The sequence below is a fragment of the Janthinobacterium sp. JF4 genome, from assembly GCF_059617925.1.
Genome location: NZ_JCAQAV010000019.1, coordinates 1 through 97,399 on the forward strand (window position 1 = coordinate 1; position 97,399 = coordinate 97,399).

Consider the following 97,399-nt stretch of genomic DNA (forward strand, 5'->3'; position numbering starts at 1 on the left):
GCAGGATACAACTGTGTCAAAAGGAGTAAAGGGCGCGACCGTCTGCTCTTGGCCGGCTACGGCCAGTTCAATCACACGGAACTTCATAAATCGCAGACTCTTCCTCAGGCCCCCTGATGCGGATAACCTTGAACTGAGACACGGAAAATTTGAAAGCAACCGACAACTCTTCTACTGACTCCGTTAGAGACTTCGCCCACTCAACCACAGTTGCCTCAGTTTCTTCACCAGGTTCAATATCGGCGAGGGCTCGAAGTTCTCGACGCTCAGGAAAACATGCGATGGGAATAAAATCATCGAAACCTTGTTCACTGATTATTTTTTGTGTAATACCAGCAAATTCGTCTAATTTCATATCTTTGTTTCCATTGTTTGCACTTCGCTTGGAAGGTCTGCTATTGGCCGGTTGCCGCCGCTGCCGGATTCGCCCCATACCGGTCATCCGTTTTTGTCTACTTCTTGTAAATAGCTGGTCTATTAATCTGCAAGAATAATTTAGGATTTTCCGGCGTTGAGAAGCCAAGCTTCTCATACAACCAATCGGCAGTCGTCGTCGCCAGAAGCAGTCGCCGGTAACGATCGACGCCAGGATATGTCAGCAGGCACTCCACAAGCCAACGTCCGAGTCCCTTGCCACGGTATGTTTCAATCACGAAGACGTCCGCCATGTAAGCAAAAGTAGCGTAATCAGTAATTAGCCGAGCATATCCAATCTGCTGGCCTCTATGGTACAGACCAAAATTAAGACTATTCTTGACCGCGTCACCCACAGTCGCCTCATCAATTCCGCGAGCCCAAGTACTGCGGGTGAGGTTGTCATATATCACGTCGAGTTGTAACAATGCATCGTCAGTAGAAACTTGGTAGTCCTCTTTCGTCCAATTCATAAGTATCTTGATCCTGCATTAAGTAAGTTGTGATGTGGGCCCGTAGGAGCAAATATGGAAAAGGCTTCTCTATAGGAGGGAACGAACGAACACGACTGTCCTCTTTTGGCCGAACCCGGCCGTTCGGACAAGCATAGCAGGTTGTCAGATGGAAAATCCAGCGCGACCCACGACAGGCTGGATTCGCCCCAAATCAGAAACTAGCATGTTGAAAGTAGCTACGCCTAGGTCGCTCAATTTTCTTTGGAAGACCAGAGGCCAGAAATTATTTCCACATTACCCTCGACATCCAAATCGAAACTACCAAGTTTATTCCTAAACATCATAATTGCAACAGGATTGGAATGAATATATTGAGCAGAGCCGTAATTGGTCGGTGCACGGATATTTTGCAAGCCAAACTTATTCATTACGGTCAAGGTAGTCGTCCAAGCGTCAGCAACTGGAAAGGGTTCTTGACCTAAACGCATAAAATATTCATCAATTCCAAGTTCTTTGAAAAACTTGGCTTCCTCGTTGCGCTGCTTTTGAATAAGCATATACCTTGGCCTTCTTTGCTCCAGTCTTACGCGCTCAACGGAATCGAGGGGGGAATCAATCAAGGATTTCTCCAGTCGTTCGAACTCGAATTGCTCTTCACGAATGTTTTTTTGTTCCGTGCTGCCATGCCAAACGACAATTGCACCTGGCTCGATAGTTTTTTTACTACCAGCAGTGAAAACGTAATTTGCACATGAGGACATGCAAATCGTCTGAACAGATACAGGTAACCCAAGCGAATGCACCCAACGACCGAGCTCGATGCCTGCCAATACGTCGCCGCCGTTCGAGTTAATGCGCAGGCTACTCACATGTTTTTTTGCGTATTCTCTTAAAAAAGCATCTACTCGTTCTTTCTTAATTGGGCCTCTATAAATAGCCACTTCGGAAACATCCGGGTCGGGCGGAACACCTGCCGCAGTGGATTCTACTGATGATAAAAATAAAAAGCAATGGCAGTGACAAGGTGGAATAAATATGGTAATCGCATGAGAGATATGAATTTAGCTATTTCAACCTCATTATTGTATAGTCATCACATGAAATTTCATTAAGAAACAATAATTTATTTTTGAAGGCATTGTGCCGAATGTCGGCTATTGGCCGAAAACGGCACTTCAATAATAATCATGCAAGTAATTCCGTTCAGAACTCATTTGCTACGCACAAGTCTGCAGGTAACGAACTAGGCGAAAGCTCAAGCAGTGCCGGTGGGATAAATTCAATATTGCTCGCCGTATCTTGGTCTAGGCAAGAGTAATCAACCAGAAAATGAGCAACGTGGCTAAGATAATGGATGACCAGATTCCGGTATGGCTCACTTACTCGAGCATGAGTGACTGCCAAAAGCGCATCGTATGACCTCTTCAGAAAGATTGGAATCACGGAGTAGTTATTGCTCAAGAATAGAGCCGTAACTTGGTTCACATAGCACACTAACCCATAAGTCGGACTAGCCATGCGGTAGCATTGGTCTGGCACCAAACTCGGCGCATTGATGTATTCCTGGAAGCGTTTGATCTCACTGCGTGCTTCCTTGGCACCTTCATTCAAATTACCCACGTCATATCCCTTTAAGCGCATATGCGTCAATGTCTGCTGCTGGCCGAAGGCCGCCGTCAGCCCTACTGCAATTATTTGCATCGTAGCCATTCATCCCAAATTTGAGAAGCGAGGTCACAATAATCGGTTATCGGCCCGGCAGTCTCGCTGTCGAACCATCTACAAAATTCCTCGTGAACTATAAGTTGCACATCGGCTTCAGATTTGGCATGCCTCAGTCGGGGAATAATTGTCCCGACCTCTGGTTCGTATTCGTCAGTGTTCGTTTCAAAATTAATACCAATTGGGTCAGCCTTGAACAGTAGCGTTGAGAGCGCTGCGAAGAGCTCACGATACTGTAGTCGAACAGCTTTCCTCTTCTCTATCTCGGTGCTAACCATCAATACAATCCTGTTTTCCGGCTACAAAAATGACCGTCTGCTCTTGGCCGAATGCCGCCTAAATTTAGTGATGAATCATTGGCCCATCCACTGGATTTCAGGTGTTCTCACCTGCAGCGGCAACCAGTACTTCAGTGCTTTTATTGCAGTCTCGACGGTCAATCCATCCACAAAAAAACCTCGATGCTCGTGTGCTTGTACCGTGGCTCGACCTTGTGCATCTACGTTAATTATAAAAATGCCATAGTCGATGCCGTCGCCGAGGCACGCGACAAAAAGGCCCGATTCAGGCTTCAGATTGACAATCGAGAACGTCAGAACATCATCCTCGCTAAGGGACCTGAACTCCAATTGAGTTGGCTTTTTCCCTAAGGTCTCGAACTCTACATAGTAATGTGCTGCTAATCGCATTCTGCTTTATCTTATAGTGGCTGAAGCTTAGTTCTGCCGAATGTCTGCTACTGGCCGGTTGCCGAAGTTGCTAGGCTCCACCCCGAAGCAGACTTCGGATGCACTCGTCAACTTCGGTGCGAAGCGCAATTTTCGGAGTATTTAGTTCAGTTCAGTGATAGTATTTTTTATCATCGCTATGTCATATTCGGGCAAACGTCTGGTGAGCGATAATTCGAGATACTTTCTTGCGGTCGGCCTGAAATCATCAAAATTGGTACCTAAAACGCCCAATATGTCTACATACAGGCTTGCTAGTTTCACGTCATCAAACTGAAGTCCATAAATAAAATACCAAGTCGCCTGACGAAGTTCAAGCAAACAATCCCGATGGAGGTTTGGCGAACTCGGCGCAGACTCTGAGCCGGCGATATCCCCCAAAAGTTCCAGACATTTCTCGCGCGCTATGCCAGCGCATCCAGGAAGTGCCGCCAAAATCGTCTTGATGACGGAAAGCGCACACGGATATATCACTTTATTTATACCAGTCGCTTCAGAGATATCATCGTACGCAAGGTACGCCTGTTCCAGATTCTTTGAATGAATTAAATTCGCTACAGTCGAAGGGGAAAGCACAATCCCATGATCGCCTTTTTGACTCCAGTCAAGCGTTGACATTTCCCAGGTTTCAATATTCATGCTTAAATTTTAAAAGAATTCAACGGCGGCTTCTGGCCGGCAGCAGGCGGTGTAGATCAGGCTTCCAGAGGCTTGCCGTCGATGAGTACGCGAAATCGTTCACCTGAAAACCCCGCCCGGTGGCTACCGTAAATGGCCTTTCCGATAGACTCATACCATTTGGAATCGGTGGCCTCGACAGAAACGGTCATGTCCGAGTTTTCGGCGCTGATTTTCTCAAGAGCTTCCGCGACCTCACTTGTTGAGCGTAGTTTGACACCATTCAAGTCTACGCCGTCATTGTCGGAAATTCGCAATACAACTAGATTTTCCAAATCGATGCTCCAAAAATAAAGGAGGTGATGCTTCAGTTCTTACATTGGCGAACGGCGGCAGATGGCCGGTTGCCGTCGTTAGCCGATTGAATCCGCAGCCAATTGCTGTCTAAATCACCCGGAGTCGGCATAGCACTAGGCGTCCGTTGTCTTCACAGCATTCGCTAAGTGGCTGCGTTTATGTTTTTTTGAAAGCGACACACCCACAATCCAAGATATGGCAAATGCCGCTAAAATCCTTCCAAAAGCCTTAGGGTTATTTGCCAATGCTGGCAGAGCGGCAATGGCTACCGATAGCCAGTTGTAGACAGAGGCACCGTTTACAGCGTTTCTTCCCAAGTGCTTATTTAGCATTCCTCCTAGGCCATGGAAGGTCCATGCAACAAAGGGGGTCAGGAAAATTAATAAGGTGGTGGCAGCGTGTTGTTCCATGTGTTTTTCGTATTCAATTTTGAGAGGCTGCTCTTGGCCGTATCCGGCCTATAAGCAACGATACCATGTTGTCCAAATGAAAATCCAGTAAATTTCCACATCACCTTCCTCACGCCGCCGATTCACTTTGGACGCATAGTAGAGTTCCATTCAGGAGGTCTATCATGGAATATCAAGCACAATTTTTGTGTCAACCTACACCATGGAACAAAGGCAAATTAGTCGGGCAAAAAGCGCCGCTGCGCGTAAGCGAAATCTGGGCAATTCGCGTCCGCCTAGAAATCTACCGGAGAGTGCGTGACTTGGCGCTCTTCAACTTAGCCATCGATAGCAAATTGCGTGGCTGCGACTTGGTCCAGTTGCGTGTCAACGATGTATGTCAGGGAGGACATGTAGCAGCGAGGGTCATTGTGATGCAGCAGAAAACGAAGCGACCTGTCCAATTCGAACTTACCGCAGGAACCAGGAAGAGCCTTGGGGAATGGATTGCGGCCGCAGGGCTACGGCACGGCGACTTTCTATTCCCCAGTCGGATTTCGGAATCGCCGCATATTTCAACCAGGCAGTACGCGCGCATAGTTCACCAATGGTTCGACGAAATCGGATTGGACCCGACGGCATACAGTACTCACACGATGCGTCGGACGAAGCCAACCCTCATCTACCGTCGCACAAAAAATTTGCGGGCGGTGCAGCTATTGCTGGGACACACGCGCTTGGAAAGTACGGTGCGCTATCTTGGCATTGAGGTTGACGATGCGCTAGAAATGGCCGAGCAAACCGATGCTTGAGAACAAGGGCGACGCCAGCAGTCGCCCCGAAGCAGACGTAATCGCGTCACCACCATTTGCCGAACTGGTTGAGCGCTGAATACAGCGCAAGCATTGACCCGGCATTGATCTTCAGACGAATTGCGATGCAGTCGCCATCCTGTGACTGCCTTTCCGAACGAGGATTGATCGTTAGATATTCCTGAGATGAATGCCGTTCGAAGTGAAGTACTGGGTACTCGCTCATGTCATTCAGTCCTGCGTCGCGGCCGTCACGGAGTTCACTTTCGAATTGAGTGAGGGCTTCGTACTCAAACCAACGGTGCTCGGCAGTCCAGTTGCAACTCTGGCTTCCACTTGAATACTCAACTTCAAGTCGGACCTGGACGCCAAGATCTATCGGGTCTACTTTTGCAAACCAAAGCTGGAACTTGAGTGGTCCTTCAGCGAAAGCTACGTCGGCAGCCATCTGAATCCTTTCTTGGCTGTGGTAATCTCAGGCTATCGCAATGGCCGCCTCTGGCCGATTGCCGACTCTTTTAGTCGAAATGCCGATTAGCATTAGTATCAGCCTTTAATGTGCTAATGGTAAAGACTGTTCGATTAGGAGCGGCGACTCCTGACCATTAGTAAACAATTCTACAACTGTAGCGTATTTTGCAACATGCTTTGGAAAAAGAAGCCGCGATGCACCAGTCATGCCAGCAACTACCTCGTTAAATCTCCTCGGCTTACCAATCTGCCAGCGACTACCCCGCTCAGGCATATTAAAATACCGCCCCATGACCTCCCCCGCCTCGACCTCCCCCCTGCCCGACAGCATTTTGCTCCCTTCCCTGGCCGTCCTGGGAGGGCAGATTTCCGTCAATCTGGGGGCGGCGATTGCGAAGAATCTGTTTCCTGTCATCGGCGTCGAGGGGATTACGGCGTACCGCGTGGGTTTTTCGGCGCTGATCCTGCTGGCCATCTTCCGCCCATGGCGTTTCCGGCTGACGCGCAAGGATGTGCTGAACTTGCTGGTCTACGGTTCCGTACTGGGATTGATGAACTTGCTGATTTATCGCGCGTTTGCACTGATACCGATCGGCATCGCGGTGGCCATCGAGGTGACGGGGCCGCTGGCCGTGGCCATGCTGTCGTCGCGGCGGCCCCGCGATTTGCTGGCGGTAGCGTGCGCCGTGTTCGGTCTATATTTGCTGTTGCCGCTGCAAGGCAGCCCGGGCAACCTGGACCCGGTCGGCGTGGCGTATGCGCTGGGGGCGGCGCTGTGCTGGGCGCTGTACATCATCTTCGGCAAGCGCGCTTCGACCTTGCAGGGCGGCCAAGCCGTGGCCTGGGGCATGACGGTGGCGGCCATGGTGACGGTGCCCATCGGCGTCGCGTATTCGGGCACGGCCCTGCTGGCGCCATCGATTGCGCTGATGGGCCTGGCCATTGCCATGCTGTCCAGCGCCCTGCCGTATTCGCTGGAAATCTTTGCCTTGCGCCGCTTGCCGCAAGGGGTGTTCGGCATGTTCAGCAGCGCGGCGCCGGCCGTCAGCGCGCTGGCCGCCATGGCCGTGCTGGGAGAACTGCTGAGCCTGACCCAGTGGCTGGCCATCGCCTGCATCGTGTTTGCATCGGCCATGGCGGCGCTCGGCGCCCAAGGCGGCAAGCGCTAGCGGTGTCAGTCATCCTGCACGGTATCTTGGCATGGCTGCGCAACTGACAGGCAGGTTTGGATGCCCGCCTGTAAAATGCGTCATTGCTTGCCATATCGTGCCTTTCCGCCTCACCGATGACATACCCATTTCTTTTTCGCTGCTCCCCCACTCTTGCCGCCGTCGCCCTGCTACTGGGGCCAATCGCCGCCGCGCAGACAACCGCTGCTCCTGCTACCCTCGTGGGCAATGCCGAAGCGGGCAAGGCCGCGTTTCGCAAGTGCGCCTCCTGCCACCAAGTGGGGCCATCGGCGCGCGGCGGCTTCGGCCCCAAGCTGACGGGCGTGATTGGCCGCAAGGCCGGCGCCACCACCGACTACAAGTATTCGGCGGCCATGAAAAACGCGAATATTGTCTGGACCGAGCAAAACCTGGCCGGCTTCCTCAAGGCGCCCAGCGATTTCATTCCCGGCAATAACATGCGCTTCTGGGGCATCGGCAATACGCAGCAAGTGGCCGATTTGCTGGCCTACCTGCGCACGCAATAAGCAACGCCAGAGCAAGCCTGCAGCGCTTGCAGCACGCCCTTGCGCTTCTTGTCCCGGAGAGCGCGCTTCCTGCCTGAACTCTTCTCCAACTGCCTGCATTCGCGTTCGGGCCTGGGACTGGCACCGACAGGCATGTCTCCTCCAATCTAGGGCTTGGCTGGCAGCTTACGCACGCACAGATAGATGGAATACAGCGCCGCCAGCCCCACCAGCACATACACGCCGCGCGACGCCGTCGTCATGGCGCCGAGGATGCGGGCCACGATGTCGATATCGAACAAGCCCACCAGCGCCCAGTTCAAGCCGCCCACGATCAAGAGGATCATCGAGATCCAGTCAACCACGTTCAGGCGCTTGGCCGTCATTTCCTGTTTTGCCGCGCCGTCCGACCCTGCCTGGATATTCGCCATCTCAGCCTCCTGTGTATAAGAAGAAAGACCCGCCGCCGGATCCGTGCAAGGAACAGTGTAGGCGCGGCAGCGGCATGCGCCAGTCGGACGATGCCGGGGATCGAGGTAGGACGAGTCTGTAATACGGCGGGTGATTTTATCTGGCAACGAGCCATGCCGCTGTTGCTAAACAGGCAGTGACTAATTCCAATATGGAAATATTTATAGATTACTTAGTACCGCGCTGCTACACTCATTTCACCCCGGCAACTTCAGGGGACAAGCGCCACGCCATGCCGCCGGCATGGAAGTCGGCCACCATGGGACAACAGCTGAGGGGACATGAATATTTCAAACATACGTATCGGTGTGCGCCTGACCACAGGCTTTTTGCTCACTTCGCTTTTACTGGCCGTGGTGGTGGCCATCAGCACGTGGCAGTTGTCGGCGGTAAGCGGGGAAATCGACAGCAGCGTGAACCAGCGCTATGCGCGTATTGCGCAATTGCAGGCCACGCGCAACGGCACGCAAGAGCAGCCTGCCCTGCGCGAACTCGACCAGCAAATCGCCATGCAATCGGCGCAGATGCGCACGGCGGCCGGGGCAGCCATGGCCCGCGCGCACGATACCAGCGTACTCATCATCGCGCTGGGCCTGGTCGGCGGCGTGCTGAGCCTGGCCACGGCCTGGTTCATCAGCAGCGGCATCGTGCGGCCCTTGCGGCATGCCGTCAAAGTGGCCCGCAAGGTGGCTGGCGGCGACTTGAGCGAGCATATCCGCGTCGATTCCAGCGATGAAGTGGGGCAACTGCTGCAGGCCCTGAAAGACATGAATGCCAGCTTGATTCATATTGTCGGCGAGGTGCGCGGCGGCACGCACGACATCGCGGGCGCGTCGGGCGAGATTGCCGCCGGCAACCTGGATCTGTCGCGGCGCACGCAGGCGCAAGCCAGCTCGCTGGAGCGCACGGCCGCCTCGATGGAAGAACTGACGGGCACCGTCAAGCAAAATGCCGATAACGCACGGCAAGCCAATCAGCTGGCGCAATCGGCCGCCGCCGTGGCCGGCAAAGGGGGCACGGTGGTGGCGCAAGTGGTCGACACCATGAGCTCGATCAACGCGTCGTCGAAAAAGATCGTCGACATCATCGGCGTCATCGACGCCATCGCCTTCCAGACGAATATCCTGGCCCTGAATGCGGCCGTGGAAGCGGCACGGGCCGGCGAGCAAGGGCGCGGCTTTGCCGTCGTGGCCGCTGAAGTCCGTACCCTGGCGCAACGCTCGGCCGGCGCGGCGCGGGAAATCAAGCAGCTGATCGGCGACTCCGTCGAGCGGGTCGATGCAGGCGCGCGCCTGGTCGACACGGCCGGCGCCACCATGCGCGACATCGTGGCCAGCGTGCACCGCGTGACGGACATCATGGGCGAAATCAGCATGGCCAGCGGCGAGCAACTATCCGGCATTGAACAAGTCAATGCCGCCATCGTGCAGATGGAACAGGTGACGCAACAAAACGCGGCCCTGGTGGAGCAGGCATCGACGGCGGCGGCCAGCATGCAGCAGCGCGCCACGCTACTGTCGGGCACGGTGGGCATCTTCAAGCTGAGCCGCGACCAGGGCCAGGCGGCGCACGGCATCAGCCTGGTGGCCGCACCTGCCAGCCACGCCGTCACCGCGCAGGAAAACCTGCCTGCCGCAAACGTTAGAGCGCGGCTGAAAGCCTGAGTTCCCCCGCCATCGCTGCGGCGCTCTCAATATGCTATGGCTGCAGCTGCTTGTACATGACGGTGGTGGCGTCGAGCCGGTCGCCGGCCGACGCCAGTGCATAGCCGGGGATGCTGCCCGCCACCACGTAGCCGAGCGACAAGTACAGCGCTTGCGCATGGTCGCCGCTGCGCGTATCCAGGGTCAGCAGGCTGCGCGGCAAGAGGCGCGCCTGCGCCTCCAGCGCCTGCATCAGCTGGCGCGCAAGGCCATGGCGGCGGTAAGCGGGCGCGACCAGCAGCTTGCGCACTTCGGCCCGGTGCGCCTGGTTGGGATTGGTATCCCAGTCCAGCTGCACGGCGCCCGCCACCTTCTCGTCCACTTCGGCCACCAGCAGCAGGCGCACGCCTCGCGTGACGGCCGGCAACACGTTCTCCACCCAGAACGCCTGGCTGGCCGCCGCGTCGAAGGGCAAGATAAAGCCGATGCTGGCGCCGTCGTGCACGCAGTCTTGCAACAAGGCGCCCAGTTCCGGCAAGCGTTCCAGAATCTCGGTGGATGAAAATTGGCGTAGCGATGCGGGCATGGCGACCTCAGACAAGAAAGAGAAAATAGCGGGCGCCGCTGTCTGGCGGCGTCGTGAACGCGCTGGCGCCGTGCAACTGGTAGCGCAGGCAGTCGCCGGCCAGCAGATCGTGCGAGCGGCCGTCGACCGTCACGTTCAGCCTGCCTTCCTGCAGCAACAGATGGTGTTCCATGCCGGGCCGGGGCGAGGCCGCATAGCTGATCGTCACGCCGGCATCGAGCTCGCATTCGAGCGCTTCGCCAGCCAGCGCGCGCGACGGCGGAGACACGGAACGGCGCCGGAAACCGGCGTCCGGGTCGCTCCACACGCTTTGCTGGGCCCGCCGCAGCAGCGGTGGAAAATCGTCCTCGACCATGCGCAGCAGGCGCGACATGGCCAGGCCGTACGCGGCGCACAGCTTGCCCAGCACGACCGTCGTCGGGCTGACCTCGCCATTTTCCAGGCGAGATAATGTCGCGCGACTGACCTGGCTGGCACTGGCCAGCTGATCCAGCGACCAGCCCCGCTGCACGCGCAACTGTTTTAAACGGGTTGCCAGCCGCTGTTCCGTATCGTTATCAGTTAATTCTACATTTTCCATATGTGGAAATTTATCCCATAATCGGGAATATGGCAAGTAATCGCTGCACAGTTGTTCAGCGCACAGACCTGCGGCCGCTCCTCCAGCAAGATCGCGTCATCACCTCAAGGAGAAGCCATGTCCGCCACTCCCCCCACGCCCCAGCCGCGCCAGGGCCAGGCGCCCGCGCCGCTGGGCAGGGTCGAATTTCATTTGCAATTCATCCGTTCGTTTGCCGACCCCACGTTCGACGCCGTGCGCGGCGCCCTGGTGCAGGTGGAAGAAGTGGCGTGGAAGAATTACCAGGATGGCCGCAAGGCGCCCGTCACGCAAAAGGCGGGCCCCGGCTTTATCGACCCCGACTATGAGCTGTCGGTGGAATGGCTGGCCACGCGCGAGCGCCTGCAGGCCGCCGAGGCGCGCCAGAAAGATCTGGCCACGCCGTCGCGCGTGCTGCTGATCTGCGGCGCGGCGCGCAACGACGGTTCTTGTCCTGGTGAAATATCGAAGACCTGGCGCATGACGCAATGGGCGAAAGAAGAGCTACAGGCCGACGCCATCGAAGCGGACGTGCTGGACCTGAGCTTGCTGACCTCCTCGTATGACTTGCACATCCATCCATGCAAGGGCTGCGTCTCGACGGCCATGCCCCTGTGCCACTGGCCGTGCAGCTGCTACCCGAACCATGGCGAACGGCAAACGAATGACTGGATGGCGGACATTTACGAACGCTGGACGGCAGCGCACGCCGTCATCATCCTCACGCCCGTGTACTGGTACCAAACGCCCGGCGTGCTGAAACTGATGATAGACCGGCTCGTCTGCGCCGACGGAGGCAACCCCGACCCCACGTCCACGCACGGCAAGAAAGCCGTGGAAGCGAAGGCCCTGGAGTTGCAAGGCTGGAATTACCCGAAACACCTGGCCGGGCGCGCGTATGGCCTCGTCGTGCACGGCGACGTGGCCGGCATCGAAGGCGTGCGGCGGGGCCTGTCGGACTGGCTCGACTGGATGGGCCTGGTCGATGCAGGCGCCAAGTCGCGGCTGGACCGCTACATCGGCTATTACGACAGCTATGCGCAAAGCCACGAGACCCTGGACCGCGATACCGAGATGCAGGAAGAAGTGCGCAACGTGGCGCGCGCCGTCGTGCAAGCCGTCAAGCGGCTGCGCGCGGGCACGCTGGCGCCGCCCGATGCGGCATTACAAGCTCCGCGGCCAAAATGAAGCAGCGGCTAGCTACCCCGCAGTGCGAGAGGCGTGGCGGCACAGTTCCAGGAAACCCGTCAAACGGGGCGAGAGTATTTTTTTAGACTGGCGTATCAAATAAAAGTTGCGCTTCAGAGGTGGCAGCATGGTGTCCAGTTCCACCAGTTGCCCGCTGGCCAGCAGATCGGCCACCACGACCCGCGACAGGCAGGCGATGCCGAGACCGGCCGCCGCGCCATATTTGATCGCTTCCGAATTGCTGAATTCGCCCGCGGCGCGCAGATAGTGCAGATACGGCACCAGCGCCTGCTCCACGGCTTCACGCGTGCCCGAGCCCGCTTCGCGCAGCAGCCAGCCCGCCTGGTTCAGCTCCGCAAAACTGAGCAAATGGTGCAGCTGCGCCAGCGGATGCGTGGGCGCGGCCACGATCAGCATCTGGTCCGTCAGCCACGGTTCCACCAGCAAGCCCGCCTCGTGGCACGGCCCTTCGATCAAGCCGATATCGACACGGAACTCCGCCACGGCGGCGGCGATGTCGGCCGTATTGGCGATGGTTACCTGCGGAATGCTGCGCCCGTACTGCTGCGCCGCCTGGGCCAGGATCTGCGGCAGCAGATAGATGCCTATTGTCGTGCTGGCGCCGATCTGCAGGCTGACGGGCACGGACGGGTCGGCGCCAGCGAACTGGCGCTCGATGCTGGCGGCCCCGTCGCGCATCTGCCGCGCCTGCGGCAGCAGCAAACGGCCATTGTCGTTGAGCAGCAATCGCTTGCCCACGCGGTCGAACAGTTGCGCGCCCAGCAAGGCTTCCAGCTCATTCAGGGAAGCGCTGGTAGCCGATTGCGACAGTGCAATCAACTCGCCGGCGGCGCTGGTGCTGCCCGTGTCCGCCACGGCGAGGAAAATCTGCAGTTGCCGCAAGGTTAAGGCCATCCAATCTACCCATCCAATAGGTTGAAGATACAAAAACAATCCGTTTTACCATTTAATCGGCGAACTGTACAGTCATGCCATACGAACCAGGAACCATGGAGTACGGCATGTCTTCTCTCTCAACAAGCAACACAACAAGTTTCAGCGACCGCTATGGCCGCCTTCTGCCGGGCCTGCTGCTGAGCGGCGCAATCGCCTGGGGCGCCATTCAACTGGGCAAGCTGGAATGGATGCAAAGCCACGGCATGAGCGCCCTGACCCTGGCCATCATGCTGGGCATTGTGCTGGGCAACAGCGTGTATGGCCGCCTGGCGCCCGCCTGCGGCGCAGGCGTGACCTTTTCCAAGCAGACTTTATTGCGTCTTGGCATCATCCTGTACGGCTTCCGCCTGACTTTCCAGGATATCGGGCAAGTGGGCCTGGCCGGCATCGCCATCGATGCGCTGGTACTGGCGTCCACGTTTGGAGTGGCCATGTTCCTCGGCACCACAGTGTTCAAGCTGGAACGCAATAGCGCCATTCTGATCGGCGCGGGCAGCGCCATCTGCGGCGCGGCGGCCGTGATGGCGACGGAACCCGTCGTCAAGGGGCGCAGCGAGGACGTCACCGTGGCGGTGTCCACCGTCGTGGTGTTCGGCACCATCGCCATCTTTCTGTATCCCTTGCTGTACCGGTGGAACCTGGGCTGGCAGGTGCTGGGCGCCACGCCTGAGGCCTTCGGCGTGTATATCGGTTCGACCGTGCATGAAGTAGCGCAAGTGGTGGCGGCCGGCAAGTCGATCGGGCAGGAAGCGGCGAATGCGGCCGTGATCGCCAAGATGGTGCGCGTGATGATGCTGGCGCCCTTTCTCGTCATCCTGTCGGCGGTGCTGGCGCGCGGCAAGGCCAAAGTTGGCAGCCACGACAAGGCCACCAAGCTGGCCATTCCCTGGTTCGCCTTTATCTTTATCGGCGTCGTCGCCTTCAATTCGCTGGGCTTGCTGCCAGCGAGCGCAGTGGCCACCATCACCGATATCGACACGGCCCTGCTGGCCATGGCCATGGCGGCCCTGGGCTTGACGACGCACATGTCGGCCATCCGCCGCGCCGGCATCAAGCCCCTGCTGCTGGCCGGCCTGCTGTTCTGCTGGCTGATCGCCGGTGGCGCCGCCATCAACCATATGATCGCCGGCCTGTTTGCATGATGTCAAGCCGGGGCCGCTGACGCGGTCGCCGAAAACTTCGTACAATATGCGTGTCTTGACTCTCAATCCGGCTACGGCCCCACACAGGAACACCCATGCATCTCTCGAACTGGCTGCTTTTCTGCAGCGTTGCCCTGCTCGTCACGTTTTCTCCCGGCCCGGCCGTCTTGCTGGCCATCTCGAATGCCATCGCCGTCGGCCCGCGCCGCGCGATGATCAGCAGCATGGGCAATGGCTTTGGCTTGTTCATCATTTCCGGCGTGGCCATGGCCGGCATGGGTGTCGTGCTGGCCACCTCGGCCACGGCTTTCATGCTGCTGAAACTGGCTGGCGCCCTGTATCTGGTATACCTGGGCATCAAGCAATGGCGCAGCAAGACCAGCGTCGTGGCCGATTCCCCCGTGATGCAAGGCGCGGCGAATCCGAATTCGTTCTGGAAACTCTTCCGCCAGGGCTTGACGGTGGCGCTGACCAATCCGAAAGCCATCCTGTTCTTCTCGGCCCTGTTCCCGCAATTCATCACGCCGGGCGAACCGGTCGCCATCCAGTTCATCGTGCTGACGACGTCGTTTGTCGCCTGCGCCATGCTGGCCCACTTGTTCTATGCCAACCTGGCGCGCCTGCTGAAAACCCAACTGGCCACGCCGGGCCGCGCCAGGCTGTTCAACCGCATCACGGGCGGCGCCTTCGTCTTGCTGGGCCTGAGCCTGCTGCGCTTACGCGCCAAGGCGGCGTAACTAGTCCTTTTCCGTCAAAAACACCTCGATGCTGGCCGCCAGGGCCAGCGGCGTCTCATTCATCGGATAGTGTCCCGCATTGCCCAGCACCTCCAGCCGGGCTTGCGGGTAACACGCCAGATAGGTGCGGCGCATCAGGACCGCGTCGAAACGGGGGTCGTGCTCGCCCACCAGCGCCAGCAAGGGCAGTTTCGGCGCCGCCCGCATGACTTCCCCGCTGAAATCCGTCCCGCTCCACGCGAGGAAGTAGCGTGCAAACGCGGCTGGATCTGAACTTTCCCACGAGTATTGCGCCTTCCAGTCCAACCAGGTGGCGGGCAAGCGCCCGCCCGTGCTGCGGTCGATAATGGCGCGCCGCGCATCGACGTTTGCGCTGGCCTCGAGGAACAGCTGCCGGGCCGCTCCTTCGAGCGCCACGCCACAGCTGGGCACGGGCGCCACGGCCACCAGTTTGCGCAGGCGCAAAGGGGCCAGCAAGGCCAGCCGTTCCAGCGCCATGCCGCCCATCGAGTGGCCCACCACGCTGAAGGTGGCAAAGCCCAGCGCATCGGCCAGCGCCAGCGCGTCGCTGGCCACTTCGTCCATCGAGTATTCTCCCGCCGCGCCGCGCATGCCGCCGTAGCCGCGATTGTCCATGAAGACATAGCTGAAAGCGCCGCCATCGAGGGCCGCTTCCATCGGCCCGAACGCGTGCGCGTCGCCAAACCAGCCGTGCAGGACGATGACGGCGTGGGGCCCATGGCCCACGCGGTAATAGGTATTGTGCATATGTGCATCCTTGAAGGGAAAGCCTGCATGGTAGTGATACCTGCGACGGCCCGCCTTCGATGCCAGGCCAAATACTGTAGAGTACGGGCCATGGATGATTTTTACACGGAAATGCCGCGCCCCTTGATCGCCACGGCGCGCGACCATGCCCCCGGCGAGATATTCCCCAGCCACAGCCATGCGCGCGGCCAGTTCGCCTATGCGGCGCGCGGCGTCATCAGCGTGCACACGCCGCAAGGCAACTGGCTGGTGCCGCCGCAACGGGCCTGCTGGGTGCCGGCCGGGCTCTCCCACGGCATGCGCATGCATGGCGCCGTGACCATGCACAACGTGTTTATCGATCCACCCGCCATCGCCGGGATGGGTTTGCCGTCCCACTGCCAGGTGCTGGACGCCTCGCCGCTGCTGCGCCAGTTGCTGGCCGAGGCCGTCAAGGTGGAAGTGCTGTATGCGATGAACTCGCGTGCCGCGCGCCTGATGGGTTTGCTGCTGGATGAAATCGCCGTCATGGCGCCCCTGCCCCTGAGCGCGCCCCTGCCGCAGGAACCCCGGCTGGCGCGGCTGTGCATGGACATGCTGCAGCAGCCGACCCTGCACAGTAATCTGGACGCGATGGCGGCGCGGGCCGGCATGAGCCGGCGCACCTTTACGCGACAATTTCGCGCCCAGACGGGACTGGCCTTTGCCCAATGGCGCCAGCAGGCATGCCTGCTGGCCGCCATCACGCGGCTGGCCGAAGGACAAGCCGTGACCAGGATCGCACTCGACCTCGGCTATGCCAGCCCCAGCGCCTTCACGGCCGCCTTCCGCCGCGTGCTGGGACAGGCGCCCAGCGATTTTTTATCCTAGGCAATGATGGCGGCGATGCGCTGCGCCAGCGCCTGCGCCAGTTTCTGTACATGGTAACCGTCGACAAAGCCATGGTGGGCCTGCGCGGAAAACGGCACCCGCATGCGGCCGTCCGGCTGCGCGGGGCCGAACTTGCCCCACGTAAAGGTCGGGATGTCGGCGTCACGGTGGCGGTGGATCGGGTGTTCGATGGCCGCCAGCTCCAGCCATGGCAGGCAGGTGATGAAGATATTGTTGCGCTGCTTGCGTTCGCTTTCGCCTTCACCCGTGTTGATCAGGGCGGAACTCGCTTCGGCGACGCGTTTCGCTTCCAGGCTGCGCGCGATGAATAGATCGAGCTGGTCCGTCATCGCGAAACGCGTGTAGTTGAGGTTCTCATCGCCGTTGATGACGGTGTAGGACGCGGGAAAATCGTCGATCCTGATCACTTCGCCCTGGTAGATGCGGTACATGAAGTTGTCGATCTCCCTGACCGTATTGAGCAGGCAAAACAGGAAGAAGTGGAACACGGGGATTTGCCGTTCCTTGCACCAGGGCCGGAAGTCCGGCACGTCGAGCTGAAAGTTGATGTTGACGAGGGGATTGTCAAACGCCCGGAACAAATCATAGCGGTCGCGCCGCTTTTCAAAATTTTTCATGCGGCGAGTGTAGACGATGGAAGTACTGCCCGGCAAGTCACGCCGCATCGGCGCCGCCGCGCGCCAGGCCCCGCTGCACTTTCCACGCCAGCGGCAAGGTCAGCAACAATACGGCCGCCAGCGCCAGCAAGGCCGTGGGCACGCTGGCATGGTCGCCCAGCGCGCCGAACAGCATGGGCGACAGCGCCCCGCCGCCGATGCTGCCCGTGTAGAACAGGGCGAACGCATGCTCGCGCTTGCCGGGCTCGGCCAGTTCCGGCACGGCGCCATACAGCACGGACGAGGTGCCGTTCAGCGCCAGCCCCAGCAGGGGCAGCATGGCCATGATGCCGGCCAGCGGCAGCCACAGGGCCAGCACGATGAGGAGCGAGGTCATCGATTCCGTCAGCCACACGGTTTTCATCATGCCGATGCGCGCGCCCAGGTAGCCGCACAGCAGCTTGCCGAAGGCGCCGCCCACGAACAGCAGCGATAGCGCCACGCCGATGCCGGCCGTGCCGGCGCCCTTGCTTTTCAACAGGAATGGCAGGAAGGTGAGAAAACCCATGCGCACGGCGCTGTCCAGGGTACCCGTGGCCAGCAGCGCACGAAAACCCGCCTTGGAACCGCTGCCGGCGATGGTCTTGCCCGCCTTCTTCGTGCCGGCCTGCAACTCGCCCGGCTTCGGCAGCAGCCACCACAGCAAGCCGGCCGCCGCCAGGCCCAGCAAGCCCAACAGCGAGACGCTGGCTTGCCAGCTGCACACCAGCAACAGCAATCCCACCAGGGCGGGAATCAGGGTCTTGCCGATATCGCCGGCAAAGTTGTAGTGCGACAGCGCTTCCTTGACGCCGCCGCCCGCCTCGTGCGTGTCGGTGACGATGGACGAGGCCAGCGGATGTTGCGTGCTGGCGCCCAGGCCGCCCAGCAGCAAGGCGAACAGCAGCACGGCCAGGCCGCCCGCCTGCCCGGCGATCAGGTAGGCGACGCCGGCCAGCGCCGTGCCGCCCACCAGCAGGCGTTCGCGCCCCCAGCGTTTCGCCAGGCGGCTGGCCAGCAGCTGGAAACCGGCCATCATGCCCGAATACGCCCCCCGCAACAGGCCCACCATGGCGTAGCTGATGGCAAACTGCGCCTGCCAGATGGGCAGCAGCACATAGATCACGTCCGTCAAGCCGTCATGCACGGCATGCGCGCTGCAGGCGGCGAACAGCGAGCGGCGGCGGATGGATTGGTCGGCGGGATGTGCTGCGGGGGACAGCGGGGCGGCGGATGGTTCGGTCATGATGCTGCAAGCGGGAAAAACGCGAGGCGTCCAGCTTACACCAATTGCCAACTTCGCATCTTGAGACACGACAAGAACGGCAATGACAAGATGCCTCGCCCGCGAACGCGGGAGAGGCGCAGACCCGCCCGGCGCCATCACTCTGGCGGCGCCGGCCAGTTGCCTTACTTGCCCATCGCATCCTTGGCCATCTCATCCTTTTTCATCTCGTCCTTCTTCATGCCGTCTTTCCCCATGGCATCTTTTGCCATGCCATCCTTGTGGTCTTTCTTCATGTGCTTCCCGGCCATCGGCTTCGGCATGCCGTCCTTGTCCATCGCATCCTTGTGCATGGCGTCCTTGTGCATGGCGTCCTTGGCCATCGGGTCTTTTTTCATGGCGTCCTGGGCGAACGCGGCGCCCGACATGAGGATGGCGGAAGCGATGATGGCGGTGATGGTGGTTTTCATGATGAATCCTTGTCTCAGTGTGGGATGGGCGAGATTGCCCGGTGGTAAAGCTGCGTAAACGGGAAGATTGGCGCCGCTGTCAGCCTGCGGCACGAGGGCCGCCATGGCCAGCAGCCTGACAGAAAACAGGCGGCAAGACGGGACTTGATAATCATGATGGCTAACCGTTATAGTAAATTAAAGGCGGTGGACTCAGAAGCGTGCTTGCCTGTCAATTCGCCGCACGCTGCGGATTGGTTACAGCCGCCAGCAAATAATTCGAAATATTTTTTCAACGCCTGTCACCAAAGGCCTGCATGCAACGAATACCGGTAAGCGAGCAGTTGCACGGCATGGAATTGCGGCTGCATGGCTTGATGCTGCGCGGGCTCGATGGCGATGCGGCGGCGTATCGTAGTTTCTTGCAGGCAAGCAGCGCGCATTTGCGCGCGTTTTTCCGGCGCCGCCTGCAGCGCTGGCCGGACGAAGTGGAAGACCTGGTGCAGGAATGCTTGCTGGCCATCCACAACCAGCGCATGACGTATGACACGGGCGTGCCGCTGACGTCTTGGATCCATGTGATAGCGCGCTACAAATGGATCGACTGGCTGCGCCGGCATGCGCGGCGCGAGGCGCAGCACTTGCCGTATGACGAAGAAGATAGTGCGCAGGAATTGTTTTCCAGCGCCGATGCCGAGGCGGCCGAGGCCAGCCGCGACTTGGGCAAGCTGCTGGCCACCCTGCCGGCGCAGCAGCGCGACGCCATCGTGCATACCAAGCTCGACGGCTGGTCCGTGCGCGACACGGCGGCAGCCATGCAGATTTCGGAAGCCAGCGTCAAAGTGGCCGTGCATCGCGGCTTGAAGGCACTGGCAGCCAACTTGAGGATAACGACGCCATGAAAACCGATGACTTGATCGCCATGCTGGCCAGCGGCCCCGACGTGGCCGCCGCGCCGCCCCCGGGCGCCCGCTGGCGCGCCGCAGGCACCTTGGGCGCCGGCGTGCTGGCCAGCGTGGCCTTGATGGCCATGCTGCTGGGCGTGCGCCCCAACCTGGAACAGCTGGCCCAACTGCCCGATTTCTGGATCAAGGTGGGCTTTGTCGTGTGCCTATCGCTGGCGGCCTGGCATGTCAGCCGCCGCCTGTGCATGCCGGGCGCCGCCACGCGCGCCCTGCCCCTGCTGCTCGCCATGCCCCTGCTGCTGATGTGGACCTTGGGCGCCATCGTCCTGAACGAAGCGCCGCCCGAACAGCGCGCCGAACTGTTCTGGGGCACCACCTGGCGCAGCTGCCCCTTGCTGATCGCCCTGCTGTCGCTACCCATGCTGGCCGCCGTGCTGCGCCTGATGCGCCAACTGGCGCCCACGCGCCTGCGCCTGGCCGGCGCCGCTGCCGGAGTTGCGGCCGGCGGCATGGCAGCGCTCGTGTACTGCCTGCACTGCCCCGAACTGGCGGCCAGCTTCGTCGGCTTCTGGTACGTGCTGGGCATGCTGGTGCCGGCCGCCATCGGCGCGGCCATCGGGCCGAAAGTGCTGGCCTGGTGACTCTTGAGCGGCCCTTGCCGAAGAGTTGAATCCGTTCTCTCCCGTCGTTCGTACAAGTCAGGCAGCCTGCAGTTTCTTGGACTTGTCTGTCAACGCCAACAACAATCGGGAGAATCGAAATGTCATTGTCACCCTCGAAAACCGCACTGGGCGCCGCCCTGCTGGGCAACCTTCTGGCGCTGGCCATCGCGCCAGCCGCCTACGCTTCCAGCCACCGCGAAGCGCCGTTCATCACGCAAGCCCCGAAAGTCGACGCCACCGACTTCTATATGTTCCGCAGCTATGAAGCGGGCCGCGGCGCCTACACCACCCTGGTGGCCGACTATATTCCCCTGCAAGACGCCTACGGCGGCCCGAACTATTTCGCCATGGATCCCAACGCCCTGTACGAAATCCATATCGACAACAATGGCGACGGCAAGGAAGACCTCACCTTCCAGTTCCGCTTCACCAACACCATCAAGGATGGCCAGTTCACCGTGGGCGGCAAGAAAGTCTCGATTCCGCTGGTGATCAACGGCGGCGCCATCGACACCGTCAACCCGGCCGGCCTGAACGTGCGCGAAACCTACAGCGTGACGGTGGTGCGGGGCGACCGCCGCGCGGGCACGAGGAGCGCCGTCACCAACGCCAGCGGCGGCGGCACGACTTTCGACAAGCCCGTCGACAATATCGGCAACAAGGCCATCCCCAACTATGCCGCGTATGCCGCGCAACATGTGTACGCCGTCAACATTCCCGGCTGCGCTACGCCCGCGCGCCTGTTCGTCGGCCAGCGCAAGGACCCGTTCGTGGTGAATCTGGGCGAAACGTTCGACTTGATCAACATCAAGGCGCCGGCCGCGGAATTCGCCGCGAATGCGGAGTCCGCCGCCAAGGATGACCTGGCCCGCAAGAACGTCACGGCCATCGAGATGGAAGTGGCGACCACCTGCCTGACGGCCGGCAGCGACCCCGTCATTGGCGGCTGGACCACGGCCAGCCTGCGCCAGGGGCGGCTGCTGAACCCGGCACCGGGCACGGCCACCGGGGCCGCGAAGGAAGGCGGCGCGTGGGTGCAAGTGTCGCGCCTGGGCATGCCGCTGGTAAATGAACTTGTCATCGGCCTGAAGGACAAGGACCGCTTCAACGCCAGCAAGCCCTCGGGCGACGCGCAATTTGCCGACTACGTCACCAACCCGACGGCGCCCGCCCTGGTGGAAGTACTTTTTGGCTCGGCCGGCGCCAAGGCACCCACCAACTTCCCCCGCAACGACCTGGTGGCCACTTTCCTGACGGGCATCAAGGGCGTCAACCAGCCCGTCACCGTGACGGCGTCCGAAATGCTGCGCCTGAACACGTCGATCGCGGCCACCAGTGTCGGCGCGCAGAACCGCCTCGGCGTCATCGGCGGCGACAACGCGGGCTTCCCGAACGGCCGCCGTCCCGGCGATGACGTGGTCGACGTCGTCCTGCGCGTGGCCATGGGCAAGCTGTGCACCCTGAACATCGGCTGCGCCCCGGCCGACGCGCCCGCCGGCGGCCTGCACTTCACGGACGGCGCCTTCCTCGATGAAACATCGTTCACGGCAGGTTTCCCCTATCTGAAAACACCCGTGGCCGGTTCGCCGCAACTGTAAGCCAACCAGGAGAACGCGATGAAAAAGCTCTATATAGCCAGCGCCCTGGCGCTCGCAGCCCTGCTGGCCGGCTGCGGTGGCGGCGGCGGCAGCCATGGTGGCGATAACGGCAACGGCGGCACCACGCCGCCGCCCGTGGTCCTGCTCGACGCCTTCTATGTGGCCGTCAGCAACGTCATTGTGACCACCAGCGATGACAAGGACGGCGTCGGCATCGACGCCATCATGGCGACGTCTCCGGAGAATACGGAGCCGGTGCCGCTGTAAGCCCTGCGGGCGCCGGGAGGAGTTCAGCCCGGCGCCCGTGCCACTCCAACGTCGATGGCAGCCACGATGAAAACACCGATTTCCCTGCTGTGCGCCTGCCTGCCCTTGCTGGCAGGCGCCGCGCCCTACACGCCGAAAGATGGCGGCGCCGTCATCGAGCAATTGCCGCGCCGCGCCGACGCCACGCAGCTTGCCTTGCGCGGCCTGCGCCAGCAGCTCGACGCCACGCCGCACGACCTGGCCCTGGCCACCAATCTGGCCCAGCGCTACATCGCCCTGGCGCGCAGCGAAACGGACCCGCGCTACCTCGGCTACGCGCAAGCGGCGCTGGCGCCCTGGTGGCGGCAAGCAAAGCCGCCCGTCCCCGTGCGACTGCTGCGCGCCACCATATTGCAAAGCACCCACCAATTCGGCCCCGCCCTGCAGGACCTTGATGCCGTCCTCGCGCAGCAGCCGCAAAATGGCCAGGCCTGGCTGACGCGCGCCACCGTGCTGACCGTGCAGGGCGACTACGCGCCAGCGACAGCGGCCTGCGCCCGGCTGTCCGCCTTGACGACGCAGCTCGTCACCGTCACCTGCCTTGCCAGTATCGCCAGCGTCACGGGCCCCGCCGCCAGCAGCGAGCGTTTGCTGGACCTGACCCTGCAGCGTAGCGCCGGCGCGGCGCCCGAGCTCGATAGCTGGGCAGCAACCCTGCTGGCGGAAATGGCTACGCGCCGCGGAGATACCACGCTGGCCGAGGCCCGCCACCAACAGGCGCTGGCGCGGCAGCCGCGCGACAGCTATCTGCTGGGCGCCTACGCGGATTTCCTGCTCGACCGCCAGCGCCCGCAGGACGTCGTCAAGTTGCTGAAAGACCAGCAGCGCATCGACGCCCTGCAGCTGCGCTACGTGCTGGCCCTGCAAGCGCTGCCCGGCCAGCGGACGGCCTTCCTGGCGGCGAAAGCGGAACTGGCGGCCCGCTTCCACGCCGCCATGCAGCGCGGCGACACCGTGCACCAGCGCGAACAGGCCCGTTTCGCCCTGTTCCTGCAACAGGATATTCCCGCCGCCGTACAGCTGGCGCAGCAGAACTGGGCCATCCAGAAGGAAGTGCCCGACATGCGCATCCTGCTCGAAGCGGCCCTGGCCGCACGCAACTACGCGGCGGCACAGCCTGTCCTGGCCTGGATCGCGGCGCATGGCGTGGAGGACGTGGCCCTGCAGCGGCTCGTGGGGCAGCTGGGGCCGCAGGATGGACAGAAAATCAGTACCGCGAAGAAAGCAGGTGTACTGTGAGGTGTCCTGTGAAGCGCTGCCTTGTCATCCTGCTGCTGTGCGCGTGGCTGGCTCCCGCGCAGGCGCACAAGCCCAGCGACAGCTATCTGAGCCTGGCCGTGCATGGCCAGCAGATCGAAGGGCAATGGGATATCGCCCTGCGCGACCTCGATTTCGCCATCGGCCTCGATGGCAACGGCGACGGCGCCCTGACCTGGGATGAAATCCGCGCGCGCCACGCCGCGATCGCCGCCTACGCCCTGCAGCGCCTGCAAATGGCCGGCGACCAGGGCGCGTGCCCCTTGCAAGCCGTCGAACAGCTGATCGACCACCACACGGACGGCGCCTACAGCGTGCTGCGCTTCCAGGCCAGCTGCCCCGGCGCCGCGCCGGCCAAGCTGACCATCGGCTACACCCTGTTCGCCGACCTCGACCCGCAGCACAAGGGGTTGCTCAAGATGAATAGCGGCGGCGCCACGCAAACGGCCATCTTCGACCCCGACAACCCGCGCCAGACGATCTCCCTGGCTGCGCCCGACCGCCTGGCGCAGTTCGGCGCCTATGTGAAGCACGGCGTCTGGCATATCTGGATCGGCTACGACCACATCCTGTTTCTCTTGTCCTTGCTGCTGCCGGCCGTGCTGCTGCCTGGCTTGCGCGAGCAGCAGCCGGGCTTGAAGGCGGCTTTCATCGACGTGCTGCAAGTGGTCACGGCGTTCACGCTCGCCCACTCCATCACATTGACCCTGGCCAGCCTGTCGCTCGTCTCCCTGCCGTCGCGCTGGGTGGAATCGGCCATCGCCGCCTCCGTGATCCTGGCCGCGCTGAACAACCTGCTGCCGCTGTTCCGGGGCAAGCGCCCCGTGGCCGCCTTCGTATTTGGCCTGATCCACGGTTTCGGCTTTGCCAGCGTGCTGCGCGACCTGGGCTTGCCGCAGGGCTCTCTGCTGGCCAGCCTGCTGGGCTTTAACGTGGGCGTGGAACTGGGCCAGCTGGCCATCGTCGCCGCGTTCCTGCCCATCGCCTGGCTGCTGCGCAAGACGTGGCTGTACCGGCAAGTGCTGGCGGTGGGTTCGCTGGCCATTGCCCTGGTGGCGTGCGTATGGCTCGTCGAGCGGCTAGCCGATATCAAGCTCATCAGCGCATGAGCGGGGGCATGCACTAGCCCAACGCATCAGCGCATGCCGATTCAAGGAAAGCCGATGCAGGCCTGCGGCACGGCATCGGCCAGCCACACGCCATTATCCGACATATAAAACACGTGGCCCTGCGCCCGCATGGCAGCCGCATCCACCGTCAGCACGACGGGCTTGCCGTGGCGCGCCCCGACGGCTGCGGCCGTTTCGCGATTACTGGACAGGTGCACGTGATTGCGCGATCCGGGCAGCAAGCCGCCGGCGCGGATCGCGTCGACAAAGCGGCTGGCCGTGCCGTGGTACAGCACGGCGGGCGGTATTGCCGGCGGGAGAGCGATATCGACGGCGGCCAGCGAGTGCCCCTGGTTGGCGCGGATGCGCAAGCCGTCGGCACTGATGGCGTAGCGCGTCTTGCTGTCGCGCGCCACCACGTCATCCAATTGTTCACGGGAAAGGCGGCGTCCATGGTGGGCCGCTTGCGCCAGCAGCTGGCCGATGTCGGCCCAGCCCTGGGCATCGAGCGCGAGGCCGATTTTCTCGGGGGCGTGGCGCAGTATGAGGGAAAGGAATTTACTGGTATTTACTAGATCATCTGTCATGCCCCCAGTTTACCGTTATCAGAACGCATATGACAAGGTCAGGCGCGCGGAGCGGGGTTCCACCGGATGAAAATGCCGGTCGCTCACCCCGTCCGCCCCTTCGCCTGGCAGGCGCGAGGCATAGTAATAGTCGATGTCGCTGGCGCGCTTGTTGAACAGGTTGAACACGTCGAGCGCGATGCGCGTCTTGCGGTTGAGCTGATATGCGAGGCGCGCATACGCCAGGGTGGTCGCGGCGGAGCGCACGCTATTGTCCTCGATCAAGGGGCGGGGACCGAAATAGCGCAGCTGGAAGGCGCCCGACCAGGGCCCCTGGTCCGTCACGGTCACGCCAAACGAGGCCACCTTGTCAATCGAGCCGGGGATGAAGTTGCCGGCCGGATCATTTTGCGTATAGCGCGAGCGCGAGGCGGCCAGGTCCAGGTCGAACAGCAGCCACGGCGCGGCAATGTAATGGTTGTTCCACTCGATGCCGTGGCGGCGGCTGGCGCGGCTCGCTTGCGTTTCGCCTGCGTCGCCGACGAACAGCAGCTCGGACGCGATGTCGAGGCACCACAGGGCCAGCGAGCTTTGCAGGCCCGGCAGCCATTCCGTGCGCGCGCCCAGTTCCATGCCCCTGGTCGGCACCAGGGGCGTGACCGGCGTGGACGGCGTGCCGTCCGGCAGGCGCGTCTGCGTCGTGCCGCGCGCATCGTTGCTGTGGAAGCCCTTGCCGTAGTTGACAAAAAACTCCGTCTTGCTCCATGGCCCCAGGATCAAGGACAGCTTGGGCGAGACCACGTAATCGTTCGCCGCGCCGCTGTTGCCCTCGATGCTGCTGTCGACCTTGAAACGGTAGGCGTCGTAGCGCAGGCCCGCCACGGAACGCAGCCACGGCAGCCATTGCACGGTGTTTTCGCCGTACAGGCCAATGCTGGCCTCGCGCACGCGGTCTTCGCGCAGCGTGCCTTGCCGCACCCGCTCCACCGTGCTGTACAAGCCCACGGGTGAGAGCCGGTCGTAGCGGGCCTGCACGCCCAGCTTGTTGCGCATGGGGAACCCCGCCAGCTGCGTGTTCCAGCTTTCGCTGGCGTTTACGCCCGCCACCGTACGCCGCTCGCTTTGCTGGAACTGGTCGCCGGCTTCCGGATTGGCCAGGAAATACGTGAAATCGCTGTTGAGTTCCAGCTGCGAGCGGATCAGGTACGCATCCAGCTCGAACAAGCGGTTCTGCGTGCGCTGGCGCATGGCGTACGACAGGCTGGTGCGCGACGTGTCGCCGCCGTCGCTGGGCGCCAGCGAGCCGAAACGGCCTATCTGGCCGGACGCCACGGCGCGCAGCGGCACCTGGTCGGTGGCGTTCCAGCTATTCTTATAGGCCATGGCCGTCACGCTGAAGCCGTCGTCTTGCGTGCCCTGGCTGTAGCGCAGCACGCCGCTATATTTACGCACGTTTTCCGGCACGTCCCACGGGCCGTTGTTGCGGTGTACTTCCAGGCCGTACAGCAAGGTACCTTGTCCTGCATCAAAGGAATCGGCTGCGACGGCGCGCACATAGCCGTGCTGGCCGATGGACACGCTGGCCTGGCCTTGCGGCAATTTGTCGGCCAGACGGATGCGCGCGCTGCCTGCCGAGGCAAAATCGCCTTCGCCGGCGAAATACGGCCCCTTCTTGTAATCGATGCGCCGCACCAGCTCGGGGATGAGGAAATTGAGGTCCGAATAGCCTTGCCCATGGGCATGCGTGCGCATGTTGACGGGCATGCCATCGACGTGGGTGGCGAAATCCGTGCCGTGATCGAGGTTGAAACCGCGCAAAAAGTACTGGTTGGCCTTGCCGTCGCCGCTGTGCTGGGTGACGATCAGCCCCGGCACGAATTCCAGCAGCTCGCCCGTGCGCAAGGCGGGGCGGTTGACGATCAGTTCGCTGGTGATGACGCCCTGGCTGGCCGCGTCCGACGTGCCGACGGCGTTGTCGTAGTGGCCCGTCACGCGCACGGTGCGGGCTTCGTCGTCGAGCCTGGCATCGGCCTGCGCCAGCGCCTGGCGCGCCATGCTCAACATGATCAGCGCACAAGCTGCCACCTGTTTGCGTTTTCTCAATCGCATCGCGTCTCCCCTTTTTATGATGTCAGTACAGGCTCCCAAGGGATATATACGCGGCAGGCTGGCTGCCTGGATTCAGCATTTTTCAAGGAGCGACCGTGGACCTGAACGACAGCGCCGGCAAGGCAACAAGCACTGCCGCCGCCGTGCACAAGCGCGATGTGCTGCCGTATATCCTGCTGTTCATCCTGCTGGCGGGGCTGCTGGCCGTGCTGGCTGGCGCCCTGCTGCCGCCCTACTACCATGCCGTGCCGGCCCTGCTATGGAGCCTGGGCTTTTGCGTCAGCGGCATGCTGCTGGGATTTCTGTTCGGCATACCACGCTCTCTGCCGTCGGGCACCGTCAACATGGCGCCGCCCGACGAGCGCAGCAATGGCAAGAGCCGTCCCACGGACGAACCGCCCGCCGCCGGGGCCGATACCGCGCCGGGCAACGCCAGCAATACCCTGTTCCTGGGCACACCCACGCCCATGGAAATCAATTCGAATCTGGTGGAAGTGTCGGACTGGTTGACAAAAATCATCGTCGGCGTGGGCTTGATCGAGCTCAAAAGCCTGCCCGGCAGCGCGCGCAGCATGGCCGCCTTCATCGCACCCAGCCTGGCCACGGACGCGCCCACGGCCATGGCCGTCGTGGGCGGCATCATGCTGTTCTTTTCCGTGCATGGTTTTTTGATCGGCTACCTGCTCACGCGCATCTACCTGTCCATCATGATCAAGCGCGCCGACAGCCTCGTCAAGAACGAATCCGTGCGCCTGGAAAGCGGCAAGGAAATCGAAGTGACGGAACTGAGCCGCCTGCAGCAAAAATCGCTCGAGGACATGCAGGAAGCCGTGACGCAGCTGCTGCTGGCCCATCCGCCCGACGAGGGCGCCGCAGCCACGGCCCTGGCCGGCATGCCGGCGGAGAAAAAGCCCGCCAGCCTGGTGCTGTGGCTGGACGACCATCCGCGCAACAATACCTTGCTGGTGGAACAGCTGGAACGGGAAAACATCAAGGTAGACCAGGCAGTGTCGACGCAGCAGGCACTGGCCATGCTGCAACAGAAGCCCTATGCGCTGCTGATCACGGACATGGCACGGGTGGAAAACCGCCGGCGCATCAAGGATGCGGGCGTGCACACGGTGCGCGAAGTGCGGCAGGCCCAGCCCGCGTTGCCCATCATCGTGTATTGCAGCAAGGATACGGTCGCCAGTTACGGCACGCAAGCGGAAGCGGCTGGCGCCCGTTTCATCACCACGTCGGGCACCAGCCTGCTGGCCAGCGTCAACAAACTATTGCACGAAGAGCGCCAGGACGGCGATCAATCCACCCGGTAACGGTAGCTGCCCACGTAATGGAGCGAACTGCGCTGCGGGTGCGCCAGCTGATTCGGCACAAACACGCACACGCTCGTATCGGCCAGCACGCCCTGCGCCTCCGCATCCGCGCACGCCTGAGCCAGCCAGCTGTCGCCATACGACACGCCATCGAGCAATTGCGCCAGCGGCGCGGCCGACGCCAGCATCGCGCACTCAAAACAGGCCGGCTCGTAGCACGTGAGGCCCGTTTCCAGGAAGAATGGCGACGGCACTTCATCGCCATCCTCCGTGTACGTGGGCGCCAGATAGGCCTGCAGCGCTTCCCAGCCGGCAAAGCGGCTGCAGCAGGCAAACACGTGGACAATGTACAAAACTACAGTTTCTCCATCTTTTGCCGCACGGCCGGGGCCGTCGAGGCCGTCGGCGCCAGTTCCAGGTAGGTTTTGTATGCCGCTTTCGCCTTGGCCGCATCGCCGGCCCTGGCATACGCGTCGCCCAGGTTCAAATAGGCAATCGCGCGCGACGGGTCCATCCTGACCGTGTTTTCAAACCAGCGGGCCGCTTCGCGGTATTTTTCCTGCTTGTAGAAGACAAAGCCCAGGTTGTTGGCCGCCAGCGCGAAATCGGGGCGCAATTTCAGCGCTTCCGTAAATTGGGCTTCGGCCGCCGCATACTGTTTCTCCTTGTACAGCTGCAAGCCGCGGTCATTGGCCCGCTGCGCCAGCTGGCGCGTGGAGGTCGGCACGGCGCCCGGCGTGACGATCTTCTGTTCGCCGCCCTGCAAGTCCTTCACCGTCACGCTGGCCGCTTGCGGCTTGGCATCGAGCTTGCTGTTCAGGGCGATGGCTTCCGTCGACAATTGCGTCGTATTCGGGCTGAGGAATTCCATTTCGCCCGGCAATTCGAAGACGAAATCGCCCCCTTCCGAGCCGGGCAGACTGCCAAACGCAGGCGTCTGGTTCGAGACGCTGGAGACGGCCGGCGCCACGTAGGCCGCCAGTTCCGTGGCCGTGATCAGCCCGTCGCCGTTCAGGTCGCCCTTGCCCGCCAGGCCCTGCAGCAAGGTCCACGTGAACACGGAATGGCCGTTCGGCCCGCCATCGGCCACCAGCTGGTCGCCGCCGCCAGCCGTCAGCATTTGCCGGCCGATGCGCTTGGCGTTGTCGCGCAGGAAGGAACTGGAACCGGCGCCGCGGGTCAGGCCCAGGCCGCTGTAGCAGGCGTCCATGACAAAGAACGCGTGCTTGGCCGTGAGGGATTCCGCGATATTCTGGATTTCCGTCATCGGGATCGCATCCGTGGCGAACTGCGCAGGATCGGAATCGACGGGCACGATGTAGCCGAGGTCGCGCCCCGAGCTGAGCTTGCGCGTGGCGCCATGGCCGGCGAAGAAGACGAAGATGCGGTCATTCTTTTGCACGCCGCCATGCGCCAGCTTGTCGTGGAAGGCGGCCAGGATGTTGTTGCGCGTCGCTTCGCCATTCTTCAGGGTCACGACACGCTCGGGCGCAAACGCAAACTTTTCAATCAGCGTTTCGCGTATGCCTTGCGCGTCGCGCACCGCATATTGCAATTTAGGCCACTTGGCGTAATCATCGATGCCGATCACCACGGCCCAGGAATTGGCGTAACCGGTGGTGACGGGTACTTTTTCCGGCGCCGGCGCCGTGCTTTTTGCCACCTGGAAGCTCGTGCCATCCCAGCCCGCGAATTGATAGCCTTCGGCGATCAGCTTGTCTAGCACGGCCGGCAAGGCTTTTACCGTGCGTTCGTGGATGTCGTGGAACAAGATGATGCCGCGTCCCGCCTTGTCGACGGAGGCCAGCACCCGGTTCGTGATCGAGCTGGGCACGGGGTCGGCCCAGTCCAGCGAATCGATATTCCACATCACGGATTTCAACTGCGCATCGGCCAGCGCGGCCATGCCTTCGCTGTTGCGCGCGCCATACGGAAAGCGGAACAGCGCGGCCCGCTCGGGGCTGATGGCTTTCAACAAGGTGTCGGTGCCGAGGATTTCGCCCTTCAGCTTGTCTCCCGTCTGTTTCGACAGCTGTGCGTGGCTGAAACTGTGGTTGCCCACGGCATAGCCTTCCTTCATCAGCTTGCGGCTCACTTCCGCGCCCGCGTTCAGCTTGGCGTGGCCTTCCGCGTCAAGAGAACCCAGGTTGCGGCCCACGTTGAAGAACACGGCCGGCACGCCATACTGTTTCAAAATGGCGCTGATCTCTTCCGTGTAGCGGCGGTGCGGGCCGTCGTCGAAGGTCAGCACGATGGTTTTCTTCGGCAAGCCCAGGCCGAAGATTTCCGCCTCGTCCTTCTTTGGCACCGGCTTGGCCTCAGGAACCGTGCCAGCCGGTGGCACTGCATACGGCACGACGATGCCGTTCTCCTTCAAGATCTGTTCGCGGCTGTAGAGCTTTTTCAGCTGCGCCACGTAATCGTCCCAGCGCTCGCGCTTGAGCTCGATGGCGCGCTGGCCCAGGTTGCCGAAGATTTGCCGGATTTCCTTCTCATAATTGCGCTCGATCTCGCCCAGCGCATCGAGGTCTTCCGAAATGCGCTTGTGCAGTTTGATGGCCGGCAAGGAGGAATCCTTGGCCACGTCGGCCAGCATGCTTTGCAGCAGCTCGCGGAAGGCCAGGCGGTCCGCATCGTACAGGCCCGGATCGGATTCGATATACGTCAATAAACTGTCGAGCGCCTCGAAGCGGCCCGGATTGGTGGGCGCAGTCAATTGATCCAGCGCAAGATCGAGCTTGGCGATGCGTTCCTGGTTTTCATGGAACAGCGCCTGCCCCACTTTACGGGCTTCGTCGCGCGCCCCTTCGGGCAAGCTTTGCTCGTCGGCCAGCAGCACGATGATCTTGCGGAAATTGGCCAACAAGTCACGGAACTGGGCGGCCACGGCGGCCGTGTCGACGGTCGATTGGGGTGAGGCGGCCGGGCTGCCCGCAGACGGGGCGCCCGGCGTGGCGGTGGCGGCCGGACGGGTATAGGCATAAATGCCGGCCCCAGCGGCGAGTGCCACGACGACGGTGGCGGCAATCTTGATCGGCTTGGAAGTCACAGACTGATTTTTCCCTTCAACTACGGAGTAAGGCGGCGCACGTGCGCCGACAGTTTCTTATTCCGTAATTGTAGAGCACGCCTGGCAATATGGGCCGTACGATTATTGCCAGGCAGCCCAGGGGTCACAGCGGGTCCGGATCAAAATGCTTGCGCAAGCCTTGCCAGCACGCGAAATAATCGTTTTGCAGCAGGCCGCCGTCCAGCGCGAACGGCGTGGGCTTGAGGATGGTGCGCGTCTCGAACATGAAGGCCATGGTGTCGCCCACCTTGACGGGTGCGGAGGTGTCGCTGCGCGACGCTTTTTCGAACGTCTGCGCATCGGGACCGTGGCCGGACATGCAGTTGTGCAGGCTGGCGCCGCCCGGCACGAAACCGGCCGCCTTGGCGTCGTACACGCCGTGGATCAAGCCCATGAATTCGCTGGCCACGTTGCGGTGGAACCAGGGTGGGCGGAACGTGTGTTCAGCGGCCAGCCAGCGCGGCGGGAAGATGGCGAAGTCGATGGCGCCGAATAGCGGATTTTCGCTGGGCGCCTGCAGCACGAGGAAGATCGACGGGTCGGGATGGTCGTAGCTGATCGAACCGATGGTGTTAAAACGGCGCAAATCGTATTTGTAGGGCGCGTAATTGCCATGCCATGCCACCACGTCCAGCGGCGAATGGTCGAGGGTCGTGCGCCACAGATGGCCGCCGAACTTGGCCAGCAATTCGCATTCGCCATCGATATCTTCATACGCCGCGTGCGGCGTCAAAAAATCGCGGCTGTTGGCCAGACCGTTCGAGCCGATAGGCCCCATGTCCGGCAAACGAAACGCCGTGCCGAAGTTTTCGCACACATAGCCGCGCGCCTTGCCGTCGGGCAGGGTCACGCGGAAGCGCACGCCGCGGGGAATCACGGCGATTTCCTGCGGTTCCAGCTCGATCAGGCCCAGTTCCGTGGCAATCGCCAGCCGGCCCTCTTGCGGCACGACCAGCAATTCGCCATCGGCCGAGTAAAAGAAGCGCTGCATGGCGCGGTTGGCCGCATACACGTGGATGGCGCAGCCGCTCATCGCTTCGGCGCTGCCATTGCCGGCCATCGTCTGCCAGCCGTCGATGAAGTCCACCGCCGTGCCGCTGTCGGGCAGCGGCAGCGGGTCCCAGCGCAGCTGGTTCGGCGGCGTGGGTGGCATGGCGTGGAAATCGCTGACGATGCGCGTGTTCGCCAACAAGGTAAACGGCGGATGCTGGCTGGCGGGACGGATGCGGTACAGCCACGAGCGCCGGTTCTGCGCGCGCGGCGCCGTGAAGGCCGTGCCCGACAATTGTTCAGCATACAGGCCCAGCGGCGCCTGCTGCGGCGAATTCTGCCCCTGCGGCAAGGCGCCGGCGATGGCTTCCGTGGCAAATTCGTTGCCGAAGCCGCTTTGGTAGCCGGCGCCTATCATGCGCGCTCCCCCAGGCCGTCGGCCGCGTCGCGCAGCAATCCCTGCACCACGTCGGCCTTGCCGATGGCGCCCATGGCCAGCAAGGCGAAGCGTGCCAGGAACAGGGGCGAACGCTGTTCGCCCAGGCCGCCCATGGTGTGGCACAGTTCGGTGTATAGATTATCGAGTTCGATGTCGGTCATATTGTCTCCTTGTTACTTTGATTGGGCGATGCCGGCCTTCGCCAGCGCTGCCGCCACCTGCCCCGCCTGCACTTGCCGCCAGCGCGCCAGCACGTGCCCGTCCGGGCGCACGAGATAAAAACTGCCAGGCTGCGCGTCGAATAGCGAGCATACTTGCGCCGTGTGGTCCCAGGCGCACCCTTGCGCCCCGCTGCGGGCGATCGCCACGATGGTCAACGGTAAACTGTCGCCCAGCGCCGCCAGTCCGGATGGTACGGCACCATCCTCGCTGAAATACAGGCCCGTGAAATCACCATCCGCGCGCTGCACCAGATCGGTAATATACCCCGCTTGCTGCGCGCCGTCTTGCAGCAGCGCCAGCGGACACTCGGGCAAGACCGTGCCCGGCGCGGGGCCGCAGGCAAACCCGTCAAGATCCGGCGTATTCAACGGCGACTGCGCATACGCGATGGCGCTGGTCTGGCGCGGGTTGATCAGGGAGCGCACGTGCGCATGCTTGCCCGCCAGGCCCAGCACGGCCGTGCGCATCAGCTCGAAGGCGAAGGTGGGCGGCGCCATGAATTCCGTGCTCTTCGTGCCGTGGCGCAGGTTTTCATGGGCGGCGAATACGCGCTCGTCCGAATAGCTGTCGAGCAAGGCGTGCGGCGCCTGGTCCTTGACGACATACGCGAGCTTCCACGCCAGGTTGTCCGCGTCGTCAATGCCCGAGTTCGCTCCGCGCACGCCGAAGATGGGCACCAGATGGGCCGCATCGCCCGCGAACAGCACGGGGCCGTGCCGGTATTTGTCCAGCGTCAAGGCGTTGGCTCTATAAATGGTGATCCACACGGGATGCCACGGCTGTGTCTCCCCCATCATGGCCAGCAGGCTGTCTACGCGGGGCGCCACGTTTTCCAGCAGCACGGCCGCCTGCGCATCCTCGTCGTCGCGCAACTGGTAGTCGATGCGCCAGATATCGTCGGGCTGCTTGTGCACCAGCACGGTCAAACCGGGATTCGACGGCGGGTCGAAATACGCGAGGCGCTCCGTCGGGCGGTCGCTCTTCAGGTGGATATCGACGATCACATAGCGCCCTTCGTAGCTGGTGCCCTGCAATTTGAGACCCAGCGCTTCGCGCACGGCGCTGCGCCCGCCATCGGCCGCCACCAGCCAGTCCGTATCGATCTGATAAGTGTCGTCCGGCGTAGCTACGGTGACGGTGGCGCCGTCGGCGCGCCGCTCCACGCCAGTGACCCGCGTTTGCCAGCGGATATCGATCAGTTCCGGCTGGCGTTCGGCCGCGTCGAGCAGGAATTGCTCGATATGGTATTGCGCCAGGTTGACCATCGGTGGCAGCTTTTGGTTCGCGTCTTGCGGCATCGTGAAGTGCAGCACCTCCTCGTCGCGATAAAAGCTGCGTCCGCCGGCCCATGGCAAGCCTTTGCGGATAAAGCCGTCGAGCGCGCCCAGGCGGGCTATGATTTCCAGGCTGCGCCGCGAGATGCAGATGGCGCGGCTGCCCGTGCAGACGCCATCGTCCGCTTCGATCAGCACCGAACGCACGCCGTGGCGCGCCAGGCCCAGGGCCGTGGCCAGGCCCACAGGGCCGCCACCGACGATCAGCACCGGCACGTGCTGCGTCGATGTGCCCGCCGGTTTGCCGGGCGGATATACCTTTGGCACATGGGGATAAGGGTGAAACGTGTCGCTCATGATGGATTCCTCTTCAAGATTGTTCTTTGTTGCCGCCGCGCGCGATGGGCAGGGTCAGCACGATGGCCGCGCCGGCCACCAGCAGCACGCTGGCGTACAGCAAGCCCGTGGCAAAACTGTGCGTCAAATCCTTCAGCCAGCCCACCACGACAGGGTTCAGGGCCGAGCCGATATTGCCCGTCGCATTGATGACGGCAATGCCGATGGCGCGCGCCCCCAGGCTCAGGGCACGGTCCGGCGTGGTCCAGAATACGGACATGGCCGTATAGGCGCCCGTCGAGGCCAGGCACACGCCCAGCAGTTGCAGCACGGGATTGCCCGAATACGCGGTCAACAGCCAGCCGGCGGCCGACAGCAGCATGGGCCAGACGATGTGCCAGCGGCGCTCCTGCAGGCGGTCCGAGCGGCGGCCCCAGGCAATCATGCCGATCACGGTACACACTTGCGGAATGGCCGCCAGCAAGCCGATTTGCGTATTGCTGGCGTTGCTGTTAAAACTTTTCACGATCAGCGGCGTCCACACGGCCACCATCGCCAGAGTGTTAACCAGGCAGAAATAGGCGATACCGAATTTCAGCACGGTGGGAGACAGCATTTCCGCCAGCACGGAGACTTTTTGCTGGGCGGCCACCGGCTTGTGCTCGGCCGCCAGCATGCGCGCCAGCACCTGCCGTTCCAGCTTGCTCAGCCAGTTCGCCTTGTTGGGCGAATCGTCGAGGTAGCCGTACACGGCCAGACCCAGCAACGCGGATGGCATGCCTTCGAGCAAGAACAACCATTGCCAGCCCTTCAAGCCCCAGAGGCCGTCCAGCCCCAGGATCAGGCCCGACAGGGCCGAACCGATGGCGGCCGTGACGGGCATGGCGATCATGAACAGGGCATTGGCCCGCGCCCGGTAGGCGCTGGGAAACCAGTAGGTCAGGTACAGAAGCATGCCGGGCAGGAAGCCCGCCTCCGTCACGCCGACGAGAAAGCGCAGCGCATACAGGCTGGCCGGGCCGCTGGCGAACAGGGTCGCCGTCGAGGCCAGGCCCCAGGCGATCATCATGCTGCCGATCCACTTGCGGGCGCCGATGCGCGCCAGCACGATATTGCTGGGAATGCTGCAGGCGATGTAGGCGATATAGAACAGGGTGGTGGCAAAGCCGAACTGGGTGCCCGACAGCCCCAGGTCTTGCATCATGGTCAGGCCGGCGAAGCCGATATTGATACGGTCCAGAAAGGAAAACACAAACAGCAGGAACAAGAATCCCAGCAGATGGCGCGACACCTTGCGCATTACCTGCTGTTCCAGCTGGACGGTGGCCGCGTCGAGGACGGGCGCGGGGGTGGCGGGGGTGGCCGCGGGGGCAATGGTCATGCTTGTCTCCATAGTGTGTCGCCCTCCCCTTGTTGTTGTTCTTGGGTGAGAGCGGCCGGGTGATCCCGGCTTGCAACACAGTATGCAGACGATCAGGCCAGCGGCTGTCCCCATTTTGGGGACATTTCGCGGCTAAAACAGTCAAAAAGTCGGAGCCATCCCTACGCCGAAGGGACTAGACAGGCGCTGGCGCCAGGCACAACGCGAACAACTGGCGCTGGCTGGAAATGCCCAGGCGCTTGTAGGCGCGCTTCTGGTACGTGATCACGCTCGATGGCTGCACGCCCATGGTCTCGGCGATTTCCACGGCCGTGAGGCCTTCGAGCACGCAGCGCAGCACGTCCAGTTCGCGCTTGCTCAAGGCGGGACAATGCTGGCGCAGCCTTGCCAGCAGCATCGGCGCGACGCCTTGCGCGGCCTGGCCCTTCAAGCTGTAGTGATGCTTGACGGCATGGGCAAACAGCGGTGACAGGGTTTCGATGCCGGCCACTTCGCCGGGCAGGAACTGGCCCTGGCTGCTGTCGCGGTAGAAATTGACGGACAGCCAGATATCGCAGGCCGGCTGCAGCAGCAGGGACAGCCGGTCCGACACATTCGGTTGTTGATAGCAGACGGCGCGGTAGCCGGGATGGTCGATCTCGTCACTGGCCTGCTGGTGCAGCACGATGGCGGGGTCTAGCTTTGACCGGGCGGCGGGCGCGATCACGCGCTGGTTGCCATCGAGCGCATAGTAATGGCGCGCGTAGCTCTCGGCAATATCCTGCAAGAAGCGCCCGCCGCGCCGGTCGGCCACGGCCACCGTGCGGGGGCGGTTGCCGAATTCATAGGCAAAGATCGTGCACTGGACGATGGATGCGGCTGCACCGGCCGTTTTCAGGATGGCGCCCGCCATGGCATTCACGTCGGCATGGCCGATGGCGGCGACCAGATCGAGGGCGTGCCCAAGATCCAGCTGCCCCTCCGCCTGCCGCCGTTCCACCTGCCAATAGCGCATGGCCGTCTCCCGTGACGCCTATTGTTGCCGCTGCGGCAAGACCCAGTCCGGCCGGATGTAGTGGCAGGTATAGCCGTGCGGCAAGCGCTGCAGATAATCCTGGTGCTCCGCTTCCGCTTCCCAGAACGGGCCGGCCGGCGCCACTTCCGTCACCACCTTGCCGGGCCACAGGCCGGAGGCGTCGACGTCGCGGATGGTGTCTTCGGCCACCCGTTTTTGCTCGTCGTTCGTGTAGAAGATGGCCGAACGGTAGCTCGTGCCGCGGTCATTGCCCTGGCGGTCCGGCGTGCTGGGGTCATGGATCTGGAAGAAAAATTCCAGTATCTTGCGGTAGCTGATGGTGTCCGGGTCGAAGATGATCTCGATCGCTTCCGCATGCGTGCCGTGGTTGCGGTAGGTGGCGTTGGCCACGTCGCCGCCGCTGTAGCCCACGCGCGTGGCGATCACGCCCGGATAACGGCGCAGCAAGTCTTGTACGCCCCAGAAGCAGCCGCCGGCCAGGATCGCGGTTTCATTGTCTTGTGCCATGGTGTCTTTCCCGTTCTAGTCAGAAGCAGCTATCTTACCGCGTCGCGCCATTTCCTTCAGGGCGCGCCAAAAGGCGTTTCAGCTGCGCCGCCTGGTAGGCGCCGATGGCGTCGTTGAACAGGCAGCGGATCAAGGGATCGTCGACGATGTCGGCCTCCTCCAGTCCGGCCCGCGCCTCGGCATCGAAAGGGCCATCGTTGATGCGCATGTACATCGACGTCAGCGATTCCCCCAGCACCAGCGCCGCATGGCATTTTGCCAGCGGCACTTCCGTCGTCCAGCCCGGCGCCTCGCCCGTCTCCGGCACGAGGTCGATCAAGTCGCCATGCGTGCGGTAATACAGGACCGTGGCGGCGCCGTCATGGCCGTACAGGGCCAGGCGCCACAGCCGCGGCGCCTGGAAATAGCTATCCTCGGGCAGCTCCATGTCGCGGTAGCGTTCAAGTAAACCGTGGCGGCAAAAATCGCGCACCAGCGCCGCATCGGCATCGTTCAAGGGCGCGAAGTGGCGCGCGATGTCCGCCGTGGCGGGTGCAAGCGCCTCGGGGCGGTAGTCGAAATCGACGTCTTGCGGCCCCACGGGAATGACCCACGGCAGCGGCGCGGCCGTCTGCAAACCGTGCGCGTCGAGCAGCACGGACGTCGACGGGTCGAGGCGGAAGATGTGCGCCTCGGGCAGCGCGGCGCCGATCTCCTGCGCGAACTGGCGGTAGGTAATCGGGAACATCGCATGGTTGTACCAGGACCAGTCTTCCTGCACGAACTGGCAGGAGCTGGGCACGAGGTAGCGTGGCGCCAGGGCGCGCAGCTGCGGCACCCAGTCGTCGGGCAGCTCGACCGGGCCAGGCCGCGCTTGCGATGGCGCGATGACGGCGAGCTCGCGCATGGTCTGGAACGGCCACAGCACCATGTCCCACGGCGCAAACGCGGCCAGCTGCGCCAGGGTTTCGGGGCCGATCCAGGAATCGACGACGTTGAGCACATTCAGCCCGGCCGCGCGTACCTGGAACAGCGAGTCGACGTCGTCGTCCAGCGCGCGGCGCGGGATCACCTCGATGGCCCCCACCCGCACCGGCACGTCCACGTGCAGCCGCTGCACGTGGGTAAAACCCAGCGCGCGCAGCATCGCGAACAGTTCGTCGAAGACGCAGTACAGGTAGATGGGCGTGGCGCGGTCGAGCACATCGAGGCTGTCGAGCGAGCAGTGGTCGTCGTGGAAGTGCGAGATGAAGACGGCATCCCAGCGCAACCGGCGCACGGCATCGAGGTCGAAGCGCACGGAGGGAAACGCGTGGCAGTTGCGGCTGAACGGATTCTCGACGATGGGATCGAAGGCGATGGTGGTGCCTTCGCATTCGAAGACATAGCCGGCGTGCAGGATGCGGGAGATTTTCAGGGGCATAAACAAGCTCAGGTTGGGCAGCGCGCCATGATAGCTGAAAAGGCGCCTGCCCAGCCCCGTGTTGACCTAGTACGGATTATTCAGCACATCCATCGCGAAATACGTAAAGATCATGTCCGCGCCAGCGCGCTTGATGGCGCCCAGGGTTTCCTGCACCACGCGGCGCTCGTCGATGGCGCCGGCCTCGGCGGCGAACTTGATCATCGCGTACTCGCCGCTGACCTGATAGGCGCCGATCGGCAAACGCGTCACTTCGCGCAGGTCGCGGATGATGTCCAGGTAGGCGCCGGCCGGTTTCACCATCAGCGCGTCCGCGCCTTCGGCTTCGTCGATCAGGGACTCGCGCACCGCTTCGCGGCGGTTCATCGGATCCATCTGGTAGGTCTTGCGGTCGCCCTTCAGTGTGCTGCCGGCCGCGTCGCGGAACGGGCCATACAGGCCGGAGGCGAACTTGGTCGAATACGCCATCACGGGCGTGTCGTGGAAGCCGGCCGCATCGAGCGCGCCGCGGATCGCCGCCACCTGGCCATCCATGGCGGCCGACGGGGCGATGATGTCGGCGCCCGCCTGGGCCGCGATGACGGCCTGCTTGCCCAGGTTCAGCACCGTGCTGTCATTGTCGACCGTGTCGCCATGCAGGATGCCGCAATGGCCGTGGTCCGTGTATTCGCAGAAGCAGGTGTCGGACATGACCACCATTTCCGGCACGGCGTCCTTGATGATGCGCGACATGCGCGCCACCAGGCCGTCCGGGTTCAGGGTGTCGGTGCCGTGGCTGTCCTTGTGGTGCGAAATGCCGAAGGTCATGACGGAGCGCAGGCCGGCGCGCGCGTAGCGCTCCACTTCCTGCGCCAGCTTCGCTTCGGGAATGCGGCGCACGCCGGGCATGGACTTGATGTCGATGAAATCGCTGGAGCCTTCGTCGACGAAGATCGGCAGGACCAGATCGCGCGGATTGATCTCGGTTTCGCGGAACAGCTCGCGCAGTTGCGGGGTCGCGCGCAGGCGGCGCATGCGCGAAGTGGGGAATTGTGCTGGCATGGGGTGACTGGCTTCAGGTTAAGAACGCCGACAAGTATACGCCGATCACGCCGCTTGCGCCGGACCGCCCGGCAAAAAAGCCGCGCAGGTCAAAAAATGCCGTCGGGTGCTTTCATTGCTGCTGTAACAGGGCCGCCACTTGCCAGCGCATGTCCGCCGCCAGCTGCGCCAGCATGGCGCCGCGGCGGCGCGCGTCCGCCCGCTTTTTCGACGGCACCAGCTCCAGGTCCGGCATCCGGCAAGGGCTGCATGGCAGGCGGAAATCGCCGTCGCCGGCGGGCAGCGCATGCAGTTCCCGCCACGCCAGGTCGTAATCGCACGAGATGTGGCGCCGCCGGCGCCAGTTCAGGGCGATGCGGTTGGCGTTGCTGACCAGATCCAGATGGCTGCAGCCGAAAAGGTCGCCCAGGTCGCGCAAGGCGGCCACCATCAGGTTTTTCGGCCGGCAGCCGTGCAGCGCCCGCGTGGCCTCTTTCACCGCCTGCGCGCCGGCGGACGAGCGCAAGCCCTGCAAGGCGCCCAGCTGGATGACGCTGCCGCCCGGCTGGGGGCGGAACAGGAAACTGGCCAGGTACAGCGGCACGCCATCGCGCGTCAGGCGCAGGCACAGCTCCCCCTCGCGGTGGCTGTCGTGGATGGCCGTCAGCTGCAAGCGGTAGGTGGCGCCATCCTTGCCCTCGATGGCGGCCAGCACCAATGCGCGGCGCGCCGCATATTCCACCAGCGGCCGCGCGCCCGCCTGCCACAGGAAGCGGTAATGCCCGCACAGCAGGCCCACCCTCGCCGCGCAGCCGAACCGGCGGCTGGCGTAGGGGCGATAAATCTTGTACAGCAGGCTGGGATGGGCTTGCGCCAGCGCCGCCAGGCCCGGCGTTTCTGCGATGAAGGCTTGCCAGCGCGCGCGCTGCACGGGGAACACCAGCGCCCCGAGCGCGGCCTTGATGCGGTGGCCATGCTGGCGCAGTGACGTCTGTTGCGGCGCGGCGTTGTCGCCGGTGGCGGTAAAAGTAGGCATGAAAACGGCTCTGCGATGTGTCGGGACAGGCAAGCCGCGGCAGGCCGCGGACAGCCCGGAACAGGCGGCTGCGCGCACGCAGCCGCTCTACGCCGGGTAGAACGGATGATAGGGGGAGGTGAAAATGAAGGGGGTTACAAGTTGGTAATGTCGACTTGGCGTATGGCGCACAAGCACATTACGGCAGGGAGCCGACGGCAGGTTCCCTAAGGTCGCGCTTGAGCCGCCGTAGCAGCCAACGCCGCGCCGGCACTTCCAGCAAGCGGTAGCTGATGCTGCTGACAACGAGCAGGATGGCGGTGAAGATCGCCGCCTTCATCATGTAGTCCGATATGCCCGTGCTAGGCAACATCTGGCGTAGCGGCTTTTGCAGCACCATGGCCAGCGGCACATGCAGCAAGTAGATGGCATACGAGCAGTCGCCCAGGAAGGCGGCTGCCTGGCCCTCGAGTATCGCCGGCCGCAGGCTGGCGGCAAGCCACACCGTCGCGGGCAGGACGCCCATCACGACAAGGCCCAGCGGTATGACATCGCCGATATCGCCTACCGCATAAAAAGCGGCAAACACGCCTAGCGCCAGCGCCGCAAAATAGGCCAGTATCCAGGCATGCATGCGGCACTGGAACAACAGCAAGCCACCGGTAAAGCCCAGCAGGCCACGCAGCAAGCCTTCGTGTACATCATCCGACTCATAGCCAGTCAGGTAGCGGTTCATCCAGACGGCGCCCCCCCATAGCAGCAGCCCCGAGCACAGGTGCAGCGCGAGCTTCCAACGCAAACCATGCATGCCCATGCGGACGGCAAAGAACCAGATCAGATTGATGGACACCTCGACGAAAATTGACCAGCTGGGTCCGTTCAAGGGGAAGGTAGGCCCGTCATCCTGCAGGCAGGGCAGCATCAGCGCATTGGGCACAAAGCATGCGATGTTCGCTGACGTGGCGCCGATGCGGCTCTTGACCAGGGTCACGGCAAGGGCCGCCAGTAGCGCGACGGCGTACAGCGGATACAGCCTGGCAAAGCGGTTATACAGAAAGTCTCTGAACGGCATGCCAAGGCGGATGCGCTCTTCATAGCTGTGTGCCATGACCCAGCCGGACAGGATGAAAAAGAAGTCGACCGCCAGGTAGGCGTGCGTGATCTTGAAGCCGAATATGACGGGCAGGTGGTACACGGCGACCAACATCGCGGCCAGGCCACGCAAGCCATCGAGAGAAACGATGCGGCCGCTGAAATGGCCACTCTTCATGCCGACACCAATCATGCTTACTCCCGATATCCACCTGTCGAACTGGCGCACCGCGCCAGCAAAGAGAACCAGGCAGATATGGCGATCACTCGATGCGGACGCACGACGATGGGCAGGATGCACCGTCCAATGGCGACGCCACAAAAGTGTAAAAATTATATCATGATGCTTTATTGAAAAGCAAATATGGCAACATTTGCGGCAAAAAAATACACGGCGACCGGCAAGGCGTGCTTAGCGGACAATAAAATCGGCCAGCCTGAAACGCAGGCGCAAGCCCGGCGCCGCATCTTCGATCTCCAGGCTGCCGCCATGCAGGGCCGCGATGGCGGCCACGATGGACAGTCCCAGTCCATTGCCGGGCAGATGGCGGCTCTTGTCGAGCCGGTAGAAGCGCTGCGTCAGCTTCGGCAGTTCTTCCTTTGGTACGCCGGGGCCGTTGTCGCGCACGGCCAGCCAGCTGCCCTGCTCATCGCTGCCGGCCGACACTTCCACCGTGGCGCCCCGCCCCGCGTACTTGATGGCGTTGTCGACCAGGCTGGCCAGCGCGCTGCCCAACAGGTTGCGGTCGCCGCGCGCCGGCACCCCGTCACCATACATCTGCACCAGCAGCACGCCCTGCTCGTCGGCCGTCGCTTCATACATTTCCACGATGTCCGCGCCAATCTGCTGCAGGTCGATGCCGTCGAAATTCTCGGGACGCATGCCCGATTCGGCCGCCGCGATCTGCAGCAGCTTGTCGAACACGCGCGTCAGGTCGTCGATATCGTCGATGGCCGCCTGCGCCGCGCTCTCGTAGCCGGCCACGCCCTGCTGCTGGCGCAAGGCGCCATCGAGCTTGTTGCGGATGCGGCCCAGCGGCGTGCGCAGGTCGTGCGCGATGGCGTTCGACACGTGGCGCACGCCTTCCATCAGGTGTTCGATGCGGTCGAGCATGCGGTTGATGTCGCGGCTCAGCAAGCCGAATTCATCTTCGCTGGCGACGGGGATGCGCTGGCTCAGGTCGCCAGCCTCGATCTCTCCCGCCGTGCGGCGGATCTGCCCGATGCGCGCCTCGAGCTGGCGCCGGAACAGCCACGCGCCCGCCACTACCAGCAAGATGGCCACCCCGCCGCCATACGCCAGCGAGCGCAGCACCAGGGAGCGGATCGACTTGCCCTCCTCCATGTCGCGCCCGACGAACAGGCGCGCGCCGCCCGCCAGGTCGCGGATCAGCATGCGCGCCGGCACCCGGCGTCCTTCGCGCGTGACGTCGCGGTGCAGCAAACGGCCCACGGGGCTGGCAAGGTCGGGCCAGGACGACAGATTGCCGGCCACGCGGTGGCCATCGGCGTCCACCAGCAGGAAGATCTCCGTGTCGCTGTCGGTGCGGTCGGTGAGCAGATGGGCAATTTCCGCCGTCGTGCGGCTGCTGCCACCTTGCTGGTACAGCGCGGCGAGGCGCTCCGAGAGCAGGGTCAGCTTGCGGTCCACGCTGCGGTCAAGCACGCCGATGGTACCGAAATAGAACACGGCGCAGACAATGCTGATCGACACGACCACCAGCACGCCGTAGCCGAGCGCCAGGCGGGCCGCGATCGAGCGGTGCCAGTTACGCACCGTCGCTCACGCCCAGGGTGTAGCCGACGCCGCGCACCGTGTGGATCAGCGGCGGCGAAAACTCCTTGTCCACCTTGGTGCGCAAGCGGCTCACCTGCACGTCGATGACATTCGTCTGCGGGTCGAAATGGTAGTCCCACACGGCTTCGAGCAGCATGGCGCGCGTGACGGACTGGCCCTGGTGGCGCATCAGGTATTCGAGCAGCCGAAATTCGCGCGGCTGCAGGGCGATCTGCCGGTTGGCGCGCGTCACGCGCATGGTGCGCATGTCGAGCACCAGGTCGGCCACCTGCAGCTGCGTCGCTTCGGGCACGGGCGCCGCGCGCCGCAGCAGCGCCTCGATGCGCGCCAGCAGTTCGGCGATGGCGAACGGTTTTGACAGGTAATCGTCGCCGCCGCTGCGCAGGCCGCGCACGCGCTCGTCGACGCTGGACAGGGCCGACAGCACCAGCACGGGCGTGTTGCGGCCCATGCCGCGCAGGCGCGCGACGATGGCCAGGCCATCGATCTCGCCGGGCAGCAGGCGGTCGAGCACCAGCGCATCCCAGTCTTCGCCGCAGGCCAGGCGCATGCCATCGATGCCATTGTCGCAGGCCGTGACGTCGTGGCCCGCCTCGCGCAGGCCGGCACAGATATAGCGGGAAGTTTCAGCTTCGTCTTCGATGACCAGGCAGCGCACGGGAGTTCCTTGTAAAGATCAGGCAGCAGATAGGCGCAGCATACGCCAGGCGCGCGCCACTTGCCACCCCGCCGGCGTGCGGCGCGCGATGACAGGGTCGGGTACAATACAGCCTCGACATTGTTTGGCCGCGCCCGCGCGCGCATGTGCGCATGTTTTTATCGGCGCCGCCGCGGATTGCCGCGGCCTGCTTGGACATCACTGCCATTAACGAACATCGGGCGCGCCTGGCGCGCGCCACAGACCAATACAGCCATGAAATCGACCCACTCTCTCGCACTGACGCTGGCCATGGCCATCACCTGCGGCAGCGCCGCCGCCAAAGACACCAAGCAAAGCCTGTTGTTCGATGAAATCCCCATCGGCAGCTGGAGCACTTCCGCCGAACTGGGCGCCATCACCACCTCGGGCAATACGGTCGGCACCTCCGTCACGGGCAAGATCGACGCGCGCCAGGAACTCGATGACTGGAGCAACCAGTACATCTTCAGCGGCTACTTCAAGGAAGACGAAACGACCAACGACGATGGCGAAAAAGTGCGCGAGCGCTCGGCCGAACGCTTTTCCGCCTCCGCCAAGGCGGCCTACAAGCTGATGGCCGACCATGAAAAACTGTTCGTGCTGGCCTCGCACGTGAACGACAAGTTCGGCGCCTATACCAAGTACTCGACCCTGGCCGTCGGTCATGGCTCGCGCTGGTACCAGTCGAGCGACAAGAGCGTCGACGTGGAAATCGGTCCCGGCTATTTCAGCGGCACCAATGACGCGGGCGAATCGGAGCACGGCCTGACGGTGCGCGGCGCGGCCGCCATGAAGTGGAAGATCAGCCAGTCGGCGATGTTTACGCAGACGGTCAGCGTGGAACGGGGCACCTCGAACACCCACTCGATCGCCGAAACGGCACTCAGCACGAAAATCAACGGCACCATGCAGATGAAGGCCGCCTTCAGCGCCCGCAACGACACGCGCGTACCGGACGACAAGAAGAACACGGATACGCAAACGTCGCTGACCCTGGTCTACTCGTTCTAGGCGCGGACCGTCCATGCTGATGCGGCGTCTGCGCGCATGCGCCCTCCTGTGCGCCGCGGCGCTGCTGAGCGGCTGCGCCGCCGTCACCGTCAGCGCCATCTCGCCGGCCGACTACCTGCAGCAGCGGCGCGGCGACATCCTCACCACGGGAAAATTGAGCGCCGCGGCCAGCGAGGTGCTGCGCATCATCGGCAGCGACATTGCCGCCTGTGTCGCCAATACGGGCAGCTGCCGCGCCGACCTGGCCCGCTCCGAGCTGCTCAGCGACGAGCAGCGCCTGGCCACCTTGTCCGAACTATGGCTGGAAAGCGCCCTGGCGGAAGAAAAACAGGGCGGCCACCCGAGTGCCGAAACGCTGGCCGCCTGGCTCGAATCGGCCCGCTATGCGTATGCCTACCTGTTCTACACGACGCGCACGCCGGGCCAGCGCGCCTTCGAGGAACGCCAGACGCAAATCCGCGACTACTATAACTACGCCGTGCAAAAGGCCGTCGGCAACCTGTTCCGCCACCGCGGCGAATACCGCCCCGACGGCCATGTGATCCGCGTCGCCGGCTGGCAGATCGACAGCGAATTGTCGGCCCTGCGCCTGCCCGAGGACGGCACCCTGCCCGAGGAACTGCTGCCGGCCACCTCGCTGTCGTTTTCCGGCCTGCGCAATGTGTACCGGCGCGACGGCTTCGGCGCCGACCTGGTGGCCGTCATGCCCAAGCCCCGGGCGTCGAAAGGCGAGTATGTGCCGTACCAGGAAACCCGCTTCCCCGTCGTCACGGCGCTGATCCGCTTCGACGGCAACAGCCTGCAGGAAGTGCTGGCCACGCAGCAGCTGCTGGTGATGCTGGTCGACCCGACGCGCAGCGAATCGACGCGCATGGCCGGCCAGGAACTGCCCGTGGCCGCCAATTTCACGGCCGGCTATGGCCTGTGGCTGGCCCGTTCCGGCTTCGGCGTGCAGGCGCTGCGCACCCTGTTCGGGCGCGCCGACGGCATCTCGCGCCCGCAGGTGCATCTGATGCAGCCCTACGACCCGAACAAGCGCACCATCGTCATGCTGCATGGCCTGGCCAGCAGCCCGGAAGCGTGGATCAATGTGGCAAATGAACTGATGGGCGACGAACAGCTGCGCCGCCGCTACCAGATCTGGCAGGTGTACTACCCGAGCAATGCGCCGCTGGCGGCCAACAACGCCGCCATCCACCAGGCGCTGAACGCGACCCTGGCGCAGTTCGACCCGGCTGGCAAGGCGGACGCCGCGAACGACATGGTGTTGATCGGCCACAGCATGGGCGGCGTGCTGGCGCGCCTGATGGTGTCCGACGCCAGCAACACCTTGCTCGATGCCATCACGGAAGAATACAATTTGAAGGGCAAGAAGGCGGAGAAAGTGCGCGCGGGACTGGCGCCCTACCTGAATTTCACGGCCATGCCGCAGGTAAACCGCGCCATCTTCATCGCCGCGCCGCACCGCGGCACCTCGTTCGCCAACCACAAGGTGGCGCGCTGGATCGCCAACCTGATTACACTGCCCATCAACATGCTCGACCAGTTGTCCGACGCGGCCGGCAGCCTGGCGCAGCTCGACACGGGCAGCAGCGAACCGCTGCGCATCCCCAACAGCATCGATAACCTCAGCGACAAAGACCCGTTCGTGCGTCTGGTAGCCGACCTGCCGATCAGCCCGAAAGTGCGCTACTACTCCATCATGGGCAACGACACGCCGGAGCTGCCCCTGGCCGAATCGAGCGACGGCGTGGTGCCCTACGCCAGCGCCCACCTCGACGGCGCGCTGTCGGAAAAAGTCATTCCGTCCTGGCACAGCGTGCAGGAAAGCCCGCAGGCGATCCTGGAGATACGGCGGATTTTGCGCTTGCCTGACACCTTGCCTTGAGGCACTTGGCATTCTCCCCGCATGGCTTAACGTTGGATAAGAAAGTTGCGCCACATGATAAAGTTGCGAAACATGAGAATTTTGTATATGCTGTTCTTTACCACGCTACTGTAAAGGAATCATCATGACAGCGCATCTGCATCACGCTACTCTGGCGCCCAACCGTCAGGCATTAACAGATAGCGACCTGCGGGTGGTCGAGCAATTCTCGCAGCTCGTGACCGCACAGCTCGACATCCTGGCGCAAGGGCCCGAGCGCCAGCGCCTGATCGACCTGGCCACGCGCGCACTCCATCAGGCGCGCGCCTCGCTGGGCGCCACCCCGGCATCGATCCTGCTGCAACTTCCCGTATCAAAACTCAAGGTGTCCGATGTCATTGGACAAGGATGGGTGGAACTGTCGCAGGCGTCGCTGTATCGCGCGGTGGAAAGCCAGCGGTTTTATTGCGTGACACCCAAGGGGCGCAGTATCGGCAAGGAATTTCCAGCGTGGCAATTTGTCCAGCCGGTGCCGGAACTGATTGCCCCGGTACTGGCCATCCTTGCAGACCAGCCGGGCAGTGAAATCCATGCCTTCTGGATCAGCCGTGTTGACGAACTCAACGAACTGTCGCCAGCGGAGATGCTTGCAGGCAAATCGTTCGAAACGCGGGCCGAGATCCATCCAAGCCAGCAGGCGCTGCTGGATCTGCCGGCAAACGAGAGATTGCGCAAGGTGCTGGCGGCGGCAAAGTGGCAGCATAGGGGGATGACTGACATCGTAGGCTAGTCCGGCATGAGGCCTGAACTGGAAGAAACACCTATCCCGCCAGAAATGGCTGCGCGCCTGCCGGCATTGGCCTTGCTGCGTGCTGAACTATTGAGCAATCTTGCCACCCATCAAGCAGACCAGCCCCTGATGCGCGCAGCGTGGAACGCGGCATCCATCTGGCCGTTGAAAGTTCAGCGCACGTACCGCTTCGGCCCACCTGCCGAGCTGGCCGGCCCGGACGGCTTCCCCTATCACTGGGTATATATTGCGGACGATGCCTACACGGCGGCCTGGGAAGCCCAGCTTTGCCAAAACGACGTCACGCGCCCGGGCACGTTTTATATCGCGCACGCTGCGCAACATGCCCTGATCGCAACCTTGTCCTTCAGTGTTCCGCTGCGATTGCTCGACCTGACAGGGCTGGCCGCCAGCCGGCTGGGTATTTACGATCAATTGCGCAGCCCCGATCACGCCTGGTGCCAATGGCTGGGCTGGCAGCTGGATCAGATCATTGCGCAGGAGGCAGGCGCGATTCACGGCTTCATCTATCCATCGCGCCGCCAGCCCGGCAAACTGGCCTATGCGATATCGTCTCGCCATATGACAGCGTTGGGAACACGCTTGGCATGCTCACACGTGCAATTCGGCAACACTGATGCATATGCGCGCCTGCTCACCGATCACCTGCGCGTGAACCCGCCCTGAGCTAACCTCCCTACGCCGGCTCGCGCCACTTGTCCTTGATCTCCAGCATGGCCGGCAATTGTTCCACGAACAGTGCCAGCAGCTCAGGGTCGAAATGCGTGCCGCTGTCGCGCTGCATGGTGGCGATGGCATCCGACACCGTCCAGGCAGGCTTGTACGGGCGTTCGCTGGTGAGCGCATCGAAGACGTCGGCGATGGCGACGATGCGGCCTTCGTGGGGGATTTCCTCGCCTTTCAAGCCGTGCGGATAGCCGCTGCCATCCCATTTCTCGTGGTGCGTGAGGGCGATGGTGCGCGCCATTTTCAGCAGGCCGCCCGCATGCTCGCCGATGATGGCCGCGCCGATTTCCGCGTGGCGGCGCATGACACTCCATTCGTCCGCATCGAGCTTGCCCGGCTTTTGCAGGATGGCGTCGGGGATGCCGATCTTGCCCACGTCGTGCATGGGCGCCGCATTCAATAAATCTTCCGCCCTGCCCGCGCTGTAGCCGGCCGCCAGCGCCAGCTGGCGCGCGTAATAGCTCATGCGGATGACGTGCATGCCCGTTTCGTTGTCCTTGTATTCGGCCGCCTGGCCCAGGGTCTGGATCACCTGCAGGCGCGAGCGGCGCAATTCCTCGGCATCGACCAGCGACAGATGCGTGCGCACGCGGGCGCGCACGATGGGCGGGCTGACGGGTTTCGTGATGTAGTCGACGGCGCCCGCGTCAAAACCGTCCGCCTCGTCCTTCACGTCGCACAGGGCGGTGACGAAAATGACGGGAATGGGGGCCGTGGCCGGCCTGGCCTTGAGCTGGCGGCACACCTCATAACCCGTCATGGCGGGCATCATGATGTCGAGCAGGATCAGTTCGACGGGGTTGTTGCGCGCCAGTTCCAGCGCCTTCTCGCCGTCCTTGGCATACAGCAGGCGGTAATCGTCCTGCAGAATCTGGCGCAGCACCTGCAGATTCGCCGCTTCGTCGTCGACCAGCAGCAGGATCGGTTTGTCTTCGCGTAAGGTCATCGTTTGCCCCATATCAGGAAAGGTTGGCAGGCGCTGGCGCTTCCAGCCACGCCAGCAGCTGGCGCAGCACGCCCGCGGCACGCGCAAATTCAAAGTCGTCGATGGCGCTGGCCAGCGCCTGCAGGCGCTGCTGCTGGCCGTGCGGCGCCAGCATGGCGGCGATCTGCGCCATCAAGGCGTCGTCCAGCTGCCCGCCTTCCAGGCTGGCGATGGCTTGCCGCAGCAAGGCACCCGCAGCTTGCCCATCGAGGGGTGCGCTGGCGGCCGGCGCCTGCATGGCCACGGCCGGCATACCCACCTCTTCCAGTTCGCCGGCCAGCGCCATGAAGGCGGCGGCCAGCTGCACCAGCAATTGCGTCGCCGGCAACTGGCGCGCGATCGCCTGCTCGATGCGTCCCAGCAGGCTTTCGACCTGCACCAGGCACAGGTTGCCCGCCGCGCCCTTGATACGGTGCAGCAAATGGCCGGCCACGCTGCCGCCGCCCCGTTCCAGTTCCGCCGCCAGCATGGCGGCGCAATCGCCATTGGCCTGCACGAAGCGGCTGATCGCCCGCTGCAAGGCGTCGCGTCCGCCCCACAGCGCGATGCCGCGCTGCCAGTCCACCTGGCCGGCGGCCGCACGCGCCGCCGCGCCGGATGCCGGCGGCGGCATGGCCACGGCGATATCGAGCAGGCGGGCGATTTCCGCCGTCAGCTTGTGCATCTCCAGCGGCTTCGAGGCAAAACCGTTCATGCCGGCCGTCTGCGCGGCGCGCCGGTCCTGTTCCAGCACGCTGGCAGTCAGGGCGATGATGGGCGTCGCCTTCAGGCCCTGTTCGCGCTCGAACACGCGGATCAGGCGCGTCGCTTCCAGGCCATCCATGCGCGGCATCTGCACGTCCATCAGGACGATGTCGAAACCGCCCTTGCTGAACTCGCGCACGGCGCTCTCGCCATCGCTGGCGGCGATCACCTGGTGGCCGGCCGCGCCCAGGCTGATCAGCAGCAGCTCGACGTTCTGCGGCACGTCGTCGGCCGCCAGGATGCGCAGCGGCGGCAGGGCCACCACGGGCTGCTCGCTGCGGCGCGCCACGGCCTTGCCCGGCGCCAGCGGCAGCAGCACGTGGAACACGCTGCCCACGCCCAGCGTGCTTTCCACCGTGATGCTGCCCCCCATCAGTTCGACCAGCTGCAGCGAAATCGTCGTGCCCAGGCCCGTGCCGCCAAAGCGGCGGCTCATCGAGGAATCGGCTTGCGTGAAGGGGGCGAAGATCTTGTCCAGGCGGTCGGCGGGAATGCCGATGCCCGTGTCGTGCACGGCGATATGCACCTGCTCGCCCTGCATGCCGACGGCCACCCGCACGTGCCCCACTTCCGTAAACTTGACGGCGTTGCCGATCAGATTCGTCAGCACCTGCTGCACCCGGCGCGCGTCGCCCAGGAAGAACTGGCCCATGCCCGGATCGATATCGACGTGCAGCACCAGGTCGCGCGCATGCGCCGTGATGCGCAGGGACGCGGCCACGTGGTCGACCAGGTCAGGCAGTGAAAAGTCCACCAGTTCCAGCTCGGTGGCGCCTTTTTCCAGCTTGGCCGTGTCGAGGATGTCGTTGAGCAGTTCGAGCAGGGAACGGGCGGACTGGCGCACCGTGCCCAGATGGCGGCGCTGCAGGCTGTCCAGGGCGGTCCCCAGCAGTACTTCCGTAAAACCGATGATGGCGTTCATCGGCGTGCGGATTTCATGGCTCATGTTGGCCAGGAAGCTGGTCTTCGATTCGGCGGCCAGTTCGGCGCGGTCTTTCGCCGCGCGCAGGTTTTCCTGCATGGCGCGCCGTTCGCTGACGTCGGTGGCCAGCTTGACCACCTTGAACGGTTTGCCATCCGTGTTGAAGATCGGGTTGTACGATGCCTGTATCCATACTTCCTTGCCATCCTTGTCGATGCGCTTGTACTCGCCCGTGTTGAACTGGCCATGCGCCAGCTGCTGCCAGAATGCGATGTAGTCGGGCGAAGTCACATAACCGGGTTCACAGAAGATGCTGTGGTGCAGGCCCAGCACGTCGTCGAGCCGGTAGCCGACCAGGTCGAGGAAGTTCTGGTTGGCCGCCAGGATGCGTCCCTGCAGGTCGAATTCGATGACGGCCAGCGCGCGCGAAATGGCCGTCACCTTGCCTTCGTATTCGGCGTTGCGCAATTCGCTTTCCGTGATGTCGAGGATGACGCCGTCGATCCAGCGCACCACGCCGTCGTTGTCGAGCACGGGGCCGCTGCTTTCGCGCACCCAGCGCTCGCGCCCGTCGCGGTGGATCATGCGGTAGACGTTCTCGAAGTCGCGCTGTTCGCCCGCCGCCTGCACGCAGGTGTCGTTGACGCGCTGGCGGTCGTCCGGGTGCACGAGGTCGAACAGCCTGACCCGCCCTTCGGCGAAGTCCTGCGGCATCCAGCCGGTCAGGTTGAAGACGGCGTCGCTGATGAAGATCATCTTCCATTCGGGCGCGAAGCTGCAGTGGAAGGACACGCCGGGGATATTGCGGATCAGGGTGCGGTACTGGCGCTCGCTGTCCTTGAGCGCCTGTTCCATGCTGCGCGAAAAGCGCATGTCCGTGACAAACGCCACGAACAGGGGCTGGTCCGGCGTGTCGATCTTGCCGATCGCCACGCGCATGGGCAGCACGGCGCCGTCCTTGTGGCAGCCATCGAGTTCGCGTCCGCTGTCGAGGATGCGCGAGGCGCCCGTTTCCAGATAGTCGCGCAGATAGCCCTCGTACTCGGCCGCGTCGGCCGGCTGCAGCAGCACGCTGGCGTCGCGCCCCACGATCTCCGCTTCGCGCCAGCCGAACAGGCTTTCCGCGGCGGGATTGAAGGAGCGCACCTTGCCCTGGCCATCGATGGTGATCAGGCCATCGGCGGCCGTATCGACGATGGCGCGCAGGCGCGATTCGCTGGCGCTGGCGTGGCGCAGCAGCTGGCGGTAGCGCAGCAAGCCGTTCGCGGCCGCCACGAAGACGGTCAGGGTGATGGTGATCAGGGCCACGGCCAGGGCCACGAACGAGGCTTGCACCGTGATCGTGTTCTCGCCCGCCGTGGGGGTGCCGGAGAAGCGCGCCGCCAGCATGCCCGTGTAGTGCATGCCGGAAATAGCCAGGCCCATCACCACGCTGCTGACCAGCAGCGCCGATAGCGGGCTGAGGCGCTGGCGCATGGCGTTCAGGCCGAAGCGTATCCACAGCGCCAGCATGGCCATGACGACGGCCACCAGCAGCGACAGGGCGAACAGCCACGGCTGGTAGTGCAGGGTCAGCGAGGTCTGCATGGCGGCCATGCCGCTGTAATGCATGGAACCGATGCCCAGCCCCACCAGCACGCCGCCCACCACCAGCTGGCGCCAGCTGATGCTCGGGCGCGCCAGCATATGCAGCGCCACCCAGGAAGCGGCCACGCCGGGCAGCATCGACAGCAAGGTCAGGCTGGGATCGAAGGACACGCGCGTGCAGATGTCGAAGGCCAGCATGCCGATGAAGTGCATCGACCAGATGCCGCCACCGAGCGCGATGGCGCCAGTGATGATGGCCGTCTGGCGCTGGAAGCCGCGCTCGCTGCTGCGCGCCATGCCGGCGATCTGCAGGGCCATGAACGAGGCAAAGATGGCGATAGCGATGGAAAACAGCACCAGCCACGCATTGTGCGTGCCATAGATGTACGGCATGGTATCGGTCGATACGGCAAAGATGGAACTCAGCATACTGTCGTGAACTCAATAGAGTGAAACGTGACGTCGCAAAACATGACGGCGCACCGCGCGCGCCGGCGCCACGCTTTTTACTAAAGCGGCAACACAGCGGAAATGACAACGGTAGCAGTCGACCAGGGCAAGGCTCGGTCATCACGCCCGCGCCTGCCGCGCGGGGGAAAAGTGCTTTTTACAGAGAGAAAAAAGCGGAATGCGTACGAACTCTGGCGCGGATGTCTGGCCGCCAGCGTGACGATGATTTTTTAAAGAGCCATGAGTATAGTTGCTTTGCGAACATATTCATAGGACTTCAGCAATACAGTTATCAAAAGAAAAATATTCCGCGGCCACGGCGCCACAGGCTCAGGAAAGCAGTCGCTCGGCCATCATCTCGCCATCGCCGTCGAGTCCTGTTTCGACGAAACCGGCGTGCGCGCATTGCGCTGCGTGCAGCGGCAGCTTGATGACGGCCGCGGCGTTGGCCGCGCACACGGGACGCAGGGTCAAGGCAGCGCTGACGACCATTCTCTTTTCGATCCGCTCAAGCATTCTGCGCCAGCATGCCGCGGAACCATGCCAGTTGCTCGCGCGTCAGGTAATTGGCGCCATCGCCATGCAGGAGGACGATCTCGATCTCGGGCGGAATCGAGGCGAGCAATTGCGCGCCCGTGACGGGGATCTTGGGAAAGTTGATCCCGGCCAGGAAGGCGGTATCTTCCGCCACCGTCACGCACTGGCGCTCGGGGTTCGGAGACGGCACGAGGAACAGGTCGATCTGCTCGCTCTGCCCGCCGATGACGACGTGCAATTGCGCGGCCAGCAGTTCGGGCAGGATCAGCTCGATGTTATTCTCGGCGCGCGATAGCTGGAAAGCGCTTTTCAGGGGCGTAAGGACAGGTGTGGCGGACATGGGAACAGTCAGAAATGGGAACGGCGGCAGTGTAGCAGAGGCGCCCGGACGGGCGCGCTCCGCTGGCGCCACGGCTACAGCTTGTAGTTCAAGGACAGCAGCACGCTGCGCGGCGCGCCGTAGCGTTCCAGCCCGCCCGACCAGGAATAGCCGAGTCCCTGGTAGTAGCGGCGGTCGAGCACGTTATCGATATTCACGCGCAGCTGCAACTGCTCGCTGATCCGGTAGCCGGCCGTCAGCCCGGCGATGGCGTAAGCGCCCTGCCGCGTATCGAAGCCCGTTTCGCGGCGGTATATCTTGTCCTGCGCGTAGACAGAGGCGCCCAGGTTCCATTGCGCCAGGCTGCCACTCAGCTGCACATTCGTGTACAGCTTGAACAATTGCTTCGGCTCATCGGTGGCGATGCGCTGGCCGATGTTGGCGGCCACGCTATCCTTTGTGTACTTGGCCAGCACATAGGTATAGCCGCCCGCGATCTGCCAGCCCGGCAATGGCGAGCCCGATACTTGCAAGTCGACGCCTTCGCTCTGCACCTGCCCGGCCGCGCGGGCGCAGTAGATGGCGCCGCCCGTGGGGCAATTGACTTCATCGGCCATGGCACGGTTGTTTTGCCGGATGCGGAACAAGGCACCGCTGGCATTGAGCCTGCCGCCGAAATACTCGCCCTTGACGCCCGCTTCCAGGTTGGTGCCGCTCAACGGCGGCAAGGTATTGCCGCGCACATCGAGCTCGCTTTGCGGTTGAAAAATCTGCGTGCCGCTCGCATACACGGAGTGATGCGGGTCCAGGTCGTAGACCAGACCCGCGTACGGCGTAAACTTCGCGTTTTCCGTCAGGCTGCGGCGCCAGGCCGGGTTGGTGGCATACCAGCCCGTGACATCCTGCGCATACCAGCCGAAACGCCCGCCCAGCACCAGGCGCAGCGGATCGGCCAGGCTGAAGTTGCCTGCCGCATACAGGCCCTTCTCGTCCGTCTTGCGGCCCCAGTTGTACGGCTCGAACGCCGTGCCGCGCATCGGGTAGGCACGGGGATTCCAGTGGCCGATATCGATCACGCGCGTCCCGGCGCCTTCCCAGCTCTGGGCCGCGTCCGAATCGTCATGGCGGTAGCTGGCGCCGACGATGACGTCATGCTGGCGTCCGAACCAGGTGACGGAACCGCTCAAGCGCCAGTCGGCCACCACTTGTTGCGTGTTGTACTTCCAGCCCGTTTCCGACTGCTCCAGCAGAAACGTTGCGCCAGCGATGCGGCTGTTGGTGGTATTGCGCGTGCTCGACCCGGCATCGATGTGCGTGATGGCGAAGCGGCTGCGCCAGCCCTTGTCCAGCTTGGTTTCCAGGTCGGCGAAGACGACGTTGTTGTCGCGTTTCTGGAAAGAATCGGCATTATTCAGGAAAGTCGAGCGGGGCAAGTCCATGTGGCGCCCGCCGGGCAAGGTCGGCAAGCCGACGAAGACGCCATCGGTGCGGCTGTGCTGGCGCGAAAAACCGATGCCGGCCGTGGTCGACGGTGTCAGGTCCGCTTCGACGATCGCATACACGGTGCCGTTCCTGTTGTTGACCACGTCGACGAAACTGTCGCTGTCGCGCAGACTGGCCGCCACGCGCCCGCGCACGCTGCCCGAGGCGTTCAGGGCATTGCTGGCGTCCACCGTCCATTGCCGGTCCTGCCAGCTGCCCACGTGGGCGGACGCGTTCAGCAGGGGCGTGGCCGTGGGGCGCTTGCGTATCATGTTGATGCTGCCCGATGGCGCGCCCGCCCCTTCCATCAGGCCCGTGGCGCCGCGCACCACTTCCACGCGGTCGTACATCAGCATGTCGGCGGAAACGTTGCGCTCATTGAAACCCGTCACATCGAGCGGCAAGCCATCGACGTTGACGTGGCTCAAGGCGAAGCCGCGGGCGAAATACGTGGTTTCCTGGTCGGACACGCCCTGCGTCTTGCCATACAGGCCGGGCGTGGCGCGCGCCACGTCCTGCAAGGTGGTCAGGTTGAAATCTTCCAATTGCTGGCGCGAAATCACGCTGACCGTTTGCGGCGTGTGGCGCTGCGACAAGTTCAGCCCCGTGGCCGTCGACATAGCGCGCGACGTATACAGTCCCGTACCTTCCGTGGCGCGGTCCGCCTCGGCGCTGACGACCACGGCCGGCATGCTGGCCAGGCCGCCATCGGCCGTGCTGGTAGCGATCTTGCGCAGCAGGTAATTGCCGTTGCCGTTTTCAAGCACGTCGAGGCCGCTGCCCTGCAGCAGTTGCTGCAGGCCGGCGGAAACGCCATGGCGCCCTTGCAAGCCCGGCGTCGCCAGGCCGTCGAGCGCCACGCCCTGCGTGGACAGGTTGATCCCGGCGGCGATGGCAAACGTGGACAGCGCATCGCGCAGGCTGCCGGCGGGGATATGATAGTCGCGCAGGCTGGCGGCCGGGCTGGACTCGGCGGCCAGCGCTGCCTGCGGCAAACCGGCGCCGGCCACGCCCACGGCGAGAAGCAGGACCAGCGCGGCGCGCACTGCGCCGGTGGTGGGATGGAGCGTCATGCGTGCTGTAATCAAGCTGGGGTGCTGCAAAGCCATGTAAAGCCCTTTCGATGGTTCGGATTGTTCGTTCTCTACCTTGTATGACGAAGCAAGCCGAAAAAAGGGACAGGCAAAAAGTAAATTGGAGCATGTCGGCTTACGCCCTGCGGGCTAAGCCGACCTACCATACCCGACAATCTCAAGCCGCCTCGACACTGATCCAGTAGCGCGTGCGGCGCGCCAGCCGGATCGGCAAGGCGCGCTGCAGCAAGAGCAGGATGTTGTCCGGGTCATTCAGCTGGAAGATGCCGTCCACGGGCATGGCCGCCAGCGCCGGGTCGCAGCGCAGCACGCCGTGGCGGTAGCGCGCCACCTGTTGCAGCACCTCGCCCAGGGGCATACGTTCGGCGATCAGCACGCCCCGCAGCCACGCGTCCGCATGCGGCGCCAGCGGCGACAAGGGGGACACGGCGAGATCATCGAAACTGCCCTGCCGGCCCGCATCGACCGTGCGCAAGGCGCCGGGAGCCTGCGCCGGCTGGATCTCGACGGCGCCCTCGCTGACGCTCACCTCGGTGCGCGGCGCCAGCACGCCGCCATCCTGGCGCACGCTGAAGTGCGTGCCCAGTGCGCGCACGGCGCCATTGCTGCTGCGCACGAGGAACGGACGCGTTGGCACGGCCCCGTCGTGCGCCGTGGCAATGTGGATTTCCCCCGCGTGCAGCACCACGAGCCGCGCCGCGTCGTCAAAGCGCACGTCGATGGCCGTGTCCGTATTGAGCACCAGTTGCGTACCGTCGGGTAATATGATGTGGCGGATTTCGCCCCTGGCCGTGCGGATGGCGGCGCGCCACGCTTGCCAGGGCGCCGACTGGCTGGCCAGCCACAGCGCCGGCCCGGCCGTGATCAATCCGGCCAGGCCGTACAGCACGGCACGCCGCTGCGGCGATTTTGGCGCCCCGTCCGCTGCCTGGCGCAGCGCGGGCGGCACGCTGGCCAGGGTGCTGCACACCAGCTCGGCACGCTGCCAGGCCGTTTCGTGCGCGAGGTCGCTGGCGCGCCAGGCCAGGAAGGCTTGCTGCTCATCGGCAGTCAAGGCGCCCCCGTGCAGGCGCACCAGCCATTGCGCCGCCGCGCGGGCGGCCCGGGGATCGATGGCAGCCGTGTTCGCGCTCACAGGATCAGCAGGATGCAGCGTTCAAACGCCTGCACCATGTAGCGCTTGATGCTGCGCTCGCTCACGCACAGGCGCCGGGCGATTTCCCCATAAGCGAGGCCGTCCACATGCGCCAGCAGGAAGGCGCTGCGCACCAGCGGCGGCAAGCCGTCGAGCATGGCATCGATGCGCTGCAAGGCTTCGCGCACCAGCAAACGCTCTTCCGGCGACTGCATCAGCAATTCAGGCTGCTGGGCCAGGGTTTCCAGCCAGGCCTGCTCCAGCGACAGGCGCCGGTAATGGTCGATCAGCAGGCGCTGCGCCACGGTCGTCAGGTAGGCGCGCGGCTCGTGCAAGGTTTGCCGGCCTTCCGGCGGCGCCGTCAGCAGGCGCACGAAGGTATCCTGCGCCAGATCGGCCGCATGGTCGGCGCACTGCAGCTTGGCGCGCAGCCAGCGCATCAGCCAGCCGTGGTGGCTGCTGTAGATGCCGGCGATCGACTCGCTGGACTGCGCAATGTTCACTAGGGACTCCGATGCGCTCAAGGCAAGGCGCGACTAATTGATAATAATTCTCATTATCACAAATCATTGCCTCCGACGTCAATGCCGGCGCCTGCCTACGCGCGGAAACTGTTGTTTCAGGCGAGGTGGCATGCCTGTCGCGCGCGCCTCATGAGGCCAGCGTGCGCTTTCCTGGCCTTGCGGCCAGCACGAAGGGAATGGCAAACGGCCCCAGAAACACCACCAGGATGGCCCGGACGGCAGTGGTTTTCAAGGAGCGCCGTTTGGCAATGAAGAGGCAAGCGAAGGCCGACAGCGACCAGATCAGGGCAGGCAGGTATGCAGTCATCATGAACTCCGGATGCGCCTGGGAAGGCAGGAAATGCATGCTGACACGGAAAGGAGGTCACCGCAACGGCAGATTGGGCATCTGCCGTTGCGGTGGGAGGCCAAGCACCCCGCTTTCAGTCGTTCTTAAGGCTTCAGGCGGCTGTTGGCCACTGATACGGTCAGTGCTGGCCGATCTTCATGATTTTCAGCGCATTCGTGCCGCCCACCTTGCCCATCGGCTCGCCCCAGGTCAGCACGACGGTGTCGCCCTTGGTGACGACTTTATGTTCCACCAGCAAATCTTCCGCCTGTTGCAAGACCTTGTCGCGGTCGGTGCCGGACGTCAATTCCAGGGTGCTGACGTTGCGGTACAGGGCCAGCTTGCGGCGCGTGCCCACACTCGGCGTCAGCGCGACGATGGGGATGTCGATGTTGCAACGGCTCATCCACAGGGCCGTAGAGCCCGACTCCGTCAGGGTGGCAATGGCTTTCACGCGCAAGTGATGGGCCGTAAACAGGGCGCCGTAGGCGATCGACTGGTCGATGCGCGAGAACGTGGCGTTGAGGAAATCGGCGTCCAGCTTGCAGGTATCCCACTTTTCCGCGTCCAGGCAGATGGCGGCCATCGCTTCCACCGTTTCGATCGGATAGCGGCCCGAGGCCGTTTCCGCCGACGTCATGACGGCGTCCGTGCCGTCCAGCACGGCATTGGCCACGTCGGACACTTCCGCGCGGGTCGGCACGGCGTTGACGATCATCGATTCCATCATCTGCGTGGCCGTGATCGCCAGTTTATTTGACGCGCGCGCCATCTTGATCATGCGCTTTTGCAGGGCCGGCACGGCCGCATTGCCCACCTCGACCGCCAGGTCGCCGCGCGCCACCATGATGCCGTCGGATGCGTCGAGAATTTCTTGCAGGGCGGGAATGGCTTCCGCACGCTCGATCTTGGCGATCATCATCGGCTTGTGGTCCCACGCTTCACCGGCGATGTTGGCCAACTGGCGCGCCATGACCATGTCGGTGGCGTTTTTCGGGAACGACACGGCCACGTAATCGGCCTGGAAGCTCATCGCCGTCTTCACGTCTTCCATGTCTTTCGCCGTCAGCGCTGGCGCGGACAGGCCGCCGCCCTGGCGGTTGATGCCCTTGTTGTTCGACAACTCGCCGCCAATCTTGACGGTGGTATGGATTTCGCTGCCGACGACCTTATCGACCGTCAACACGATGAGACCGTCGTTCAGCAGCAGCACGTCGGCCGTGCGCAAGTCGCGCGGCAATTCCTTGTAGTCGAGGCCGCAACGCTCGATGTTACCCAGCTCGCCGTTTTCGCCCCATTTCGCGTCGAGGATGAACTTGGCGCCGTTTTCCAGGAAAATCTTGCCTTCTTCAAACTTGCCAACGCGAATCTTCGGGCCTTGCAAGTCGGCCATGATGGCCACTTCGCGGCCGCACAGGGCAGCTGCTTCGCGCACCATGCGGGCGCGGTCGATATGGTCTTGCGCCTTGCCATGCGAAAAGTTCAGGCGCACGACGTCGACGCCGGCCTTGAACATGCGGACGAGGGTATCGATATCGTTCGATGCGGGGCCGATGGTGGAAACGATCTTGGTGGCGCGTTGCTGTACTTGCATGGTCATGGTGTGCTGCTTTCTATAATGAGTTGCTACAAGGGCCAGCCTTGTGGGCCGGCCGTCCTGGTGCGCTGGATCAGCGGTACTACGTTCTTACTTGGCCGCCATCAGGGCAACCGTGGTGTCCAACATGCGGTTCGAAAAGCCCCACTCGTTGTCATACCACGACGACACTTTCACGAGGCGGCCCGAGACCTTGGTCAGGGTCGCATCGAAGTTCGACGAGGCGGGGTTGTGGTTGAAATCGATGGAAACGAGCGGCTCCGTCTGGTACGTCAGAATGCCCTTCAAGGCGCCTTCCGACGCCGTTTTCAGCAAGGCATTGACTTCCTCGACGCTGGTGTCGCGCCTGGCGATGAAGGACAGGTCGACCAAGGAGACGTTGATCGTCGGCACGCGGATGGCAAAGCCGTCCAGCTTGCCATTCAGTTCCGGCAAGACCAGGCCGACAGCGGCCGCCGCGCCCGTCTTGGTGGGGATCATCGAATGCGTGGCCGAGCGGGCCCGGCGCAAGTCTTCATGCATCACGTCGGACAAGACCTGGTCGTTCGTGTAGGCGTGCACCGTGGTCATCAGGCCCGATTCGATGCCGATGGCGTCGTTCAGCGGTTTCACCAGTGGCGCCAGGCAATTCGTCGTGCACGAGGCGTTGGAAATGACCGTATCCGAGGCTTTCAGCACGTGCTGGTTGACGCCGAACACGATGGTGGCGTCCACGTCCTTGCCGCCCGGCGCGGAAATGATGACTTTCTTTGCTCCCCCCTTCAGGTGGGCCGAGGCTTTTTCCTTGGTCGTGAAGAAACCCGTGCATTCGAGCACGACGTCGACACCGAGTTCGCCCCAGGGAATCAGGGCCGGATCGCGCTGCGCGAAGACGCGGATGCGGTCGCCATTGACGAGCATATTGTCGCCGTCGATGGTAACGACGCCGGGAAACTTGCCGTGCACCGTGTCGTAGCGCGTCAAATGCGCATTCGACTTGGCGTCGCCCAGGTCGTTGATGGCGACGATCTCGATATCCTGCTGCTTGCCGCCTTCATAAAACGCGCGCAAGACATTGCGGCCGATGCGGCCATAGCCATTGATGGCAACTTTGATGGTCATGCTGTCTCCTTGATATTATTTAAATGATTCACCTGACACTTACAGCACCGAACAAAACCGTAGCGAGCGGAAGGGAGTTGTGGCTGAGAAGCGGAACTGTGCTTGAGCACAGTGAGCATCGCAGGCCGCAAATCACGACGCGCAGTAGGTTTGGTTCGGTGCCATCTAACCGCTGTTGCGCAAACCTGCCGCAATGCCATTGATCGACAAATGTATCCCCGTGCGCGCCGCCGTATCCTGTTTACCCTCGCGGAAACGTTTCAACAACTCCACCTGCACGTGATTGAGCGGGTCGATGTAGGGGAAACGGTTGCGTATCGAGCGCTGCATCAGCGGGTTGGCTTGCTGCAACTCTTCCTGGCCCGTGATCAGTTTCAAGGCGTCCAGGGTGGCCGCGTATTCGGCGCGGATGCGCGTAAAGATGGCCTCGCGCAAGGCCTTGTCCTTGACCAGTTCCGCATACTTGCCGGCGATGGCGATGTCGCTCTTGGCCAGCACCATATCCATGTTCGACAGCAGGGACGTGAAGAAGGGCCAATCCGTGTACATGCCGCGCAGCACGTCCGCGCCGTCCACCGGATGGGCGGCCAGGTAGGTTTGCACGGCGGAACCAAAGCCGAACCAGCCCGGCAGCATCAAGCGGCATTGCGCCCAGCTCAAGACCCAGGGAATGGCGCGCAAATCCTCGATGGACGTGGATTTCTTGCGCGAGGCGGGACGGCTGCCGATGTTCAGGGCTGCAATTTCCGCGATCACCGTCGATTCCCAGAAATATTGCTCGAAGCCGTCCGTGCCGTAGACGAGGTCGCGGTAGGCGTTCAGGGCCGTGCCGGACAGCTCTTCCATCGCGGCCAGGTGGCCCGCGCCGGCCGAGGCCTTCGGCTGCAACTGTGCCTGCGGCAGCAGGGTCGACTGGATGGTGGCGGCCACCAGCACTTCCAGGTTGCGGCGCCCCACTTCCGGGTTCGCATACTTGGCCGTGATGACTTCGCCCTGCTCCGTCAAACGGATCTGCCCTTGGACGGCGCCGGCCGGCTGGGCCAGGATGGCTTCATAGCTGGGTCCGCCGCCACGGCCCACGGAACCGCCGCGGCCGTGGAACAGGCGCAGCTTGATCTGGTATTCCTTGAAGACCGTCACAAGCTCGATCTCGGCCTTGTAGAGTTCCCAGCCGGAAGTGAGGAAGCCGCCATCCTTGTTGCTGTCCGAGTAACCGAGCATGACTTCCTGCTGGTCCGCGCGCGACGCCAGCAAGCCCCGGTAGAACGGCAAGCCAAACGCGCGCGCCATGATGGCGGGGCCGGCGCGCAAGTCGTCGATGGTCTCGAACAGGGGAATGATGTTGACGTCCACTTCGCGGCTGTCCTGGCGCAGCAAGCCCACTTCTTTCAGCAGCAAGGCCACTTCCAGCAAGTCCGAGACGCTGGCCGCCTTCGAGATGATGCAGTTCGGCACCGATTCGCGGCCATACTTGACGTGGGCCTCGCGCACGGCACGGAAGATGTCGAGTTCGGACGTCGTTACGTCCGAGTATTGCGCATACGGCGACGTCAGCAGGCGTGGCGACTCCAGCTCGGCCAGCAACACGGCGATGCGCTGCTCTTCATCGAGCTCCAGGTAGACGAGGCCCGGCTGGGCGCCGGCGAACAGTTCGCCCACGACACGCTCATGCACGTCGGAATTCTGGCGCAAGTCCAGCGGCGCCAGCGAAAAGCCGAAGACCTTGACGGCGCGGCGCAGCTGGCGCAGCCGGCCACGCGCCAGCGCGCGCAAGCCATTGCTGACGAGCGAATGCTGGACCACGTCCAGGTCGGCCAGCAGCTCAGCTGCCGCGGCATACGGCTGCACGCAGTCGGCCTGCTTGCCCTTTCCAGAAAGCACCACGCGCGTGGCCTCCAGGCGCGCATGGATGCCGTGCAAGGCGCGGCGGTACGGTTCGTCGACGCGGTGCGGCGAGGCATCGGCCGAGCGTTCGGCCAGCGCGCGCAGCGGCTCGCTGCAGGCATTGAGTACTTGCGCCAAGGACAGTTGCGAAGCGAGCTTGCGCAATTCGCCGAGGTAAAAGTCGAGCACCTTGTCGGCCTGCGTCTGCAGGGTGCTGCGCAGGATGTCGGCCGTGACGAACGGATTGCCATCGCGGTCGCCACCTATCCAGCTGCCCACCTTCATGAAATTGGGCAATTCCGCATCTTCCCAGCGGGCATCGCGCTGGGCCAGCATGGTTTCCAGCGACGAATACAGTTTCGGCAATTCGCGCAAGATCGTGTGGTCATAGAACGACAGGCCGTTGGCCACTTCATCCATGACGGACAGCTTGCTCGTGCGCAGCAGACGCGTCTGCCACAGGGTGACGATGCCGCGGCCCAGCGCTTCTTCGTTCTGTTCCGCCTCTTCCGGCGTCATTTGCACGCGATCGCGCTCGCTCAACAGGCGCGCGATGGCCATCTGGCAATTCTGGATGCTCTTGCGCTGCACTTCCGTCGGGTGCGCCGTGAAGACGGGGCTGACGAAGGCATCGTCGAAGAAGGTTTCCAGCGCATCGGCCTTGCCGGCGTCAAACACGTTGCCGACGGCATGGCTGAGACTACCCTGGCGCGGCGGCGAACCGGCGATCAGATGAGCGCGCGTGCGGCGGATGTGATGTTGGTCTTCCGCAATATTGGCCAGCAGCGAGAAATAGCTGAAGGCACGCGTCAATTGCGTGGTTTCTTCCTGCGACAGCGCTTGCAGCGCGTCCGACAGTTGCGCGCGCGCCGCTTCATCATTGTCGCGGCGGAAACGGATGGCCAGCTGGCGCACATGCTCGATGCGCTCGAAGGCGGGATCGCCCAGGTGGTTGCGGATGGCGTCGCCCAGCAGACGGCCCAGCTGGCGGATATCGCTGCTCAGCAGCTCGTCTTTCACTTCATTCATTTGCATGGTATTCATTTCCTGGGGCGGCCACGGCGGCACCGCACAGATTGCGTAGTACGCGCTTCCCGGCCCGGGAAACGCCCATCGTCAAATTTGTAGTAAATTTACCTTATTGCTTCACCATCCTCTTGATTTCCATCAATAAAAATCTTAACCAAAGGGCCGACAAGGGCTTGCGAGCTGTTTGCCAGGGCAACAATATGAAAATTTACTACGCATTTAAGCGAAAGGCAATCAACTTTTGTCTTTCGAGGCTGAAAAGTGACGGCGCAAGTCACATGGCGGTGGCGATGGCCAGGCACTCTCCTGTATGCTGGCGGCTTGAAACAAGGATGTAATCCACATCTTTACAACACACCTGACAAACCGTAGCGAGCGGATGTGAGTTGTGGCCGAGAAGCGGAGCTGTGCGGATGCACAGTGAGCATCGGAGGCCGCAAATCGCGACGCGCAGTAGGTTTGTCGGGTGTTTTACTCTCTTCTCCCATGCGACTGACTGCCTACACTGACTACACCTTGCGCACCCTGATGTACCTGGGTGTGCACCGCGACCGCCTCGTGACCATCCAGGACATCGCCGACCTGCATGCGATTTCAAAGAATCACCTGATGAAGGTGGTGCACCAGCTGGGCCTGTCCGGCATCGTGGAAACGGTGCGTGGAAGGAATGGCGGCCTGCGCCTGGCGCGCGACCCGGCCGAGATCAATATCGGCACCGTGGTGCGCGAAACGGAAAACGATTTCTTCATGGCGGAATGTTTTAACAAGGAAAACAATACCTGCCCGCTGACGCCCGATTGCCTGCTGAAGACCAAGCTGGGCCAGGCCACGGCCGCTTTCCTCGCCGTGCTCGACACGGTGACCCTGGCATCGATACTCGACGCGACGCCGGGCGCGCCTGCGCTGGCGGCGGGCGTGATTCCCCTGCGCGTGGCAAAGTAAGCGCGCAGCAAAAACAACAATGCCCGGCGAACCGGGCATTGTTTCCTGCATTAACTATCTACAACATCAATGCGCGCTGGCGCCTGCCGCGCCGATGCCCGTCTCCGAACGCATTTGCTGCGCTTCGTAGCCGGCGCGGTCGATGCGCGCGCGCGGGCTCTTGTCGAGCACCGAGAACAGCCAGATGCCGACGAAGCCTGCCGTCATCGAGAACAGCGCCGGCGAGGCATACGGGAACAGCGCTTCGCCATGGCCCAGCACGTCGACCCACACGGACTTCGACACCACCGTCAGCGCGACGGCCGTGGTCAAGCCCAGGAAGCCGCCGATGGTGGCGCCCCGCGTGGTGCAATCCTTCCACAGCACCGACATGAACAGCACGGGGAAGTTGGCCGAGGCGGCAATCGCGAAGGCCAGCGAGACCATGAAGGCGATGTTCTGCTTCTCGAAGGCGATGCCCAGCACCACGGCGATAATGCCCAGCACGATCGTCGTCACACGCGACACTTTCAATTCGTTGGCGCCCGTGGCCTTGCCCTTCTTGATAACGGTGGCATACAGATCGTGCGACACGGCCGATGCGCCCGACAGGGTCAAGCCCGCCACGACGGCCAGGATGGTGGCAAACGCGACCGCCGACATGAAGCCGAGGAACACGTTGCCGCCCACGGCCTTGGCCAGGTGCACGGCCGCCATGTTGTTACCGCCCAGCAGCTTGCCGGCAGCATCCTTGAAGTCGGGATTGGTGCTCACCAGTACGATGGCGCCAAAGCCGATGATGAAAGTCAGGATGTAGAAGTAGGCGATCCAGGTGGTGGCCCAGAACACGGATTTGCGCGCTTCCTTGGCGCTTGGCACCGTGAAGAAGCGCATCAGGATGTGCGGCAAACCAGCCGTGCCGAACATCAGCGCCATGCCGAACGAAATGGCCGAGATCGGGTCCTTGATGAAGGAACCTGGGCCCATGATCGCTTCCTTGGTCGCGTGCACGTCCACCGACTTGGCGAACAGCGCTTCAGGGCTGAAGTTGAATTGCGCCAGCACGGCCACGGCCATGAAGGTGGCGCCGCCCAGCAGCATCACGGCCTTGATGATCTGCACCCAGGTGGTGGCCGTCATGCCGCCAAACAGCACGTAGATCATCATCAATGTACCGACCAGGACGACGGCGATCCAGTATTCCAGACCGAACAGCAGCTTGATCAACTGGCCCGCGCCCACCATCTGCGCGATCAGGTAGAAGGCCACGACGACGAGGGTGCCGGAAGCGGAGAAAATGCGGATCGGCGCCTGCTTGAAGCGGTAGGCGGCCACGTCGGCAAACGTGTAGCGGCCCAGGTTACGCAGGCGCTCGGCCATCAGGAAGGTGATGATGGGCCAGCCGACGAGGAAGCCGATGGCGTAGATCAGGCCATCGTAGCCGTTCAGGAACACGGCGGCGGAAATACCGAGGAAGGAGGCGGCCGACATATAGTCGCCAGCAATCGCAAGGCCATTCTGGAAGCCCGTGATGCCACCGCCGGCCGTGTAGAAATCGGAGGCCGACTTGGTCTTCGCGGCCGCCCACTTGGTGATGAACAAGGTAAAAATGACGAAGGCGGCGAACATGATGATCGCCGTCCAATTGGTCGGTTGCTTGACTGCCTGGCCCAGGTCGGCGCCGGCCGCGAACGCGGCATTGCTCGCTCCCAGCAACGCCAGGGCGCTCAGGCAAGACGCGCCACGCAGCGCATGCTTGGCGGCGCTCATGCTTGCACCCGTGCCTGAATGGCGCTGGTCAGGTCGTCGAATTGCTTGTTGGCGCGGCGCACATAAATGCCGGTGATCAGCACGGTAAACACGATGACGAACAGGCCGATCGGCATGCCCCAGGTCATGACGCCGGCGCCCGTTTTCGTGGCCAGAAATTCCTTGTTGAAGGCGATGAGCAGGATGTAGCCGTAGTACACCAGCATCATCAGGCCCGTCAGCGCCCAGCCGAAGCGCGAGCGCACCTTGACCAGCCGATGATAGCTGGGGTCTCCCTTGATTTTTTGAACCAGATCGTCATGCATTGTGTTGCCTCCTGTTATGTAAAAGCGTGCTCTTTTGTGCGAGCTTGGATCCACAGTACAGCGCGAGGCTTACCCGCCCCTTACGGCAGCAGTTTTTTCTCGCGGGGGCAACACAAGGCAGAAAAAATCAGTTCAAGGCGGCAGCCGGTCCGAAGAACTCATGGTGCGTCTGCTGTTCCGGCACGCCCAGCTCGCGCAAGTATTGCTTGACGGCCCGCATGAATGGCTGCGGTCCCAGGAAGTAGGCGTCGACGTCGCGCGAAACCGGCAGCCAGTGACCGAGCTGCTCTTTATTGAGCAAGCCGACGGCGTCCGGCGCATCCTGTTCGCCGCCATGTTCCGCGTAGCAGTAATAACGCTGCAGCTGCGGATGCTGCGCGGCCAGTGCGTCGATCTGCGCGCGGAACGCATGCACGCCCTGGTTGCGCGCCGCGTGGATGAAATGCACGGCACGCTTGCCGCGCAGGGCCGCCGTCAGCATGGCCAGCGTGGGCGTGATGCCCACGCCGCCGCTGATCAACACCAGCGGCTTGTCGCTGTCCGTCAGCACGAAGTCGCCCGATGGCGGCGTCAGCTGCACGGTGTCGCCCGCCTGCACGTGGTCGTGGAAGAAATTCGACACCTTGCCGCCCTCTTCGCGCTTGACGCTGATGCGGTAAGTCTGGCCATTGCTGGCGGCGGACAAGGAATACTGGCGGCGCATGGGCACGCCATCGACGCTGGCCAGCACGCCGATATATTGACCGGGCGCAAAGTCGAGCACGGGCTGGCCATCGGCGGGCGCCATCAGGAACGAGGTGATCTCCGCGCTTTCCACCGTCTTGCTGCGCACCAGAAAATCGCGCGCGCCGCTCCAGCCGCCCGGCGCGGCGGCCTGCGCCTTGTAGATGCGCCCTTCTTCGCCGGCCAGGATGTCGGCCAGCTGGCCGTAGGCCGCGCCCCAGGCATCGATGACGGCGTCGCTGGCGACTTCTTCACCCAGCACTTCGCGGATGGCTTGCAGCAGGCTGGCGCCCACCAGCGGATAGTGTTCGGCGCGGATCTGCAGGGCCACGTGCTTGTTGACGATGGTGGCCACCAGGTCGCCCAGCGCCTCCAGTTTATCGATATGCTTGGCATACATCAGCACGCCATTGGCCAGCGCGCGCTGCTGGTCGCCGCTGTGCTGGTGCGCCTGGTTAAAGTACGGCAGCACTTCGGGATGGTCGCGGAACAGATTCTTGTAAAAGTGGCGCGTCAGCGCTTCACCGCCCTGCTCGAGGATGGGGACGGTGGCCGTGATGATGGCGCGTTGTTCTTGGGTCAGCATGTGGAACTCCTGTGCATATATGGGTAAGCGGTTTCAGGCCAGTGATTCAATGGCCGGATAAAGATCGTGATCCTCGCGCCGCATGCGCTGGAACAGCGCGTGCAGCACGGTATTGGCTTCGCTGCGGAAGGCTTCCGGTTCGGCTTCCAGGCGCACGGGCGTGTTCCAGCGGCCGGCGAAATCCAGGTAGGCGCCGGCGATGCCGTGCATCTCGTTTTCGTACTGGCGTCCCAGCTGGGCCACCCGGGAAACACCGGACGCTTGCGCGGCCGGATACAGGTAGCGCTGCTCGACGGCCAGGTGCAGCTTGATCAAGCCGCTCATGGCGACGATCTGTTCGGCAATGGCTTGCGCCTGTGCGGCGACGCCGCCGCGCGCCAGCTGGCGCAAGTCATCGATGGCGGCCAGGATGGTCAGGTGCTGCTGTTTGAATTTGTCGATATTCATGGCGTGTTTCTCTTGTTGAGTGCTGCCAGTGTAGCGGAATTCACATAAACATGCAAATTACATGCATCTTTAAATGCATAGGTGTTTCCTGAGGAAATCTGGAACGACATGCGCCACTATGTGCGGCACAGAACACAGGCTACGGACACGCTTGCCTATAATTTATTCATCACAGCGCGAGCCCGTTTGCGGCCGCGCCGCACCCTCCACTCCAGCCAAGGATGAGCATGAAAAACAAGTCGGGCACGGGCCAGGCGCAGCAACTGGCCAGCATCATCAGCGAACATCACACGCAACTGCTGGACGGCTGGATGGCCGGCCTGATCGCACGCCTGGTGCGGCGCGACAAGATCGCGGAAAACGAGCTGCGCCAGCAGGCAGCGCAATTGCTGCCGCTGCTGGCGGGCGCGCTGGACAGCGGCGACGCGTTCGACATCGAAGGCGGCGCCTGGGACGATACGCGCCAGCTGCTGGCGGAAATATCGCAATCGCGCGTGCGCCAGGGCTATTCGCCGATCGACACGGCCAGCTTCATGTTCGCGTTGAAGGAACCGCTGTTCACCTACCTGCGCCAGCAAATCACGGCGCAGCCGCAGGAGCTGGGCGACGCCATCGTCGGCACCAGCAAATTGTTCGACGAGCTGGGCCTGCTGACCATCGCCATCTACCAGAAGGCGCGCGAACAGGTGATACTGCGCCAGCAGCAGGAATTGCTGGAACTGTCCACGCCCGTGGTGCAGCTGTGGCAAAACGTGCTGGCCCTGCCCCTGATCGGCACCCTCGACAGCGCCCGCACGCAGGTGGTGATGGAAAGCCTGCTGCAAAAGATCGTCGACACGGGCGCGCTGATCGCCATCATCGACATCACGGGCGTGCCCACGGTCGACACGCTGGTGGCGCAGCACCTGCTGAAAACCATCGCCGCCGCGCGCCTGATGGGCGCCGACTGCATCATCAGCGGCATCCGCCCACAGATCGCGCAAACCATCGTGCACCTGGGCGTGAACCTGGAAGACGTCATGACCAAGGCCACCCTGGCCGACGCCTTCGTCGTGGCCCTGAAACGCACGGGTTCCAGCATCACCTTCCAGCAGCAACAACACTGAGGCGCCTATGGAGAGAATCCCCATTTTACGCATGGGCCGGCTGCTGCTGGTGACGATCCAGGTGGACATGCATGACCGCCTGGCGATGGCACTGCAGGACGACCTGACCACGCGCATCGTGACGGACCAGGCGACGGGCGTGCTGATCGACATTTCCGCGCTCGATATCGTCGACTCCTTCATCGGCCGCATGATCAGCAACACGGCGGCGATGGCGAAAATCCTCGACGCGCGCACCGTGGTCGTCGGCATGCAGCCGGCCGTCGCCATCACCCTGGTGGAACTGGGCCTGACCCTGGAAGGCGTGAGCACGGCGCTCAACGTGGAGCTGGGCATCAAGCTGCTGGAACGGGGCGGCGCATGCGCTTGACGGGGGCGCCGTGCTAGGCGCGCAGGCACAGGCGCGGGCGCAGGCCGCGGTGCAGCAGATCCTGCCCCTGCACAGCGAGGAAGACGTCGTGCGGCTGCGCAAGCAGGTGCGCGACAGCATGGTCGCCATGGGCTTTGGCCTGATCGAACAGACCAAGATCATCACGGCGGCCAGCGAACTGGCGCGCAACACCCTGCGCTACGGCGGCGGCGGCGAAGCGCGCATCGCGCGCGTCAGCGATGGCGCGCGCCAGGGCCTGGAACTGCGCTTTGTCGACGCAGGACCGGGCATCGACGATATTGCCCTGGCGCTGACCGATGGCTATACCAGCGGCGGCGGACTGGGACTGGGGCTGGGCGGCGCCAAGCGCCTGGCCGACGCATTTCACATCGACACGGCGCCCGGCGCGGGCACCACCGTCACCATCGCGAAATGGAAGCTGTTTTGAACCACCAGGAACCGCAGCCTGACATTCTCAGGCAAAGAACTTTTCCCATCGGCGAACCGAGCGAGATTGCCGCGGCCCGCCGCGCCGGCAACGAACTGGCGCGCCGCATCGGCTTCGACGACGTGCGCACGGGCCAGCTGGCCATCATCATCAGCGAAGCGGCCACCAACATCGTCAAGCACGCGCAGCGCGGCGAAATCCTGCTGCGCAAGGTGCTGCGCGGCGGCATGGCCGGCATCGAAGTGCTGGCCATCGACAGCGGCCCGGGCATGGCGAATGTGCGCCAGTACATGCAGGATGGCCATTCCACCGCGGGCACCTACGGCGTGGGCCTGGGCGCGATACGCCGATTGAGCCAGGAATTCGACCTGTACACGGCGCCCGGCAAGGGCACGGTGCTGATGATGGTGGCCTGGGGCCCGGACGCCAGCAGCGCCATCCCGGCCCGTCCGAACTGGCAGATCGGCGCCGTGTGCCTGCCGCTGGCCTCGGAACAGGTGTGCGGCGACGCCTGGAACGTCGTGTGCGAAGGCCATGAACTGAGTCTGATGGTGGCCGATGGACTGGGCCACGGCCCGCTGGCGGCGCGCGCCTCGGAATGCGCCAGCGCCCTGCTGGAGCACGACACGCCCGGCTTGCCGCCCCTGCCCGCCCCCTTCATCGCACTGGCCCACGGCGCCCTGCGCGCCACGCGCGGCGCGGCCCTGGCGGTGGCGCATATCGACAGCGCCTCCCGCCAGTTGCGCTATGCGGGCGTGGGCAACATCGCCGCCTGCGCCTTCGACGCGCAGCAGCGCCGGCATCTGCTGTCGCATAACGGCATCGTCGGCAGCAATCTGCGCAAGGTGCAGGAATTCTGCTATCCATGGCAGCCGGGGACGACCTTGATCATGCATAGCGACGGCCTGCACACGCGCTGGGACCTGGAACGCTATCCGGGCCTGGCGCACTGCCACCCGAGCCTCGTCGCCGCCGTGCTGTACCGCGATTTTGCGCGCGGGCGCGACGACGTCACGGTGGTGGTCCTGCGCGAACACGAGGAACAGCAGGCCGCCACCGCGGAAAGGAGCGAAACAGCATGACACAACGCATATTGACGGCCCATATCGGCAGCGAACTCGATGTGGTGGGGGCGCGCCAGCGCGCGCGGCAGATCGCCGCCCTGTGCGGCTTCGGCGTGCAGGACCAGGTGCGCATCGCCACGGCCGTGTCGGAACTGGCGCGCAACGTCTACAACTACGCCGGCAGCGGCAAGGTGCATTTCGCCATCGATGGCCAGACGGCGCCGCAGGTGCTCAGCATCCGCATCGAGGACCAGGGCCCCGGCATCGAGCAGCTCGACCAGATACTGGCCGGCAGCTACCGCTCGCCGACGGGCATGGGCCTGGGCATCCTGGGCGCGCAGCGCCTGATGGACCGCTGCCACATCCGCAGCGCGCCTGGCGATGGCACGCAAATCACGCTGCACAAGCTGTTTGCGCGCGACGCGCGCCTGCTCGACGGAGCCATGATCGGTGCGCTGTCCGGCAGCCTGCAGGCGCTGCCGCCGGACATCACGCTGTCCGAAGTGCTGCAGCAGAACCGCGAACTGCTCGCCACCCTGGCCGAACTGAAAACGCGCCAGGACGATTTATTGCAGCTGACGCGCGAACTGGAAGACACCAACCGGGGCGTGGTGGCGCTGTTCGCGGAACTCGATGAAAAGGCCGACCACCTGCGCCGCGCCGACCAGATGAAGTCGCGCTTCCTGTCGAACATGAGCCATGAATTCCGCACGCCGCTCAGCTCCATCCGCGCCCTGTCCAAGCTGCTGCTCGAGCGCATCGACGGCGAGCTGTCGGAGGAACAGGAAAAGCAGGTGCTGTTCATCCTGCAAAGCGCCGTCAGCCTGAGCGACCTGGTGAACGACCTGCTGGACCTGGCCAAGATCGAGGCGGGCAAGGTCGACGTGCATGCCAACAGTTTTCAAGTGGCCGACCTGTTCAGCGCCCTGCGCGGCATGCTGCGCCCGCTGCTGGTGTCCGACTCGCTCACGCTCACCTTCATCGCCCCCGATCCGGCGCTGCAGATCCATACGGATGAAGGCAAGCTGTCGCAAATCCTGCGCAACTTCATCTCCAACGCCCTCAAGTTCACGGAAGCGGGCGCCATCATCGTCTGCGCCACCCCATTGCCGGAGCAGGATGCAATCCGCTTTTCCGTCTGCGACACGGGCCTGGGCATCGCCGCCGAAGACGTGCAGTTGATCTTCGAGGAATTCAGCCAGGTGGAAAACCACATGCAGCGCAAGGTCAAGGGCACGGGCCTGGGCCTGCCCCTGTGCCGCAACCTGGCCACGCTGCTCAATGGCACGGTGAGCGTGGAAAGCACGCCGGGCCACGGCTCGCTGTTTTCCGTCGTCCTGCCCGCCAGCTACCATGCGCCCGAAGGCAGCCTGCCGCCCTGCGCGCCGGCCAACGACAATGGCAACGACCAGCGCATACCGGTACTGGTGGTGGAAGACAATCCGCCCGTGCGCCTGCTGTATGAAAAATTCCTGGCCGGCAGCGAATTTCGCGTGGTTCCCGCGCGCAGCGTGCGCGAAGCGCAGGAGCGCTGGGAACAGCAGCGCCCCGCCGCCGTCATCCTCGACATCGTGCTGCACGGCGAAACGGCTTGGCACTGGCTGGCCGAGCTGAAAAACGACCCGCTGCGGCGCCAGGTGCCCGTCATCGTCGCCACCGAGATCGACGACGTGCGCAAGGGCCTGGCACTGGGCGCCGACGCCTACTACGTCAAGCCGCTGCCGCGCCAGCAATTGCTGGCCACCCTGCGCGCGCTGATCGGCCATCCACACCACCGGCAAGAGCCGGTTCCGCCGCAAGGCACAACCACCTGGGACAATGCGCATGCTACCGGATAACAACAGCGATGCTCTGATCCTCAACGTCGATGACAGCGACGGCGCACGCTACGCCAAGTCGCGCATCCTCAAACGCGCCGGCTTCAAGGTCATCGAAGCGTCGAACGGGGGCGACGCGCTGCTGCGCGCCCGCCAGGACCGCCCGAACCTGATCCTGCTCGACGTCAAGCTGCCCGACATCAACGGCCTGGAAGTATGCCGCCAATTGAAGGGCGGCGCCGAGACGAACACCATCCTGGTGCTGCAGACGTCGGCGTCGTGCATCGGCACGGCCGACAAGATCCGCGCCCTCGATGGCGGCGCCGACAATTACCTGGTCGAGCCGATCGAGGCCGATGAACTGATCGCCAACGTCAAGGCGCTGCTGCGCCTGGGACGGGTCGAGCGCGCGCTGCGCGACGTGGACCGACGCAAGGATGAATTCCTGGCCACGCTCGCGCACGAATTGCGCAACCCGCTGGGCCCCATCCGCACGGCGCTGGCCCTGCTGTGCAAGCTCGACCCCGTCGTGCCGGCCGTGCAGGACAATGCGCGCCGCACCATCGGCCGCCATACGGACCACCTGGTACGGCTGGTGGACGACCTGCTCGACGTATCGCGCATTTCACAGGGAAAAATCTCGCTGCAATGGGAAAGCGTGAGCCTGGCCAGCGTCATCCGCAGCGCGCTGGAAACGAGTTCGCACAGCGTCGAAGCGCGCGGCCATACACTGGACGTGCACCTGCCCCAGGAAGAACTGTGGGTCTGCGGCGACGCCGTGCGCCTGTCGCAGATCGTCGCCAACCTGCTGCTCAACGCGGCCAAGTTCACGGCGCCGGGCGGGCGCATCGCCATTTCCGCCGTGCGCGAAGGCGATAACGTGCGCATACGCCTCTGCGACAACGGCATCGGCATCGCCGCCGCCAGCATCGACAGCATCTTCGGCCTGTTCGAGCAAAGCGGCCACTCGCCCGACCGGGTGCAGGACGGCCTGGGCATCGGCCTGTCGCTGGTGCGCAATCTGGTGACCTTGCACGGCGGCCAGGTCGGCGTCCACAGCCCCGGCGTGGGACTGGGCAGCACCTTCGAAGTCACCCTGCCGCTCGACGCCAACGTGCCGCCGCCGGCCGCGCCAGCGCCGCAGGCGGCCACCGGCGGCAGCCAGCGCATCCTCGTCGTCGACGACAATTGCGATGCGGCCGATACCCTGGCCGAATTGCTCGAAATGTACGGCCACACGGTGCGCACGGCCTACACGGGGGCGCAAGCGACCGAGCGCACGCTGGAATTCAAGCCCGACATCGTCTTTCTCGACATCGGCCTGCCCGACATGAGCGGCTACGACGTGGCCGGCAAGCTGCGCCAGTTGCCGATCCCGCAGCAATTCCTGCTCATCGCACTGACCGGCTATGGCCAGGAACACGACCGCCAGGCGGCGATGCAAGCAGGCTTCAACGAGCACTTCGCCAAGCCCGTCGATTTCGCCAAGCTGGCCATGCTGGGACTGCATATCGCACCATGAGCGGGGGCCGGCTGCCTGTCGCCAGGGCGTCGGCTATAATCGGCGGCCGCCTCACCTCTGGAAGCATGACATGACCACCCGCACGCCGCTGCTGCGCATCACCATGATACTGGGCGCCCTGCACGCCCTCTTGGGCTGGCTGCTGCTGCCGTCGCTCCCCGTCGGCCTGGCCGGCTGGCTGCTGGGCGGCGCCGTCTTGCTGGCCTCGACCATGCTCATGCCGATGACCATCTTCGCGCGCGCCGTTACGGGCGATGCGCGCCTGGCCGACCGTCTGAGCTGGGCCGGTTCGCTATGCATGGGCTTTTTTTCCTCGCTGTTCGTGCTGACCGTGCTGCGCGAACTGCTGATGCTGATCCCCGCCGTCCGCCAGCATGCGCAGGCGTCCGCCGTGGCGGCCCTGGCCGTGGCGCTGCTGGCCACCGTCGTCGGCTTCATCAACGCCCGCCGCGTGGCGCGCGTGCGCGAAGTGACGGTGCCCATCTCCGGCCTGCCGGCCGCCTTGCAGGGCTATACCATCGTGCAACTGAGCGACATCCACGTGGGCGCCACCATCCAGCGCGCCTACGTGGAAGCCATCGTCGCGCGCGCCAACAGCCTGCAGGCAGACATCATCGCCATCACGGGCGACGTGGTCGATGGCACGGTGGCGCAACTGGGCAGCCACACGGCGCCGCTGGGCCAGTTGCGCGCGCGCCATGGCGTCTTCCTCGTGACGGGCAACCACGAATACTATTCGGGCGCCGCATCGTGGGTGGCGGAATTTCGCCGCCTGGGCTTGCGCGTGCTGATGAACGAACATGCGGTGCTCGAGCATGACGGCGCGCGCCTGGCGCTGGCCGGCGTCACCGATTTCAATGCGGCCGCCTTCGATCCGGCCCAGAAAAGCGACCCGCAAGCGGCCATCGCCGGCGCGCCGACCGGCATCCCCCGCGTCCTGCTGGCGCACCAGCCGCGCAGCGCGCCCGAGGCCGAAGCGGCCGGCTACGACCTGCAATTGTCGGGCCACACGCACGGGGGACAATTCTGGCCGTGGAATTTGTTCGTGCCGCTGCAGCAGCCGTACGTGGCGGGTCTGCACCGGCGCGGCCGCCTGTGGATTTATGTCAGCCGCGGCACCGGGTACTGGGGTCCGCCGAAACGCATCGGTGCGCCGGCGGAGATTACGAGGTTAAGGCTGGTGGCGGCGTAGAATTTAGTCGGCCCAACTGGCCATCCACGCCTCGAAACGCACCACCACGGCCGGCGGATTCAGGCGCGCCATCGCGCCTTGCACCGCTTCGCTGTCGCTGACCTCGAACAGCAGCACGCTCTCGTCGCGCTGCACGCCCGTGCCGAATACCCGTTCGGCGTCAAGCTGTGCCAGCGCCGCGATGCAGGCGTCGAACACACCGGCGCGGAAAGTGTCGAAATCGACGTCAAACGGCAGTTCGCGGTGCGCCTGCAGCAGCAAACGGTAGGCGCTGTCGAAGTACGCGCCCCCTTCGTCAAACGCCCATTCGGCCGGGTTCCACAGCATCTCTTCGCCGTATTCCGAAGCGGCCAGCGCTTCGCGGCTATTCGCCATGGGGCCGATGGTCATGGCGCTGTCGTCGCTTACCAGGGCGAAGGCGTCGATGCGCTGGCCGGGATGCGCACGCCGCACGCAGTCAAAAGCCAGGCGCGCGGCGTCCGCCACCAGGGTGTGCAGCAGCGCGAAATCAAAGACGGCCGGGTCGATGAGCATGGCGCGCGCCAGCGTGTAGCCGTCGGCGAGCGCTGCATGACAGTGGGCCAGGTACGCGGCGTGCGCCTGCGCCTCGCTGGCGTAGTCCTTGCGCGTTTCTTCGCCCCAGGTCATGGCCGCGCCGGCGGCCGTCCAGACGGTCGCGCCAAACACGCGCGCTTCCCGGAAGCAGGCCGGCTGATCGCCGTCAAAGGTGTAAAACAGGCTGTAATTACTAGGCATGGAAAATTTTCATTGGCTAATCGGGCCGCATCTGCGCGGCGAAATCGCGCTGGCGGAACTGCTCCAGCAAAAAATCGACGAACACGCGCGTCTTCGCGGGCAAGAGCTTCTTGCTGGCATAGTATACGGACAGGGGGCCGGAATCGGCATGCCAGCCGGGCAGCAGGCGGATCAGGGCGCCGCTGCGCAGGTGGTCGAGCGCGTGCGCCATAGGCAGCAGCGCCACGCCAACGCCCATGACGGCCGCCTGCGCCATCGCGTCCGGGTCGTCGAAGATGGCGCGCGGCCGGCATTCGGCCACGCCTTCGCCGCCCTGCCCGTCGCGCAGTGTCCAGCTGCGCAAGCGCCCGCTGCCGGCCGAACGGCGCGCCACGCCATCGAAGTGGGCCAGGTCTGACGGATGCACGGGCATGGCCTTGCCCTGCATGAAGGCGGGCGACGCCGTGGCGACGACGTGGACGTGCCCCAGTTCGCGCGCCACCACGCCCGGCGTCAGCTCGATGCCGCCGCCGATGGCGACATCGAACCCTTCGCCGATCAAGTCCACCTGCCGGTTGTCGAAATGGCAGTCCGGCACCACGCCCGGGTAGCGGGCGATGAAGTCGCCCAGCAGCGGCACCACGTAGCTGCGCCCGAACGACGGCGCCATGCTGATTTTCAGGATGCCGGCCGGCTGGCCGCCCTCTTCCGCCACGCCGGCGATCGCTTCGCGCAAGGTGGACAGGGCGCCTTTGACCTGCTGCAGAAAGCGCTCGCCCCCTTCCGTCAGGGTCAGGCGGCGCGTGCTGCGCTGGAACAGCCGCAGTCCGAGACTCGCTTCCAGCCGCGCCACATTCTTGCTGACGGCCGCCGGCGTCAGCCCCAGGCGGCGCGCAGCGGCCGAAAAGCTGCCCAGCTCGGCAGACAGCACAAACGATTGCAAGTGATTGAGGGCGTCCATGCGCCTATTCTACCCGCTCATTTGATAGTAATGGTTGAAAGTGATTGTAGCGATTCATGGCTAGCGCGCAGGCAATCGAAGGCAGATACTGAGCTTCTCGATTCCCCACACAGAAAGCACATCATGCAAACCCAAGCCACCACCAGTACTGCTTTGCCACTGCAAGACAAGATCGCATTTGTGACGGGCGGCTCGCGCGGCATCGGCGCCGCCATCGTGCGCCGCCTGGCCAGCCAGGGCGCCAGCGTCGTCTTCACGTATCAAAGCTCCGCCGCGGAAGCGCAGGCACTGGCCGCCAAGGTGGAAGCGGCCGGCGGCAAGGCCAAGAGCGTGCAAGCCGATGCGGCCGACGCCACCGCCCTGACGGCGGCCATCGACCAGGTGGCGGCGCAGTTTGGCCGTGTCGATATCCTCGTCAACAATGCGGGTGTATTCCTGCCCGGCGCCATCGATGATTTCTCGCTGGCAGACTTCGACAAGACCGTGGCCGTCAACGTGCGCGCCGTCTTTGTCGCCATCAAGGCGGCCGTGGCGCACATGCAGACGGGCGGGCGCATCATCAATATCGGCAGCACGAATGCGCACCGCATGCCGTTCGGCGGCGCGGCCGCCTACGCCATGAGCAAGTCGGCGCTGAGCGGCCTGACACAAGGCCTGTCGCGCGACTTGGGCCCGCGCGGCATCACCATCAACAACGTCGAACCGGGCCCCGTCGCCACGGACATGAACCCGCCGACGGGCGATTTCGCCGACCTGATGCACGGCCTGATGGCCCTGCCCCGCCACGGCACGGCCGATGAAATCGCCGGCATGGTGGCTTACCTGGCCAGCGAAGAAGCGGCGTTCGTCACGGGCGCCGGGCTGAAGATCGATGGCGGTTTCGCCGCCTGATCCAGCCCGAACATCAGCGAGCGGTGCGTTGCCACGCCCGCCATGGCACCATCGGCCACCGCGAACGCCACGCTGCCAGCCATGCGGCCCGCGTCGCCGCAACAGAAGACGCCTGGCACGCTGCTGGCCTTTTGCTCGTCGGTGCGCACGAACGGCCCCATGGCACCCTCTTCCAGCGCGCAGCCCAATTCGTCGGCCAGGGCACTGGCCAGGCGGGTGCGAGTCGCCACGAACAGCCCGGCCATGACGTGGCGGCTGCCGTCCGCCATGACCACATCGGCTACCCCGTCGATCTGCGCCACGGGCATACGCACCACTGTCACGCCGCGCGCGGCCAGTTGCGCCAGCTGCGCCGCATCGGGCTCGAATGCGCCATTCAGGAAAAAGGTGACCGTGCCCCAGTCGGGCAGCATCAGGGCGTGGTGCATGGACAGGGGCCCCGTGGCCAGCACGCCGATGGCGCCCTGCTCCAGCTCATAGCCATGGCAATACGGGCAGTGAAAGACGCTGCTGCCCCAGCGTTCGGCCAGGCCTTCGACGGGCGGTAGCTCGTCGATCACGCCGGTGGCCAGCACCAGGCGGCGGCCATGCACGACGCTGCCGTCCGCCAGGGTCACGTCGAAGCCGTCGCCATTGCTGCTGGCCGCCTGCAAGGCCGTCCCGTCCCGCCAGGTAACGGTGGCATACGCCAGCAGTTGCGCCTTGCCCTTGGCGGCGATGGCGGCTGTCCCGCTGCCATCACGGGTCAGAAAACCGTGGGAATGGCTGGCGTAGCGGTTGCGGCGCTGGCCGCCGTCGATCACCAGCACGCGGCGGCGGGCGCGCGCCAGTTGCGTGGCGGCGGACAGGCCAGCATAGCTGCCGCCGATGATGATGGCGTCAAACGTGGCGCTGTGCGGTTCAGGAATGTGCATGTGCTGCTCCTCGGTGTAAGGCGTACTGTTGGCTGAAACGTTCGGCCAGGTCGGCCAGGGTGACAGCACCAAAGCGCTGGATCAGCAGCGCCTCGGCTTCATCGAAAGCGCCGGCCAGCGCCTGGTTCACCACTTGCTCGACCAGGCAGCCCGGCTGGTCGACGCGGTTGCCCATGGCGAAGACGGTGGGCGAACCCACGGCCACGTAAATGTCTTGCAGGGTCACGCTGTGCAAGTCGCAGACGATGCGCCAGCCACCGCCATGGCCCTTGACCGACGCCACGTAGCCGCGTTCGCGCAAGCCGGCCATCACGCGCCGCACCAGCACGGGGTTGGTGTCCAGGTAGCCGGAAAGTTCCTCGGACGTCATCGGGCGTCCCGCGTGGGCCATGTGCAGCAGCACATGGAGGATCGATGATAGTTTGCTGTCGCGCCTCATGTAACTAATGATAGTACATATTCCTCGCACATGCAAACGAGTTGCAATCATGCGGCATGAAAAAGGGGCCGGACCCTTTCGAATCCGACCCCAGTATTTGCCATGGGATTACGCTTACACCGCCTTGCGCCGCCGTCCCCGCCACCACAACAGCAAGGCCAGCAACGCCAGCACGCCGACGATGATGCCCGCGCGGGCCAGGCCGATCAGGTTGGACGGCGCGCCGCCATTGCGCAAGGTCGTCACCTGTTCCGCCGTCACTGTCACATCGGGGTTGCCATACATCTTCTGCACGTAATTGCCGAGGGTGACGATCTGCTCATCCGACAGGGTCTGGCGGAAGGCCGGCATCAGGTGGCCTGCAGCATGACTACCGTTGCCATCCTGGCGCGCCACCCCATCGAGTATCGCCATCACCAGGTTGTTGCTGTTGCTGCGGCCCGTCACCGAGTTGTGGAACAGCGGCGGCAGGCTGCCGTCGAAACTACCCTCGCCCCTGGCCTGGTGGCAGCTGGCGCACTGCGCATCGTACAGCTGCGCACCCGACATCTTGTTCAAGTTTTGCGGCAGCGGCACGCCGCGTATGGCATTCAACTCGTCACCCGCCTGGCCCCATTGCGTCACCGGTTTCACGTCCGCCTTGTCGCGGATCGCGGGGACGCTCCTGACGTAGTGCGCGATGGCGTGCAGGTCCGCATCGCTCAGGTGCTTCAGGCTATGGTCGATGGCTTCGGCCATCGGGCCGGCCGCCTGCGCCTTGTTGGCCGCGCGGCCCGTGCGCAGGTAGGAGACCAGCTCCTGCTGGCTCCAGCCGCCCACGCCGCTGTTGACGTCCGACGTGATGTTCGGCGCATGCCAGGTACCCAGGTCGGCGCCGCCCAGCTCCTGCGACAGCTGCTCGGCCATCAGCGCATTGCGCGGGGTATGGCACGTGGTGCAGTGGGCCAGCCCTTGCGCCAGGTAGGCGCCGCGGTTCCACTCCATGCTCTTGGCCGCATCGGCCACGAACGGTCTTTTATCGAGGAACAGCCAGTTCCAGCCCGCCATCGACAGGCGGATATTGAACGGGAACGGCAAGTCCGTCTTGTGCGCCGGCGCCGTATCGACCGCCGCCACGCCGTGCATGAAGTAGGCGTACAGGGCGGCCGTGTCCTCGTCCGTCACCTTGGCGTAAGCCGTGTAGGGCATGGCCGGGTACAGGTTGGCGCCGTCGGCCCGCACGCCGTGGCGCACGGCGCTTGAAAACTGCGCCAGCGTGTAGTTGCCGATGCCATGCGTGGTCGATGGCGTGATGTTGGTGGCATAGACGGCGCCCAATGGCGTCGCCAGAGCCAGGCCGCCCGCCATCGGTTTGCCGCCAGGCACGCTGTGGCAGGCGATGCAGTCGCCGGCCGTGGCCAGGTAGCGGCCACGTTCGATCGCCGCCGCATCGGGCGCGGCCTTGTCAGCCGCCAGCACGGGCAAGGCCAGGGACAGCAGCGCAGCGCCCGCCGCCATTCGGAAAGCCGCCATCATGCCGTTCCTCCCTGTTGTTCGTCGAGGATATGCTTGACGGTGCGCAGGGCCACGGCCAGGCCGTTTTCCGTCGAATTGCAGGTGCCGGACGTGGGCAGCACGCCGGTGCTGCACAGGAACAGGTTGGCGTGGTCGAAGGTGCGGCCCCACTGGTCGCACACGGCCTTGGCCGGGTCGGAACCCATCGACAGGGTGCCGCAGATGTGCTGGTTGTTGGCGAACACGCCCTCCTTGCTGTGGCGCAGATTGGTGCCGCCCATCAGTTTGGCGATCTGTTCGAAATCCTGCTTCGAACGCTCGTGGCCGCGCTTCGTGTACTCGTCGATCGCATAATGCGCCTGCGGCTTGGGGATGCCCATGGCGTCCTTTTCGCTGCTGAGAGCGATGCGGTTTTCCGGGTTCGGCAGCACTTCCAGCACGTTCTTCAGGCTCATTTCGCGGGCCGAGCGGAAACGCAGCTGCTGTTCGAACGCTTCACCAAACACCCCCTTGCCGATCAATTCCCTGGTGGCGCCATCCACGCGCGAGATGTTCGTGAAATCCAGGCGGTATGGCGAATGCTGGCTGCGGAAATCGCCATCGCGCATGGTGTTGATGGAATTGGGGCTTTGCGGGCCGCGGCCCAGCCACAGGTCTTCATCGGCGTCGAAGGTGATCGAGGTGCTCGGATGGTCCATCAGGTTGCGGCCCACCATGTCGCTGCTGTTGGCCAGGCCGTTCGGGTACTTGTCCGAGGCGGAAACGAGCAGCAATCGGGGGCTTTCGATGCCGTTGGCGGCCAGGATGAAGGTCTTGGCCGTGACCCGGTGGCTTTTTTTATCCACATCGTAGTACAGGGCGGCCGTGATGCGGCCCTGCGCGTCGTGTTCCAGCTTGTAGACGTTGGCATTGCAGACGATCTTCACGCCCGCTGCTTCCGCCTGCTGCGCGGCGATGCCGCCGTGGTATTGCGCGTCGATGGGGCAGATCGGCTGGCAGCTGTTGTTGCCGCAGCAGGCCGGACGCCCGTCATAGCCGACGCTGTTGCGCGCCACCGTGTTGCCCACCACCTTGAACGACGGGTCGAGGCGCTCGCGGATGCGGCGCATGGCGTACGGCTCCGTCACGGGGTCCATCGGGAATGCCTGCTTGCGCGGCGAACCCGTGTTGTCCGCGCCGGACACGCCCATGATATCTTCCGCTTCCTGGTAGAACGGCTCCAGGTCTGCATAGCTGATGGGCCAGTCGACACCCACGCCATACAAGGAATGGATGCGGAAATCGTTCGGCACGTTGCGCCACGCCTGCGCGGCCCAGTGCCACGAAGTGCCGCCGAACTGACGGATGTATTCGGCCGGGTACGGATACGGGCCGGCCTGCACCAGGTAGCCGTTATCTTTCGGCTGGTAGATCGGGTGCGGCGCCGTGTCCACGGACGGATACGGCGACATCCAGTCGCTGCGGCGCGTCGTGTTGCGGAAGCGGGCGACGATTTCGCCGCGCGACACGCGCGGACCCGCTTCCAGGATCAGCACCGAGGCGCCCGCCAGCGCGAGTTTGCGCGCGGCCAGCGAGCCGATGATGCCGGAGCCGATGACGAGGTAATCGGCGGAGAGTGCTTCAGCCATGATGGCTCCTTAAATTGGTTTTCTGGCCCAGCTGCCGTAGGCGCCGTAGGAATACGTGGGAGGCTTGAGCACATCGGCCACGACGGCTGCGTTGAGCGCCTGCTCGTAGGCGACGCAGACGGCCGCCTCGCCCGTGCCGACGATACCCAGGTACCAGGCGCTGGCAATCTGGCGCGGCAAGGCCGCCAGCGGCGCCTGGGCCGGAGCTAGCCCGTCGAGCGCTTCCTGCAGGCCGGCCGCCTGCAGGCCCTGCGCATTGATCAGGGCCAGCAGCGCGCGCACCTTCGTGGGGAAGGCCGCGTCCTGCGCCACCAGCGCGTGGTACAGGCGTTTGGCCAGCACGGGGTCGAGCACTTGCCGCCCCACCAGCATGGCCGACACGCCCAAAAAGGCGCCCTGCTCCGCACTGGCGACCGGTTCGGCCAGCGCCCAGGGGATCAGCGCCGCGGCCGAAGCCGACAGCAGGCCGGCCAGCACCATGCGGCGGCCGGGATTCAGAGGACCGCAGCCCTCCTTGTGATGTGTAGCGTCCAATTGAAGCTCCCGTGAGTTCAGCAACCGTTCAGAAAGAATGCTTGAGACCGACCATCACCACCGTCTGGCCGCCGTTCGACGACGGCGTGCCGTTTTGCGCATCGCCGACCGAGGCGACGGCGTCGACGATGGCTCCGCCCTGGCCCAGGGTCTGGCCACGCGCCAGCTGGCGCGCTTCGATCAGGTAGATCGCCGTGCGCTTCGACAGCGCGTAATGCTGTTCGAACGACAGCTGGCGGTAGCGCGCGCGGTCCGACACGCCGTTGGCGTGGCTGGCGAAGGTGTCGCTGTAGCCGGCTGACAGGAACCACTGCGGCGTCAGCTGGTAGCTCGAGATCAGGCCGGCCGTGTTGAAGATGGCCGTGTCGCGGAAGGCCGAGCGGCTGCCGGCCTGGTATTGCACGTTGCTGGCATTGGCGCCCACCATCCACTTGCCCATGGTGTAGCGTGCGCTGGCGGCGATGAATTCGATACTTTCCGCCGAGGCGTAACCCTGGTTGATGGCGGAGATGCCGAAGCTGCCCGAGGCGTTGTCGCTCCAGCCGGCGCCATGCTGTCCATTTTTCAGTTTCAGGTAGCCGAGCGCGAATTCGGCCGGCGAGGTGCTGTACTTGACGGCGGCGCTGAAGCTGCTGCCCGCGGCATTGCCGTCGGCCGCTTCGCCGAAGCCGTATTGCGCGCTCGCCTGCAGGCCGCGCCATGCGGGCATGCTGTAGGTGACGGAATTGCTGATGCGCACGGTCGTATCGAGTCCGTCGATATCGCCAGGATGGGCGCCGGTCGCGCCCGTCAAGACGTTGCTCGACGCCAAGGAACCCACCAGCAGATAGTACGGCGTGTACTGGCGCCCGGCCGTCAGAGTGCCGTAGGCTGTCGATTGCAGGCCCACGTAAGCCTGGCGGTTGAACAGGGAGCTGGCCGAACTTTGTGCACCCGTATCGCTTTCAAAACCGTTTTCCAGCAAGAACAGCGCTTTCAGATCGCCGCCCAGGTCTTCCACGCCCTGGAAACCGATCTTGCTGGCGGACAAGCTTCCGCTGCGCATGTAGGTATTCGATTTGCCGCCCTGATTGCTCGCGTAGGCGGTGGCCGCGTCGACTACGCCATAGATGGTGACATTGCTTTGGGCGCAAACGTTTGCGCCGATGAGCGTGGAGACGGCCAGCGCCGCAGCGCGCATGCATGGTGTGTTCATTTTCTTCCTGACTTTCCTGTTTTGTTGTGCGCCCGACAAGCATTGCCGCCGTGACGGCGACATACCGGCGTGGCGCCGCGTTGCCGCCCCATCCGATGAGCGGGGCGTCCGCTTTTCTTCTTGATCTGGATCAAGTGACACAAATTATACGCTTATTTACTCACATGTAAGTGATTGACTGTAAGGCGTAGTCTTATAGCAAAACCGGCAGACGCGCAGTCGCACGCCCGGCAAGCGGCTGCAATGCGCGGAACGGGCATGGGGAAAGCAGCGGCGGCGCGTGTTGAAAAACACGCGCCAGATCAATGCTCAGGCAGGGAAAATGGGGGGATGGAGCGGAGCTCAGCGCAGGATGGCGGGCGCCACCGGCAGGGTTTCGAGGGCAAGGAAGGCTTCCAGCGCGCGGCGCATGTCTTCGAATACCTGCTTGCCGTAGGCCGCTTCCAGGTGGGCATACTGCAGGTCGATCAACTTGCCCATTTGCATTAGCAGGCTGGCGCCCGCTTCCGACAGGTGCACCTTGCGGCGGCGCTGGTCGCCTTCGAACTTGCTGCGCCCGATCAAGCCGATTTCTTCCATGCGCGCCAGGATGCCGCTCATGCTGGGACTGGAAATCTGGCATATCTTGCACAGCTCGCGCGGTTCCAGGGTCGGGCTTTCGTTGAGCGCACGCATGATGCGCCACTGCTGCTCCGTCACGCCGAAGTGATTGAGGATGGGGCGGAAATGCTGGAGCAGGCTGTCGCGGGCCTTGAGCAGCAACTGCGGCATATTGGGGTAGCGGATCGGCAAGTGCAAATGGAACTCCATGAGGATAGATGAATGCCCGTCGATTATACGGTGCGCCGCCCCCCATGCGATAGCAAACCGATATTTCCGGCCAGTTGCAATACTGCAAAAAAAGAAAACTTATATTTATTTTATCATTATATATAATACATTTACCTTATTTTTTATATTTATAATATTAATTTTAATGCAATTTAATGTTGCTCTAGAGCACATTATTTGATTCAATAAATAGTAATTTAAATCACCTCGCATTAAAATTATTTTATCTGGAGAAATAAACCTCCGCCCCGCAAAGGGCTGCATCCTGACTGTGAAAAACATGCCCACACATAAACCGCTATTCATCAGTTTATTGCTTGCGTCAATTAACCTGGCCTACGCACAAAATACGCCCGACGCCGGCTCCTTGTTACAGCAACTGGAAAGGGGCCGCGCCCCTGTCCTGCCGAAAAAGTCACCACAGGAACTGATGCCGGCGCCGCCACCGATGCAGGATGTGCAGGGACTGTCCGTCACCGTCAGGCAGTTCCGTTTCCAGGGCAATACCTTGCTGAGCGAAGCCGTGCTGGCCCAGGCGGTGGCGCCCTACCTGGATCGGCCACTATCGTTCCAGGACCTGCAAAACGCGGCGCTGGCCGTGGCGGCCGCCTATCGCCAGGCCGGCTGGATCGTGCGCGCCTACCTGCCGCGCCAGGAAATCGATGGCGGCACCGTCACCATCCAGATCGTGGAAGCCGTGTTTGGCGGCGTGCGCGTCGGCCCGGGCGACCAGGCCACCACCCGCATGCCGCTGGCGCGCATCACGCCGTATGTCACCGGCGCCCAGGCTGTCGGCGCACCACTCAACGCCAATGCGCTCGACCGCGCCTTGCTGATCATTGACGACTTGCCGGGCATCAGCGCCAGCGGCAATCTGGCCGCCGGCCAGCAGGAAAGCGAAACCGAGCTGGTGGTCAAGCTGGAAGACGAAGCGTGGCTGACAGGCGACGCCGCCGTCGACAACACGGGCAACCGCTCCACCGGCACCACCCGCGCCAGCCTCAACCTGGCCCTCAACAGCCCCTTGCGGATCGGCGACCAGTTGATCACCAACCTGATCCATACCGAAGGCAGCGACTATGCGCGCCTGGCTTACAGCCTGCCGCTGGGCAGCGCTGGCTGGCGTGCGGGCGTGAGCGGCTCGCATCTGTCGTACCGTCTGACGGCCGATGAATTTGCCGCCTTGCACGCCAAGGGCAGCTCGAACACGGTGGGCGTCGACGCCAGCTACCCGCTGCTGCGCTCGCGCCTGCGCAATCTGTATCTGCAACTCAATTATGACGACAAGCGTTTCGACAACGAGGCAAACGGCGCCACCAGCAGCAATTACACGATCCGCGGCTTCTCGGCCGGCCTGTCGGGCAATCTGTTCGACAACCTGGGAGGCGGCGGCGCGAATGCGGCCAATCTCAGCCTGATGCACGGCAAGCTGGACCTGGACGGTTCGCCCAACCAGCTGGCGGACGCCGCCACGACGCGCGCGGCCGGCAACTTCACCAAGCTGCGTTACTACCTGAGCCGCCAGCAGTCGCTGACGGACAGCTGGTCGCTGTATGGCGCCCTGTCCGGCCAGCAAGCGAGCAAGAATCTCGATTCCTCTGAAAAGTTTTACCTTGGCGGCAACTACGGCGTGCGCGCCTATCCTGCCAGCGAAGCGGGCGGCAGCGACGGCCAATTGCTCAACCTGGAACTGCGCTGGCGCCTGCCGGCCGGCTTCGGCCTGACCGGCTTCTATGACTGGGGCCACGTGAAAGTCAACCACGACAACGCCATCAATGGCGCGGCCATCGTCAACAGCTATCAGCTGAAAGGCGCGGGCCTGGCCGTGAACTGGGTCAGCGACTTCCGCCTGAACCTGCGGGCCGCGTGGGCACGCCGCATCGGCGCCAATGCGAATGCGAACATCAACGGCAGCGACCAGGACGGCACGCTGCGCAAGAGCCGCTTCTGGCTGCAAGCTTCGCTGCCTTTCTGACCCTGTCGCCCTATTACAATAATTAGAGAGAATCCACATGAACGGACACGCCACCATCAACCGCTTCTATCGCCTGATCTGGAGTGAAAAACAGGGCGCCTGGGTTGCCGTCGCCGAAAATGTGCGCGGACGCGGCAAGAGCAGCGGGCGCGGCGCCTTCATGGCCGCGCTGTTTGCGGGGCTGGGCCTGGCGCCCTTCGCCTGGGCAGGGCCGCCGGGCGCCAGCCAATTGCCGACCGGCGGCCAGGTGGTGGGTGGCGCGGCGACGATCACCCAGGGCGGCAGCCAGATGACGATCAGCCAGGCCACCCAGCGCGGCGCGATCGACTGGCAGACCTTCAATGTGGGGTCGCAGGCACAGGTCAGTTTCCAGCAGCCGAACAGTGGCTCGGTGACCCTGAACCGGGTGCAGGACAGCCAGGCCAGCCAGATCTTCGGCCGCATCACGGCCAATGGCCAGGTGTTCCTGAGCAACCCGAATGGCGTGTATTTCAGTCCCACCTCGTCCGTCAACGTGGGCGGCCTGGTGGCCACCACGCATAGCATCGCCACGGCCGACTTCATGGCCGGCAGCAATGCCTTCGCGCGCAATGGCGCCACCGGCAGCGTCGTCAACGATGGCAGCCTGAATGCCGCCCTGGGCGGCTATATCGCCCTGCTGGCACCCCAGGTGCGCAACAACGGCATCGTGATCGCCCAGGCGGGCACGGTGGCGATGGCCGCCGGCGAGCAGATTTCCCTGCAGTTTAGCGACAGCCGCACCCTGGCCGGCGTGCTGGTGTCGCCCTCGGCGATTGCCGCGCTGGTGGAGAACGGCTCGGCGGTGCAGGCGCCGGGCGGCATGATCATCATGTCGGCCCAGGCCGCCAATGAATTGCAGGGCGGCGTGGTGCGCAATACGGGCAGCGTGGCGGCGACGGGCTTGTCCTCGCGCGGCGGCAAGGTCGTGCTCGACAGTTCGGGCCTGGTCGACAACAGCGGCAGCCTCGATGCCTCGGGCGCAGGCGGCAAGGTGGCCATCACCGGCGACCGCATGGCCAGCAGCGGCAGCGTGCGCGCCGATGGCGGCGGCGCCATCGTCAGCACGCTGGCCCATGGCCTGGTGGAAACCACCAGCGCCGTGATCTCGGCCCAGGGCGGCGGCAGCATCAGCATCGATGGCGGCGCCGGCAAGGTGTATACCTCGGGCAGCTACAGCGCCGACGGCGAGCAAGGCGGCAAGGTCGTCATCACGGCCCATGACGTGTCGCTGATGGGCGCGAAAGTCAGCGCCACCGGCGCCAGCAAGGGTGGCACCATCCTCGTCGGCGGCGACTACCAGGGCGGCAATGCCGCGGTGCGCAACGCCGCCAAAACCACCGTGGGCAGCGGCGTCACGCTGAACGCCGACGCCACCGGCAAGGGCGACGGCGGCAAGGTGGTGGTCTGGTCCGATGAAAAAACCGTGTTCGCCGGCGCGGTCAGCGCGCGCGGCGGCGCGGCCGGTGGCGACGGCGGCGTGCTGGAAGTCTCGGGCAAGGAAACCCTGTATTTCGGCGGCACCGCCGATGCGCATGCGCCCAAGGGCAAGTCGGGCACCCTGCTGCTGGACCCGAAGGATATTTTTATCGACAGCGACTTGTCGGGCCAACTGGAACTGGTCGATCCGCATCCGACCACCGGTGGCAGCTTCGGCAAGAACACCACGGCCTTGAGCACCACCTCGGGCGGCACCGTCACGCGCACCGGCTACATCGTCGTCACCAATCCCGACGACAACCTCGGCGCGACCGACTCGGGCGCCGCCTACCTGTTCCGCCAGAGCGACCAGGCGCTGATCTCGACCCTGTATGGCACGCATGCGGGCGACAAGGTCGGCAGCAATGGCGTGACGTCCCTGACCAACGGCAATTACGTCGTTTCCAGTAATCTGTGGAACAATGGCATGGGCGCTGTCACCTGGGGTAACGGCACTACCGGCTGGGGCGCGGGCGCATTGGCGGTCTCATCGAGCAACAGCCTGGTCGGCAGCAACGGCACCCACCAAAGCACCATGAACCAGCCAACCTCCGACAATGTCGGCGGCGCCGCGATCACGGTGCTGAACAATGGCAACTACCTGGTCGGCACGGCCAGCTGGAACAACAACCGCGGTGCGCTCACCTTCGGCGATGGCAGCACCGGCGTCTCCGGCATTGTCAGTTCTGCCAACAGCCTGGTCGGCAGCACGGCGATGACGATCGTCCCGGCCGACGGCTACAAGCAATACAAATATGGCGACCAGGTCGGTTCCAGCGTGACGGTGCTCGCCAATGGCAACTACGTCCTGGCCAATGCGAACTGGAACAAGGGCGTGGGCGCCGTCACGCTGGGTTCCGGCACGACCGGCATCAAGGGCGTGGTCGGTTCCTCCAACAGCCTGATCGGCGACTCCACCCGCTTTGACTCCACCGGCAGCGGCACCGGCACCGACAAGGTTGGCAAATACCTGACGGTGCTGACCGGTTCGCAATTCGTGGTCTACGGCTCGGACTGGAAAAATTCGTCAGGCGCAGTCACCTGGTTCGACGGCAGCACGCCCGTCACCGGCCTGGTATCGGCCAGCAACAGCCTGGTCGGCAATGCCGGCGACAGCCTGGCCAGCGGCGGCCTGACCCTGCTGCCATCGAACAATGCGTTCGTGATCAGCAGCTCCAACTGGAATGGCGGGCGCGGCGCGGCCACCTGGGTGCCTTTCGGCACCGACGTGAAAACCATCGACGTGGCCAGCAATGGCGTGGTGGGCGCCAACGCCGGCGACAGCGTCGGCAGCAAAGCCATCACCATGCTGGCCAATAATGACTATGTGGTGATCAGTCCGAACTGGAGCAGCGGCAAGGGAGCCGCCACGCTGGTCGATGGCAGCACCGGCAAGGCCAAGGCCGACCAGGGGGGCGGCGTCACGTCCGCCAACAGCCTGGTCGGCACGCAAGCCAACGACCTGGTCGGTTCCAGCGGCATCATGGAACTGAAAGGCAATGGCAACTATCTGGTGCTGAGCCCCTATTGGGCCAATGGCGGCAATGCCAAGGCCGGCGCCGTCTCCTGGTCGAGCGGCAGCACGCCGAGCGTCGGCGCGGTGGGCACCAGCAACAGCCTGGTCGGCACCTATGCCAACGACCGCATCGGCAGCTATCAGTATAATTACTATCAATACAATAACACCAATGCTTTCCTGAATGAATCGAGCAGCGTCACGGCGCTGGCCAACGGCAACTACGTCGTCAGCAGCCCGATGTTCAACGGCACGCGCGGCGCCGTCACCTGGAGCAACGGCGCCACCGGCGCCACGGTCGACGCCACCCAAACCATCAGCGCGACCAATAGCGTGGTGGGCAACAATACCGGGGACTTCATCGGCGGCTTCGTGGCCCCGAACGACGTCATCACCAATGTCGGCACCGGCGCCACCACGCACTACGATGCGATCTCGAACGGCGTCACGGCCCTGTCCAACGGCAACTACATCACGGTCAGCACTTACTGGCGCAATGGCGCCGCCCTGCGCGCCGGCGCGCTCACATGGAGCGACGGCGCCGGCGCGCCGACGGTGGGCCTGGTTTCCGCCAGCAACAGCCTGGTCGGCAGCGTGCAGGACGATATGGTGGGCCTGGCCAGGGACAATGCCTATGGCATCAAGCTGCTCGAGAACGGTTACGACAGCGTGAGCAATCCCACGTATTCGGGCAATTATGTCGTCACCAGCGTGAAGTGGAACAATGGCGGCATCGCCGACGCCGGCGCGGTCACCTGGGGCAGCGGCACGGCCGCGCTGACCGGCACCATCTCGGACAGCAACAGCGTGCTGGGCCTGAAAACCGATGACGTGAAAAACTGGGGCGTGACCCCGCTGGCCACCACCGGCAACTACCTGATCCAGAACCAGTACTGGGACAATGGCGCCGCCATTGCCGCCGGCGCCTTGACCTGGGTCGACGGCAGCACGGGACGCCTGTCCGACTATGCGGCGCAAGGCAACCGCAATCTCGTCTCCGGCGCCAACAGCCTGGTCGGCAGCCACACCGGCGACAACGTCGGTGGCACCGTCGACTACCTGTACAACTACGACAGCGTCAACGGCAGGCAACGGTTTACCGGCAACTACGTCGCGGTCACGTACAACTGGACCAATGACACCAAGCAATACGCCGGCGCTGTGACATGGGGCAGCGGCGCCACCGGCGTCAAGGGCGACATCAGCCGCGCCAACAGCCAGGTGGGCGAAAAGGAAAACGACTACCTGGGCAGTTATTACGTTGCGCTAGCGAATGGCAATTACCTGCTGGCCAACCCGACTCTCGATGTCAACGGCGTGGTCAACGCCGGCGCCGTCAGCTGGGTCGATGGAACCACCGGCCGCCTGAACGACTATGCAGCGCAAGGCAACCAGAACATCATGTCTGCCGCCAATGCGCTGGTCGGCAGCCACACCAACGACTACGTCGGCACCGTGCTGGCGCCGGCCAATTACTATGCGCTCAACAGCGCCGACTACGCCAACAACGGCTACTTCATCATTTCGCCGGACTGGAATTGCGGCGGCGGCGCGGTCAATTACATCACCGACGCCAGCGTGCCCCTGAGCGGCGTGGTCGGCAGCGGCAACGCGGCCGTCGGCAACCCGAACGGCCGTTTCTGGGGCGGCCTGGGCTATAGTCCGAATATCTCGCTCGCGTCCGGCGGCGCCGCGACGGTGACCTTCACCGGCGACAATGGCCATGTGGTGCTGCTCACGCCCACCATGCCCACGCCGGGCGCCATGACGCTGCCGGGCGCCACCCAGTACGGCGATGCACAGGGTGCAACCCAGGCCATGACCCCCGACCATATCGCCGGCGTGCTGAAGACGGGCACCAGCGTGACCTTGCAGGCGAATAACGACATCTTCGTGAAGAACGGCATCGACGCCACTGGCGGCGTGGCCGGCGGCGCGCTCACCATGCAGGCCGGGCGCAGCATCACGGTGCTGGGCGACATCATCACGGGCAACCGCGATTTGAACCTGACCGCCAACGACAGTCTGGCCAACGGCGTCAACGACGCCTACCGCGACGCCGGCATCGCCACCCTCAGCATGGGCATCGACAAGCAGGGCGTGGCGGCGAAAATCGACGCCGGCACCGGCAACGTGTCGCTGCTGATGGCGGACGGCAGCGACAAGACCAACCATATGGCCGGCTCCATCAGCGTCAACAGCATCACCGGCGCCACCATCAAGCTGCTCAACCAGGGCAACGGCGCCGGTACCCTGGCCGACCTGCCGAACCTGGCCGCCAACTGCTGCGGCTTCGACCTCGGTTATCGCGGCATCGGCGCCGACGTCACGCTGAACGCGGGCGCGATCCTGAACGCCAGCGGCGCCGGCACGGCCGTGACCCTGGCCGCCAAGGGCAATTTCAACAACAATTCCGGCAATGGCGCCGGCAGCATCGCCATGAGCGGAACCGCGGCGCGCTGGCTGGTGTACGCCAATGCGCCGGGCGGAAGCACGTATGGTGGCCTGGATAGCCAGAATACGGCCATCTGGAACGCCAGCTACAACGGCAGCGATCCGGTACAGAGCGGCAACCGCTATCTGTTCGCCTACCAGCCCACCATCACCGTCGGCACGCAAAACGTCAGCAAGACGTATGGAGAAGAGCTGAGTACCGGCACCACGCTGGCCGACCGCGTGGTCAGCCTGGCCGGCGCGCAAGCGGCGGTGGCCGGCGCCTATCTGGGCGACACGGTGGCCACCGCGCTGTCGGGCTCCATCACCGCAACGTCCGCTGGCGCGGCGGCCAATGCCGGCGTCGCGGGCGGCCCGTACGCCATCACGGTCGACCTGTCGGGCGCGACCGGCAACAACGGCTATGCGGTGGCGCTGGGCAGCAACACGCCGCGCACCATCACGGTGGCGGCCAAGGCCCTGACGGCCAGCCTGACTGGCGTGAGCAAGGTGTATGACGCCAGCAATGCCGTCACTTTGGCAAGCGGCAACTATGTATTGAGCGGCCTGGTCGGCTCGGAATCGTTCAGCATCACCAAGACCAGCGGCCTGTTCAACGCGAGCGACATCAGCGCCAGCAGCGTCAGCGCAACCCTGGCCGCCGGCGACTTCAGCGCCGGCGCGGCTACCTTTGCCAGCAACTATATCTTGCCGGTATCGGCCTCCGGCACCGGCAGCATCACGCCCAAGGCGCTGACCGCCACCCTCACCGGTGTCAGCAAGGCCTACGACGGTGATACGGCGGCCGTGCTGAACGGCACCAATTATCAGCTGCTGGGTCTGGTCGGCGGCCAGTCGGCCAGCGTCAGCCAGACGGCAGGCCTGTACAACTCGGCCGATGTGCTGGGCGCGAACAGCGTCAGCGCCAGCTTGTCCGGCGCCGATTTCGCGGCAGGCAGCGGCACCTCGCTGGCCAACTATATCCTGCCAACGATGGCCACCGGCAGCGCCAGCATCACGCCGAAAGCCCTGAGCGCCAGCCTGACGGGAACGATCGGCAAGACCTATGACGGCGGCAGCGGCGCCTTGCTCGGTGCTGGCAATTTCAGCCTGTCGGGCTTTGTCGGCGCGCAGTCGGCCAGCGTCACGCAAACGGCCGGCGTCTACAACAGCGTCAATGTCGCCACCGCCAACAGCGTGACGGCCAGCCTGTCGGCCGGCGATTTCGCCGCCGGTTCGGGCACCACGCTGTCGAACTACAGCCTGCCGCTATCGGCCAGCGGCGGCGCCAGCATTGCCGCCAAGTCGCTCAGTGCCAGCCTGACCGGCGCGCTGGGCCGCAGCTACGATGGCACGGCCAGCGCCAGCCTGACGGGCGGCAATGTTGTACTGGACGGCGTGGCAGCGGGTGAAACCATCCATGTCGGCACGCTCAATGGCAGCTACGACAGCCGCAACGCGGGCACGCGCACGGTCAGCGCCACCCTGGCCGGAAACGACTTCACGGCCGGCTCCGGCACACTGCTGGGCAACTACGTGCTGCCGACCAGCGCTGCGGGAACCGCCGTCATCGCGCCGAAAGCCATCACGTTGAATGCGCCCGCGATCAGCAAGGTGTATGACGGCACCCTGGCCTATACCGCCAGCGCCGGCGATTTGACCTCGCTGTCGGGTGCGCTGGTGGGCGGTGACACCGTCACCGGCGCCAGCTTCAGCTATGCCGACAAGAACGCCGGCAACGGCAACAAGGCGGCCAACCTGAACCAGGTCGCTTTGAACGATGGCAATGGCGGCGCCAACTACAGCGTCACCCTGGCCGGCAACAGCGCCAGCAGCATCACGCCACGCGTGCTGAACGCCAGCGCCACCGGCGTCGACCGCGTGTACGACACCTCGACCAATGCCGGCGTCACCTTGCAGGACGACCGTATCGCCGGAGACGTGCTGACCTTGTCGAACACCTCGGCCACGTTCGCCGACAAAAACGCGGGCAGCAACAAGGTCGTCACCGTCAACGGCATCGCCGCCGGCGGCGCGGATGCGGGCAATTACAGCCTTGCCTCCACCAAGGCCACGACGACGGCCAGCATCACGCCGGCCACCCTGCAGGTGACGGGCGTGTCGGCGCAAGACCGCAGCTACGACACCTCGCGCAATGCCGGCTTGACCGGCACGGCCGTGGTCACTGCCCTGGGCAACGACATCGTCAATGTCACCGGCACCGGCACCGGCCAGTTCGCCGACAAACATGCCGGAACAGGCAAGGCGATCACGGTTTCCGGCTATGCCTCCAGCGACAGCAACTATGTGCTGCTGCAGCCGACCGGCTTGAGCGCCACCGTCACACCGGCCGTGCTGGCCTTGTCCGGACTGGACCTGGGCATCAGCAAGACCTATGACGGCAGCACCAGCGTCAATGTCACCGGTGCGCCAACGGTCAGCGGCTTCGGCAAGGAAACCGTGACCGTGATCGGCGCGGGCACCGGCCAGTTCGCCGATAAGAACGCGGGCAATGGCAAGGCAATCAGCGTCTCCGGCTTCACCTCCAGCGACAGCAACTACGCCATCGGCCAGCAAGCCGGCCTGACGGGCAGCATTACGCCGGCCCAGCTGACGCTCGGCCCCGTCACCGCGACCACGCGCAGCTATGACGGCAGCAGCGCCGCGCAAATCGACGCCGCCAGCTATGCCCTCACGGGCCTGGTCAGCGGCGAGTCGGTCCTTGTCAACAAGACGGCGGGCAGTTTCGACAGCCGCAATGCGGGCAACCGTACTGTCAGCCTCGGCCTGACCGGCGCCGACTATACGGCTGGCTCCAATACGGCCCTGTCGAACTACTTGCTGCCAACCCTGGCCACGGGCAGCGGCGTGATCACGCCAAAAGCCATCACATTGAATGCGCCTGCCATCAGCAAGGTATATGACGGCACCCTGGCCTATACCGCCAGCGCCGGCGATTTGACCTCGCTGTCGG

87 protein-coding genes are annotated in these 97,399 nt (G+C 63.7%); 30 read left to right on the top strand and 57 right to left on the bottom strand.

The features are described from left to right. Positions 1-67: 67 nt before the first annotated feature. The 8 genes from AC54AF_RS15430 to AC54AF_RS15465 all read right to left on the bottom strand — a co-directional run bounded on the left by AC54AF_RS15430 (position 68) and on the right by AC54AF_RS15465 (position 4,704). Complete coding sequence (locus AC54AF_RS15430; RefSeq protein ID WP_496637234.1) at positions 68-355, bottom strand: hypothetical protein; 288 nt, start codon at positions 353-355, stop codon at positions 68-70. Positions 356-452: 97 nt separating this feature from the next. Next, the gene (locus AC54AF_RS15435; RefSeq protein ID WP_496637235.1) at positions 453-887 is read right to left on the bottom strand and encodes a GNAT family N-acetyltransferase; all 435 of its coding nucleotides are present in this window, start codon (positions 885-887) and stop codon (positions 453-455) included. A 233-nt stretch (positions 888-1,120) separates the two neighbouring features. Next, a complete protein-coding gene (locus AC54AF_RS15440; protein ID WP_496637236.1) occupies positions 1,121-1,810 on the bottom strand; it encodes a hypothetical protein in 690 nt (229 codons plus the stop codon). Positions 1,811-2,072: 262 nt separating this feature from the next. After that, positions 2,073-2,570, bottom strand: coding sequence for a hypothetical protein (locus AC54AF_RS15445; protein WP_496637237.1), 498 nt, complete (start codon positions 2,568-2,570; stop codon positions 2,073-2,075). Positions 2,571-2,944: 374 nt separating this feature from the next. Continuing rightward, positions 2,945-3,280, bottom strand: coding sequence for a hypothetical protein (locus AC54AF_RS15450; RefSeq protein WP_496637238.1), 336 nt, complete (start codon positions 3,278-3,280; stop codon positions 2,945-2,947). Between the two features lie 141 nt (positions 3,281-3,421). Further along, positions 3,422-3,958: a hypothetical protein gene (locus AC54AF_RS15455; protein WP_496637239.1), complete on the bottom strand. Its 537-nt coding sequence runs from the start codon at positions 3,956-3,958 to the stop codon at positions 3,422-3,424. 56 nt (positions 3,959-4,014) lie between these two features. After that, on the bottom strand, positions 4,015-4,272 hold the full coding sequence (locus AC54AF_RS15460; RefSeq protein ID WP_496637240.1) for a hypothetical protein: 258 nt from the start codon (positions 4,270-4,272) through the stop codon (positions 4,015-4,017). 135 nt (positions 4,273-4,407) lie between these two features. After that, complete coding sequence (locus tag AC54AF_RS15465; RefSeq protein WP_496637241.1) at positions 4,408-4,704, bottom strand: hypothetical protein; 297 nt, start codon at positions 4,702-4,704, stop codon at positions 4,408-4,410. Between the two features lie 164 nt (positions 4,705-4,868). Here AC54AF_RS15465 and AC54AF_RS15470 point away from each other — a divergent pair, with 164 nt between their 5' ends. Then, a complete protein-coding gene (locus AC54AF_RS15470; RefSeq protein WP_496637242.1) occupies positions 4,869-5,495 on the top strand; it encodes a tyrosine-type recombinase/integrase in 627 nt (208 codons plus the stop codon). Between the two features lie 46 nt (positions 5,496-5,541). On the opposite strand, the gene AC54AF_RS15475 is transcribed toward AC54AF_RS15470, so the two are convergent. Further along, positions 5,542-5,943: a hypothetical protein gene (locus AC54AF_RS15475; protein WP_496637243.1), complete on the bottom strand. Its 402-nt coding sequence runs from the start codon at positions 5,941-5,943 to the stop codon at positions 5,542-5,544. Between the two features lie 313 nt (positions 5,944-6,256). On the opposite strand from AC54AF_RS15475, the gene AC54AF_RS15480 reads away from it, so the two are divergent. Together AC54AF_RS15480 and AC54AF_RS15485 are read left to right on the top strand one after the other, a co-directional pair. Beyond that, a complete protein-coding gene (locus AC54AF_RS15480) occupies positions 6,257-7,135 on the top strand; it encodes an EamA family transporter (RefSeq protein WP_496637244.1) in 879 nt (292 codons plus the stop codon). A gap of 116 nt (positions 7,136-7,251) precedes the next feature. Continuing rightward, entirely contained in the window at positions 7,252-7,662 is a 411-nt protein-coding gene (locus AC54AF_RS15485) for a c-type cytochrome (protein ID WP_496637245.1), read from the top strand. Between the two features lie 146 nt (positions 7,663-7,808). Here the strand turns inward: AC54AF_RS15485 and AC54AF_RS15490 are convergent, their stop codons facing one another. Beyond that, the gene (locus AC54AF_RS15490; RefSeq protein WP_326456128.1) at positions 7,809-8,072 is read right to left on the bottom strand and encodes a DUF378 domain-containing protein; all 264 of its coding nucleotides are present in this window, start codon (positions 8,070-8,072) and stop codon (positions 7,809-7,811) included. A gap of 321 nt (positions 8,073-8,393) precedes the next feature. On the opposite strand from AC54AF_RS15490, the gene AC54AF_RS15495 reads away from it, so the two are divergent. Then, a complete protein-coding gene (locus tag AC54AF_RS15495; RefSeq protein ID WP_496637246.1) occupies positions 8,394-9,776 on the top strand; it encodes a methyl-accepting chemotaxis protein in 1,383 nt (460 codons plus the stop codon). Positions 9,777-9,810: 34 nt separating this feature from the next. Here AC54AF_RS15495 and AC54AF_RS15500 read toward each other — a convergent pair whose 3' ends face one another. Further along, a complete protein-coding gene (locus AC54AF_RS15500; RefSeq protein WP_496637247.1) occupies positions 9,811-10,341 on the bottom strand; it encodes a GNAT family N-acetyltransferase in 531 nt (176 codons plus the stop codon). Positions 10,342-10,348: 7 nt separating this feature from the next. Next, positions 10,349-10,921, bottom strand: a complete 573-nt coding sequence (locus AC54AF_RS15505) for a helix-turn-helix domain-containing protein (RefSeq protein ID WP_496637248.1) — start codon at positions 10,919-10,921, stop codon at positions 10,349-10,351. A gap of 117 nt (positions 10,922-11,038) precedes the next feature. On the opposite strand from AC54AF_RS15505, the gene AC54AF_RS15510 reads away from it, so the two are divergent. Further along, the gene (locus AC54AF_RS15510) at positions 11,039-12,127 is read left to right on the top strand and encodes a flavodoxin family protein (RefSeq protein ID WP_496637249.1); all 1,089 of its coding nucleotides are present in this window, start codon (positions 11,039-11,041) and stop codon (positions 12,125-12,127) included. 12 nt (positions 12,128-12,139) lie between these two features. Here AC54AF_RS15510 and AC54AF_RS15515 read toward each other — a convergent pair whose 3' ends face one another. Further along, positions 12,140-13,042: a LysR family transcriptional regulator gene (locus AC54AF_RS15515; RefSeq protein WP_496637250.1), complete on the bottom strand. Its 903-nt coding sequence runs from the start codon at positions 13,040-13,042 to the stop codon at positions 12,140-12,142. A 107-nt stretch (positions 13,043-13,149) separates the two neighbouring features. On the opposite strand from AC54AF_RS15515, the gene AC54AF_RS15520 reads away from it, so the two are divergent. Further along, positions 13,150-14,226 carry a YeiH family protein gene (locus AC54AF_RS15520; protein ID WP_496637251.1) on the top strand — a complete coding sequence of 359 codons (1,077 nt, stop codon included), beginning with the start codon at positions 13,150-13,152 and terminating at the stop codon, positions 14,224-14,226. A gap of 95 nt (positions 14,227-14,321) precedes the next feature. Beyond that, a complete protein-coding gene (locus AC54AF_RS15525) occupies positions 14,322-14,963 on the top strand; it encodes a LysE family translocator (RefSeq protein WP_496637252.1) in 642 nt (213 codons plus the stop codon). Here AC54AF_RS15525 and AC54AF_RS15530 read toward each other — a convergent pair whose 3' ends face one another. Next, positions 14,964-15,731: an alpha/beta fold hydrolase gene (locus tag AC54AF_RS15530; RefSeq protein WP_496637253.1), complete on the bottom strand. Its 768-nt coding sequence runs from the start codon at positions 15,729-15,731 to the stop codon at positions 14,964-14,966. A 90-nt stretch (positions 15,732-15,821) separates the two neighbouring features. Between AC54AF_RS15530 and AC54AF_RS15535 the strand changes: the two genes are divergently transcribed. Continuing rightward, positions 15,822-16,580 (top strand): AraC family transcriptional regulator, encoded by a 759-nt coding sequence (locus AC54AF_RS15535; RefSeq protein WP_496637254.1) that lies wholly within the window; start codon positions 15,822-15,824, stop codon positions 16,578-16,580. On the opposite strand, the gene AC54AF_RS15540 is transcribed toward AC54AF_RS15535, so the two are convergent. The 3 genes from AC54AF_RS15540 to AC54AF_RS15550 form a co-directional block, all read right to left on the bottom strand. Continuing rightward, complete coding sequence (locus tag AC54AF_RS15540; RefSeq protein ID WP_496637255.1) at positions 16,577-17,218, bottom strand: CatA-like O-acetyltransferase; 642 nt, start codon at positions 17,216-17,218, stop codon at positions 16,577-16,579. The two genes, AC54AF_RS15535 and AC54AF_RS15540, sit on opposite strands and share 4 nt — an antisense overlap. 37 nt (positions 17,219-17,255) lie before the next feature. Continuing rightward, positions 17,256-18,482 (bottom strand): MFS transporter, encoded by a 1,227-nt coding sequence (locus tag AC54AF_RS15545; RefSeq protein ID WP_496637256.1) that lies wholly within the window; start codon positions 18,480-18,482, stop codon positions 17,256-17,258. Between the two features lie 164 nt (positions 18,483-18,646). After that, positions 18,647-18,931, bottom strand: coding sequence for a pentapeptide MXKDX repeat protein (locus AC54AF_RS15550; protein ID WP_496637257.1), 285 nt, complete (start codon positions 18,929-18,931; stop codon positions 18,647-18,649). 296 nt (positions 18,932-19,227) lie between these two features. On the opposite strand from AC54AF_RS15550, the gene AC54AF_RS15555 reads away from it, so the two are divergent. The 6 genes from AC54AF_RS15555 to AC54AF_RS15580 all read left to right on the top strand — a co-directional run bounded on the left by AC54AF_RS15555 (position 19,228) and on the right by AC54AF_RS15580 (position 24,747). After that, positions 19,228-19,812, top strand: a complete 585-nt coding sequence (locus AC54AF_RS15555; protein WP_496637258.1) for a sigma-70 family RNA polymerase sigma factor — start codon at positions 19,228-19,230, stop codon at positions 19,810-19,812. Further along, complete coding sequence (locus tag AC54AF_RS15560; protein ID WP_496637259.1) at positions 19,809-20,456, top strand: NrsF family protein; 648 nt, start codon at positions 19,809-19,811, stop codon at positions 20,454-20,456. The genes AC54AF_RS15555 and AC54AF_RS15560 overlap by 4 nt, the downstream gene beginning before the upstream one ends. A gap of 119 nt (positions 20,457-20,575) precedes the next feature. Next, a complete protein-coding gene (locus tag AC54AF_RS15565; protein WP_496637260.1) occupies positions 20,576-22,075 on the top strand; it encodes a DUF4331 domain-containing protein in 1,500 nt (499 codons plus the stop codon). A gap of 18 nt (positions 22,076-22,093) precedes the next feature. After that, positions 22,094-22,342, top strand: a complete 249-nt coding sequence (locus tag AC54AF_RS15570; RefSeq protein ID WP_496637261.1) for a hypothetical protein — start codon at positions 22,094-22,096, stop codon at positions 22,340-22,342. A 66-nt stretch (positions 22,343-22,408) separates the two neighbouring features. Then, a complete protein-coding gene (locus AC54AF_RS15575; protein WP_496637262.1) occupies positions 22,409-23,620 on the top strand; it encodes a tetratricopeptide repeat protein in 1,212 nt (403 codons plus the stop codon). A gap of 8 nt (positions 23,621-23,628) precedes the next feature. After that, positions 23,629-24,747: a HupE/UreJ family protein gene (locus tag AC54AF_RS15580; protein ID WP_496637263.1), complete on the top strand. Its 1,119-nt coding sequence runs from the start codon at positions 23,629-23,631 to the stop codon at positions 24,745-24,747. A gap of 41 nt (positions 24,748-24,788) precedes the next feature. Here the strand turns inward: AC54AF_RS15580 and AC54AF_RS15585 are convergent, their stop codons facing one another. Beyond that, positions 24,789-25,334, bottom strand: coding sequence for an RNA 2'-phosphotransferase (locus AC54AF_RS15585; protein ID WP_496637264.1), 546 nt, complete (start codon positions 25,332-25,334; stop codon positions 24,789-24,791). Between the two features lie 18 nt (positions 25,335-25,352). Beyond that, positions 25,353-27,422, bottom strand: coding sequence for a TonB-dependent receptor (locus AC54AF_RS15590; RefSeq protein ID WP_496637265.1), 2,070 nt, complete (start codon positions 27,420-27,422; stop codon positions 25,353-25,355). Positions 27,423-27,517: 95 nt separating this feature from the next. On the opposite strand from AC54AF_RS15590, the gene AC54AF_RS15595 reads away from it, so the two are divergent. Continuing rightward, entirely contained in the window at positions 27,518-28,738 is a 1,221-nt protein-coding gene (locus AC54AF_RS15595; RefSeq protein ID WP_496637266.1) for a response regulator, read from the top strand. Here the strand turns inward: AC54AF_RS15595 and AC54AF_RS15600 are convergent. From AC54AF_RS15600 to AC54AF_RS15665, 14 genes are all read right to left on the bottom strand, one after another. Next, entirely contained in the window at positions 28,723-29,091 is a 369-nt protein-coding gene (locus AC54AF_RS15600) for an immunity 22 family protein (RefSeq protein WP_496637267.1), read from the bottom strand. The two genes, AC54AF_RS15595 and AC54AF_RS15600, sit on opposite strands and share 16 nt — an antisense overlap. 2 nt (positions 29,092-29,093) lie before the next feature. After that, entirely contained in the window at positions 29,094-31,787 is a 2,694-nt protein-coding gene (locus tag AC54AF_RS15605; RefSeq protein ID WP_496637268.1) for a polysaccharide deacetylase family protein, read from the bottom strand. A gap of 124 nt (positions 31,788-31,911) precedes the next feature. Next, positions 31,912-33,216 (bottom strand): homogentisate 1,2-dioxygenase, encoded by a 1,305-nt coding sequence (hmgA, locus tag AC54AF_RS15610; RefSeq protein WP_496637269.1) that lies wholly within the window; start codon positions 33,214-33,216, stop codon positions 31,912-31,914. After that, a complete protein-coding gene (locus tag AC54AF_RS15615) occupies positions 33,213-33,398 on the bottom strand; it encodes a DUF2783 domain-containing protein (protein ID WP_034785812.1) in 186 nt (61 codons plus the stop codon). Before AC54AF_RS15615 ends, hmgA begins: the two co-directional genes overlap by 4 nt. Before the next feature lie 12 nt (positions 33,399-33,410). Continuing rightward, positions 33,411-35,090, bottom strand: a complete 1,680-nt coding sequence (locus AC54AF_RS15620; protein ID WP_496637270.1) for an FAD-dependent oxidoreductase — start codon at positions 35,088-35,090, stop codon at positions 33,411-33,413. Between the two features lie 13 nt (positions 35,091-35,103). Further along, complete coding sequence (locus AC54AF_RS15625) at positions 35,104-36,450, bottom strand: MFS transporter (protein ID WP_496637271.1); 1,347 nt, start codon at positions 36,448-36,450, stop codon at positions 35,104-35,106. 175 nt (positions 36,451-36,625) lie between these two features. Further along, entirely contained in the window at positions 36,626-37,444 is an 819-nt protein-coding gene (locus AC54AF_RS15630) for a helix-turn-helix domain-containing protein (protein ID WP_496637272.1), read from the bottom strand. A gap of 18 nt (positions 37,445-37,462) precedes the next feature. Then, positions 37,463-37,972: a peptide-methionine (S)-S-oxide reductase MsrA gene (gene msrA, locus AC54AF_RS15635; protein WP_496637273.1), complete on the bottom strand. Its 510-nt coding sequence runs from the start codon at positions 37,970-37,972 to the stop codon at positions 37,463-37,465. A 34-nt stretch (positions 37,973-38,006) separates the two neighbouring features. Then, a complete protein-coding gene (locus AC54AF_RS15640) occupies positions 38,007-39,374 on the bottom strand; it encodes an MBL fold metallo-hydrolase (RefSeq protein WP_496637274.1) in 1,368 nt (455 codons plus the stop codon). A 66-nt stretch (positions 39,375-39,440) separates the two neighbouring features. Next, on the bottom strand, positions 39,441-40,415 hold the full coding sequence (hemB, locus tag AC54AF_RS15645; RefSeq protein WP_305048348.1) for a porphobilinogen synthase: 975 nt from the start codon (positions 40,413-40,415) through the stop codon (positions 39,441-39,443). A 112-nt stretch (positions 40,416-40,527) separates the two neighbouring features. Continuing rightward, on the bottom strand, positions 40,528-41,430 hold the full coding sequence (locus AC54AF_RS15650) for a VirK/YbjX family protein (protein WP_496637275.1): 903 nt from the start codon (positions 41,428-41,430) through the stop codon (positions 40,528-40,530). 178 nt (positions 41,431-41,608) lie between these two features. Further along, entirely contained in the window at positions 41,609-42,802 is a 1,194-nt protein-coding gene (locus AC54AF_RS15655; protein WP_496637276.1) for an acyltransferase family protein, read from the bottom strand. 111 nt (positions 42,803-42,913) lie between these two features. Next, entirely contained in the window at positions 42,914-44,278 is a 1,365-nt protein-coding gene (locus AC54AF_RS15660) for a sensor histidine kinase (protein WP_496637277.1), read from the bottom strand. Beyond that, positions 44,271-44,957, bottom strand: a complete 687-nt coding sequence (locus AC54AF_RS15665) for a winged helix-turn-helix domain-containing protein (RefSeq protein WP_496637278.1) — start codon at positions 44,955-44,957, stop codon at positions 44,271-44,273. Before AC54AF_RS15665 ends, AC54AF_RS15660 begins: the two co-directional genes overlap by 8 nt. A 255-nt stretch (positions 44,958-45,212) precedes the next feature. Here AC54AF_RS15665 and AC54AF_RS15670 point away from each other — a divergent pair, with 255 nt between their 5' ends. The 4 genes from AC54AF_RS15670 (at position 45,213) to AC54AF_RS15685 (ending at position 49,333) form a co-directional block, all read left to right on the top strand. Then, a complete protein-coding gene (locus tag AC54AF_RS15670; protein ID WP_496637279.1) occupies positions 45,213-45,989 on the top strand; it encodes a DUF481 domain-containing protein in 777 nt (258 codons plus the stop codon). A 13-nt stretch (positions 45,990-46,002) separates the two neighbouring features. Next, on the top strand, positions 46,003-47,877 hold the full coding sequence (locus tag AC54AF_RS15675; protein ID WP_496637280.1) for an esterase/lipase family protein: 1,875 nt from the start codon (positions 46,003-46,005) through the stop codon (positions 47,875-47,877). A gap of 124 nt (positions 47,878-48,001) precedes the next feature. Further along, positions 48,002-48,646 (top strand): hypothetical protein, encoded by a 645-nt coding sequence (locus tag AC54AF_RS15680; RefSeq protein ID WP_496637281.1) that lies wholly within the window; start codon positions 48,002-48,004, stop codon positions 48,644-48,646. Positions 48,647-48,652: 6 nt separating this feature from the next. Next, positions 48,653-49,333, top strand: coding sequence for an RES family NAD+ phosphorylase (locus AC54AF_RS15685; RefSeq protein WP_496637282.1), 681 nt, complete (start codon positions 48,653-48,655; stop codon positions 49,331-49,333). Positions 49,334-49,343: 10 nt separating this feature from the next. On the opposite strand, the gene AC54AF_RS15690 is transcribed toward AC54AF_RS15685, so the two are convergent. The 11 genes from AC54AF_RS15690 to ppc form a co-directional block, all read right to left on the bottom strand. Next, entirely contained in the window at positions 49,344-50,339 is a 996-nt protein-coding gene (locus tag AC54AF_RS15690) for a response regulator (protein ID WP_496637283.1), read from the bottom strand. 13 nt (positions 50,340-50,352) lie between these two features. Continuing rightward, positions 50,353-54,060, bottom strand: a complete 3,708-nt coding sequence (locus tag AC54AF_RS15695) for a PAS domain S-box protein (RefSeq protein WP_496637284.1) — start codon at positions 54,058-54,060, stop codon at positions 50,353-50,355. A gap of 351 nt (positions 54,061-54,411) precedes the next feature. Continuing rightward, positions 54,412-54,573, bottom strand: coding sequence for a hypothetical protein (locus AC54AF_RS15700; protein ID WP_496637285.1), 162 nt, complete (start codon positions 54,571-54,573; stop codon positions 54,412-54,414). Between the two features lie 16 nt (positions 54,574-54,589). Then, positions 54,590-54,958, bottom strand: coding sequence for a hypothetical protein (locus AC54AF_RS15705; protein WP_496637286.1), 369 nt, complete (start codon positions 54,956-54,958; stop codon positions 54,590-54,592). Positions 54,959-55,032: 74 nt separating this feature from the next. Next, entirely contained in the window at positions 55,033-57,492 is a 2,460-nt protein-coding gene (locus tag AC54AF_RS15710) for a TonB-dependent siderophore receptor (RefSeq protein WP_496637287.1), read from the bottom strand. 178 nt (positions 57,493-57,670) lie between these two features. Then, positions 57,671-58,648, bottom strand: a complete 978-nt coding sequence (locus AC54AF_RS15715) for a FecR domain-containing protein (RefSeq protein ID WP_496637288.1) — start codon at positions 58,646-58,648, stop codon at positions 57,671-57,673. After that, positions 58,645-59,151 carry a sigma-70 family RNA polymerase sigma factor gene (locus AC54AF_RS15720; protein WP_496637289.1) on the bottom strand — a complete coding sequence of 169 codons (507 nt, stop codon included), beginning with the start codon at positions 59,149-59,151 and terminating at the stop codon, positions 58,645-58,647. Before AC54AF_RS15720 ends, AC54AF_RS15715 begins: the two co-directional genes overlap by 4 nt. 148 nt (positions 59,152-59,299) lie before the next feature. Then, positions 59,300-59,518, bottom strand: coding sequence for a hypothetical protein (locus AC54AF_RS15725; protein WP_496637290.1), 219 nt, complete (start codon positions 59,516-59,518; stop codon positions 59,300-59,302). Positions 59,519-59,639: 121 nt separating this feature from the next. Further along, complete coding sequence (gene pyk, locus AC54AF_RS15730; RefSeq protein WP_083287864.1) at positions 59,640-61,100, bottom strand: pyruvate kinase; 1,461 nt, start codon at positions 61,098-61,100, stop codon at positions 59,640-59,642. An 87-nt stretch (positions 61,101-61,187) separates the two neighbouring features. Further along, positions 61,188-62,198, bottom strand: a complete 1,011-nt coding sequence (gene gap / locus AC54AF_RS15735; protein WP_496637291.1) for a type I glyceraldehyde-3-phosphate dehydrogenase — start codon at positions 62,196-62,198, stop codon at positions 61,188-61,190. 165 nt (positions 62,199-62,363) lie between these two features. Next, on the bottom strand, positions 62,364-65,117 hold the full coding sequence (gene ppc / locus AC54AF_RS15740; protein ID WP_496637292.1) for a phosphoenolpyruvate carboxylase: 2,754 nt from the start codon (positions 65,115-65,117) through the stop codon (positions 62,364-62,366). Positions 65,118-65,597: 480 nt separating this feature from the next. Between ppc and AC54AF_RS15745 the strand changes: the two genes are divergently transcribed. Further along, positions 65,598-66,053 carry an RrF2 family transcriptional regulator gene (locus AC54AF_RS15745; RefSeq protein ID WP_496637293.1) on the top strand — a complete coding sequence of 152 codons (456 nt, stop codon included), beginning with the start codon at positions 65,598-65,600 and terminating at the stop codon, positions 66,051-66,053. Between the two features lie 66 nt (positions 66,054-66,119). Here AC54AF_RS15745 and AC54AF_RS15750 read toward each other — a convergent pair whose 3' ends face one another. From AC54AF_RS15750 to AC54AF_RS15765, 4 genes are all read right to left on the bottom strand, one after another. After that, positions 66,120-67,802: a cation acetate symporter gene (locus tag AC54AF_RS15750; RefSeq protein WP_496637294.1), complete on the bottom strand. Its 1,683-nt coding sequence runs from the start codon at positions 67,800-67,802 to the stop codon at positions 66,120-66,122. Next, on the bottom strand, positions 67,799-68,107 hold the full coding sequence (locus AC54AF_RS15755; protein ID WP_131689725.1) for a DUF485 domain-containing protein: 309 nt from the start codon (positions 68,105-68,107) through the stop codon (positions 67,799-67,801). The genes AC54AF_RS15750 and AC54AF_RS15755 overlap by 4 nt, the downstream gene beginning before the upstream one ends. A 127-nt stretch (positions 68,108-68,234) precedes the next feature. After that, complete coding sequence (hmpA, locus tag AC54AF_RS15760; protein ID WP_496637295.1) at positions 68,235-69,416, bottom strand: NO-inducible flavohemoprotein; 1,182 nt, start codon at positions 69,414-69,416, stop codon at positions 68,235-68,237. A gap of 33 nt (positions 69,417-69,449) precedes the next feature. Further along, positions 69,450-69,863 carry a hemerythrin domain-containing protein gene (locus AC54AF_RS15765; protein WP_131689727.1) on the bottom strand — a complete coding sequence of 138 codons (414 nt, stop codon included), beginning with the start codon at positions 69,861-69,863 and terminating at the stop codon, positions 69,450-69,452. 227 nt (positions 69,864-70,090) lie between these two features. On the opposite strand from AC54AF_RS15765, the gene AC54AF_RS15770 reads away from it, so the two are divergent. The 7 genes from AC54AF_RS15770 to AC54AF_RS15800 all read left to right on the top strand — a co-directional run bounded on the left by AC54AF_RS15770 (position 70,091) and on the right by AC54AF_RS15800 (position 77,382). Continuing rightward, complete coding sequence (locus AC54AF_RS15770; RefSeq protein WP_496637296.1) at positions 70,091-70,969, top strand: STAS domain-containing protein; 879 nt, start codon at positions 70,091-70,093, stop codon at positions 70,967-70,969. A 7-nt stretch (positions 70,970-70,976) separates the two neighbouring features. Beyond that, positions 70,977-71,339, top strand: coding sequence for an STAS domain-containing protein (locus AC54AF_RS15775; RefSeq protein WP_496637297.1), 363 nt, complete (start codon positions 70,977-70,979; stop codon positions 71,337-71,339). A gap of 10 nt (positions 71,340-71,349) precedes the next feature. Beyond that, on the top strand, positions 71,350-71,787 hold the full coding sequence (locus tag AC54AF_RS15780; protein ID WP_496637298.1) for an ATP-binding protein: 438 nt from the start codon (positions 71,350-71,352) through the stop codon (positions 71,785-71,787). After that, a complete protein-coding gene (locus AC54AF_RS15785) occupies positions 71,784-72,869 on the top strand; it encodes an ATP-binding SpoIIE family protein phosphatase (protein WP_496637299.1) in 1,086 nt (361 codons plus the stop codon). Before AC54AF_RS15780 ends, AC54AF_RS15785 begins: the two co-directional genes overlap by 4 nt. Further along, positions 72,866-74,689: an ATP-binding protein gene (locus tag AC54AF_RS15790; protein WP_496637300.1), complete on the top strand. Its 1,824-nt coding sequence runs from the start codon at positions 72,866-72,868 to the stop codon at positions 74,687-74,689. Before AC54AF_RS15785 ends, AC54AF_RS15790 begins: the two co-directional genes overlap by 4 nt. Continuing rightward, positions 74,676-76,190: an ATP-binding response regulator gene (locus tag AC54AF_RS15795; RefSeq protein ID WP_496637301.1), complete on the top strand. Its 1,515-nt coding sequence runs from the start codon at positions 74,676-74,678 to the stop codon at positions 76,188-76,190. Before AC54AF_RS15790 ends, AC54AF_RS15795 begins: the two co-directional genes overlap by 14 nt. Positions 76,191-76,260: 70 nt before the next feature. Continuing rightward, positions 76,261-77,382, top strand: a complete 1,122-nt coding sequence (locus tag AC54AF_RS15800; RefSeq protein WP_496637302.1) for a metallophosphoesterase — start codon at positions 76,261-76,263, stop codon at positions 77,380-77,382. 3 nt (positions 77,383-77,385) lie between these two features. Here AC54AF_RS15800 and AC54AF_RS15805 read toward each other — a convergent pair whose 3' ends face one another. Beyond that, positions 77,386-78,138, bottom strand: a complete 753-nt coding sequence (locus AC54AF_RS15805; protein ID WP_496637303.1) for a DUF4303 domain-containing protein — start codon at positions 78,136-78,138, stop codon at positions 77,386-77,388. Positions 78,139-78,154: 16 nt separating this feature from the next. Continuing rightward, positions 78,155-79,078 (bottom strand): LysR family transcriptional regulator, encoded by a 924-nt coding sequence (locus AC54AF_RS15810; RefSeq protein ID WP_496637304.1) that lies wholly within the window; start codon positions 79,076-79,078, stop codon positions 78,155-78,157. Between the two features lie 123 nt (positions 79,079-79,201). On the opposite strand from AC54AF_RS15810, the gene AC54AF_RS15815 reads away from it, so the two are divergent. Beyond that, a complete protein-coding gene (locus AC54AF_RS15815) occupies positions 79,202-79,969 on the top strand; it encodes an SDR family oxidoreductase (protein ID WP_496637305.1) in 768 nt (255 codons plus the stop codon). Here AC54AF_RS15815 and AC54AF_RS15820 read toward each other — a convergent pair. The 7 genes from AC54AF_RS15820 to hpaR form a co-directional block, all read right to left on the bottom strand. Beyond that, positions 79,897-80,883 (bottom strand): NAD(P)/FAD-dependent oxidoreductase, encoded by a 987-nt coding sequence (locus AC54AF_RS15820; RefSeq protein WP_496637306.1) that lies wholly within the window; start codon positions 80,881-80,883, stop codon positions 79,897-79,899. The two genes, AC54AF_RS15815 and AC54AF_RS15820, sit on opposite strands and share 73 nt — an antisense overlap. Further along, the gene (locus AC54AF_RS15825; RefSeq protein WP_496637307.1) at positions 80,870-81,322 is read right to left on the bottom strand and encodes an RrF2 family transcriptional regulator; all 453 of its coding nucleotides are present in this window, start codon (positions 81,320-81,322) and stop codon (positions 80,870-80,872) included. The genes AC54AF_RS15820 and AC54AF_RS15825 overlap by 14 nt, the downstream gene beginning before the upstream one ends. Before the next feature lie 114 nt (positions 81,323-81,436). Beyond that, positions 81,437-82,837 carry a c-type cytochrome gene (locus AC54AF_RS15830; protein WP_496637308.1) on the bottom strand — a complete coding sequence of 467 codons (1,401 nt, stop codon included), beginning with the start codon at positions 82,835-82,837 and terminating at the stop codon, positions 81,437-81,439. Further along, positions 82,834-84,444 carry a GMC family oxidoreductase gene (locus tag AC54AF_RS15835; RefSeq protein ID WP_496637309.1) on the bottom strand — a complete coding sequence of 537 codons (1,611 nt, stop codon included), beginning with the start codon at positions 84,442-84,444 and terminating at the stop codon, positions 82,834-82,836. The genes AC54AF_RS15830 and AC54AF_RS15835 overlap by 4 nt, the downstream gene beginning before the upstream one ends. A gap of 9 nt (positions 84,445-84,453) precedes the next feature. After that, positions 84,454-84,978: a sugar dehydrogenase complex small subunit gene (locus AC54AF_RS15840; protein ID WP_496637310.1), complete on the bottom strand. Its 525-nt coding sequence runs from the start codon at positions 84,976-84,978 to the stop codon at positions 84,454-84,456. A 28-nt stretch (positions 84,979-85,006) separates the two neighbouring features. After that, on the bottom strand, positions 85,007-86,173 hold the full coding sequence (locus AC54AF_RS15845) for a porin (RefSeq protein WP_496637311.1): 1,167 nt from the start codon (positions 86,171-86,173) through the stop codon (positions 85,007-85,009). A gap of 342 nt (positions 86,174-86,515) precedes the next feature. After that, a complete protein-coding gene (gene hpaR, locus AC54AF_RS15850) occupies positions 86,516-86,971 on the bottom strand; it encodes a homoprotocatechuate degradation operon regulator HpaR (protein WP_496637312.1) in 456 nt (151 codons plus the stop codon). A gap of 313 nt (positions 86,972-87,284) precedes the next feature. Between hpaR and AC54AF_RS15855 the strand changes: the two genes are divergently transcribed. Together AC54AF_RS15855 and AC54AF_RS15860 are read left to right on the top strand one after the other, a co-directional pair. Continuing rightward, on the top strand, positions 87,285-88,979 hold the full coding sequence (locus tag AC54AF_RS15855; protein WP_496637313.1) for a ShlB/FhaC/HecB family hemolysin secretion/activation protein: 1,695 nt from the start codon (positions 87,285-87,287) through the stop codon (positions 88,977-88,979). A 37-nt stretch (positions 88,980-89,016) separates the two neighbouring features. Further along, on the top strand, positions 89,017-97,399 hold an 8,383-nt coding region (locus tag AC54AF_RS15860; protein ID WP_496637314.1), incomplete at its 3' end, for a YDG domain-containing protein.

What these genes read in the sequence shown, in the direction of transcription:
- AC54AF_RS15770 (WP_496637296.1), top strand. Translation starts at nt 70,091, where the DNA reads ATGAAAAACAAGTCGGGCACGGGCCAGGCGCAGCAACTGGCCAGCATC.
- msrA (WP_496637273.1), bottom strand. Translation starts at nt 37,972, where the DNA reads ATGGCACAAGACAATGAAACCGCGATCCTGGCCGGCGGCTGCTTCTGG.
- AC54AF_RS15680 (WP_496637281.1), top strand. Translation starts at nt 48,002, where the DNA reads ATGACAGCGCATCTGCATCACGCTACTCTGGCGCCCAACCGTCAGGCA.
- AC54AF_RS15455 (WP_496637239.1), bottom strand. Translation starts at nt 3,958, where the DNA reads ATGAATATTGAAACCTGGGAAATGTCAACGCTTGACTGGAGTCAAAAA.
- AC54AF_RS15695 (WP_496637284.1), bottom strand. Translation starts at nt 54,060, where the DNA reads ATGCTGAGTTCCATCTTTGCCGTATCGACCGATACCATGCCGTACATC.
- hmpA (WP_496637295.1), bottom strand. Translation starts at nt 69,416, where the DNA reads ATGCTGACCCAAGAACAACGCGCCATCATCACGGCCACCGTCCCCATC.
- AC54AF_RS15530 (WP_496637253.1), bottom strand. Translation starts at nt 15,731, where the DNA reads ATGCACAATACCTATTACCGCGTGGGCCATGGGCCCCACGCCGTCATC.
- AC54AF_RS15505 (WP_496637248.1), bottom strand. Translation starts at nt 10,921, where the DNA reads ATGGAAAATGTAGAATTAACTGATAACGATACGGAACAGCGGCTGGCA.
- AC54AF_RS15435 (WP_496637235.1), bottom strand. Translation starts at nt 887, where the DNA reads ATGAATTGGACGAAAGAGGACTACCAAGTTTCTACTGACGATGCATTG.
- ppc (WP_496637292.1), bottom strand. Translation starts at nt 65,117, where the DNA reads ATGCAAATGAATGAAGTGAAAGACGAGCTGCTGAGCAGCGATATCCGC.
- AC54AF_RS15470 (WP_496637242.1), top strand. Translation starts at nt 4,869, where the DNA reads ATGGAATATCAAGCACAATTTTTGTGTCAACCTACACCATGGAACAAA.
- AC54AF_RS15575 (WP_496637262.1), top strand. Translation starts at nt 22,409, where the DNA reads ATGAAAACACCGATTTCCCTGCTGTGCGCCTGCCTGCCCTTGCTGGCA.
- AC54AF_RS15525 (WP_496637252.1), top strand. Translation starts at nt 14,322, where the DNA reads ATGCATCTCTCGAACTGGCTGCTTTTCTGCAGCGTTGCCCTGCTCGTC.
- AC54AF_RS15510 (WP_496637249.1), top strand. Translation starts at nt 11,039, where the DNA reads ATGTCCGCCACTCCCCCCACGCCCCAGCCGCGCCAGGGCCAGGCGCCC.
- AC54AF_RS15640 (WP_496637274.1), bottom strand. Translation starts at nt 39,374, where the DNA reads ATGCCCCTGAAAATCTCCCGCATCCTGCACGCCGGCTATGTCTTCGAA.
- AC54AF_RS15615 (WP_034785812.1), bottom strand. Translation starts at nt 33,398, where the DNA reads ATGACCGACATCGAACTCGATAATCTATACACCGAACTGTGCCACACC.
- AC54AF_RS15685 (WP_496637282.1), top strand. Translation starts at nt 48,653, where the DNA reads ATGAGGCCTGAACTGGAAGAAACACCTATCCCGCCAGAAATGGCTGCG.
- AC54AF_RS15705 (WP_496637286.1), bottom strand. Translation starts at nt 54,958, where the DNA reads ATGTCCGCCACACCTGTCCTTACGCCCCTGAAAAGCGCTTTCCAGCTA.
- AC54AF_RS15450 (WP_496637238.1), bottom strand. Translation starts at nt 3,280, where the DNA reads ATGCGATTAGCAGCACATTACTATGTAGAGTTCGAGACCTTAGGGAAA.
- AC54AF_RS15830 (WP_496637308.1), bottom strand. Translation starts at nt 82,837, where the DNA reads ATGATGGCGGCTTTCCGAATGGCGGCGGGCGCTGCGCTGCTGTCCCTG.
- AC54AF_RS15710 (WP_496637287.1), bottom strand. Translation starts at nt 57,492, where the DNA reads ATGACGCTCCATCCCACCACCGGCGCAGTGCGCGCCGCGCTGGTCCTG.
- AC54AF_RS15560 (WP_496637259.1), top strand. Translation starts at nt 19,809, where the DNA reads ATGAAAACCGATGACTTGATCGCCATGCTGGCCAGCGGCCCCGACGTG.
- hemB (WP_305048348.1), bottom strand. Translation starts at nt 40,415, where the DNA reads ATGCCAGCACAATTCCCCACTTCGCGCATGCGCCGCCTGCGCGCGACC.
- AC54AF_RS15820 (WP_496637306.1), bottom strand. Translation starts at nt 80,883, where the DNA reads ATGCACATTCCTGAACCGCACAGCGCCACGTTTGACGCCATCATCATC.
- AC54AF_RS15590 (WP_496637265.1), bottom strand. Translation starts at nt 27,422, where the DNA reads ATGCGATTGAGAAAACGCAAACAGGTGGCAGCTTGTGCGCTGATCATG.
- AC54AF_RS15690 (WP_496637283.1), bottom strand. Translation starts at nt 50,339, where the DNA reads ATGACCTTACGCGAAGACAAACCGATCCTGCTGCTGGTCGACGACGAA.
- AC54AF_RS15795 (WP_496637301.1), top strand. Translation starts at nt 74,676, where the DNA reads ATGCTACCGGATAACAACAGCGATGCTCTGATCCTCAACGTCGATGAC.
- AC54AF_RS15485 (WP_496637245.1), top strand. Translation starts at nt 7,252, where the DNA reads ATGACATACCCATTTCTTTTTCGCTGCTCCCCCACTCTTGCCGCCGTC.
- AC54AF_RS15515 (WP_496637250.1), bottom strand. Translation starts at nt 13,042, where the DNA reads ATGGCCTTAACCTTGCGGCAACTGCAGATTTTCCTCGCCGTGGCGGAC.
- AC54AF_RS15805 (WP_496637303.1), bottom strand. Translation starts at nt 78,138, where the DNA reads ATGCCTAGTAATTACAGCCTGTTTTACACCTTTGACGGCGATCAGCCG.
- AC54AF_RS15810 (WP_496637304.1), bottom strand. Translation starts at nt 79,078, where the DNA reads ATGGACGCCCTCAATCACTTGCAATCGTTTGTGCTGTCTGCCGAGCTG.
- AC54AF_RS15465 (WP_496637241.1), bottom strand. Translation starts at nt 4,704, where the DNA reads ATGGAACAACACGCTGCCACCACCTTATTAATTTTCCTGACCCCCTTT.
- AC54AF_RS15535 (WP_496637254.1), top strand. Translation starts at nt 15,822, where the DNA reads ATGGATGATTTTTACACGGAAATGCCGCGCCCCTTGATCGCCACGGCG.
- AC54AF_RS15815 (WP_496637305.1), top strand. Translation starts at nt 79,202, where the DNA reads ATGCAAACCCAAGCCACCACCAGTACTGCTTTGCCACTGCAAGACAAG.
- AC54AF_RS15835 (WP_496637309.1), bottom strand. Translation starts at nt 84,444, where the DNA reads ATGGCTGAAGCACTCTCCGCCGATTACCTCGTCATCGGCTCCGGCATC.
- AC54AF_RS15845 (WP_496637311.1), bottom strand. Translation starts at nt 86,173, where the DNA reads ATGAACACACCATGCATGCGCGCTGCGGCGCTGGCCGTCTCCACGCTC.
- AC54AF_RS15725 (WP_496637290.1), bottom strand. Translation starts at nt 59,518, where the DNA reads ATGCATTTCCTGCCTTCCCAGGCGCATCCGGAGTTCATGATGACTGCA.
- AC54AF_RS15540 (WP_496637255.1), bottom strand. Translation starts at nt 17,218, where the DNA reads ATGAAAAATTTTGAAAAGCGGCGCGACCGCTATGATTTGTTCCGGGCG.
- AC54AF_RS15650 (WP_496637275.1), bottom strand. Translation starts at nt 41,430, where the DNA reads ATGCCTACTTTTACCGCCACCGGCGACAACGCCGCGCCGCAACAGACG.
- AC54AF_RS15670 (WP_496637279.1), top strand. Translation starts at nt 45,213, where the DNA reads ATGAAATCGACCCACTCTCTCGCACTGACGCTGGCCATGGCCATCACC.
- AC54AF_RS15745 (WP_496637293.1), top strand. Translation starts at nt 65,598, where the DNA reads ATGCGACTGACTGCCTACACTGACTACACCTTGCGCACCCTGATGTAC.
- AC54AF_RS15625 (WP_496637271.1), bottom strand. Translation starts at nt 36,450, where the DNA reads ATGACCATTGCCCCCGCGGCCACCCCCGCCACCCCCGCGCCCGTCCTC.
- AC54AF_RS15550 (WP_496637257.1), bottom strand. Translation starts at nt 18,931, where the DNA reads ATGAAAACCACCATCACCGCCATCATCGCTTCCGCCATCCTCATGTCG.
- AC54AF_RS15545 (WP_496637256.1), bottom strand. Translation starts at nt 18,482, where the DNA reads ATGACCGAACCATCCGCCGCCCCGCTGTCCCCCGCAGCACATCCCGCC.
- AC54AF_RS15775 (WP_496637297.1), top strand. Translation starts at nt 70,977, where the DNA reads ATGGAGAGAATCCCCATTTTACGCATGGGCCGGCTGCTGCTGGTGACG.
- AC54AF_RS15755 (WP_131689725.1), bottom strand. Translation starts at nt 68,107, where the DNA reads ATGCATGACGATCTGGTTCAAAAAATCAAGGGAGACCCCAGCTATCAT.
- AC54AF_RS15565 (WP_496637260.1), top strand. Translation starts at nt 20,576, where the DNA reads ATGTCATTGTCACCCTCGAAAACCGCACTGGGCGCCGCCCTGCTGGGC.
- hmgA (WP_496637269.1), bottom strand. Translation starts at nt 33,216, where the DNA reads ATGATAGGCGCCGGCTACCAAAGCGGCTTCGGCAACGAATTTGCCACG.
- AC54AF_RS15675 (WP_496637280.1), top strand. Translation starts at nt 46,003, where the DNA reads ATGCTGATGCGGCGTCTGCGCGCATGCGCCCTCCTGTGCGCCGCGGCG.
- AC54AF_RS15825 (WP_496637307.1), bottom strand. Translation starts at nt 81,322, where the DNA reads ATGAGGCGCGACAGCAAACTATCATCGATCCTCCATGTGCTGCTGCAC.
- AC54AF_RS15585 (WP_496637264.1), bottom strand. Translation starts at nt 25,334, where the DNA reads ATGACAGATGATCTAGTAAATACCAGTAAATTCCTTTCCCTCATACTG.
- AC54AF_RS15555 (WP_496637258.1), top strand. Translation starts at nt 19,228, where the DNA reads ATGCAACGAATACCGGTAAGCGAGCAGTTGCACGGCATGGAATTGCGG.
- AC54AF_RS15480 (WP_496637244.1), top strand. Translation starts at nt 6,257, where the DNA reads ATGACCTCCCCCGCCTCGACCTCCCCCCTGCCCGACAGCATTTTGCTC.
- AC54AF_RS15630 (WP_496637272.1), bottom strand. Translation starts at nt 37,444, where the DNA reads ATGCGCTATTGGCAGGTGGAACGGCGGCAGGCGGAGGGGCAGCTGGAT.
- AC54AF_RS15750 (WP_496637294.1), bottom strand. Translation starts at nt 67,802, where the DNA reads ATGAGCGCCGCCAAGCATGCGCTGCGTGGCGCGTCTTGCCTGAGCGCC.
- AC54AF_RS15765 (WP_131689727.1), bottom strand. Translation starts at nt 69,863, where the DNA reads ATGAATATCGACAAATTCAAACAGCAGCACCTGACCATCCTGGCCGCC.
- AC54AF_RS15500 (WP_496637247.1), bottom strand. Translation starts at nt 10,341, where the DNA reads ATGCCCGCATCGCTACGCCAATTTTCATCCACCGAGATTCTGGAACGC.
- gap (WP_496637291.1), bottom strand. Translation starts at nt 62,198, where the DNA reads ATGACCATCAAAGTTGCCATCAATGGCTATGGCCGCATCGGCCGCAAT.
- AC54AF_RS15430 (WP_496637234.1), bottom strand. Translation starts at nt 355, where the DNA reads ATGAAATTAGACGAATTTGCTGGTATTACACAAAAAATAATCAGTGAA.
- AC54AF_RS15490 (WP_326456128.1), bottom strand. Translation starts at nt 8,072, where the DNA reads ATGGCGAATATCCAGGCAGGGTCGGACGGCGCGGCAAAACAGGAAATG.
- AC54AF_RS15475 (WP_496637243.1), bottom strand. Translation starts at nt 5,943, where the DNA reads ATGGCTGCCGACGTAGCTTTCGCTGAAGGACCACTCAAGTTCCAGCTT.
- pyk (WP_083287864.1), bottom strand. Translation starts at nt 61,100, where the DNA reads ATGACCATGCAAGTACAGCAACGCGCCACCAAGATCGTTTCCACCATC.
- AC54AF_RS15800 (WP_496637302.1), top strand. Translation starts at nt 76,261, where the DNA reads ATGACCACCCGCACGCCGCTGCTGCGCATCACCATGATACTGGGCGCC.
- AC54AF_RS15790 (WP_496637300.1), top strand. Translation starts at nt 72,866, where the DNA reads ATGACACAACGCATATTGACGGCCCATATCGGCAGCGAACTCGATGTG.
- AC54AF_RS15495 (WP_496637246.1), top strand. Translation starts at nt 8,394, where the DNA reads ATGAATATTTCAAACATACGTATCGGTGTGCGCCTGACCACAGGCTTT.
- AC54AF_RS15570 (WP_496637261.1), top strand. Translation starts at nt 22,094, where the DNA reads ATGAAAAAGCTCTATATAGCCAGCGCCCTGGCGCTCGCAGCCCTGCTG.
- AC54AF_RS15620 (WP_496637270.1), bottom strand. Translation starts at nt 35,090, where the DNA reads ATGAGCGACACGTTTCACCCTTATCCCCATGTGCCAAAGGTATATCCG.
- AC54AF_RS15520 (WP_496637251.1), top strand. Translation starts at nt 13,150, where the DNA reads ATGTCTTCTCTCTCAACAAGCAACACAACAAGTTTCAGCGACCGCTAT.
- AC54AF_RS15855 (WP_496637313.1), top strand. Translation starts at nt 87,285, where the DNA reads ATGCCCACACATAAACCGCTATTCATCAGTTTATTGCTTGCGTCAATT.
- AC54AF_RS15445 (WP_496637237.1), bottom strand. Translation starts at nt 2,570, where the DNA reads ATGCAAATAATTGCAGTAGGGCTGACGGCGGCCTTCGGCCAGCAGCAG.
- AC54AF_RS15700 (WP_496637285.1), bottom strand. Translation starts at nt 54,573, where the DNA reads ATGGTCGTCAGCGCTGCCTTGACCCTGCGTCCCGTGTGCGCGGCCAAC.